Genomic DNA, 115,343 nt, shown 5'->3' on the forward strand with positions numbered 1-115,343 from the left:
CGAACCTTGCCGAAACAGCGGAAATGGCAACGATTTCCGACGGTCAGGCCGATGTGGTCAAGGAAGCCGTGGCGCGCGGTATGGCACTGGTGGCGATGGACCCGGATAAGGCGGGGCGGCACATCGTCTCGGCCATCAAGCGGAACCAGGCGATCAAGCCGATTAGGGCCGAGGCCTGGTTGTCCTACGGGCTGTCCCGGCTCTCACCCACCGCGCATCGTGCGCTCATGCGGGTCGCCACCGGCCCCGAAATCGAGAAACTCGGACGCGGTCTGGCCGATTCCGACGGGGCCGGGAAGCTGCTGCGCGCGGTTCCCGGGCGACGCGGATTGAGCAATGCGCCCCGCCGGACTACCGCGACGACCGTCGCCGATTAGGAGAACCCATCGTGAACGCCTCCATCCCAGCCGATTCCGCCACGGCGTCCACCAGCGCGATGGCGCTGGACTCCCGGCGCGGACTCAATCGCACCATCGCCGCCTTCTTCTCGGTCGCCTCGCGCGCCTATGATCAGCGCACCCTGCAACGGGTCGTCTATCAACCGCCGCAGGATGAGATCGTCGACCTGCTGCGTCGCCAGGGGTCGCGTCATATCGTCGATATCGGTTGTGGCACCGGCATTCTCACCGCACGTGTTGCCGAGGAACTACGGCCGGACGCGGTGTACGGCATCGATATGTCCCCCGGCATGCTGGCCAAGGCCCGCGAGCGCAGTCAGCTGGTGCAGTGGCGCAATGAGCCCGCCGAACAGCTCGGGCTGCCCGATGAATCGGTCGACGCCGTCATCACCACCACCGCATTCCACTTCTTCAATCAGCCACTCGCGCTGGCGGAGTTCCATCGGGTGCTCAAACCCGGCGGGCTGCTTGCCATCAACGCGATCAACCTGCGCGCCCGGTGGGCCGCGCCCGCGCAGCGGCTCACCGGCACCCGGTTCAGTCCGGCCGCCGCGCCGTCGCCGCAGCAGATGGTCGACCTGATCACCATCGCCGGATTCGAACTGGCCGAACAGCATCCGGTACGGCGGCCGTGGTACAGCCGCCCGTGGCCGGACATGCTCACCGTGGCCGTGCGTCGCTGACACCCCTGACATCAGAAGGATATTCGAGATGCCCACATCCAAAGCCAGAGGCCGCCAAGCGAAACCGGCCCCCAAGACCGAACCGGATTTCCAGGTCGCCGTTATCGGCGCGGGCCCGGGCGGGCTCGCCGCGGCGGTGAAACTCAAGCAGGCCGGACTGCGCGATTTCGTCGTCATCGAACGCGCCGATGATGTCGGCGGCAGCTGGCACGAGAACACCTATCCCGGTCTGGGCGTGGATATTCCGGCGGTCGCCTATCAGTTCTCGTTCGCCCGCAATGCGGACTGGAGCCGGGTGTTCCCGTACGGGGCCGAGGTCGAGAAGTATCACCAGCAGGTGGCGCGGCGGTTCGGGCTGTACGAGCATCTGCGCTTCAACACCAATATCGCCCGTGAGGAATGGGATGACGCCAACAACTACTGGAAGTTGATCACCGACTCCGGTGAGGTCATTTCGGCGCGGTTCCTGATCAGCGCGGTCGGTGCGTTCGTGCGCCCGAAGGAAGAGGCGGGTATCCCCGGCCGGTTGAACTTCCAGGGCAAGTATCAGCGGCCGTCGAGCTGGGACCACAGCTGGGATCATCGCGGTAAGAAGGTCGGCATCATCGGCACCGGAGCCAGTGCGGTGCAGATCATTCCGGCTATCGCGCCGGAGGTGGCGGAGCTGACGGTATTCCAGCGGACTCCGGTGTGGTCGTTGCCCAAACCCGATTTCACGGTGCCTCGGCTCGGCCAGCGGCTGCTGGCGGTGCCCGGATTGCAGGCGGCGTTGCACGGGGTCGTGCTCGTGGTGGTCGATCTCGTGCTGCGCGGGGCGATCGCGGTGCCGACCGAGACCGCCAAGACGGCGATGACGTGGTTCGACCGGTCCACCATCGCGGCCTATCAGCGGTTCCTGCGGCTGGTGGTCAAGGATCCGGCGACCCGTGCGCAGCTGACGCCGAATTTCGGCCCACTTGCCAAGCGCCCCACCATGTCCAACGGATATCTGCGGGCGTACAACCGCGACAATGTCGAGCTGGTGACCGAGCCGATCGAGGAGATCACCGCCACCGGCATCAACACCCGCGACGGGGTCGAGCACGACTTCGATATGATCGTGCTGGCCACCGGGTACGAGGTGTTCTCCGATCCCGAGACCTATCGACCCGGAACCATTGTGGGCCGCAATGGATTCGACCTCGGCAAATTCTGGACCGAGAACGGCATGCAGGCGTACGAGAGCGTTTCGGTGCCCGGGCTGCCCAATCGCTGGACCCTGGTCGGGCCGTACTCGTGGACCGGATCGGGTTGGCACTCCTTCGTCGAGATGACCGCCGATCACGCGGTGCGGGCCATCAAGGAGGGACTGCGGCGCGGCGCGAAGGTGGTCGAGGTGCGCAAGGAAGCGCTCGACGCCTACCACGCCGAGATCTTCCGGCGCGCGGAGCCGATCCGGTTCTACTTCAACGAACTCAACGCGCACACCCCGACCTACTACCGAAACTCGCAGGGGGACAGCACCTATGTGCGTCCCTCCGGATTCTTCGAGGCCAGCCGTGGGCATCGCAGGTTCCCGCTCGACGACTACAGCTATGAGACCCCGCAGGCGGATGTTCCCGCCAAGCCGACCCGCGTTGTCGCGGGCGCATAGGGTTCGGGGGAATACCGACATGTCAGTGCGCGGCCGGACGAGCGGCAACACCGTGCATCCGGTCGCGCCGCGCCCGAAAGGCGCAGTCTCACAGGGTGTTCGGGCGGATCGGTCGCGTCCGACGATCGTGGACGAGATCACCGATCAACTCGCCTATCGCATCGCCGCGGGGATTTATCGACCGGGCGAACTACTCCCCTCGGTTCGCCAACTGGCCGTGGAGTTCTCCGCCAGCGCACCGACCGCCAACAGCGCTCTGGGCCGACTCGCCGCGCTCGGTTTCGCCGAACCTCGGCGCGGGCTCGGCTATATCGTGCGCGATATCCAGCTCTACGGCGGCATCGACACCTGGCGCTATCTGTTCCGATTCGCACACCGCATTCCGGAGCAGGCCTCGCGCCTGTTCTCGGACATCATCGACGTCGATCACATCCTGGTGATGCAGGCGGTGCGCGCCTTCGTGGAAAACCCGCGCCACTACGACGTCTCGGCCGCCACCCGTGCGCTGGATCGCATGGAGATGCTCGTGCACGATCCGCAGGCCACGCTCATCGACATCATGGCGGCCGAACTGCATATGCTGCGCTGCACCTTCGCCGCGTTGGGCAGCATCGGCAGTCTGAGTCTGTTCAACACGGTCGGCGAACTCCTGATCACCATGCCCGAAGCGGCGCAGGCGTTCTACGAACCCCTCGAACCCGAGGGTCACGTGGTGATCGGCCGGACATTGCAGTCATTGCAGACCGCCGGAGATCCCCTCGATATCCCGGACCTGTCCCTGGTCGAAACCGTCATGCGCACCTATCACGATCAGGTGGTCGAGGCCTTCCATCGCCTGATCACCGCCCCGGCAACCTGATCTCACCCGAAAGGGCTCCACCCCATGGTCTTTCACCCCGAAATCGTCGAGCCGTCCTCGGACTTCTACGAACGCGCACCGATAATCGTGCGCGGCAGAGCCGAATTCGAGGTTCCCGCCGCCCGCCTGTGGCAGGAGGTGGAAACCTTCGACTGGCTGCCCGCCGTGACCGCGCGCTGGGAAACCCCCGCCCCGCACGGCCCCGGTTCCCGCCGCCGCCTGACCCTGGGCCCGCTGCTGCTCAGCAACGAATTCGTCACCCGCACCGACCTCAACCGCGAAATGGCGTTCTTCATAGGCGAACTCCCCGTCCCCGGCATGCGGGCCATCGCCGAACGCCTCACCATCGAAGACCTGTCCCCCACCCGCAGCTCCGTCACCTACACCATCGCGGTCGCTCCTGCCGGCTTCCCGGCCATCCGGCTGGCACCGTTGGCCCTGCTGACCAATCCCCTTTTCTCCCTCGCCCTGAAGGTTCTCATCGGCCGCTCCCTGCGCGCGGCCGCCTGACCCGTCAACAGTGGCGGTAGAAATAGCCGGGCGTGCCCGGTGTGACGAGTTGTCGATCGCGGATGATGGTGGAACGGAGGCGGCCGGGCTGGCGGCACACGTCGTCGAGTGAGGTCGGGAGGTCATCGGTGTATTCGATGTCGATGACGCGTTCGCCGTAGATCGCGGAGTATCGGGCGCACTCCTGGAAGCGCAGGCATTCTTCCGCGACGGCGAAGTCGAAAGCGGCTTGGCGCTGGGCACGCTCGCCGAGGTCGGCGGCGTTCTTCTGACCGGCCAGCAGACCGGCGTCGTGGGCGGTACGCGCCAGGTCGGCCGCGAGCGCCAGATTGTTGTCGGCGGTGAGTGCGCCGTTCGAGCGGCTATAGGAATCGAGGTTGTCGAATTCGACTGCCTGGAAACCCTTTTCGGCGCATTCGCCGATGCTGCGCGCGAGCAGGGCGGCGATTCGACCGCGCCGCTCCGGTGTCGAGGTATCGAGGATCATTTCGTCCGGCCAGTTCTTGTCGACGACCGGACGACCACCCGGTCCACTGAGCAGGAGATCGCGGCGGTCGCGCAACCATAGGTCGCGGTCCTCGGGCTGAGTCTGGAATCCGTTGACGTAACAGATGTTGAAGAGACCCGCTGCGGGAGTGGCCGTGCGGTCCCGGGCCACGATCGATGTACCCGCGGGCGGCGGATAAGCCCCGCCGAGTTGATAGTCGGCCGGCGCACCGGCGGGAAAGCGCGACGCTGCCGCCGAGGGCGCGGCCGGGGTAGCCGTCCCGGGCGGATCGGATGCGTCGGTGTCCGATCCAGCCGGGGTCGCGCATCCGGCGAGGATGACGATCGCGGTGATGAGCAAGAGCGGCAAGCGCATTGGTGAAAGCACCGTCCTGGGCTGAAGTCGGTGGCGGGGGACTGTCTCGGGCCTAGTCTGCGGCAAGCTTCATGAGGAAACCGTGGGCGCCACGCGGTGAACGCGCCACCGGTGACCTGCGGTTCGATCCGAAAGTTGGGATCGGTAGGTGCGGAGGCCAACGTCTACTTATCCCATGACATATTCACAGCCCCCCGCAAACCAGCCCCAGTCCACCGGCTTGGACAAGAAGACCAGCGCGATTCTGTCCTACGCGCTGGGCTGGGTCACCGGAGTCATCTTCCTCTTCATCGGGAAGAACGACTCCGACGTCAAATTCCATGCCGCACAATCGATCGTGTTCTTCGGAGCGGTCTCGGTGGCCAATATCGCGCTGAGCATCCTCGGCTCACTCCTGGGAGCCATCGGCATCATCTTCACCCTCGTCAGCCTCGTGCTGTCGATCCTCACCCTCGTCGTCTGGATCATGGCCATGATTCAAGCCAACAAGACCGGAGGCGCCCGCGCCGAACTGCCCATCTTCGGAAAAATCGTCGCCCCGTATGCCGATCGACTGGCCGCATCGGTCAACTGAAGGCGCAGAGCTATATAGTCCGAATATCAACGGCCCGAGGCAACTCGGGCCGTTGCCGTCCGTCCGGAGCTGTCGGCCGATATCGGCACGTCGAATCGAGGGGATCTGATGCGCATCGGGGTATCCGGGCCACACGGCACCGGGAAAACAACACTGGTACTCGAATTGTGCTCCCGCTTCAGCGATCTCACCCCGGTCGAAGAACCGTACGTGCTACTCGAGGAAGACGGCTACGACTTCGAATACCCACCCTCGCACTCGGACTACCGAGCCCAACTGGCGTATTCCATACAACTGTTGAACTCTGAACCCGACGGCTCCGTATTCGACCGAACTCCCCTGGACTTCCTGGCCTACCTCGCGGCCACCGGTCTCGACATCGAGTCCGACATAGACCCCACACCCATCCGCAAAGCCCTGGCCACCCTCGATCTCCTGGTGATCGTACCGATCACCCCCGAGACCGAGACAAAACTGCCTCCACCCGAAATGCTTGGCCTCCGCCGCACAGTGAACGATGCCCTACTGGAGGTGGCCTATTCCGATGAACTACACCTACTCGACGACATCCCCATCGTCGAGCTGACCGTTCCACTGGCGAACCGCATAGACACCCTCGGCGCCCTGATCCGCTGATCGTCGTCACAACGAGGCAGCTCGTGCACGTTGCGCCTTGTCAAGGCAACACATGCGCTGCGCGCGCGGCTCGGAGCCAATCGGGGAACTCGCTCAGCAGTTTCGAGTACAGGTCCGCGTCGCTCATGCGGTCGATGTCGTCGATCGCGAAGAATCCCGCGTTGTCGACCTTGCGACCGGTCAGCGTGTCAAGTTTGCGCAGGACTCCGAAGTCGTTGTGCCCCAAGCCGATGAACTGCCAGAAGGCCGGGTGCTCGGCCGCAGAGCGCATCAACGCGGTGATGGGTCCCCGTTTGTGAAAGCCGCCGTCGGTGAAGAACAGGACGAGTGTTGGATCACCACCGGGGCGCAGTACATTCAAAATCTCTGTCATGATGGGTATTTCGTCGTTGGCTCCGCCGATCAACCGGTAGTCGATGCCGCCGTGCACTCCGCCGAGATGGATGAACTCCGCGCACCAGGACTCCGCCGTGTCGACGCGAACATTGGGCAGCTTCGCGAATCGGGATCCATACAGGTAGGGCTCCAGCTCGCCATCATCATCGAGTTGGATCGCGATGGGGATCATCCGCTCCACGACTCGGTGGACGACCTGCTTCTTATACATTTCGGACATACTCCCGGTCTTATCGATGACCAGGATCACCCGGGCGCGTACCCCGCCGGCGCCTTTGGCGAGCAAGACCTTCGCCACCTCGCGTTTGCGAAGGTCCAGCTTCTGGCGCTTTTCGAGGGAGAGCTTCTGCTCCCCCGCAACGGTGCGCACGCCCCCGCGATCAACCGCTGCGGCATCCGAGGCCGGGCTCGGGGAGGAGGCGGGATCGTCATCGACCGTCACCCCGTGATCGGTGACCAGTGCGGCGAATCCGCCGGAATACCCCTGCCCGACCGCGCGGACCTTCCATCCGGGGCCACGTCGATACAGTTCGAGTGCGATCACTACCGATTCGGGGCCGAGTCCATCGATTCGGTACTCACACAACAGCTTCCCCGCACCGTCACTGAGCGTCGCGATGGGTGGCTGATATCTCCCGAAGGTCGCCTGCGGATCCGCAAGAGTGAGAACCGCCCGGATCTGATCGATATCGTGGGGGATTTGTCCCAGCGCGACATGCAATGCGCCGGGAGTTCCCGGCACCAGCCGTACACCGGGCCCCGCAGGCTGATTGAAGAATACGAAATCAGCGTCGGAACGAACCTTGCCGTTCGCGGTGACCAGCAACGCCGACAAATCCGCAGCGGCGGTGGTCTGTAGCGCGATCGTCACCTCGGCGACGGCTATCGGCACGTTCTGGCCCTTCGACAACTGCGACTCGACAATGGTCATCGGTGCCCTAATCAGATCGAAAAGACGGTGTCCGACCAACCCTACGAGCCCACTACCGAAGCGAGCCCGCAATCGCGGCAACAAAGCAGCACGCGCCGACAGGACACGCCGGTCCTCTCAGCCGAGAGAGCAGCACGGCGGGGAGTGCACTTTTGGTGTCGCGGCGGGCGAGGCCCTCGGGGAAGCTGTGGGATAACTTGTGGTACCGATCGATTGGAGATGATGGATGGCCTCGGTGGAGTTGACTCGATTCCGGGTTGCGCCGGAAAACGTTCGCGCGATGTTGGAGGCGCGGCCTGCGATGGTGGCCGACTTCCAGGCCGACAGGGTGGGGTTTCTCGGGGCGCGGCTGGTTCGGCTGGACGATGATCAGTGGCTGGACATTGTTGAATGGCGTACGGAGGAGGACTTTCGCGCGTCCCGGGCCAAGGGTCCGAATCTGCCTGGGATCGGGGCGTTCTTCGCCACATTGGGTGAGCTCGTCTCCGACGAACTCGGCACCATCGCCGTCCTCGACCAGGCGTAGCGGGGGCGGGAAGAGATTCCCGGGGTGCGGGGTTGACCCCAGCCATGACCGTCACCGCTATATCCACGTTGCAGGCTCGCCCGGGAAAGGAAGAGCAGGTGCATGCCCAGGCGCTGTCACTGATCGAGCCGTCGCTGGCCGAGCCGGGATGCCTGGGTTACCAGCCCTATCAGCACCCGACGCAACCCGGGAGCTGGGTTGTCATCGAAACATGGGACAGCCGTGCGGCATTCGAGGCGCATCTGCGCAGTCCGCACCTGCAGCAGGCGTTCGCGGCGGGGGCCGAGCTGTTGGCCGGGCCGCCTCGGGAACAGCTCTTCGAGACGCCCGACTCGCTCTGACACCACTGCCGACGCCGAGCGGATCGGCCTCGAGCCGCATCCGCTTGGCGTCGCACGTCCCCATCGTGGCGTGATTCGCCACCGCCGAATTGTGTTGTGCGACACTACCGTTGGGTTCGATAAATAATTCGAACCCTAGGAGGCATCGTGCGTGCTCATCTGCGCCGATTCCGTAGCACCTATTCATTTGCCGCCCTCGCACTGGCCACCGCGGGAATGGTGGCGGCGGGAACCACCACGGCAAACGCGGCCGGTTATCTGTACGACGTCAGCGGCAATACCGCTCCGGGTGGCTCCTTCAGTGGCTCCAGCCCGCATCCGATGTTCCGGAACGGCACATCCGCCAACCTATTGTCTTGCGCTACCGGAACATTCAGCGGATCGATGCCCAATGTCAGCAATTCGACGGGCGTGATCGGAACCTTCTCCGGGTACACATTCTCGCAATGCACCATGCCGTCCGGCGCGACCGCGACGGTGACCGCCACCGTCCGCCCGGCCCCCCTCACCGTGACCGGTGGCGCGGAGATTTCCGGAAAACTGCCTGCGGGCACACTGAGCGTGCGGATCGAATCGCCGACCTGCTCGTACACCCTCGCCCAGACGACTGTCCTGAACTGGAGCATCAATCACGGCAACGGGTTTCAGCTGATGGGCACGCTGACACCGCAGGACGTCAAGGGCTCGTGCAACCTGGTACCGCCCATCCTGTTCGCACACGGCGGCAGCTTCCAGCCGACCGTGACCAGCCACCCGGCCTGACCCGAATTCTCCGCATCCGCTAGTGAATTCGAGAGCCCTTGGGATAGCCGCGGCAACGATGCCGCGATCACAGACTCGGGTGTGACGGTTCCCTCGAACCCCACCGTCACACCCGGGACCCGGCCGACGCCTTGACCATGGGGATCCGGGACCGCACGATTGCGCGAGATGCCGGTGCGAGGAGAGGGTCGCGATGAGTAATTGGTTGCTGCTGCGGGGGCTGACGCGGGATCAGCGGCACTGGGGTGGGTTCGACGCGGAGTTGGCGGCGCGGTTGGGAGTTCGCGTCGAGACCATCGATCCGCCTGGCTTCGGGACACAGAATGGACGGGTTTCACCCCGGTCCATGTCGGCTATTACCGACGATATTCGGGGACGATTCGAGCGCGGGGATGAGGAGTGGTCCCTGCTGGGAATTTCACTCGGCGGCATGATGGCCCTGAATTGGGTACAGCGGTATCCGAATGATTTCCAGCGCTGCGTGGTGGTGAATACCGGTGCGCCGGCGGTATTTCGGCCGCATCAGATGAAGACCGGATTGGTCTCACTGGTGGCGGGCAAACAGTTTCGGTCGCTGGAGGCTCACGAAGCCGCAGCCCTCGAAATATCCAGTAATCGGCCGAAGCCGGAATTGGCGGAGTTGGCTCTGACATGGGCGCAGTATCAGCGGGAAGCCGCGCCACTCAACGCGAGCGCGCTGGCACAGGTGGCCGCCGCCGCCACGTTCCGCTTGCCCGCACGAATCTCCTTGCCGCTGTTGGTACTTGCGTCCAAGGGCGATCGCCTGGCGGACTATCACATGTCGGAGCGGATCGCCGCCCGCTACGGAGCGAGCCTGGAACTGCACCCCGATGCGGGACACGACCTGCCACTCGATGACGCACCATGGGTGTGCGAGCAGGTCGCGCACTGGCTCGCGCAGGTGAAATAGCCGGGCCTAGCTCGGCGCTCCGACCGGATCGCCGTCGGGATCGGGAACGCGACCGGCGGCGAACACCGCTGCCAGATCCTTGATGAGATCGGTTTCGCCCGATCGCCGCCAGACCAGCGCCCACCGGGCGGGCGGGACGTCGGGCATGGGGATGTAGGCGACGTCGGGTCTGCGGTAGTACAGGGCGGCGTGCGCGTGCACCGGGGTTATCGCCTTACCCGCCGCCGCCAGCAGGACCAGGTCCTGGAAGTTCGACGCGTACGCGGTGCGGGCGATGGGGCGACCGCTCGGGCTGAAGAACGGGACGGCCGCCGCGGCCCAGTAATCCGGGGGCATATTCTCCGGATCGGACGGCGGTACGCCGAAGACGCCGTAGTCCGCCAGATCCTCGTAGGACGCCGATTCACGGTGTGCCAGTGGGTGATCCGCGCCGACGAGCAGCACGAACGGCTCCTCGTAGAGCGTGGGACCCACCACGAAATCGGGCTCATGAATGGGCAACCAGGTCATCAGCGCGTCGATGTCATCCCCGCGCAGCGCGCCGAAAGGATTGCCGAAGTGAATATGCTCGATATGCAGCAGACAGTCGGGGTGCGTCGCCTGGAACGCATCCAGCGGCGGTCGCACATGCGTCAGATCGCTGCTGGTGAGTCCCAGTCGCAGGATGCCCCCATCGCCGTAGCGAGTCGCCCGCGATGCCCGGCCCAGACTCGCGCGCAGATCCCGATAGTTGGTTGCCAAATCGTCCCGCAACCGAACCCCGACCGGCGTCAACGCCACTGTGCGACTGGTTCGTTCGAAGAGCTTGCCGCCGATCCGGCGCTCCAGTTTTCCGATCACCTGACTGACCCGGGCCTGCGAAACATGCAATCGCTCCGCGGTCCGGCCGAAATGCAGCTCCGCCGACAGCATCAGAAAGATCTCGATATCGCGCAGATCCAAATCGCGCAGGTCCATGCAGTTTTCCCATCAATCACGGCGGCTTATCAGATCATACGCATTTCGACGTTGATCAATTCCCGGCGCGGATCGAGGCTGAAACCATCGACGACCGCCGAGGGGCGTTCGCCGCCCGCCCGATCGAAAGAACAGTGAATGCCAACGCTTCCGTGGACGACAATCGGCACACCCACCACCCCCGAGGTGCAGTGCATGGCCTCCCGTCTGGAGGTCAAGTCGCTGCGCAACGCACCCGGTTTTCTGATGTCCTCACTCGCGCTGTGGTGGCAGGCCCGCCGCTCACCCGGAGTGCTCGGGGTGGCCCTGAAGGCCGAAATGTTCAAAGGGGTCTTCTGGACCTACTCGGCTTGGGAGAACAAGGCGGCGATCTATACATACGCGCGCACCGAACCGCACCGATCGACCGTCGCACGCAAGCGAAAAGTCATGCGGGACGCCACTTTTGTGTTCTTCAACGCACCGGCGGCCGAAATGCGCCTGTCGTGGGATGAGATCGGCCGTCGCATCGACGCGCAGCGCGATGCGGCCGCACCGACCTCCTCCCCCGCATGAGCCCGAACCCGATGCGGGTCGCCCGTGACTTCGGCCGTCACCCCGCGACCTGGCTCCCGCCGCTGTTCGTCATGTTGATCCTGGCGCTGGCGCTGCCCGCGATCTATCTCGGCGGGACTCTCGACCCGTCCGCGAATCTGCGCGGACTACCGGTCGCCTTGGTCGTGGAACCGCAAACCACCGCCGGTTTCGATGCCGCCGAGCAGGTCCGCGAGGCCATCGCCCAGCACGTCGACCGCGAGGCCATCGACCTCGTCGAGATGACGCCCGAAGAGGAACGCGAGCAGATGGCGGGCGGCAAGATCGTCGGAGCCGTCCGCATACCCGCCGATTTCAATGCCGAGACCGCGCGGCTCGTCAGCGGCACACCGGGTCCCGCCACTCACGCGGTGGTTCACCTCGACACCAATCCGGCGGCCGCGACAATGAGCACCGGGTTGTTCACCGGGCATCTCGCGCCGTTGGTCGCGGAGGTCAACACATATCTGGGCATGGTGGAACCGACGTACAAAGCGCCGATCACCGCCGCTACCGCGACCGCGCTGGCGACCCCGTTCACGATCGTGACCGCGCCGCTGATACCGCTGCCCACGCGCACCGGATTCGGGACCAGCGTCTTCTACTACGCGGTGGTGCTGGTCCTACTCGGTTTCGTCGGAGCCTCGGTGATCCACCCAATTGTGGACTCCGCCAGCGGTTTCCAACCGAGCGAGCTCGGTCCGAAGGTCCAGCGCCGCCGGTACACCCACCTGTCCCGACTCCACATGCTGGTCGTCAAATGGTGTGTGGCGCTGATCGCGGCACCCCTGAGCGCCGGACTGATTCAGTGGATGGCAACCAAGGTGCTGCACATGCCCGTCGCCTCCCCCTGGCAGCTATACCTGTTCTCCACCAGCACAATTGCTGCCGTCGCGCTCAGCGCCCTGACGGTCTTCGCGATCTTCGGATCGCTCGCCCCGCTGGTCAACATGTTCTTCTTCGTCGCCTTGGCGATGACATCCTCGGCGGGCACGATCCCCGTCGAAGCGACCCCCGCGTTCTTCCGCGTCATCGCGAATTTCGAACCCATGCAACCGATTGTGTCCGGTCTGCGCTCGATCCTGTATCTCAACTCGGTCCCCCTGTCGGGACTGCGCACGGCCTGGATTCACGTCGGCATCGGCGCACTGCTCGGTATCGTCATCGGCCTGATCGTCACCAGCTGCTACGACCGAATCTCAATCTTCACCAGGCGGCCGAGTCAAAGCTGAAGACTGCCAACGCATCCCGGGAATACGCACCGTGTGCAGCCGCTCGCCGACGACCTCAGGCGGGCTGGGCGGCGAACACCGGGTTGGCGACTCGCTGGGTCTCGCGAAGGATCAGCCCGCCCGTGACCGCGATGAACGCCGCGGTCAGGCCGTGGACGCCGAATGCGATGGCGGTGGACCCATGGTGGGCCAAGACATTGACCATGTCACCCAGCGGCGCGGCGGCCGTCATCAACAGGACCCAACCCAGGGCACGCCGCTGGCCGGTTACCAGCAATATGCCCGAGCCGAGGCCCATCGCGAGTTCGCGGCAGCCCTTCACGATGAGGAAACCGTCGCCGTCGCCGGAGGGCCAGCTGGGCAGACCGAAGCCCGGGGTCGACGTGGCGGGGGTCAGGATGAAGGTCACGGCCAGGTAGAAGGTGAACCCTACGACGGCGGTGGCCAGGACAGTGTTGAAGTTCTTGCGCGACATGGTGATTCTCCTCGGCGAGAGTGAAAGCGTTGTGCAGCAAGGCATGTGGCCTTGCCGGAGGTAGATGCCCGACCGAGCGCGCTCCTATGCGAGTCGGCCGGGCGCTGAAACTCGAACTATCGATCGGTGGCTGCCGGGGACAACACGTCCCCGGGCGCGACATCGATGGCGAGACGGAAAATCATCGGCCGTGCGGTGAGCTCGAGGTCGTTCAGGATTCGCTGATTCAGTTGGTGCCATTGCGGAGTGGCGAGGGCGCTACGCAGGGCGGTGCCACTGTCCCAATCCCCGACGTTGACGAAGAGTGCCTCCGCGAACTCACCGGCCGCTTGGAACATCTGCGATCGACGGAAGCCGGGCGCGGCCGCCATGTACTGGGCGTTGTCCCGCCAGTGCCGCAGGAACAAGTCTCGCTGCGCAGTGGGCACGGACATCGTGTTGATCACCGTGACCGGGCCATCGGTATCAGGAACGGTCGGGGTGCTGGAAGCTGTCATATTGTCACGTTAAGTGACAATCCACTTAACTGTCAATCCTGTTATCTGGCAATCATGTTGAGTTGCTAATGTGGGGCCATGGTGAACCGGCCGCTGGACTCGCGTGGGGTGTTTCTGTTGTCGCAGATCGGTCACCACGTTGCATACCGGTTCACCGAGCAGCTGGCCCGACTGGATCTGGATCCGGCCCACTTCGCGGTGCTGGGCCACCTCGCCACGGTGGATGGCCGCAGCCAGCAGGAACTCGCGGATCTACTGCGCGTGCACCGCAACGCGATGGTCGGACTGGTCGACGAACTCCAGGAGCGCGCACTTGTGACCCGGCGCCCGCACCCGGACGACCGTCGCGCCCACGCGGTACACCTCACCGACCACGCACGCGAAATGCTCGGGGCCATCCAATCCGAGGCCGACGCACTGGAATCGGAAATGCTCGCCCCCCTCGACGAGACCGAGCGAACCCTGCTTCTCCCACTCCTGCAACGCATCGCCGCGCACGCGGACCTCCCGCCCGGAATCCACCCCGGCCTGCAACGCCGCCGCCGCGCACGCCGCGAACCACGCTGAGCTGGATCCGCCGAACAGTGGCTCCGCGATGGACTCGACGTACGGGTCGCGCAGAGCGAAGGTCAATGTGGTCCGGGCTGGGTCTTGTCCGCGGGCGGGGCTTGAATGTCGAGTGACTGGCCCCAGTCGCGGTAGTTCGTGGTGGTGACGGATTCGCGGGTCGTGTTCGGGTTGGTGCGGATGACGGTTCGTACGGGGAGGTTCCCCGCGCCGATCCAAACCTGCACGGTTTCGGTGGTGTCCTTGTCGGCGTCCGCCGGAAGTGCCCGGGGCGCTTGGGTATTGATGTCCAGGTCGTATCGTGTGACGTCTTTGCCGTCGATCCGGTCCGGATGGGTCGACGCGATCGTGGCGACACCGGGTAGGAAGTAGAACTCGGTATCCAGGTCTGCCCATGAGTATTTGAAGGAATTCGCCAGCTCGGGGATGTCCGGGCCGTAGCGATACCACATGCCGTCGCCGCCGCCCAGTTCACGCGTGATCTCCACATACTGCGCGTCGGGGAAGGTGATCGTGCGTGGATTCCCACCGGCCGTGGTCGGGAACCGGCACTCCGACGCTTTGACCGGAACACCGCCGGACCCGCACCCCGCCACCATGGCGAAGGTCCCCACTCCCGCGAGCGCGTTGACAACCCGGCGCATCCCCACTCCTCACATCCGTATCCAGACAACCTACCGAAACCGCCTGGATTGCAGCTCCTTTCAGTGCCGCCTGCACGCCGGCGTCCAGAACCCTTTGCAGCGCACCGAAACCCATGCCCGGATCGCGCTGAATGTCGGGCAATGCCACAATCACGATTGTGATGTCGATCAACAGCATCAGGGCGCCGATGCCGACGGCCAGCAGCCCTCCGGTAGTCGTCGCTCCGGCAGAAAATCGACTAAAACCTCCAACAATCGAGTAGATTTCGGATATGCCCTCCAGTCAGACCATCGAAAGACTCCAAATCATCCACATGCTCGGCTGTGATGTCAGGATGTCGTACGCCGCGATGGCCACGGTTGCCGGAATCTCCGAGCAGACCGCAGCACGCCGATACCAAACCCTCGTTCGCAACGGCATCCTGCGCTGCACCGCGACTTTGGATCACCGCACCCTAGGGCAGCACGAATGGATTTTGCGAATCACCCCGAGCTCCGAAGGCACGAAGCTCGCCGAAATGCTTGCGCAGCATGATGATATGAGCTGGGTCAGCATGACCGCCGCCGATGTGGTTTGTCGCTATCAGCCGCAATCGGCCGCCGATACCGACCTCATGCTCACCGACCGCATCCGCTCCAATTCGCTGGTCGAATCGATGGATGCCCGCCAGGTCCTGCGCCGCTTCCCGCTGCACACCACCTGGCCCGATCTGGGCTGGACCCTCGACGCCACCCAGCGCGAACGACTCACCGAGGCGGCCGACCCCTTATTCGCGATCGACCGGCACGGCGATACCCCGAACCACGACGCCGCGGACCTCAGCGACGACGACCGGCGGCTGATCGCCCTGCTCGCCGAGGACCCGCGCGCCTCGTACAGTCACCTCGCCCGCGTCACCAACCTCACCCCCGCGCGCGTCGCGACCCGGATCATCGACCTCACCGAAGCCGGAGTCCTGCGTTTCGACCTCGAGGTGGATCAGAACCGTCTCGGCCTGCGCATCTCGGCCGCGCTCTGGGCCGGTGTCGCCCTGGACAAACTCGACGCCGCCGGACACGCACTGGCGCGCATGAGCGAAATCCATTACGTCTGCGCCACAACCGGACCCACGGCGCTCTTCGCCACCATCGCCGCCCGCGATACCGAGCACCTCTACAACCTGCTGACCAACGAACTCGCCCGCATCGACGGACTGCACTCGATCGATGTCCGCACCGACCTGCGCACACTCAAACGAAGCCGAATTCACACCAGCTGAGGCTGATTCACGAGCGATAGTTGGGGATCACGATGGCGCGAACCGCATCAACCAGCCGCGGGGCGAGCGCCGCGAGTGTGGCGGCTTCGTGGTCGGCCAGGTACTGGGTGATGAGTTCGATGCAGGCCGCTATCAACACGCGGCACTGTTCGATCGTCAGCTGCGGCAGCTCCGGCTCATAGCGGGCGCGGAATTCCCGCAGCCCGGGGACCGCGGCTGCGACGAACTCCTCGATTGCCTCATTGCGCCGCAAACGGACTCGCGGCCCCGCCCCCAGCGCTTCGAGGAAGAACATCTTGGTCGCCGCGGGCGCAACCGCCATCACCAGCAGCAGGCGCTGCGCGTACTCGTCCAACGTCTCCGGGGTCAGCTCGGGCCCTCGGCTCTCGGCATCCATGACGCCCGCTTCGCTGACCAGTACACCGACGGCCTGATAGGCCTCGAGGAAAACCTCCTCCTTGGTGGCATACAGCTCATAGAAGGTCTTGCGCGAAACCCCGGCACGTTTGGTGATGTCCTGGACCGCGGTCTGGGAGTAGCCGCCATCGGCGAACAATTCGATGGCCGCGGCAACGATGCGGGCGCGCTGTGTCTCGCGCACGTCCTCGCGGGACAGATCATGCCGATGACGCGGAAGTGTTTGCGGAGCGCCACCGGAGAGCAGTTGCAGCACGATGGCGGCGGTCGCCGGGGGCACCGTGATATCTGGACTGCGCATACCGCAACAGTAATCGGTCGGCTCACTGAACCATGGCCGCACGACTACGGACGGCATACCTGCGAGTGCGAGTCGCCGCCGATGCGACTGAAGGTCCCGCGGGGCAGCAGCACACCGTAGAGGGACAGGTCGAGGCTGCACAGATAGCCGTTCGCGTAGGCGCCGTATTGAAAAGCCTTGCCCCAGTCCGTCATGATCGCGGTCGTATCCGGCAGGGATTGGTCGAGTTGCGCGCCATGAGCCAGCAGCAAGGTCAGCGCATCGCGGGTGCTGTGTTGCGCCAGTACGAGTTTCGGCTGAATCCCGTCGAACATCGCGGTCAGTCCGGTCGTCGCGTCGGCGATTCGAGCGGTGGACGCTTGCAGGGCTTGCCCCTGATCAACTAGCCCGCCGATCAGGGCACGGGTCTGGGTGACCAGAGTTTCGAGTTCCGAACCGCGCCTTGCCAACCCGGACATCACCGCCGACAGGTTGCCGATCACACTCGTCAGCACGGCATCGCGGCGCTGGAAATCGCCCGCGAGGGTTGCCGCCTGAGTGATGAAGGCGCTCAACGACACACCGTCGCCCTGTAGCGCTTGAACGAGTGTGCCGGAGAGCGTGTTGACCTGGTCGGGAGACAGCACCGCGAACAGTGGCTGAAATCCATTGAGCAGCCCGGAGATATCGAACGACGGTTCGGTGCGCTCGATCGGGATGGCAGCGCCCGCACGCAGGACACTCCGTGCGTCAGGGGATCCGGCCCCGGGCGCGAGCGCCACATATCGCTGGCCGATCAGGTTCTGGTACCGCACCAGCGCTTTGGTGTCACCGTAGAGCGTCTGCGCGCGTTGTACGACGAACGTCACCACCGCTCGGTTGCGCTCGTCGAGCCCGATGCGCTCGACCTTGCCCACGCGCACGCCCGCCATCCGCACATCGTCGCCTTCGCGCAGTCCAAGCACATCGGAGAACGTTGCCGCGTAGGTGTTGGTATCTCCTTTCACGGTGCGGGCCAGGGTGTTCCACACCATCACGGTCACGAGTATCGCGATGGTCGCGAAAACCGTGAAGACGATGAGCGGTCTGCGAATGCTCATTTGGGCCACTGCCGGAGTTTAGAAACATGTTGTACTCTCACAACCAGAATCATTGCGTTTCTCATTAGGTTTGTCGAGAGGAGTGGCAAAGTGGCCACATACCGAACCCAGCACGCGACCCCCGTGGACGAGCAGCGGATCGCCGAGCAGCAGTTTCGTCTCGAGGCACCGACCGGTCGGGTCGACCAGGGACTCTTCGGCCCGGATTCGGTGTCCTGGAAGGTGTGGTCGCATCCGGCCGTTATCCCGGGCGTCATGCGATCGTTCGTGCTGGATATGGTCGCCAGCCCGCATGGGGCCGCTGCGCTCGAAGATCACAGCCGCTACCGGCAGGACCCGCTCGGGCGACTCGACCGGACCATGCACTACTTCCTGACCGTCGTATTCGCCGACACCGTGACCGTCGCCAAGGCGAACACCCGACTCGATCGGCTGCACGCGCGCATCGTGGGCACCGAACCGATGACGGGCAGCCGGTACAGCGCCCTGGACCCCTACCTACGGCTGGGCAATCACATGCTCAGCTGGCATTCGGTCTACTACGCGTACCAGAGACTCGTCGGCGGCCTCACCCCCGAAGTCACCGATCGCTACTTCGCGGAAGCGGCAAGAGCTTTCGAGAGTCTGGGCGTCGACCTGGAGAGCATTCGCACTGCGGCGATCCGCCACGGCATCGACGCCGGGGCCATACTCGACGAACTGCCCGCCACCCACGCGGAATACCGCCGCCTCTTCGCCGGCTCGCGTCATCTGATCTGCGTCAACGCCCAAACCCGCAGTGCCCTCGACGCGATACTGCACCCGCGCGATATGGACGGAAACCTCACCAGGGCACTGCTTTTCCGCGCCTACCCGGCACTCGCACGGGTCGGCATCGCCCTCATCCCACGGGACATCCGAGCCACCTGCGGCCTGTCCACATCGGCCCGCGCCGACGCTCTCGCATTGAACGCGGGCCGGGTCACCACCGCGCTATTGCACCACTCCGGCGCCTATTCCGAAGTGCTGCAACGACTCTGCCCGCACGGTCACCAGATTCAGACGACCGCACTAGCGGGCTAGGTCGTGCGCAGTGACATCTCGATGGTCGAGAGGGTCTGCCGCAGTGTCGCGACTTCACGCCTGGCGGCGTTCTCGGCCTCGTTGAACACGCTGACCTGCCGTGTCGTCAAACTGGCTCCGGCACGGACGGCAGCGTTGAGGGCGGCGTCGGTGAGTGATAGGTCGTGGCGGGCCTGGCGGCATTGGGCGAGCGCTTCAGCGCGGACCGCCGGGTAGCGGCTCCACTGGGCCGTTTCAGCCGTAATCACCGCCAGCGCAGCGGATTCCAGGCTCTTTCCGATGTCGGCGTAATATCGGCACTGGGCCAGGAAAGCGTGATGGGCGTGCGCGAATCTCATGCCGTTCGCCCTGCGGGGCAGGCGAATTGAGGCAGGCGCAAATCTCGTGAACAGCGTCGAGGATGATCGGCGATCGAGGCCGCTAACCGCGGAAGCGAGATCCGTGCCGAGTCCGAGTCCATCACGCGGAATATGGCCCGAGCCTGCTGGGTCACCGAAGACACCCCTCTTTTGTGGAACTAGATAGTTTCAAACTCTCGAAGGAACAGTAACTTAGGGTGACATCCCCGCAGGCGGGAATGGCCCCGACCTGCCGAAACCGTGATGGAGAACACGATTGATCGAATCGCGCGCGCGACGCGCGATGGGCTCTGGCAGGCATTCACCCGATCGGGGTGAAGTGCGGGCGGCCAATCGGTGGCACCGTCAAGGGTGCATCACCCATTGATGGGTTGCGGCGCAACCGAGATCGCGCCGGACCGTCCCCGAGGCTGGAGGCGCTATGAGTGATCTTCTCGACTCCGTGATCGAAGCCAGCGGCGGTCTCGACCGCTGGAACGAATACACCAGCGTGACAGCGCATCTGAGTTTCGGCGGCGCACTGTTCGCGGTGAAGGGCCAGAGCGGCTATCTCGACGACATCAATATCAGAGCCGAACTGCATCGCCAGTCCGCCGATCTCTTCCCTTTCCGCGCAGCGGAATTGAGCAGCACCTTCACCGGCGATCACATCGCCATCGTGACCGATACCGGCGACATAGTCACCGAACTCGCCGACCCCCGCGCCTCTTTCACCGGCCACACCCTGGCCACCCCGTGGGATCCCCTACAGACGGCCTACTTCCTCAGCTACGCCATGTGGAACTATCTGAACGAACCATTCCTGTTCACCACCAACGGTTTCCACACAGAAGAACTCACCCCGTGGATAGAAAATGGCCAGACGTGGCGGCGATTGAAAGTAATGTTCCCCAACGGCATCGCCACCCACAGCCCCCACCAAACGCTCTACTACGACGAACGCGGCCTACTTCGCCGCCACGACTACACGGTCGAAATCGCGGCCGCCGGACCAACCGCCCATTACACGTCCAACCACAAAAACTTCGACGGCATCACCGTTCCCACCACTCGACGGGTCTACCCCGTCTCCGAAAACGGCCGGGCCGCCCCCGAACCACTGATGGTCTCGGTCGACATCGACAACGTCGTCTTCGCCTGATTCTTGTCCGGTTGTGGCAGAGGATTTTTCAGCTGAGCGATGGGCCATTGCCGAATGCCAAGCACAATTCCATTACGTGCGTTAAGTATTCGGTTCTGTTCAGTCCCATGTCGCAAGTTGTGTTCCGTCCTTCGTATTTGGTGCAGGCCTCCCCTCGGCTCAAGGCCGAACATCCACCGAAAACCGATGTATTGCCGGTCAATTCCGATGATCGCAGTCCCCCGGCACCATTCGGACTGCGCTGGGTCGGGCTGCTGATGTTTACCTCGCGATGGCTGCAAGCGCCCCTGTATGTCGGTCTGATCATCGCTCAAGCCCTGTACGTGGCGCAGTTCCTGCAGGAGTTGCGCCATATTCAATGGGGTGTGAGTGAGCGGGAGTGGATCCTGGTCATCCTGAGCCTGATCGATGTCGTCATGGTGTCGAATCTGCTGGTCATGGTGATCATCGGTGGGTACGAGCTGTTCGTATCGCGGATCAAGGGCATCGACGAGCATCCCGATCGCCCCAATTGGCTCCGACATATCAATAGCAATCTGCTCAAACTCAAGGTCGCGATGGCCATCATCGGCATTTCCTCGATCGATCTGCTGCGCACCTTCGTCAGCCTGCACGATGTGATGCGCCAACCCGGAGCGAACAATTTCGTGATGTGGCAGTTGATAATTCACCTCGCCCTGGTCGGCTCCGCGTGCGCCATCGCGGTGATCTCACGCATCACCGACGCCCACGACCAACCCCCGGCACCACACAGCGTCAGCATTACCGCGAGACGATCGGACAGGGCGACCGCGGCCACGGTGAACTGAGTTCAGCCACCCCACGTCCCAATCGACAATGTCTGTTCTCACCCGGCGCGGGTGAATTGGTTGTGGGGTGTTCGGCTCTAGCGTCGGAGGTGTTGCTGTACCACCCCAGCCGGAAGGTCTACCTATGATTCTCAAACCATCCCGCCTGTTCAATCGCCATGCCCCTGAGAATTGCGAGAAGGACGCTGGGGAAGGTTCGGGCGTATCGCGCAGGCGGATGTTCCAAGGGGCGGGGGTCGCGGCCGTGGCCGTGGGGGCCGGGATGGCGCTGGCGGCGTGCGGGTCCGACGATAAGTCCTCGGGAGATGCCACCACAGGTGCGGCGCCGACGGGGACCGGTGATGGCAAGCGGGACAAGGCGATCGGTGATCCGGCGCAGGTGACCCAGCCCGCGGCCGGGGTGGATATGTTCGCCGATTACGCCAAGACGATCGGGCAGTTCGCGTACGTGTGGGGCTGGCCGCTGGTGAATATGCGCAATCGGCATGACACGATCAGTAAGGTTCCCCAGGCCGGACGGCTCAACAACGCGGTGCCCGTCGCGCCGCAGGGGCATTTGTCGATGCTGTCGAATTATGTTGTGCCCGAGGAGAATGTCGTCGCGTGCCCTAATCAGGATGTGGTCTACGGTGCGGCGTTCTTGAACCTCGACGCGCAGCCGGTCATCGTCCAGGTTCCCGACTTCGGGGACCGATTCTGGGTGTACGCCCTCTACAACGCTCGCCTCGACCAATTCGGTGAACTGGGTAAGCAATACGGCACCAAGCCTGGCTTCTACCTGCTCGCAGGACCGAATTGGCAGGGCGATGCGCCCAAGGGCGTCGAAGCGGTCATCCGATCCACCACCACCTATGCCAACGCCCTGCCGCGAATATTCATGGATGCCACACCCGAGGACCACACCGCCATCCAGGCGGTGATCAACCAGGTCAATATCTATCCGCTCACCGAATTCGACGGCAAGACCAAGATCACCGACTGGTCCCAGACCCCGGCCCTGCCCGGACCTCCCACCGATGGCGGAGAGACGAAATACGTTATCCCCGAACAGTATTTCGACCAGCTCGGCACCATCCTGGACAGCGTGCCGCCCCTGCCCGGCGAGGAAGCGCTCTACGCGCAATTCCGCAGTCTGCTCGACGCGGCCCGCCGTGATCCCGCTCTTCGCCAAGCCCTCATCGACACCGCGGTTGCCGCCGAAAAGAACGTCATAGCACCGTTTTTCGAGTGGAAGCACAACGGCGTTCCCGCCGGCAACGGCTGGAACCGCTCAGCCAACAATGCCCAATTCGGCGTCGACTACTTCAGCCGCACCGGCACCTCCAAATCGAATATCTTCGAAAACCGCCCCACCGAAACCCAGTACTTCTACACCGACAACGACACCGCCGGCGCCCCCTTGGACGGCACCCGCACCTATAGCGTCACTTTCCCCGCGGGCCAAGAACCCCCGGTCAAGGGCTTCTGGTCGCTGACCGTCTACAACAACCAACACCTTTTCTCCCCCAACCCCCTCAACCGCTACTCCCTGGGCACCAAGAACAAGAATCTCGCCCGCAACCCCGATGGCTCCCTGACCCTGCACATCGGCCCGCAGTCCCCCACCCGGGAAACCGAATCCAACTGGATCCCAACCCCTTCCGGCCCCTTCTCGCTCTACATCCGCGCCTACTGGGGCGACCAGGCCATCCTCGACGGCAGCTGGAAGCCCCCGGCCATCACCCCCGCCTGACCCGAACCTCCGGGCAGGCGCGGGCGGGGCTGTGGATTGGCTGGGAATCGGGCGGTCGGGTGCCAGGAATGGCGGCTGGGCTGGGCTTATTGTGGGATTCGTGGCCGATCGGATGGTGTCTGCGAGCATGCGGGTTCTTGTTGTCGACGATGAACCGAATATTCGAGATCTACTCGGGGCCGCGTTGCGGGCAAGTGGGTTTTCGGTGACCGTGGCGGCGAATGGGGTGGAGGCACTGTCCAGCGCGGCGACGACGCCGCCGGACATCGTGGTTCTGGATGTGATGCTGCCGGATATGGACGGGTATTCCGTGGCCCGGCGATTGCGGGCTGCGGGCAATGAGGTGCCGGTGCTATTCCTGACCGCGCGAGATGCGGTCAAGGATCGGATCGAGGGGCTGACCGCGGGCGGCGATGATTACGTCACCAAACCGTTCAGCCTCGAAGAGGTGGTACTGCGATTGCACGCGATCATGCGGCGCACGGCGACGCCGCATGACGCGGAGGCGACACTGCGATTCGCCGATCTGGAATTGAATGCGGACGCGCACAGCGTGACTCGCGGCGGTGAGGGGTTGTGGCTGTCGGCAACCGAGTTCAATCTGCTGCGCTATTTGATGACCAATGCCGGCAAAGTGGTCAGCAAGAGGCAGATCGTGGATCAGGTGTGGGATTCCGCGGAGGGGCGCGGAGATCGGGTGGTCGAGACGTTCATCAGTCAATTGCGGCGCAAGGTCGACGCGCACGGTCCGGCATTGATTCATACCGTTCGCGGTGTGGGGTATTCGCTGCGCTTACCCGGTGAGCATTCGTGATCCGATTGCGCCGGAGTTGGACGCTGCGCGCCCGGGTGCTGGCGGCGGCGCTGATCACCACCGCGGTCGGGATGGCGGCCTTCGGAATTCTCGCGGTCGCACTGCTGGATCGCGCCGAACTCGCGCGCATCGACGCACAGCTGAACACCGTGGTCGCCGATATGACACGCACCAATCGGCCACCACCCCCGCCTCGACCTGCCGGGAGCACCGCCGAAGACCAGATCCCCTCGCCGTTTCGAGTGTTGTTCTTCGATACCGACGGCGCGCCCACGATTCGAATCGGCAGTGGGGTATCGCTGCCGGAACTGCCCCCGATGGACGCCGCGTCCGTACGGGCGCGCGGCGCGCACGCCATCACGGTTCCCGCCCACGACGGCAGTGTCCAATGGCGAGTGCATACCGCCTATCAGCCACCGAATAGCTTCGAGCCCAACGGTGGCACCGTCGCGGTCACCATGTCGCTGGACACCTACGACGCCACCCTGAGTCAACTCCGCACCATCGAGGTCGCCGCGGGAATCGGTTTGCTCGCGATACTCGGAGCGGTCGCGACCTGGCTGGTCCGCGTCGGCCTGCGCCCGCTCACCCGCATCGAGCACACCGCGCAGGCCATCGCGGCGGGAGAGCTGGATCGGCGTGTGGCGCAAACCAATTCGTACACCGAGGTGGGTCGCCTGGGCTCCGCGTTCAACACCATGGTCGAGCGCCTGTCCTCGGCCCTGCGGCGCCTGGAGGAATCCGAGGCACGCATGCGGCTGTTCATCGCGGACGCATCGCATGAACTACGCACCCCGCTCACCTCGATTCGCGGGTACGCCGAGCTGTACCGATTCAGCGGCCCGCAACCTCCCGACGAGGTCGATCGCATGATGCGCCGCATCGAGGACGAGGCCACGCGTATGGGCCTGCTCGTCGATGATCTGCTGCTGCTCGCACGACTCGACGAGGAGCGGCCCATGGATATGGCCCGGGTAGACCTGACCGCCATCGCCGATGACGTCGTCCATGACGCGGCCGCCCGAGCCCCCGAACGCGTTGTCCGCCTGCATATTCCGCCGCAACCCGTATACACCTACGGCGATGAGCACCGACTGCGCCAGGTGCTCACCAACCTGATCGGCAATTCCCTCACCCACACCGATTCCGCGATCGACCTGACGATAACCCGAGGACCCGCACCATCGACCGGCGATGTCATCGCGCATGCCGGTGCCGCGATACCGCTATCCGGAGATGTCGCGATCATCGAAATCCACGACGACGGCCCCGGAATCCCGCCCGCCAAAGCCCCGCACATCTTCGACCGCTTCTACCGCGCCGACGAATCCCGCTCCCGCACAGTAGGTTCCGGGCTCGGACTGGCCATTGTCAGCGCCATCCTCACCGCCCACGGAGCGCAGATTCAACTCATCAACACACCGGGTTCGGGAACTCGCTTTCGAATTCTGACCGAACTCGCACGGTGACAATCGTTCACCGGCACCTGCACGACCACCGCGTCGGGAACGGTGACAACGACGTGCACCGGGACCAGCACCACGACCGAGAGTTTCACCACGACAACCACATCCACCACCTAGAACTTCCTGTGATCGACGTCCGCGGGCAGGCCGTGCGGTCCTGACGATCGCGTTCCCAGCGCTGAAGGGCAGCTGTTTCCGCCGCTAGGGTTCTTCCGCAGGTGGTCGGACACAGGAGTCGTCATGGCGGAAGTGACCGGCGTTGCCGGTGGGGTACGGACGTTGATACCGGCGCGGATCGATCGGTTGCCGTGGTCGCGGTTTCACACCCGGATGGTGATCGCGCTGGGAGTGGCGTGGATTCTCGATGGGCTGGAGATCACCGTCGCCAGCGCGGTCGCGGATACTCTCACCAAACCCGAAGCGCTGCAACTATCTTCGACGGCGGTCGGGTTCCTGGCGACGGTCTATCTCGCCGGGGAGGTGGTCGGCGCGCTGGTATTCGGGAACCTGTCCGATCGACTCGGGCGGCGCAAGCTGTTCGTCATCACCCTCGGTGTGTATTTGATCGGCAGCGGGCTCACCGCGTTCACGCTCGGCAGCGGTCCGGGATGGCTGGTGTTCCTGTACCTGACCCGGTTCATCGCGGGCATGGGAATCGGCGGCGAGTACGCCGCGATCAATTCCGCGATCGATGAGCTGATTCCCGCGCGATACCGCGGTCGCGTCGATATCGCCGTGAACGGAACCTACTGGGCCGGTGCGATTCTCGGCACTCTGGGCGCGTACATCCTGCTCAACCATGTCAGCCTGGACCTGGGCTGGCGGCTCGGCTTCCTGATCGGCCCGGTACTGGGCCTGGTGATCGTGCTGGTGCGACGCAACCTTCCCGAGAGCCCGCGCTGGCAGATCATGCAGGGCCGAGCCGACGATGCCGAGGCATCGATCACCGCGATCGAGCATGAGGTGCGGGCAAGCGAGGTCGACCTGCCGCCTGTGGACGAATCGAAGGCCATGCGGGTCAAGCCCGCGGAGCACATCGGCTACCGGGCACTGACTCGAATCCTGTTCCGCGAGTATCCTTCCCGTGCCATTCTCGGTGCGAGCCTGATGATCAGCCAGTCGTTCCTCTATAACGCGATCTTCTTCACCTACACGCTGGTGCTCGGCAAGTTCTACGATGTGCCCTCCACCGCCACCCCGCTCTACCTGATCGCCTTCGCCGTCGGAAACCTACTGGGCCCCTTGACGATCGGCCGCTTCTTCGACACCGTCGGGCGACGCGTCATGCTCTCGGGCACATACATCCTGTCCGGCGTCCTGCTCGCACTCTCGGCCTGCCTGTTCTACAGCGGCGCCCTGAACGCGATCACCCAAACCATCTGCTGGTGCGTCATCTTCTTCTTCGCCTCCGCCGGAGCCAGCGCCGCCTACCTCACCGTCAGCGAAATCTTCCCCCTCGAGGTCCGTGCCAAGGCAATCGCCGTATTCTTCGCCATCGCACAGTGTTTCGGCGCCCTCGGTCCGGTCATCTACGGCGCATTGATCGGCGACGGCACCTACCCCCTCGGCCTCTTCCTCGGCTACCTCGTCGGCGCGACCGTCATGATCGCCGGCGGCCTGATCGCCTACCGCCTCGCCATCGACGCCGAGGGCCGCTCCCTCGAGGACATCGCCCCACCGCTGTCGGCAACGGTTGCCGAACCCGCCCGTGCCACAGGCGAGTAGTTCACCGTTGGGCCAGCAGTGCGGTCGGGTTGAGCACGGCCCATTCCTTGTTCCGCCAGGTGGCCGATCCGTCGATGGCGTCCCAGCCCCGCAACGCACCGTACTGGCCGATATCGGCCATGACCAGCTCCTGATCCAATAGCGCTGTGTAGCGGGCCGATTCGGCTGCCGTCGGGTTCCTGATATTGCGGATCGCTGTCAGCTCCCGACTGATCTGCACGAGGGTCCGGCCGCGGTCGGACTCCAGCGCGTTGAGGGTGATCGTTCTGGCGTCGGGGCGCAGGGCCATTCGCAGCACCTTGGCCTGCCGGGTGGCGAGATCCTGGGTACGGCCGGGATCGGTGTAGTGCAGTGCAATCCGCTCCAGAGGCGAGGCATAGGTCCCGGATCCGGTGGTCCCGCCGCCGGGCCGCACCGGACCCGAAACAAACGCATCGAGAAAGCGTCCTTCCTCGAATCCCCGGAACAGCTCGGCGCCACCCCTCGCGACCGCCGAGTCGATCTCATCGGAGGTAGCCCTGGTAACGCGGCCGTCGAAGCCCTGCAAACGCTGAATCCGCTCGAAAGTCGGGGAGGTCCCCAGCGAATCGATTCCCCCGGACCGGCGCAGCGCGCTGTAATCCGCCTCATCGATCAGATCCCTGCCACGCACGTATCTCGGAGACACCGCGTCGGCGGCGACCTCACCACGCAGGGCTGAGGACGCATCGGCCACAGCAATTGTCGACGCGGCATCGGCCTCGACCCTGCCCCGGACACCCCCCGCGATGACGTCGGCAGTTCGCGTGGGCATCGTGGAAGCCGCGTCGGTGAGGTCCCTGGCCATTGTGCCGAGCACATCACGCACCGCCCGCCAAGCGGCATCCAATTCTCCGCCCATGGGTTTCACTGTGCTGCACAATGTCTCCGCGACGCGGCAGGAAACCTTCCCATCACCGGTGATTCGAGTCCGAGGGGTTGCCGAGGATCGCGGTCAGGACCCGGACGGCGCGGTCGGGGTCGGCGGGCTCGCCGATGATGGTGGGCATGTAGTGGAAGGACTCGGCCACTCGCAGGACCGTGTAGGACAGGTCGTCCAGGGTGAGCGGGGTGTGAATGCGGCCGGTGTCGAGGTCGGCGGCCAGTTTGGCGCGGACATAGGCGAGCATGCGGGGTTGAAAGCCGTGCGAGGCCACTGTCAGCAGGGTCATGTACATGGCGTTGTCGCGCTCGATGGAGCGGCGCGAGCCGGGTTGATCCCAGATGGCGTGCAGTAGGTGGCCGAGGAGGGCGGGAACCCTTGGGCCGGGGGCGGATTCGACGGTGCGCCAGCCGTGGTCGAGGGTGCGTTCGGTGAGCCACCAGACCACTTCGATGATCAGTTGTTCGCGGGTGCCGACCCAGCGGTAGAGGGTGACGCGGTTGACGCCCAGGCGCTGTGCGATCGAGCCGATGTCGATGCGCTCCCCGGCCAGGAAATCCGCCCGCGCCAGGGCGAACGCGTCCAGGGCGGTCGGGCGGCGGGGGGTCGAGTCCGAGGCCAGTTGTCGTTCCAGCGGTGTCGATGCCACCGATGCAGCATATCTTGCCCGACATTTCCTTTGTGCAACATCTTGCCGTGATGTTGCATCCGGTCTAGGCTCATGCAACATCTCAACAAAATGTTTCACACTCGACAGTTGGCGCGATCATGTTGCGACACTGGCGTATTCGAGTGACCTTGCAGGCGAGGAGGCCGCAATGGGCAGCACGGTGACCGATACGGTGATCGTCCGAGAAGGAACGGTGCGCGGGCAACAGCGGGGTGACCTGCTGGAATTTCTGGGCATCCCGTACGCCGCCGCACCGTTCGGTGCGAACCGCCTGCGCCCCCCGATTCCAGCGCCGCCGTGGCAGGGTGTGCGCGATGCCCGGCAGTACGGGGCGACGGTTCCCAAAGCGGACTACATCGCCATGTACATGCCCTACTACCCCGAGGTGACCATCGCGGGCACCGAATGCCTGAACCTGAACGTGCACACCCGCGTCGATGCCGATCACCTGCCCGTGCTGGTGTGGATTCACGGTGGCGCGTTCACCAATGGCTCGAATTCGCTTGCGGAATACGATGGTTCGGCATTCGCCCGCGACGGCGTGGTCACCGTGGTGATCAATTATCGACTCGGCGCGGAGGGTTTCCTGTACACCGGGGACGAGGTGGCCAACCTCGGCATCCTCGATCAGATCGCGGCACTGCGGTGGGTGCGCGACAATATCGCCGCATTCGGCGGCGATCCCGATCGGGTGACGGTGGCCGGGCAATCCGCGGGCGCGTGGAGCGTGAACACCCTGCTGGCGGTACCGGATGCGGAAGGGCTTTTCCACCAGGCGATTTCGCAGAGCGGCGGGGCGCATCACCATCTGCCGCCCGAACAATCACTGACGGTCGCGCGAGAGTTGGCGCGCCTGCTCGGTATCGAGCCCGAGCGCGAGGCCTTCGCCGCGGTGGATCCGCAGGTGCTCGCCCAGGCCTGCCGGACGGTCATCACCGAGATTCAGACCGCGCCGGATCCCGCCAAATGGGGAGCCCTCGCACTGACCCAGCAGCCCTTCGCGCCGACCGTCGATGGCACCGTGCTGCCCCGGCCCACGTTGGAAGCGCTCGCCGAGGGCACCGGGGTGCGATTGCTCGTCGGGACCACCGCCGATGAAGCGCGCGCGATTCTGGTCGCATCGGGAGTGTTGACACTGCTCGACGAGACCGCGCTGACCGCGACAATCGAAGGGTACGGGCTGCCGGTAGCCGAGACGCTGACCGCGTACCGGCGCGATCGACAAGACGCGACCGCCGGTGAGTTGGTCTCCGCGATTGTGTCCGACTGGTACTTCCGCATCCCCTCCATTCGCGTCGCCGAAACCAGGGAGCCCGGCAGCACCTGGCTGTACCGATTCGAATGGGCTTCTCCCACACTGGGTTCCGGCCACGCCGTCGATATCCCGTTCGCGTTCGACACCCTCGGCGACCAGGGGCTGAGCGCCCGCATCGGCGACGCCCCACCGCAGGTGGTCGCCGACACCAACCATCGAATCTGGATCGACTTCATCACCCGCGGCGATCCCGGCTGGGCGGCCTACGACACCACCGCCCGCACCACCGGACTCATCTCCGAAACCATCACCACCGCCGACGATCCGGCGGGCCACGAACGAATCCTATGGGAGGGCAAGCGATGACGAGCATCAGCACCGAGCCGGTAACCTACGAGGTACCGATCCCGAAAGTCGCCCGCATCGTCCTGAACCGCCCCGACCGGCGCAATGCCCAGGACACCGAACTGCTGTACGCCCTCAACACCGCGTTCGACCGCGCCGCGCACGATGACGACATCGTGGTGATCGTCCTGGCCGCCAACGGCCCGCACTTCTCCGCGGGTCACGATATGCGCGAACCCGATCCGCTGGCCGCACACGAGCGCTTCGAAACCGTCGGCAGCGGTGCGGGATTCACCGAGCCGGGCGCGGCCGGGGTAATGGCGCGTGAAGAGGAGATCTACCTCGGCTTCAGCGAACGCTGGCGCAATATCCCCAAGCCGACCATCGCCGAGGTGCACGGCAAGGTCATCTCCGGCGGGCTCATGCTGGCCTGGCCGTGCGATCTGATCGTGGCGGCCGAGGATGCCGAATTCATCGACAATGTGGTGTCGATGGGCGTGAACGCGGTCGAATTCTTCAATCACCCTTATGAATTCGGCGTGCGCAAGGCCAAGGAACTGCTGTTCACCTCGCGCGCCATGACCGCCGCCGAGGCCGAACGCGTCGGCATGGTCAACAAAGTGGTGCCGCGCGCCGAACTCACCAGCGCGACAATGGAACTGGCCGCCCACATCGCCGAGCAGCCGCCGTTCGCACTGAAGTTGGCCAAGCAATCGGTGAACGCCGCGCAGGACGCCGCCGGACGGCCCGAAGCCATTCGCAACGCGTTCGCACTGCATCAACTGGCGCACAGCCACAATATGCAGGTGCACGGGCTCGTCGTCGAACCCGCGTTCATCGACAGGTTCCTCCGTGGCTGAGGCGATTCCGCTCGGACAGCTGCTCACGGACCTGGCGACCCGTGCGCCCGAGCGACCCGCCCTCACCGATGCGGACCGCACCTACACCCGCGCCGAACTCGATGCCGCGGCCAATCGCCTGGCCCGCGTTTACCGCGACTTCGGGGTGCGCGCCGGAGATCTGGTGACCGTGGCGCTTCCCAACGGAGCCGAGTTCTATATCGCGGTGTTCGCGCTGTGGAAGATCGGCGCGGTGCCGCAGCCTATCTCCAGCGCGCTGCCCGGACCGGAGCGCGAGGCGATTCTCTCACTGGCACAACCGGTTCTGGTGATCGGAACACAGCCCGCGGATCCGTCGATCCGGTGGCTGCCCGCCGGATTCACGCCCCCGTCCACGGTGCCCGATACCCCGATCACGCCGACTGCGGTCGCACCCTCCTGGAAGGCCCCGACGTCCGGTGGCAGCACCGGGAGACCCAAACTGATCGTGTCTGCGCAGCCCGGTGAACTCGATGTGGAACTGACCGCGGCCATCCTGGATCAGCGCGACGGTGACACCCAATTGGTTTGCGGCCCTCTGTATCACAACGCACCGTTCAACTTCTCGATCTACGGGCTGCTGGCCGGGCAGCACCTGGTGGTGCTGCCGCGATTCGAGACGGTCGCGGTGCTGCGGTCGATCGCCCTGGTGCGGGCCACCTGGATCAGCCTGGTACCCACCATGATGAGCCGCTTGGTACAAGAATTGCGCAGCAGCCCAAACGAATACGACATCACCTCGCTGCGTTCGGTCTGGCACGGCGCGGCAGCGTGTCCGCAGTGGCTCAAACGCGCGTGGATCGATCTGGTCGGTGCGCCCGCGCTGCACGAAATGTATGCCACCACCGAGGGCACGATGATGACCCACATCGACGGCGCCGACTGGTTGCGGCACCCGGGTTCGGTGGGTCTGCCGCTGTGGGGCCGGGTACGCATCGCTGCATCGGATGGCGCGGAACTGCCGCCGGGCCACACCGGTGAAATCCTCGTCCGCCCCGAGAATGACACTCCCACTTATCATTACATCGGAGCCACGTCCCGAGTCATCGATGGCTGGGAAGCAGTCGGCGATCTCGGACGCCTGGACGAAGAGGGCTACCTCTACATCGACGATCGCCGAGCGGATCTCATCATCACCGGTGGCGCGAACGTCTACCCCGCGGAGGTGGAAGCCGCGCTGACCGAACATCCGCGGGTCAGCGGCGCGGTCGTACTCGGCGTACCGGACGATGACCTCGGCCAGCGCGTACACGCGGTGATCGAGTCATCCGACCCGCTCATCGACGACGAGTTGCGCGCCTTCATCGCAACTCGATTGGCCCGCTACAAGATCCCCCGCACCTTCGACTACACAACCGCCGCCCTGCGAGACGACGCGGGCAAGGTGCGCCGAGCCTCGCTACGCGGGCAGCTCGGGCTCGAAGATGCTGTCGCGCATGCTCGTTGGGAGCCCGGGCAATAACTGTGAGACGTGTCTGCGTACCTGGCCCGCACGTATTTCGGGGTCGGCGCTGCCCGGCGGCGAGGACGCCGGAACGCAAGCGCCACCGTAGGTGGAAATCATTGCCGGCGTTCACGACCGACCCGCCGCCGTTCCGCACTGGCGGCGGGCAGGGCAGTAGCCTGAACCGCATCAACGACACTCTTACCGGACGGCTCAGCATGCGCTCCGACCTGCGCGGCGTCGGCGCATTTCTCCTACTGACGGCATCGTTCGCAATGCTGACCGTGTTCGCGCGCTTTCTGGACACCGGATTCACCATCGCGCAGCAGGTCTATCTGCGGACCGCGGTGGCATTCGTGATCGCGGTGGTGGCATTCGGGCCCTGGATCAAATGGTCCAAGATCCCGAAGATCAGACCGCGCGAATGGGCGGTGATCACCGTCCGCGCGATTCTGCTGTATGTGCTCGGCACGACGCTGTTCTCCCAGGCCGCGACCATGTCTCCCATCAGCGATGTGTCCTTCATCGCCGCGCTACCGCTGGTGCCGGTAATTGGGCTACTGCTCCGGAAGGTGCGGGTGACCGCCACCAGGGTCATCTGCGTCACCGGCTCCGCGGCCGGGGTCGCGATCCTGACGACCTCGGGGCTCGGTTCCGGCCCGCTCCCGATCTCCTGGAACAGCGGCAAGCTGATCGCTCTGATCGCGATGATCGCGCTCGCGGTGAGCTATATCGGCCGCGATTGGCATGACAACACGCTCAACAATCTCGAGATCACCACCTTGACGGTGGGCCTGGGCGCGCTCGGCGTCGCACTCGTGTCGCTGCTCAAAGGCGATGGGATTCCCCATGTTCCAGCGGCCTCGTCGCCGCTGATTCTCTGGGGCGCGATCGCGGTCGCCGGGGTGCTCAATGTGACGAACGTTTTCCTGATCAACTATGCGTTCGAACATGTCGACCCGATTCGCGGCGGCAATCTGCTGACCCTGGAAGGGGTATGGGGGCTGCTGTTCGGCTGGTGGTTCTACCGGCAGATGCCGACGCTGGGCGGAATCATCGGTGGAATTCTGATCATCGCCTGCGCGCTGGGCCTCAATCTCGTCAACCGGCAAACACCCGGGACCGCCGAGCCGTCACCCGTGCTTGTCACCGTCGCTCCGGGCGTCGTGCCGCTGCGCGCCGACCAATGACCCGGCGGCCGTGCTTGGATTCCTGTTACGATTCCTACTATGAAGGCTAATACGTCGCTCAGCCTGGACGGCACGGTGTTGGAGCAATCCAAGGAAGTCGCCGCGCAGATGGGCATCAAGCTCTCCGCCTTCGTGGAATCGGCGCTGCGGGACAAACTGCTCGCCAACTCCGCGCGCATCGCCGCGGATTACGAGCGTGCGCAGGGCCGCGACACCGCCGAGCACTTCGCCGAGGTCGAAGCCGAACGCGCCGCCATGGCCGAGGCTATTCGCGCCGACGGCGCCGCGTGGTAACCGCCGCCACACCCGCGCACGGCGAACTCTGGCACTACCTGCCCACCATCGCGGGCCGCCAGAAACCGTCATCGCTCGGCGGTGATCGCGTCCTGATCGTCTCGCGCACCGCGGCCAACGCGATCCTGCCGACCGTCCTGGCCATCCCGGTCGAACTCGCACCGAAGATGCCCGGCCTGGCCGTCCCCTTCGACGACGCCGACCCCCTCCCCGGCCTGTCCGCGGTCGTCTACCGCATCACCCCGGTCTACCGGCCGTGGCTCCAGGACCGCATCGGTGTCGTCACCGAATCCACCCTGCGCCAGGTCGTCGGCGCACTTGTCGGACTGGTCGCCCCGGACACCGTCTTCTCCCCCGACCGCTGACTCCGCACGTGCGGTATGTGCCGATTACCGGCATATCGGAGAGTCGGTGTTGCGGCGAACCGCAAGGATCTTCGCAGCTGTATCAGCGGGAGAGCAGCCAACTGACGCGGTCATAGGCGAGGGCCTGGTAGATCACCAGGATGACGGCGGATACCAGGGCTGCGACGGGGAGTCCGGCAGCCCAGAGGGCTATTGCTCCGCCGCCGAATATCGCGAGCTCCAGCGCCAGGCGTACCGCGCCCGGCACAGCGACCGTCGCTTGTCCATTGCGGCTCGGATCTCCCGGGACCGCGAAGGTTCCCCATAAGGCAGCGACAATAATCGGTAGCACCGCGACCAGCAGATATCGCCAGGGCGAGTCGAATTCGCGCCAGCCCAGGACTCCGAAGGAAACGATCGCGGCGAGCTCTAGCAGGAGACGAACACCGAGCATGAACGGATTCAACGACACTCGGGGATCCTAACTGCACAGGTCCCGGCGCGCTGCCACCAAAAGTAGGGTTTGAAACGGGCTGTCAGCGGAATTCGGACTTCTTCGATCGATTCCGGTCTCGCGTGGATGCGCGACTTCGAAAGTCGTTGCACGAAAGCTGAATTGCGCATTCGCCGACCGGCACCGTATCGTGGCGCTCGCCGGAATACGGTAAGCGCGAACTCGATTGAGCCATTCGAAGACGACATACGGCACCGCCGAATTCACACCGAAGGGAAAATCATGAGGACACGAACCCGCATCGGAACCGCCCTCGCCGGAACAGCTTTGGCATTGGCGGCAGCCGCCCTGTCCGGAACGGGAACCGCGGCAGCGGATTCCATTGCACAGGACCCCGCCAATTTCCTGGTCGGCGACACCGTCTACTTCACCTACGGCAACCTGGCGAATTGCGCCATGCGCCCCAACGGCGACGTCGGCTGCGATATCACCAACGGCACCATGAACTGGTACGGCCTGCAAATCTCCAACGTCTCCATCGATCTCCCGTTCCTCCCCGCGCACCCGCCCCTGGGCCCGCTCGCCCAGCACGGCCGCGCCGACAGCACCCCCCTCACCCCCGGCCAGCCCACCCCCGGCTCCGGCTACGGCCCCGACGCCACCATCACCTACGGCGGCGCGACCTGCATCGGCAGCGGCTTCCGCGGCCAGGTCACCTGCAACTCCAAGGGCCACCACTTCAGCTTCGGCTTCACCACCGGCTACAACTGACCCGGCCACTCGGCCAGTGGCCCACTGGCCGACACCGTCCCTGCCTGACACCTAGTCAGAACTGCTGCTATCCCCGCCCCCACATCCGCTATGCCCACCACCGCACCCACTGTGCCCGGAATCCCCACCGCCACAACCACTATCACCGCCGCCGTCGATGCCACCGGACTGCCACCGATCCCGCCGCCTACTCGGATCGTCGTCCCGACTCACCCCCGCGACGACCAACCCGACCAGCGCCATCACCACGATCACAATCACAAGTCCGGTCACCATGGCGAAAGGCTACTACCGCCCGATGGTGTCGAAGCCGAGGTCGACGATCACTCCACGCCGATGGGCTCGGCCTCATTCACAATCAGTCCGTATCGTCCTAGAGCTGCGCGGCCGCAATCGCTTTTGCCGATGGTGGTTCACGGGATTGGTTCGGCCAGGGCCTGTTGGATCGATATTCCGGTGCGCTCGGCTAAGAGCAGTCGCTCGCGAACCTGGCGTGGGGTGCGGGGGCGGTAGCCGGGGCCCTCGTTGCAGCAGCCGCCGTAGAAGGTGAGGCCGGAATCGAGGACGGCCTGTAAGGCCCGCCACCCGGTCGTGTCGGTTCTTCTGGGCACGGCCAGGTGCGGTCCGGCGTCGATGAATGGTGCTCGGCATCTTGGGCAGCGCGCGGGACCGCGGCCGACCGGGTGTTTATGCGAGATACGGCAACTCACGCACACCAGATGTGTTCGGCTCGGGTAGAAGCACATTCGCGCAGCGTACGGTTGCCGCTCGATGGAGTCGAGTCATTTCACGCGCTGGCGAATTCGGGCTAGGTCATGATCAATCGTGCGCGGGATTCGGGGCGGCCGTAGGACAGGATGCGAGGCAGCACTTCTCGCAGGCGTGCCAGGTCTGCGGCGGGGCGCGCAATCACGTCGACTCGCGACGTGGGCGTAAACACAGCCGCGACTACAGCGTTCACTGTCTGGTTGACGAGTCATACGTGTGGGTTGATCGGCGGATATGCTTTCGCGGTGAACGAGAACACCATGCCGGTTCGGAGTGCCTCGCTGGTTTGGGCGACGGCGGTGCAGGTGGGTGTGACGCCGGTTCAGTTGGCCAGTGTCTCAGGGTTGGATCCGGCTACTTTCGGGGACCATTTGTTGCGGGTCCCGACCGAATCGGTGTGGCGGATATGGGAATTGATCCAGGCCGGGGCGGGGGCGGGCTCCGGGGCGGGGTTGCTCGCGGCCGCGCAGGCCGATCGGGTGGGACTGCACGTCTGGGACTATCTGTTCTCGAGCCGGGCTGATTTGGCCGAGAGTTTGCGCACCGCAATGGAGTTGCGCGGGGTGGTGACCGATCCGGCTGTCGGATGGGAAGTGGTGGAGGACGGCGGATTGCTGTCCATTCGATGCTCGGTCGCCGTTGAACCCGAACCGGTGCTCGCGCTCGTCGAGGTATTCGTGCTGTCGGTCATGTTGCGGCGAGTACGCGCGGCCACCCGCGAAAATCTGGTGCCCGTTCGAGTTCGATTCACGCAGCGACCGGGTGCGTCCTATGCGCATCTGGTGGACGAATTCGAGACGCGGAATATCGATTTCAACGCACCGCACGCCGAGATCACCTTTCTCGACGCCGGCGCGCTGCCCACCGGCAGCGATCCCCGCCTCGGGGAGGTGCTGAGCCATTACGCCGAGCTCAATCTCGCTGCCGCGCGCCCGGCGCCGAGCTGGCATGACAAGCTGCGCGCGGCCATGCACCAGTCCATGGCGGCCGGTGAGCTCGACCTGAACAATGTCGCGCGCCGATTGGCCATCAGCACAAGGACTTTGCAGCGCCGCCTCAGCGAGGAAGGCACCACCTGGCGCGAGGAGGTCGCCGCGACCCGGCATCAGCACGCGGTGGATCTGTTGCGCGACACCGCGCTTCCGGTGCAATCGGTCGCGGCCAAGGTCGGTTACAACGATGCGCGGGCGCTGCGCCGGGCATTTCAGCGCTGGACCGGTGACACCCCCGACGGGTTCCGGCGAGGAATGGCCAGCGGTATGTGACCGCGGAGTTGTTCCACCTGGTTGGTTTGGCACATTCGGGCCGCGTTGCGGCATATCCGGACTCCCTGTCCGCGCGGAATCGGGCCATAAATTGATGGATGTAGGCCGAGAGGCATGCACCTTCAGTTGAATCCGTAAGCCGGACAGGAACATTCGCCATGCCCAACCACAAAATCCTCGCCATCTCCGGCAGCCTGCGCGCGGACTCGCACAACACCGCGCTGCTGCGCGCGGCGCAGAAGTTCTCCACCGGCCTCGAGGTGGTGATCTATGACGGACTGCGTGAGATCCCGCCCTACGATATGGATCTCGACACCCCGGCCAACCGTCCCGCGCAGGTCACCGAGCTGCGCCGCCTCATCACCGAGGCCGACGGCCTGCTGATCGCCACCCCGGAATTCAACTACTCGATTCCCGGCGTGCTCAAGAACGCCATCGACTGGGTGAGCACCGACTGGACCAAGACCGAGGGTCTTCCGCTGCTGCGCAAGCCCATCGCGATCATGGGTGCCGCACCGACCCAATTCGGTTCGGTCCGTGCGCAACTCGCGTTGCGTCAGGTATTCGTGTGGACCGAGAGCGACATCGTGGTCAAGCCCGAGGTGATCGCGTTCCGCTCGCACGAGCGGTTCGACGCCGACGGCAATCTGGTCGACGAGAACACGATCGAACTGCTCCAGGGTCTGCTCACCGCGCTCACCGCCAAGATCGATCGGGCGAAGTAGCGAGAACCGCTGTACTGGAAGGGATTCCGCCATGTCCGAGAGCCGTCCCCCGGTCCCGCCGTTCACCGCCGAGACCGCCGCCGCCAAAGTCCTGGCCGCCGAGAACGCCTGGAACACTCGCGATCCGCTGCGCGTGGCACAGGCGTACACCCCCGATTCGTGGTGGCGCAACCGCGATCAGTTCCTCGTTGGCCGCGAGCAGATCGTCGACTTCCTCACCGCGAAATGGGCGAAGGAGCACGAGTACGCGCTCCGAAAGAACCTGTGGGCCTTCACCGAAGACAAGATCGCCGTGCGCTTCACCTACGAATGGCACGACACCGAAGGCCAATGGTGGCGCAGCCACGGCAACGAACTCTGGAAGTTCGACGCCGCCGGTCTGATGAGTCGCCGTGAGGCCAGCATCAACGATCTGCGCATCAGCGCCGCCGAGCGCGCCATCTTCGGGCCTCGCGAGAGCCAGGTAGCAGGTCCGGCATGAAAAGCCCCGCTCACATCGCATGGGCTGGCCTTGCCGCGATGACGATTTCGTTCGGCTTGAACTTCTCCATGGGAGTGTTCTTCGCGCCGACGACCGCCTCATACGGAGTCAGTGCGACCGCGCTGGCGGTAGCCGCGGCACTGGGCACCACGGTGACCGGGTTCGCGCAGCCGTTCGTCGGCAGGCTGCTCGACAGCGCCGGTGCGAAAACGGTGCTGATCGGCGGGCTGGCACTGATCTCCGGCAGTTATCTCGCACTCGCGGCGGTGCGGGAGACCTGGCAATTCATCACCGCGTACATGCTGCTCGGCGGACTCGGTTTCGCCGCCTCGTCCACGCTGACCGTGACCACCCTGATCGGGCGCACACTCGGCAACCAAGTCGGACCGGCGCTGACCCGGGCTGCCGTGGGCATCAATCTCGGACAGCTGATCGGCCCGTGGGCCGCCACCGCGCTGTTCGAGCCCGCTGGGGTACGGGCGACCTACGCGCTGCTCGGCGCGGCCGGGCTGGCCGTCACGGCGGTGCTGTGGCTGATCCTTCCCGCTGACTCCCGAACGAATCGGGTTGCAGGACAAGCTGAATCGCTCGCGGGACGAGGCCGGGTGCTGGTCTCCTTCGGCTTGCATTCGGCGACCCTGTACGTGGTGATCCTGATGCTGCCCAAACACGCGGTCGAAGCGGGCTGGTCCGTGGTGAACGCGGGCCGTCTGGTCGCCCTGGCCGCGCTCGCGGCGGGGCTCACCTCGATCGCCATGGTTCGGCTACAGCGGCGATATCGGGTCGAAAACCTTTTGCGGGCACTGTATGTCGTACGAATCATCGCGCTCGCATTGGCGGTGTCCAGTACCGCACCGGCCACCTTGATCGCCGTTGCGGTGCTGTTCGGCGCGGCATCCTTCCCGATCGTCCCGTTGACCATGGCCGTCGTATCGCGCGGCCTCGACCCCGCACGGATGGGCCGAACCCTCGCTCCCGCCTGGGTGATTCATCAACTCGCCGCGGCGGCGGGACTGGCGATCGCCAGCGCCCTACATGCCCTGACCGACAGCTACCGCGGCTATTTCGCACTCGGCCTGCTGTTCAGCGCGGCCGCGGCGCTACTCCTGCACAGCAACGAACCGGTCCACCATGCCACTCTGCACCGCCTGCCGGAACAACCTCTCGACAACGGAGACCAACACCATGACCGTCGTAACCCACCACACCGTGGAAATTCAGGGCCTGCCGGTCTTCTACCGGCAAGCCGGTGACCCGTCGAAACCGACAATCGTACTGCTGCACGGATTTCCGACCAGCTCGGCCATGTTCCGCGAGCTGCTGCCGGAGTTGGGCGCGGACTATCACCTGATCGCGCCGGACCATATCGGGTTCGGGCAGTCGGCGATGCCGCCGGTCGACGAGTTCGACTACACCTTCGACAAGCTCACCGAGATCACCCTGGAATTGCTCGACACCCTCGGGATCGAACGGTTCGCGCTGTACATCCAGGACTACGGCGCTCCGATCGGACTGCGGATCGCGTCGCAGAATCCCGAACAGGTCAGCGCGCTGATCACCCAAAGCGGCAACGCCTATATGGAGGGCTTCACGCCGTTCTGGGAGGTGCTGTTCGCGCACGCGACCGATCGCGTCACGCATGAGCCCGCCGTGCGCAAGTTGCTCGAACTCGACGCCACGAAATGGCAGTACACCCACGGTGTTTCGGCCGATCGACTGGCACGGGTCAGCCCGGACACGTGGATCCTGGACCAGGCGTATCTGGATCGACCGGGCAACAAGGAGATTCAGCTGCAACTGTTCTTCGACTACAAGAACAATCTGGACGGCTACCCGGCATTCCAGAAGTATTTCGCCGAGTACCGGCCGCCGGTGCTGATCGCCTGGGGCGAGCACGATGAGATCTTCGGGCCCGACGGCGCTCGCGCGTATCTGCGCGATCTGCCCGACGCCGAACTCCATCTGCTGGACGCGGGCCATTTCGCGCTGGAGACCCACGGGCCCGAAATCGCCGCGCTGATAAGGGATTTCCTGGGCCGCGTACTCGACTGATCGTCGGTGGGCTCGTAACCGCCCGGATTCATCCGCGACCGAAACCGAAGGAACATCAATGAAGACGCTGATCGTCTACGCCCATCCCGAGCCGAATTCGCTGAACGGTTCGTTGAAGGACCTCGCGATAACCACCCTGGAGAACGCCGGGCACGAGGTTCAGGTAAGCGATCTCTATGCGATGAACTGGAAAGCGGTTGTGGAATCCGGGGATTACGGGCCCGCCGCCTCGAATCCCCTTCGGGTTGCCCGTGATTCGGGTCGCGCCTTCGACTCCGGCACGCTCACACCAGATGTGCGCGCCGAACAAGCGAAACTGCTGTGGGCCGACACCATCATCTTCCAGTTCCCGCTCTGGTGGTACACGATGCCCGCGATTCTCAAGGGCTGGGTGGATCGGGTATTCACCTTCCACTTCGCCTACGGCGTAGGCGAACACAGCGCCACCCGATACGGCGAACGCTTCGGTGAGGGCACGCTCTCGGGTAAGCGGGCGCTGTTGTCGGTGACCGCGGGCGGGCCGGAATCGCATTACTCCGCACGCGGAATCAACGGTCCCATAGACGATCTGCTGTTCCCGATTCAGCACGGCATCCTGTTCTACCCCGGTATAGCGGTGCTGCCGCCTTTCGTGCTGTACGGCTCCGACCGCATCGGCGCGGAGGACTATCCGGATCTGGCCAAGGCGTGGGAACAACGCCTGCTCACCCTGGATTCGACCGAGCCGATCGCGTTCCGGCGGCAGAACTTCGGTGATTACGAGATCCCGTCACTGCAATTGCGGCAGGGGCTTGAGCCGTTGGGGCGCAGGGGCTTCGGATTGCACACTCACTAATCGACTCTGATAACCGAGTACCGGGTGCTGGGCTCGGGGACGGTGTCGTAGCGAGCGTTGGGCAGGTATAGGCGACCGGCGAACATGGCGACGGTCGTCGGTACATCGAGGCCCGGGGCGGTGATTCGGCGCTCGACCACACCGGTGGTGCCCGTGGGGTCGAGCGCGATCATCGCGATTGCGTTGCGCCTGTTCTGGACGACGAACAGGGTGGAACCGCGCAGAAGCAGTCCATCGCCATCGCGGACAGTCTCGGCACCGAGATCGATTGCCCGGGTCATGCCCGTTTCGCAGTCGACGCGGAACAGCCGTCCGGTGACCGACTGGACGATTATCAGTCCCGTGCCATCGGGAGTTCGAGTGATTCCATTGGCGTTGAAAGCTCCTGGGACATAGTCGATATCGCCGGACAACGGTAGCCGAACCACCCTTTCGGGGCCCGGTAGCGTGCCGTCGGGGGCGATCGGGAGGTGATACAGCACGGGTGCACGGGAGTCGGTGAACCACGCACCGGCGGGCGTGATCGCCACATCGTTCACGAAAGTGTCCGGCGCAGTGCCGAACTGGTAGCCGGCAACCGTCTCGCCGGTGCGGGTGTCGATGACGCGGGCGTCGCCATTGGCACCTCCGGCGACGAACAGTCGGCCGCGCGCATCGAGCCGGAGCCCGACCGCCGGTGTACCCGGACCACGACTCAGGATGTCACCTCGTCCGGTCACCAGATCGGCGCGATAAATGGAACCGTCCGCCAGCGAGCCCAGGTAGGCGACGGGAAGCGAGCCGATCTCGATGCCCTCCGGTCGGAACCCGGCGGGCAACTCGATCACACCGGGGAAGATCAGCGGATCCGCGGTCGCCCGGTAGGCGGGCAGCACTACCGTCACACCGGAAACGCAGAGCGTGCAGAGGATTCCGAGTTTTCGTCTCACACCTCGATCTGACACCGCCTCGATCGATGAGTCCAAGACATGTTTGTCACCGCATCGATCTGCAATCATGATTGATCGGTGGAGCTCCAGCAGATGCGTTATGTACTGGCCGTCGCCGAAACGAACAGCTTCACTCGGGCCGCCGAACGCTGCCACGTCGTCCAATCCGCGCTGAGTCACCAAATCGCCCGCCTGGAACGGGAACTCGGTGCGAAGCTGTTCGAACGGACCAGCCGCCGGGTCCGGATCACCGCCGCCGGTGCGGCTTTCCTCCCCGCCGCACGCGAATGCCTGGATGCGGCCGACCGCGCGGCCGCCGAGGTGGCTGCCGCTGTCGGCGAGGTGCGCGGCCGTCTCGCCGTCGGCCTGATCCCCACCGTCGCCGCAGTCGACGTCCCCGCCGCACTCGGCGAGTTCCGAGATCGATTCCCGCACGTGCGAATCAGCCTGCGCGTCGGAGCCAGCGATGATCTGACCGATCAGATCCGCACGGGCACACTGGATCTGGCCTTCCTCGGCCTGCCGACCACTGCCGAGCCCCGCGAAGTCGTCGCCGTCGAACTTGCCCGCGACCGCCTCGTCGCCGTCGTCGCCCCAAACCATCCCCTCGCCACCGAAACGTCGGTCCCCCTGCATCGGCTCGCCGCCGAGCCCTTCGTCGACCTCCCCGCCGGCACCGCCGGACGCGTGCAATCCGACCTGGCTTTCGCCGCCGCCGGCCTGGATCGCGACGTCGCATTCGAAGTGACCACCGCCGATTACATCGCCCGCCTGGTCCGCCCCGGCATCGCGGTCGCGATGCTCCCCGCCACCTACGCACCCCAACTCACCGGTATCACCACGGTCGAAATCACCGACGCGCCAGCCCGAGTGGAGTACGTCATCTGGAACCGCTCCGGCCGCACCCCGGCGGCCAGCGCCTTCCTCACCATTCTCGGCATCGCGAAGGCCTGACGGGACGTGCCCCCTAAAGTCGGGGTGCCGCGGATGTCAATGAAACGCTAGCGTTTCAATGCGATTGCAGGCACTGATGCCTGACACACGATCAGGAGATTCAGATGCGAAAAGTCCACACCGCCGTCCGTGTCGGCGTCATCTCCGCACTGCTGACAGCAGGGCTCGGCACAGCAGCGGGAGTAGCCGCCGCACAGAGCGGTACCGCGCCCACACCGAGCGCCGGGACGATCGCGCAGGGATCATGCTTCGACACCGACCCCTCACACCCGAACCCCATCAACCCGCTCGCCTGCCTCGTAGGCCTCGTATCCGGTTCGGCATCGGGGTCGGCAAAGTAGCCACACCGAAGAGCGCGGCAGCTGTCACGGCGCTGCCATCGTGGCGGGATGGCGGCTTGCGCGTGAAGGGTGTCAATCGCGGAGTTGGCGGAAGAAGCCACGAATGTCGTCGGCGAACAGATCCGGGACTTCGAAGGCGGGGAAGTGTCCGCCTTCGGTGTGCTCGCGGAAGAACGCGACGCTGTCTCCGGCACCGAGAATCCTGCGGACGAAAGGGTCACTGTAGAACAGTGATTGGCCTTGGGGCACCGCAGAGGTATCACCCCAACCGGAGTTCTGGGCGTGGGCCAGTTCCCAGTAGAAATCGGCCGCGGCGGGGCCGGTGCGGGTGAACCAGTACAGGCTCGCGGTGATCAGGACGTTGTCGCGGCTGATCGGGGTCGCGGGGTTGGCCCACTCGACGAACTTCTCCGCGATCCACGCCAATTGCAGGATCGGGGAGTCGGCCAGACCCGCCGACAGGGCATTGGGTTCGGTCGAGTGCAGGACCTTGTAACCCTTCTTCTGCGACCAGTCGTATTGCGCTTGTTCAAGCTGTTTCCGCTCATCGGGGTTCAGGTCGGCGGGTACCGGCAGGTCCTCCCCCGCCATGCCGACCTGCAACCTGTCGCCGTGCGTGTGTGCGCCGATCACCCGCTCGGGCAGCAGCGTCGCCACCCGTCCGGTCACCCCGGCACCGAGGTCACCGCCTTCGACACCGAAACGGTCATACCCGAGCCGGGTCATCAGTTCCCCGAACGCGAGCGCGGTCCGTTCCATATTCCATCCGCGCGATGAAAGCGGACTGGAGAAGGCGAATCCGGGCAGGGACGGGATGACCAGGTGAAACGCGTCGGCCGGATCGCCACCGTGTGCCCTCGGATCGATCAAAGACCCGCTCGCGGCGAGGAACTCGACGAACGAGGTCGGGTAGCTGTGGTTGAGCAGCAGCGGGGTCGCGGTCGGTTCGGGCGAACGCAGATGCAGGAAATGGATCCTCTGCCCGTCGATCTCGGTAACGAACTGCGGGTAGCGGTTCAGTTCAGCTTCGTGGGCACGCCAATCGAACCCATCGGCCCAGTAGTCGGCCAGCTCGCGCAGGTAATCGGGAGCGATGCCGTGATCCCAGTCCGAGCCGGTGCCGGGTACCGGGTGCGGAAATCGGGTGCGGGCCAGACGTTCACGCAGATCATCGAGCTCAACCTGCGGGATATCGATCCGGAAGGGAATGATGTCAGCGTTCATGCAGACCAAGGTATGACCCGACCAGGCCAAACCCTGTCCTAGTTCGCTCACGCGCGATTGTGTCGCCCGCCATATTTCAACGCGCCCGATACGCCGGGGAGAGTGCCCTCAACTCGGCAGTATGCCGCAGCACCTCCCGCGACCGACGGCCTGAACTGGCTTCGACTCTGTGTGCACGGTGCACCGGACGTGCGCACAGATTGGGGCGTGCGGGTGTAGTCCGCGATGCGGGCGCGCGGGCAGTGTGTGGTCACTGCCGACCCGATCGGCGGCACGCCGGAGGCGGATCGCGCCGGCGTCGTGGAGTCATCGCGCGTTCGCGGCACGGTGGACGTGGTGAAAGGTATTGCGGTGCAGGCAGATAGCGTTGACTACTCCTCGTTCAGTGGCTGGATCGATTCGCCCGCGGAATACGCGCCGACCCTGACGGGTGAGGCTCGCGCCGATGTCGTGGTGGTCGGTGGCGGATACCTGGGGATGTCCACCGCGCTGCGGCTGGCTCAGCGTGGAGCTGATGTCGTACTGCTGGAATCGGAGTTCTGCGGCTGGGGTTCGGCCTCGCGCAATGCCGGATATCTGACCAACACCTTGGCGGGGGACGCCCAGATGCTGGCCGCGTTGCATCCGCGCCGGTTGAGCCGGGTCATCCGTTTCGCCGACTCGTCGGTCGAATTCTCGAACAAGCTGATCGACCAGCTCGGAATCGATTGCGACTACGAGCGAACCGGGAATGTGATCGCCGCGGTCACCCGAGGACAACTGCGACGCTCGCGGCACAATGCCGAGATCCTCGTCAAGGCCGGAGCCGACGCCGAATTCATCGACGGCCGCGAGTTCGGACTGCCCGACGCATTCCTGGGCGGCATCTACGAACGCGCCGGAGGACTGCTCAACCCCGGAAAGTACGCGCGAGGACTGCGAGCCGCACTGCTCGACTCATCGGTCAAGGTTTTCGAGCACAGTCCGGTCGGCTCGATCCGGCCCACCGACCGGGGCGTCACGGTCACCACGACCGCCGGACGCGTCCACGCGGACCGAGTTGTGCTGGCCAACAACGCATACAGTCGAGACCTCGCCATCACCCCGCGGAATCTGAGCGCGCCCCTGTGGGTCACATTGGTCGAAACCCAACCGATCGACCCCGAGCGGTTGCGTGCCACCGGCTGGAGTAGCCGTGTCGGAATCTCCACCCATCACCTGGTCTTGGAAAGCTTCCGCCTCACCCCGCACAACACGATCATCTTCGGAGTCCGCCAACCCGAAACCACCCGCGGTGCGCTGGGTGCCCGCACCGCCGATCCGGACGTGGTCGACGACCTGGTGCGCGGCTTCCATCAACGCTTCCCATCACTGGAAAGCGTTGCGCCCCAAAGGGCATGGGGTGGCTGGATCGCAATGACACCGTCATGGCTACCTGTCGTCGGTGAGGCCACCAAGAACATCTATTACGCGATCGCGTGCAACGGCCACGGTCTGGCGCAAGGGCCGTACCTGGGCAGCCTGCTGGCCGACCGACTCGCCGGCGACCGACCGGTCGACGACCTCGAAGCGGTGTGGCGACCCCGCCCCTGGTTCACCCCTTCTCCGGCCTCCAGTCCCAAAGCCCTTCGCACGGTGTGGAAGATCGATCGGCTCGCGGACAGACTCGACGGCAATACCCGCTAGCAACGGAGCGCGCGCACCTTGCCGAACGATCCGACCCGTGGCCAGGGTTCAGTGCCGGGGGTGGGTTTCGAATCGGTCGTGGAGGGTGTTGAAGAAGGATTTCTCAGGGTCGCCGAACCATGGGAAGGGCTCGTTCCCGTCATCATCGACGATTGCCGTGGCAGGCCATGCGCCGGTGGTGACTTCGGCGAGCAGGAACTCGAGTAGATCGGTGAAGTTGTGCGCGCAGAGGAAGTGCCGTTCCTCGTTGCGGCCGAAGTTGATGATCTGGCCCGGGGTGCCTGCGGGGCCGGGGTCGAGATCCAAACCGATGTAATCGGGCCGTGTCGGGTCGGACCACAGCGGGATCCAGCCCGGAGATGTCCAGAGCGGCTTGATCATTCCCTCGGCTCCGGGGTAGACCGCACCCGACTCCTGGAGTGATTCGGTGTCGGGGTATTGCTCGATGCTGCGCCAGAGCGTCCACGTCCGGCGAATCTTCCTGGTGGACATGAAGACCAGGGTCGGGATGCAGGGCACGCCAGTGGTCGTAGTCGCCGACTTCGGAGGCCACCTGGCCGTTGTGCACGCTCAGAACAGCTTTCACGTCATCGGGAAGTGGCCGGCCGATAGTTCGTTCCAGCGCAAGCTTCAGCCAACGGCGTGGCGAGTGATTGTGGGGGTCGGGAACGGCCACCTCGACAGCGGTGTCCATCAGGACTGGCTCGATGAAGACATGCCGCGCGAAATCCGTAGACCGAACGCGTTCTTCTACATCACGACTGACTACTCGGAGTAGTCACTGTCGGGGTGGGTGCGGTTCATCACCATTGGACGACCTCTGCCGGGACATCCCGGCAGTTGACTTCGGATTTCGCCCATGCGCCGTTGGCGTCCTCTCAGTCTTGGCGCAGCTGGCGTCTCCCGAATACACACATAGCTGCTCGGGTTCGGTTGTCAGCCAGCCGACTCCGAGCTTGTGCAGCCTGCTCCTACTGTAGCTACCGGCCTCGAAAAGGACTGTTCCCGTGGCAGTTTCGGCAATCGAGATCGCGGCCATGAAATTCGGTTGGCGTCCGATCACAGCACGGAAGTTGCCGCTGGGAGATACGGGGTTGGTGGACAGCCAGCCTGCACAAGCTTGTCACGGGACGCGGCTCAGTAGCGCAATGGAGCTGGTCAGTGCTCCACCACCGCACCAAAGGCGAATTCGCTACTCGATGATCCTCTTCGCGCCAACGTGCCCTGCTACGCCCCTGACCTGCCAGCGCGCGAGCTCCGATCGCGCTGTCGCACGATGCCGACTCCTCCGAGCAGGCACCTCCGATGAGCCTCCCGACTCCAGACTTCCCAGCGAGCGCACGAAACCGCCTGGTGGCAAACCGGATTCGCGGCCTCTGTGTCGCCTCTGCCGCTTCTGTCTACCTTCCCTCGATTCACAGAGACGTACTACACCCATGCCCGAAACACTGGAAACACGTGAGCCGAAGACTGCGATCCGGCGGCCTGGACATGTCGTTTAGTCCAGGTAGAGGCGGTTTCTGCGTCCAGTGCGCGCCGCTCTGTCCCAGGCGTATCGCCCAGTATTGGCACGTTCTTGGCACGCTGAAAAGGCGGCGAGACCAGCGAATACGTACCATCGCTGTCTCGGTTCCCGCGCATGACCTTACCGCGCAGAACTGCCCACTAAGCCGGCGGCTGTATCGATCCGTATTCGCGGTGCCAGCGGTAATGACCGCAGAGTCCCTGCCCGTAATCACAGCATCTGTGACCGCCGGCTTGAACCGTCACGGGTTTGGGGCCGCTTCTTCCTAATGGAAGATGGTTCCCATCATGACGAAGCGTTACCCGCCCGAGGTTCGCGAGAAGGCCGTCTGTCTGGTCCTCGAGCGCCTCGATGAGTTCGAGTCCCCGTATGCCGCCGCCCGCGCGATCGGCCCGCTGGTGGACGTGCATTACGAGACGTTGCGAGCGTGGGTGAAGAAGGCGCTCGCCCACGGCGCGCCGACAGTCGGCAAGACCGGTGCGGGGTTGTCGGGGCCGAGCGGGAGGAGCTGGCGCGGCTGCGTAAAGAGGTCCGAGATCTCAAGCAGGCCAATGAGATCCTAAAAGCGGCCTCGGTTTCTTCGCGCGGGAACTCGACCCGCGACACAGCTGATCGTCGGGTTCATCGACCAATACCGTCAGGTCTTCGGCGTCGAGTCGATATGCCGTGCGCCGACCGCGCAGGGACTCCAGATCGCACCCAGGACCTATCGCAAGGCGCGACGTCGACCACCGTCGGCGCGCGATATCGCAGATGCTCACGTGGAGAACGCATTACGTGATCTGACGGGTCAGCCGGAGCAGATGTATGGCCGCAGGAAAATGGCCCGTTTCCTGCGCCGCCGGGGCCATGATGTCGCGTTCTGCACCGTGGACCGGATCATGCGCGAGCTGGGCATGAATGGGATCGTGCGTGGCCGCAAGCTGCGCACCACGGTCCCCACCAAAGACGGGATCCGCCCTGGTGACAAGCTCAGTCGCGACTTCACCGCCGCGGCACCGAATCTGGTGTGGGTCGCCGATTTCACCTACGTCTCGACCTGGACCGGATGGGCGTATGTGGCGTTCGTGTTCGACGCCTACTCCCGGGCGATCGTCGGCTGGACCACGGAAACGACCTCGCTGGTGTCCAAGGCGCTTAACATGGCCGTGTGGCGGCGTGAGCATTACGGGCACCGATCGAGCCCGGACTGATCCACCACAGCGACGCCGGGTCACAGTACACGTCGGTGAAGTTTGCTGATTCACTTGCACTGCAAGGACTCTCAGCGTCCATAGGTTCGGTTGGTGATGCCTACGACAACGCTCTGGCCGAATCGATCATCGGGTTGTTCAAGACCGAGGTCGTCGACCGGCACGGCCCGTTCAAGACGCTCACCGAGGTCGAGTTCGCGCTCATGGAATGGGCCGACTGGTACAACAACGCTGGTCTGCACTCGCGGCTGGGCTACGTGATCCGGCCGAATACGAAGCCGCGTACTACTCTCAACAATCGCCACGCCGACCGGCGCTGGTCTGAATCCGAAGCCGGTCCCTTACTCATGACGGTTCAGCTTCGCCTTGGCGCAGGCTCACGCCGTGACGGCGGCTGGGCCGGAACGGATGTCCACACAGTTCATAACTGGAGCTTGCAAATGAAACCTGCGGCACTGGACAGATCCCTCATTTGGATACCTTTCGCCCACCGGCGGAGACGGCAACTATGCTGAGCCAATTGTGCGGTCCGGTGAACTACCGTGTCGCAGAAGGGGTTAACGGTGGATGCGGTGGGGGAAGGCGCTCGTGTGTCAATTCACGAACAGTCGATGCCGAGTGAGATCGTAGGGCGCGGCGAGGGGGTGAACCTAGATCCAGCCTTGCCTGTGTTCACAGAGCCGCAAGTCGATGCGGCCTTCGCGCAAGAACCGCTTATTCGCGGTTTGGGCCCTGCAGCCAGTGCTGATCTCGGGTTGACCCGTCGACTCAAGGCGCTAGCATGCACGGCTCCCCTGCACGAGATGGATGTGCATAAGTCCAGGCTGGACTGGGTCGACGCGTCGGTCTATCAGATGGCCGAGATCGCGATCCACACCATCGACCAGGTAACACTGGCAATGGATTTCGATACCGGCGCAAGACACGACGAGGTCGTAGAGCGGGTGCTCCCATTCGTGGCCGCCCAGGCCCGCGAACGAGGCTCCGCTGAGCATCGGCGGGTGGCGCGGTGGGTGCTCGAGAAGCTGATCAATGTTGGGATCGTCGATCGCGGTTTCCAACGGGTGTATGGGGAGATAGGCCCCGACGGCTCTTACCAACGCATGCTGTTCACCTTCCAATTGCTGCGCGAGGTTCCGGGCGCGCGAGGCGGAATCTTCCTGCGCGCCACCGACGAAGCAATCAACGTGCTCGTCGGCGCGCTCGATACGGATGTCGAGTCCGCGCAGATCGCGGCCGAGGTCAAGCTTGCGAACCTCATCGACCGCGGGCTGCTCGCCGACGCACGCCTCGAAGCTGAACAGCACCGCTACCGCACCGTTCAGTATGGGGAAAAGTTGCGGCACCGGCTCGAAGCGACCCGACGGGACGTGCGGCTGGTCGACTGGGATAAGGAGATGCCCGAACTACTCGATAAGGCGTTGGGCCACATCGAGCAACGCTTCCAGGTCGAGCACAGCATCCTTAGCAATATCGCTCAGACACGCGACAAAACCGACGACCCCGTAAAGAAACGGCGCGCCGCCGAATTGGTGGAAATCGTGCGCGAATGCCTAAGCCGTCACACTCAACTGCAAAATCGACTGCAATCCGCGCGCGGAATGTACCGTGCCGAGCAGGACCGCCAGCAGTTCTCCGGCCCACCGCAACGATCGGCAATGAATCTGCACCGTCAGCTGCTGACACCGATCCTGGAATTGCCGGTGGCTCAAGCGATCGCGCCGGTCGCGGCGTTCTTCTCCTCAGCGTCGGGCGTCCGAGTGCCCGATGCGTTATCGTTGCCGCAGCTAGTAGCGACCCTGCTCCGGCCACCGGTCGACTCTCCTGACGGCTCGCGTCCGGTATTTGTGCCCGAACTCGCTGACCGCGTCGTTGATTCACGGTTCACCGAGGAGCATTGGCGGCGCACCGACGAACTTCTGGATCTACCCGGGCGGGTCCGGAATCTGAGCACGGTGCTCAGTGAGGCCGCCGAATTCGACGCCGATCTACCGACGCTGGTGGCTTTGCGGGCCCTGCACGCCTTGGCCCCTGCCGTAATGAACGCGCGCCAGCGTCACGAGTCCTCGGTGATGGTGGCTGTGCCGACTGATACGGGAATGCCCCAGTCGGTGACCGGGATCGAAGGCGACGAATTGCTGCTGACCACAGCGGTATTGACGAAGACCGACGGCATTGCTGTCGCACCAGCACGCGAGGAGAACCGGTGACCGTCAGCGATAGAATCGATGCGGAGCAGGCCGCGCAACTGGTGGCGTGGGGGCTACGAGGCAAACAGGTACCCGATCGCGATATCGCCTACCGCGATCTCGTGCACCGCTATCGCCACGACGAAGACTTCGCCGCGATGGTCATCGCTGTGGCCGCCGGACTGCGGCTGCTGGTGTTGGAAGTCGATCAGCGCAGCGGCATCGTGCTCGCTGCCGAGCCTGGGTCGGTGTTCGAACTCAAGCTCGAGGACTACGCCAGCACGAGATTGCCCAAGCGCCGCGACACCGAACGGGTCCTGCATGGGCTGGCGCATCTTGCGATCGCGGCGCTGGCGTTTCCCCGTGCCGATGATCTGGCCCACGACTTCTATCCTGGGCGCGTCTCGGTCGAGCTGGTCGATACCGTCGTGCGCGAAACCTGCCGAGTACTTGAGCAGCGCACAGAGCGAGAGGGCGAGCGCCACGATCCGAGCGCGGAAGAACTCGAGCTTGAGCGGCTGTGGCGAGTGTATGTGCGCCGCCCGGAGGTCGCGGAGACGAAAGACGGCCGGCACAACCCAGAAACCACCCGCGGCGTGGTGAGGCGCGCATTGGGTTGGCTGGCCGACCGCGGATTGCTGCAGCCGGTCGGTGAGCAATCAGACGAGGTGTTCCGCACCACGGGCCGCTACCAAATCCTGGTACGGCAGTTGGCCTCTCAGAGCGCCCTGCGTGAACTGCTGGCATTGGGTGTCGTGCCCTCGCTCGACGCACGCTCGACATCGCTGCTGCTATCCACAGAGAACTGATCTCCAGCGACGAAAAGAATTGTCATGTATGAACTTTCACGCGTGCGCCTGTATTCGGTGGGTCCGGTCGGTGCGCGCTACGAAGATGTCGTGCTGGATCTGTCTGGGGCCGGTGCGCCTGTCCGCGAACAGCAACTGACGCTCCTCGCACCCGAGGTGCGACGCCCCTCACCCGCCACGATCCTGTTCCTTGAGAACGGTGGCGGCAAATCGGTGCTGATCAAACTGATCTTCTCGGTGATGCTGCCGGGCCGTCGTCAAGTGGTCGGCTCCACCAACAGCAAGCTCCTCGAGAATTTTGTCGGCCGAAACGACGTCTCGCATGTGGTTCTGGAATGGATGCACAGCCAGACCGGCCGACTGTTGTTGACTGGCAAGGTCTCCGACTGGCGATCAGGTGCGGACGCCGACGCGATGGCAGAACTCTGGTACAGCCTGCGTCCGCACGGCGACCTAGACCTCACCACACTGCCCTTCGCCGAAGGAGGCCACAACCTCGACGCCGTGGCCTACCGCCACCGGCTCGAGAACCTCGCCGCCCAAGACCCACACTTGGAACTGGACCCGCACAAGATCCACAAGGAATGGTCCGACAGACTGGCGAATCTGGGCCTCGATACCGAACTATTCGGCTACCAGCGTGCCATGAACGCCGGTGAGGGCGGCGCCGCCGACGCTTTCACCTTCCCCACTGATGACGCGTTCGTCGAATTCCTGCTCAGGTCGGTGTTACCTGTGCAGGAAAGCCGTGACATCGCCGAATCCATCGCCGAGCATGCTGACAAACTCGGACAAAGAGAAACCCTCGAACTCGAACGCGTCTTCCTGGAAGAGACACTCGAACGACTGGATCCGCTGGCCCAGCAGCACACTCACGCCGCAACCGCGTCCACTGACGCCGCCTTCGCCACTACACATGTGAACGCTCTTCTGGCACAGATGGCCGCCCGCTCCGATCGGGAACAACAGCGGGGAACCCTGTATGCCTCCACGATCGAGCACCTCCGCACACAGCTTGCCATTAGCGAACGTGAGCGCGACCGCGCTGCGACCAGACATGGCGCGTTCGTGCACGCGGAGGCCGCGCTACGGTTACAACTGGCCATCGCACAGCAGAACATCCTGCGCGATCGAGTAGTGCGGGCTCAACTTCAGGTGCGCGCTTGGGAGGCGATACCGACGCTGATCCGGCGCGGCTCGACCGCTGAGCACGCTATCTCGATAAGGAAGGTGGTGGCAGGACGACAGGATCGCGCCGATAGTGCCATGACCGCTCGCGATCAAGCTGGTGCGGAACTGACTCGCGCACTGCTGGTAATCGTGCAAACCGCCACCGCCGACGCCGAGCGTGAACAGGCACGCGCCGACCGCCATCGACTCCGAGTCCTCGATCTGCGCAGGGCGTGGGAGACCGCGATAGGACAGGCGGCGACCGAAGAAGCCCATGCAGCTTCACTATCTGACCAGATCGGTGAGGTCGATGCGGAGTTGGAAACGGCACAGGCGACAGCTCTCATCGAGTCCAGGGACGGTCTCGAAGCGACGACACAGGCGATGAACCGACGCGTTGCCGAACTCGTCACCATGGTCGCGAGTGGTCAGGCTCGGTTGAACGATCTCGAGCAAGCGATCCAAGAGACCGGTGCTCACCTGCTGACCGCGAGAGCGGAGCTCACCGCTGCGGAGGCTCGATTGGGCACAGCCGAGCGGACCGCTGAACGAGCTCATAACAACACACGTCAGCTAGAGGAAATCCCGCGCCTAGCCGAACTGCTCGACAGCGACAAAGTAGTTCTGGACCTGGACGCCGAAACATTGAGCGAACAGTTACTGCGTGCCCTCGACCACAGCGACCGGGCACGCACCGAGATCAAGATCGCCGATGCCGTCGATGAGCCCGCACGGATCGTCTGGGGCGAAGACCCCGAGGCGCTCCTGGTGGCTCCACATGAACTCCGAGTGCTGCACCAGCAGCTAGTTCAAGCCCAGATTCTGTGCTGGACAGGCTGGGATCGACTGGCTGCACGCCCCAATCTGGCTGTTCGCCGCGAAATCGTAAACCGCCTCCCGCACCTGGCAGGAGGGCTGATCCTCAATGACTTGGCCGACCTTGACCGTGCCCGCGACATTTTGACCGCATCACCGGTCCGCCCCAGCGGGGTCGTATTCGTTTCCAGCACACAATCATTCGACCGAACCGTGGCCGCGCACCAGGACCTGAGCATCGATACCGAGTCCGGATTCGTGGTGCCGCCAAACCCCGCGCTATACAATCCCACCGCGGCGGCGGCCGAACGACTGCGGCTACTCGCCGAACACAATCTGCGCGTGGCAGAGCTCGCCGACCTGGACGATCGCTATCATGCCGACAGCGGGTTGCGCGCCCGAATCTCTATGTGGCGCAGCGACTACCCTCCAGGACGGATCGTCGAACTCGATGAGGCCGTAGCGTCCGCCACGGCGGCGGTACACGAAGCGAGACTGACCGTCGAGGCAGCTACGGCGGGCCAGCAGCAGTTGCACACGACCGCCGAGCGCGGGCGCGAGGAGCTCGACCGAGACCGCTGCGAACTCGACGAGCGACGTGAACGCGCACGACAGCTCAAGGACTTGACCGAGCGCGCCGAAAAGGCAGCAAAATGGCAACGCGAGCACCAAGGGCACCTTCGTACCGCCGTGATTCACCGCCGCCAAGCCAACGAGCTCAGCGTCGACATCGAAAAGCTAGATAACGTGGCCGCCGCGCACGATACGGCTGCGGTCGAGCACCGAGCCCTGGCCGAACGCACCAAAGCGGACATCGCCGAGATCCCTGCACATACGCAGACAGACCTCAGCGGTCCTGTACCCGATCAGCCGGTGGCGGTGCTCCGTACCCGGCTCCAGTACGCCCAACGTGCACTGGACAAGGCCGCGGTTGGCGACGACCTGCTCAAAGAACTCGACACCGCCGCCAGTCAGGCCGAACAGGCTGAACAGGATTGGGAAGATCTCGACGGCGACGTGCGGGAGGCCGCCACGAGCTTGCTCGAGTCATCTGCTGGTGCCGACGCGGCATCCCGTAGCGCCGCGACCAGTCGGTCTCGTACTAAATTGACCACCGCCACAGACGAGCTCGAGGCCGCCCAGAAACACACCGGACGTTGCGAAGGTGAATTGAAACGGCTGTTGGTACCCGATCCGCCGCTCGAACCCTCGCAGCTTCCGGTCGATACTGCACACGCGGCCCGGCTCATCGAGACCTCTGCAGCGCAACTCGCCCACGCCACCGAGGTGTATGAGACCAGGGCGGCCGAACTCGCAGCCGCCGAGAGCGAGCGCGATCAGGCGAACGCACTCGCCGCCGACTTCGCTTCGATCGTCGAAATGGCTTTCGCCAGCAGGGAACGCCCGGTCGTCGATCTCGATACATCTGAGCCCTTTCTCGGCGAAGTCGGCCAGGCGCGGACTAGGTATCACGAACTATGCGCCAATGAGCAGACAGCGTTGCATAACGCCGCTAGCCAGGCCGCTGCGCTGCAACGACTGGCTGACCGACTCATTCGGCTCGTTGTCCAGCCGCGTTTCGAGGCCCTCGACAGCGCGGTGCGCGTCCAGATCCGCGCCGTAACTCACGCGCAGCTACCCGTCCACGCTGCGGACTGGATCGAACAACTCGCCCCGCGAGTCAAGTCGCTCACCCGGGACCTCGAGGACGCCAATCGCCACCGCGCCATGATCCTGGGCAACTTGCGTGGCATCGTCGAAGTGTCGGTGCGCACATTGCGTGCGGCGCAACGACTCTCGAAGCTACCGGACACCCTGGAGTCGTGGGCTGGACACGAGTTCCTGCGAATCGGGTTCACCCCCGTTGAAGGCGAACTGCTTGAATATCACCTCGGCCAGGTCCTCGACGACGAGGTGCGCCGCTATCTTGGGACCGGCAAACGCGACGGTGTCGGCATCGTGCTGCGCAGCGCCCGCGCCGCGGTCCCCAAAGGATTCAAGGTCTCGATCCTCAAACCCGACGCGGTCTTGCGCACCGAACGCGTCCGCATCGGCCAGGTCCGTGATGTGTTCTCCGGTGGCCAGCATCTGACCTCCGCCATCATTCTGTACTGCACCCTAGCGGCGCTGCGCGCTAACGAACAGGGTCGCGCGCACCACCGCCACTCGGGAGTTCTGTTCCTAGACAACCCAATCGGACGCGCCTCGGCCGGGTACCTGCTAGACCTGCAGCGCGGGGTCGCTGCCGCGCTTGGGGTCCAGCTGATCTATACGACCGGACTGTTCGATGCCGAGGCGCTCGCCGGGTTCCCCTTGATCATCCGTCTCCGCAATGACGCCGACTTGCGAGCCGGACGCAAATATTTGTCTGTCGACGCCCGCGTCCAAGCAATGTTGGACGAGTTACCTGACGCCGATGACAGCGCAGTGCTCACCGCATCCCGCATCTTGCTACCCGAGCGCCCCCGATGAACGATCGCATCGAGGACCTGGCCGCGCGGTTGTACGAGGAACTGCTTGCCACCGCCACCTCCGACGGTTGGTCGCGAACAACCACTCGCAGGGTCGAAATCGGTACCGTACGAACGTGTTTCGCCCGTGCATACACACCGCGTAGCGACGATCCGAACCGATCGCTCATCATCGCCAATTGTCTGCGAGTATTGGTGGCGCAAGGACTCATCACGTCCTCAGCGAAGACCGACCGGGAGAAGGTGCCTCTACCACTGAAAGTCACCCTCGCAGCCGTCGCCGCGAAGTCGACCCGCACGGTGCCGCCCCAACCGCATTGGCACCGCGAACTATTCGATCTGGCGGACGCGTGGCCCACCGCGGGGCCCGCACGCCGCGCCCGCTATAACGCCATCAACCAATGGTTGCTCAGCGACCCAGACACGATGAAGGTCCCGTTTCGGGAGCGGGCTCTGGAAATCTTCGCCACTTACGGGACCGAAGCCGATTTCCCTGTTCCGGAAAAGGCCCTGGACGACTGGAAAACCGGGCTGCTGTTCGGCGAACCACAGCGACTACTGACGGTCATGCGGGCTATTCCCCGGCCGCCTCCGCTGTTGAGCCATCGCCCCCTCGACGAACTCGACGCGGGCCAATTCGCGCGCGTCGGGGACGGTAATCTACTGATCGTCGTAGAGAATAGCGCCACCTGGTGGTCAATTGTGGAGAACCTACCCCCAATCCACAATGTCGGACACGTCGCATGGGGTCTTGGTTCCAGCTTCATCGCGTCGGTCCGAGCCATAGAGGCGAACCAGGAGATCACCGAAATCCGCTACTTCGGCGACCTCGATAGGACCGGGCTGTCCATCCCCACAGAAGCAGACACGAAAACGCATATTCCAGTCGTTCCCGCAGTCGGTCTGTACACCGACCTTTTCACCCTTGGCAAGCCCTGGTGCGGCGCCGAAAAGCCATGTACCAACGCCACCGCGACCGAGCTGACCCGCTGGCTCCCCATCCAGCATCGCAGCGCGGCACAGCATCTGCTCACCTCGGGCCGACGAATCGCGCAGGAGTGGGTCGGCACGCGGCATCTGGCCCGCACCCGGAACTGGCACCACGACCTCCGATAGCCAAGGCACTACAAATGCCTCGGAGCGAGCACCAGACCGACCACGAGATGCTCGCGCCATGGTCGAAAAGCCCGTGATTATCGTCCGCGACCCGCCGAAGCCTCGGGAGAGATCAGCGACCTGCAAAAAGGGGAACCCTTGCCTGCGGAAAGGCTCGAGCCAGCACCGGTTCTGGGCCTTACCGCAATGCCAGTCCTCATGTCATGGCAGTACGCGCAATAGGCGAGGCAAGGGTTTGTGCCGCAATGGGTGACAGATGCCCCACCGCACAGACTCTCGGCTGCCCCTTGGTAAGTGACTGCCCAGGGGATGATCCTTCAGCCCACCTCGCATTTGGGCCGATCCGACACTATCTGTTCGTTCGCCTCACCCGTGCCGCCGGGACCAGGGACGAGGGGGTGATGACGTGGCGTTCGTGGTCAACGCTCTGGCCTTGCCTCGGGTGGATGACGAGATGTGCTTCGAGGGCGACGACCGGTCTGCGCATGTGACGGTGAAGCGGGTCCAGCACCACTTCTGCTGCAGCCGTGACTACGACGCGAGATCCTCTAACCCGGTGAACCTCCAGTTAACACGGATCGGCGATGTCGGCTACAGGTCGACCGAAGAGCCGCGGGCCAGCCGCCGTAACGTGAGAGTTAGCACGCTTCCGTGCCATCTATGGATCACAAACAGAACGAGCCGATACACCGTCTCGACGAACTGAAAAACCACCGTGATCGGGCGCAGCCCAATATGCTTGCGCAGGGCAATGAAAGAGATCTGGGGGGAACCATGGAACTGACGCTCGCAGTCGATGGTCTCGATAGCGGCGACGAGGCCCGCTCGCTATACGGCTGGTTGATCGAGGATGACGCCATCAGCGGCGGAGTTCGTTTTGCCAGCGATCCTCCCCGCCGCAACGAACTGGGCGCGTTCGGGGATACCGTGATCGTCGCGCTCAGCCAAGGAGGACTCGCAACCGCTCTCGCGAGTGTTCTCATTACCTGGATCCGCCATCGTTCCAGCGCAGTGACGGTGAAGATCAAACGACCCGACGGCACGGAATTCGAGATCGACTCGATCCGGGTGCGTTCACTGCCGGCCAGTGAGATTGCCAGCGTCGCAGAGAGGTTGGCACAGTCGCTGACGGAATCGCCCCAGCCGGACAGCCGCGACGCGGAAAACCTCGGTGAGCAGTAGTCGTCCGACCGATCTTGTCGGGCCGGGGACCCGCGTCCTGATAGTCGGCACGGGAACGCACCCAGCCGGTTCGGAGCTGCCGGACATATCCGAGGTGGTGTTGAACACTGTTCGCCAACTCGAGTCGGTTTTTGTCGAAGTTTGCGGCGTGGATCGGTCGAATCTGACAACGCTCGTCGATCCAGATAGCCGTGAGGTCCTGTACCACGCGCTCAAGGCCGCGGCAAACGGTGCCGACGATGTGCTGCTACTCTATTACATCGGCCACGGGTTGGTGAGCCCGACCAATGAGCTACACCTGTCTACTTCTGCCACAACGAGTCTCACCGAGGACCTGCCGGTCACCGCGCTCGGGTTCTCCGCGGTACGCGACGCGGTGGCGCGTAATCGGATTCGCTCGATAGTGGTCGTGCTCGACTGTTGCTTCGCGGGTCGGGCGCGAGGCGCAGTCGGCAGCGCTCTCGACGATGCATTCGCATTCGGGGGTCACTCCGGCAGCTACGTGCTCGGAGCGGCTGCGCCCCAGGTCACGGCGCTTGTCGACGACCAATCGAATCGGACGGCATTCAGCGGTGCAGCGGTGGATTTGCTGCGCGACGGCGATCCGGACGGGCCACCTCGGTTCACGCTAGAACACATGTTTGCACACCTGCACAGCGTTCTGCCGCAACAACATCCGCGGAAACCACCACCGTATCGGCAGGCAATCGGCACGGTCGGCGACATCGTGCTGGCGGACAATCGGGCGTATCGGCCGCCGGTCGAGAACACGGTAGAGGTCATAACAAGAGAGGCAGCTGATCAGATCTGCCCATATCAGGGTTTGGTCGAGTTCGGTGTTGCCGATGCGCCCTACTACTTCGGTAGAGATCGAGCCGTCGCGGAGCTGACAAGGAAACTGGCGCAACGGTATTCGGAACCAGGCTTGGTCGCCGTCGTCGGCGCCTCGGGAACCGGGAAGTCCTCGCTGTTGCGGGCCGGTCTAATACCGGCGTTGCGACGCGACGCCATCGCCGGACTCTCCTCGAGAACCTGGCCGATAATCCCCTGCACTCCAACTGCGAAGCCGCTCGAGGCGCTGGTCCTTGCCGTCAGCGCAACCGCTGATGTCGAGACGATGCGAGCGCGGTTGGTCGAGGACCCAGCGGTCATCACCTCCATGATCCGGGACCGATTCGCGGCATCAATGTCGGTTGATGCTCGGGCCGTGATCATCATCGACCGGTTGGAAGAGCTGTACACGGCCTGCGAAAGTGGCACGGAGCGTGACATATTCATTCGAGCGCTCGGCTTTGCGGCGATGGGTAAGAACCCGGCCGCGCTTGTCATCGTCGGCCTGCGTGCCGACTTCTATAGCCACTGCCTCGCCTATCCGATCCTGGCGGAGGCACTGTCCGACTGTCAGCTCACTGTCCGTCCGATGACCGAACTCGAGCTGCGCGACGCAATCGAAAAGCCCGCCGAGGTTGCGGGATACCGGCTCGAACCCGGCCTGGCCGACCAGATCGTGACCGATATGCGGCTGGGAACTCGCTCGGCACCAGATCCCGGCGGGGCTCTTCCGCTCTTGTCCTACGCGCTGACGATGACCTGGCATCAGCGCCGCGGGCGAATCCTCACCCTGCGCGGCTACCGCGACTCCGGCGGGATCGAGGGCGCCGTGGCAAAAGTTGCCGATCGCATCCACGACGAGTTGCAGCCCGCCGAACTGCGCGCCATGCGATTGCTGTTGCTGCTTATGGTGCGCGTCGGACAGGGAACCGAGCACACTCGTCGCCGTCTCGACGTCGACAATCTGTTTCAGGATCACCCCAACGACGATGCGACTGCGATCCGGCGCGTCTTGGACTCACTCGCGGCTCCCGAAGCGCGCCTGATCACCCTCGACCACAACTACGCCGAGATCACACACGAGGCGTTGATCTGGGCATGGCCGACGCTCCGAGCATGGATCACGCAGGACCGCGACGCGCTGCTCGTGCACAACGACCTCGCGACCACCACGGATCATTGGCGTGTCGGCCACGACCCCGCATACCTCTACTCCGGAAACCGCCTTGCCGCAGCTCAATCGCTGCAGACCAACCCCGCCCTTGCTGGTTTGGTCGCCGGCAAGGAGCGGGAATTCTTGCGGGCGAGCAGTGACGATGAACGGCGACGTGCACGCAGAACGCGGCAGGTGGTCGCTCTGCTCACCGTTTTGCTGTTGGTCGCGGTTTCCGCGGGGGGCTACGCGTTCATCAAGCAAAACGAGGCCGTCAACGAGTACCAAGATGCGACGATTCTTCGGCTCGGATCCGAATCCGAATCCATACTCGGTGGTATCAAAGACGACCTCAATGCGAATGGCGCAATACAGCGGCTGCTCGCGGCACATGCGATCGACCCCGATATGGATGCGGGTCCGTTGATGAACGCCCTTGTCGAAATGCAAGGTGTCATGAAGACGTTGCCGACGCGAGTGACATCGGTGGTGTTCAGCCACGACGGAACACGGATTGCGTCCGCGGGCAAGGACGGGGTCCGACTGTTCGACGCACAGACCAAATTGCCAGTGGCTGAGCTGATGTCGGCCCAAGGCGCGGTGAACAGCGTTGCGTTCAGCCCGGACGGAACCCAGGTGGTGGCCGGAGGTCAGGACGGCACCGTGCGGATCTGGGACCCGCAGCACCCGGAACGACTCGGGAAGGTGATCGCCAAACACGACCAGCAGGTAACGAGTGTCGCGTTCAGCCGAACCGGAACACGGGTTGCCTCCGGAGGTGAGGACGGCACCGTGCGGATCTGGGACCCGCAGCACCCCGACCGAGATGCCGTAACGATCGCACGCGAGACCAAGGTGTCGAGTGTTGCGTTGAGCCCGGACGGTCAGCGAGTTGTGTGGGGCGGCCAGGCCGGTGTGAAGCTGATGGACCTCCAGACCGGCATCTCTACTTCCGCACCGATGTCCCCTGCGGCGCTGCCCCCTGGCGCGGTCAACAGCGTGGCGTTCAGCCCGGACGGTCGCCTCATCGCCTCCGGTGGCAACGACGAGGTCGTGCGCTTGTGGGACGTGACGCACGCCGATCCGGTGGCGACCCGAGTCCTGGACCGACAAGGGGGGCCTGTTCTCGGTGTGGCATTCGACGAGTTCTGGCCCCGTGTCACATCGGCAGGTTGGGATGGCACGGTGCGGGAATGGGACATCGAAACCGGGGTTTCCCTCGGCGGCGGGCCCATCGGTCGGCACCGCGGCGCCGTGACCAGCGTGTCCTCCAGCCCGACGGAACCGCGGATAGTGTCGGGCGGCGATGACGGCACCCTGCGGCTTTGGGATCGACACCTCGGACCCGAAGGCATCGTGATGGACCACGTCGAGCGAAATGTATTAGGTGTCGCGTTCAATCCCAACCCAACGAAAAACACCATCGCAACCGCCAATTGGGACGGCCGCGTCCGACTGTGGGACTTGAGTGGCGATAAGCCGAAGGAGGTGGGGGAGCAATTCGAAGCTCATAACGGCGCGGCGAACACTGTGGCCTTCAGCGGCGACGGAGGCTGGGTCGTTTCCGGCGGAGATGACGGCGCGGTCCGATTGTGGAACGGTGAGACGGGCAAGCCGCAGGAGGTGCTTTTCGAATCGACGAGCCCCGTACGTTCGGTGGCCGCGACTGGCGACCCGGCCGGACTCAGGATCGCTTTCGGGACCGACGACGGGTCGGTGCGAATATGGGATGCCCGGACCAGGACAACCCACATCCTGTCGGGGAGCCATCAGCAGGCGGTCAAAAGCGTCGCCTTCAGCTCAGATGGTCACCGGATGGTGACTGGCAGCCTGGACGGAACAGTGAGGTTCTGGAACGCCGATACCGGCGCGCCGAACGCCGAACAATTCGACGCGCACACCCCGATCTTCAGCGTGGCCTTCAGTCTTGACGGCCACGTCGCCGCTGGCGGTAAGGATGGAAAGGTCCAACTCCTGGACCCGGACGGAACTCCCCATCCTCCACTGGAGGGCCATAAAGGACAGGTCAACAGTGTGGCATTCACCGATAACGGGAAACATGTCGTCTCGGCCGGCTGGGACGGAACTGTGCGGATCTGGGATGTCGCCAGCAGGCATCCGGTCGGTGCTGCGATCGATACGCGAGCAGGTCCGGTGTTTGCGGCGGCACCGAGTGCCGACGGTCGAACGATCGCCACGGGCCGCGACGGCAACGTCCAACTCTGGGACGCCGCTGGACGATCGGCGGGCGTCATCCCCTACGGCGGTCAAGTTTGGGCGTTGGCGTTTGCCCCGAAGAATATACGGCGACTCGCGTCGATCGGCGACGATGGGGTCCTGCGGTTATGGGACACAGCCACAGGCAAATTGAAGAAAATGGTTCCCGCACACCACGGAACCGGGTTTGGCGTCGCGTACAGCGACGACGGCAAGTACATCGTCACGAGCGGCCGCGATGGGGCGGTGCGGATCTGGGACGCAGACAAGATATGGGACGCAAAGGCTGATCAGCACATAGATCCGCTACAGAATATCGAAGTGAAACCACCGACCTCCGATCCCGGCAAGCGGCCGATATCTGCGGCCGTCTTCGATCGAGACGGAACTCGAATCGTCTCGGTTGGCAACGACGGGAAAATTCGAATATGGGATGCGAAGACGGGAAAACTGCTGCGCGAGTGGGCCGCCAAAGAAGCCAGGGTGTTCGCAGTAGCGTTCAGCCCTGATGGGAAACGAATCATTACCGGCGGTGAAGACGGAGCAGTGTATTTTTGGGACGCCGGGACCGGCGAAAGCCAGGGACAGATGACCGAAGGTCAGAAGGGGTTCGTCTTCAGCGTTGCGTTCTCACCGACCGGGGACCTGATCGCCTCTGGAGCCGCTGATAGATACGTTCGTATTTGGGATACAGCAGCTAAGTCACCGGTAGGCAAGCAACCAGGAGGTCAGGGAGATTCGGTGACCCAGGTGGCGTTCACGCCAGACAGCAAGTACATCATCTCGGCATCCCATGACGGGATTGTGCGAGTTTGGGACGCAATCGATCACACGCCGATCGGACGCCAACTCGTTGCTGGACCACGGTTCATACAGAGCCTGGCAATCTCTCCGGATGGCTTGCAGTTCGCCTCCGGATACGATGAAGGCACAATTCGGCTCTGGCCATCGCCGACCTCATTCGAGGACGTCGCTTGTAATCTCGTCGCGAACACCATGAGTAGAGATGAATGGAACGAATTGATCTCGGATAAGATCCGATATCGGCGGGTATGCACGAATCCCCCGAAGCGCTGACTGATGCCTGACTCGTCAAAGGCCATTGCCCCTGCTAGCCGAGGATGCCGCTGCACTCCTGGCGCGCAAGCACCTGGCACAAGCGGGGCGTCACCGAGACGGCCGCGGGGTCATTCGTGGCCTGGTGCCATCACCGAACGCCCGATAGAAGTCCAGATCCGCCGCGTCGCAGGCATTGGGATGAGATCTGGTGAGGGACTCACGCCCGTCCGCTAGCCACCCTCGTCAAGAGGACCAGCCGATTCACCGCGCTGATCGCGCTCCCCGACGGAATCCCACCAGGTCACCCCGCACCTGACGAGATACCTGCTCAGCCTCCCGCCAACGGTGCGCCGAACTCTGTCCTGGGACCGCGGCCGAGAAATCTCCGGCCGCACATCCATCACCGCCCCGCCACCGGCACATCTATCTACCTCTGCAAACCTCGACGCCCTTGGCAACGGGGCACCAACGAAACACCGATCGCCCACTGGGCCAATACCTACCTAACGGGACCCCATGATTCGGTCCACTGTGTGTGAGAGCCGGTTATCGGTGGATGCAGATTGCAGCGTATCCGGCTGGGCGTTGTAGCCCAGCGCCGAATGTCTTCGGCGATAGTTGTATTCGTCCTTCCAGTCACTGATCACGACCCTGGCCTGGGGCAGCTATGGAATCGCCGTTGCGCCACCCTGCGCCTGCGCGCGCTAGCGAAAGTGTCGGTGTGCGCTTGCGTTGTCACGCGAGCCAGACTTCGAGCTTCCAGTAACCCCGGTGCACGATCCAGCATGTGGTGCTGGCCGGTCATTCGTCTCGCCTACCTCGGTGGGGAGCGGTGATCGGATGGAGGAGGAACAAATTTGATCTGGCGACGTCCGAACCAGCAATACATGGCGGCAATGACACCGATAACGTCAACTCCGATCGCAGCTCTCAGCGCAGTTGCAGACCTGAGCTTCAGTTCTGCTCCCGGGTCGCAGGAACACGAACTGTTCGGATCGCGTCGATCGTAGACGATCTGAATCGTGCTTCCGGAGGTGAGTTCCTTTGCGGGTGGATTGGTCCCTCGCGAAGAATCTCTGGACAGATACCACTTGCCGTTCACTGAGAACATATAGACGACGGTGTTGTGGTTTCTTGGTTGAGACTCGATGAGTGTGGCAGCCGTTCGAACGCCTTGCTCATCAAGGTTCCGGAATATTCCGAGTTCAGGCTCCGACATTTGCCATGCCACCACCGGACCGAGGCCGATCCATGCCGCAAAGAAGGCGACTGCCAGCACGGTAGGGATCCGGCGCGCAGAACTGGGACTGATCGGCTGACTCATACGCCGATATCCTCCTTGGTCACGACTTCGGCCAGAGTGGGCGGGCAGGCCGGTCGTCGGTGGCGCCGTCGTTCACATCGCAAGGACCTTCGCGTCCGGCGTTGTGTCCTGAAGGTTGTCGGGTCCGAACCGGCGGAGCGGTGCCCGCAGTGGATCTGGCCGACTGTGCCGTGCAATCCGAATGAGACGAGCATGTCCATGAACTGGGGAGTTTCCACCTCATCCCACGGTATGCCCGGTTCACTGGTGGGAAGTCGTGTTTGTGGGTGATTTCCTGTGTCCTGTGCCAATGAATCTGAGCCAGTCGCCGGGCTGTGACCTGCTTGGCTCAGATTCGGTGGCATGGGTTTGCGAGGGCGGATTGTCACTGAAGGTGAGCCGAGTTGGCTCTTCTGCGTCGTTGCGGGCTGGGACCTCGAAGGTCGGTGAGGTAGTGCCGAAGTGCGCTGTATGAGACCTCGGCGTGGTGTTGGTCGAGCAATTGGTTCCAGATGTCCTGGACCGTCGCGTCGGGCATGGCTTCGAGGATGGCGGCGATATCCGGGACGAGATGTTGGAGGCTGGTTCGTTCGCGGGCACGGTATTTCTTGCGCGGTGGCGGGGTGTCCAGGGTGAGCGCGGCGCGGACGGTTCGATATCCGACGTTGTGCTTGCGCTGAATCTCCCTGCCGGACAGTCCTTTATCAGCGTCGCGGCGAATGATCACGTATAGGGCATGCTTGATGGAGTCGTTGCGCTGCTTGGCCTCTCGTCTGGCCTGGGTGGTGCCCTGCCGTTTCGGACACCGTCGTTCGGCCAGCTCGGGAAACATGCGCAAGAGAACTTGGGGTGTTCGGCCCGAGACCGCAGCGAGCTTGGCGGGTTCGATGCAGCCGGTTCCTTGTCGCCCCGGAGTGAGATGTCGGCGAAGGTAACTAGGCCGCAGGTGATTTGCGATGGCTAGCCGGACGACGAAGGACTCGGCGGTCTCACCGGGTTCAGGTCGCAGCCGGATCGGCAGTGGCGCCGTGTCGGCGCTGAGAGTCACGAGCGTTTGCCATCGCGTTGGGCTGAATCGCTGGCGGCATGGTCAAGTTCGATGGCGTCGAGCATCGGTTTGGTGATCTTCTCTGCGCCGGTAAGGATGGCTTCCAATGCTGCTTCGCGGATCAGTGCCGAGAGGCTGCCCATCATCCCGCTGGTGCGTCGGTGCAGGTAGTGATCCAAGTCTGTGAGCGTTCCAGGTATGTGCTTATGCAGGCGAAGGGTGATTTCGAGGGTGGCGACGACGGCGCGCCAGTCGGCGGTGTAGGGGAAGCCGACGCTGTGGATCATGGTGAATCGGCCGGCGATCTGTTCGCCGCGGGTGCCGCCAGCCGGTCAAGGTGGTCAGCTGCAGGACTGGCTCGGTCACCGGATCGGCCTCGATGCTCACCAGCGTTTCCTCGCTTCCTCGCTTCCTCGAACGGATCGAACACCCCCAGCGGAATCACCTTCGCCATCGGCTGTTCGGTGATCGCGGCAGGCTCGGAGTCGTCGTCCTGTGGTTCGGGTGGCCGCGTTCACGCGCGCGTGGTGGCCTTGGTGCGACCGACGACCTTCCGATCACGGACTGTGAGTGCGGGTTCGCCGACGGACGGGCCTTGCTCGGCCCGGTCGAGCAGATCGGCTGCGGCCTGGGCGATTTCGGCTTCGGTGGCGTGGTCGTTGCCGCGGCGGGCGAGGATCTCGCGGGCGTGTTGCCAGTCCAGACCGCCAGCGCGTTGGTGCGGTGGCCTTCGCTGGTCCATTAGTGGGCGTAGAGGAATTCCTCGGCCAGGATCCGGTTGTAGCGTTCGACGTTCCCGTTGTGGCGGGGCGTATAAGGGCTGATGCGTTGATGTTTGGCGCCGAGCAGGACCCTCGCGAAGTCGTCTGCGCGATAGCAGGACCCGTTATCGGTGACGATGCGTTCGATGTGCGTGATGCCGTGCGCGGCGAAGAACGCTCGTGCCCGGAACACGAATCCGATTGCGGTGACAGCTTTTTCGTCGGGCAGGGCTTCGGTGTAAGCCAGCCGGGAGTAGCCGTCGACCGCGGAGTGCAAGAACACATAGCCGACGCGTTCACCACGTTGTTTCGCGGCGTGATTGGCCTTGTGCTGCCTCGAGCCTCGGCCGTGGACGCGCCATCCGCCGCCGTCTCGGATGCGCGCCCGGCCTTCTTCACATCAACATGCACCATGTGCCCGGGACGGCGGGCAACGATGAGCCGAGGAGCCCGCGTGGTCTCCCCGGCCGGGTCGAGGAATCGGCGGCGGTTGAGTCCAAGTCTGATCAGGTGACGGCCGATGGTACGGGTCGAGATCACAACGCCTTCGGAGGCGAGCTGGATGTGGATGCGCCGGGCCGACCATTTCCGGTCACGGCGCATCCTCTCGATCCGATCCAGCACGGGGGTCGGTGTTGTAGTCGGGCTGCGATGCGGGGTGGCCGAACGATCGACCAACCCCAACTCGCCGTAACGACGGAATCGGTTGACCCACTTGGAAGCACATTGGCGCGAGATTCCCATCTCGGCGGCCACATGAGCGATCGGACGGGTCTGGCAACGCAGCACGAGGCGTCGTCGCCCTTCGACGGATAACGGGGCATTACGGTGGGACACGGCGGGTCTTTCCTGCTGGCGGATAAGGGATTGGCGTTTCTCATCCTGCCGCTGAAAGACCCGCCCCTCACCTCACGCCCGGCCCAGCGTCACCAACGTCACGACCCACAACACCTAGCCGACTCTGATAACCGAGTACCGCGTGCTGGGCTCGGGGACGGTGTCGTAGCGAGCATTGGGCAGGTACAGGCGACCGGCGAACATGGCGACGGTCGTCGGTACATCGAGGCCCGGGGCGGTAATTCGGCGCTCGACCACACCGGTAGTGCCCGTGGGATCGAGCGCGACGATCGCGAATGCGTTGCGCATGTTTTGGACGACGAACGGGTGGGAAGTCCCTTGGACGTAGTCGATATCGCCGATCAACGGCCAGTCGAGCCACCTTTGCGTCCGTCAGCGTCTATGCAGTCTCGGACAGTCAGTTCCGCAGGCAGGATTGGGAGATGCCCACGGTCGCGGACGGATGGAATTCGGGGAAGGTCGTCGGGATCTCATTGCTCCATGACTTCGCAAAGTCTGATAGCCACTCACGCATACATTTCATTACCAGAGCGAGGCACGCGGGATTGGCTGAGACTCGCCAAATGAGCGTTATGTCCATTCCACATTCAGGCCAGCTGGTCCGAACAATGTGGAGTGTAAAAGGTGTCCTTAGGGGCGGCCGGCATGAGCTGCTGGGGCACGCACGGTAAGGACACGGCCCGTCCGGTTCTCGGGCGACATGTATTCCGGGCCTTTCCATTCTGCGGCCACGACATACAGGGTGTCCCCCGTGGGGCCGCCGAGCGTACAGGCGAACGCGCTACGGTCGAGGACAACTTCAGCCAGTTCTGCGCCACCCTCGGCGATTCGGAGGCAGCGATCCATCGCTGCGGCCCAGACCGCCCCCTCGGCATCGACACAGATTCCGTCGGGGTAGCCGTCAACCTCGGCCCACACACGGCGATTGGTCACGGTGGCATCATTCTCTATATCGAACGCGGACAACCGTTTCGCGTGCGACTCAGCGACTATGAGCGTCGACCCGTCGGCCGTGATGGCCATCCCGTTGGGGAAGTGCAGGTCATCGGAGAGACTGCGGACACTGCCATCCGGGGCAACCACGGCAAGGCTGCCTGGACGGGGATCCTCACCTCCCATCATGTCATACCCGATGCTATTGATATAGGCATTGCCGTGCGCGTCCACGACAATCTCGTTCCATGGGTATTCGGATAGGTTCGTGAGATCGGCGTGGCTGACCACAGTGCCGTCAAGTTCGCGACGGAGGAGTTTACGCTCGTCGCCGTTCGAGAGCACTAGCAGGCGACCGTCAGGGAGCCAATCGAAGCAGAATGGGAGACCGGCCATTCGGAGTTCAACTCTAGGAGTACCCTTCTCGTCGATGCTTAGAATGTGCCCGGCCAACCAATCCGAGAGCCACAGACGACCCTCATGCCAGCGGGGGGATTCACCCAATGCGAGTCCTTCGAGCAATACCGTGGGGTTGATAGCATCTTTTTTGGTCATACTTGAAACTCCGATGTTCGGTGTCTGGGAATACGACGAATCATGGTACAAATGACAACCCCGCGGATGCAGCGCTCCCATTGGTCTGGAGAAAATCGAGGGCAGTGAATATTTGATCTGACGAGTCGGGGGACAAGCACGGCGAGTTTACAGCTCCAGATTCAATTTTCCACCGCTGGGAATCGAACCGCCGACGGCTACAGCGAATCAAGCGGCTGGGCAGGGGGCCCAACGCCTGGCCAGCCCTGTTCTCAGGTCGGTGTATATGAGTTCGAGCTCAGCCAGGCTCGTCCAGGTCTTATGGGTGCGCAGATCAGCCCCGCCTAGCATTTCGAGCAGGTAGAGGGCACGATCCGCAGTCGCGGCCATAAGGTCGATGAGTTCCGCGAACGATCGAGCACTGGCTGTTGTCCGGGGGTTGCCTCGCGATAGCCGCTGGTTCAATTGATTCACCATATCGCGGAGCAGCAGCGAATGCTGGTTCGCCAGTAGATGGAAGGCCGCAGGCTCTTCTCGTAGACGTCGATGCACCTCGCGCAAGGCGTGCGCCCCTATACACAATGGCTCGGCGGTTGAACGAACACACAACGCAATATGTAACTCACGGGCGGTCGGCAACAGCGACGCCGAACAGACTACCGGAGCGAAGGGGAATTTAACAGGGGAGGGGATCCGTGACATCATTTGTTCGGTGTCTCTATTTCGGATTGCCATTCGATACCATCCTCACAACGAGGTCCAGGCATCCAGTTGCCGCAATCAGCAAAAATCGGTCTTGAACTGGACATCCCGGGATACCCATGTCGTCGCGGCAGGGCGTCCAGCATAGTCCAGAATATCGATACCCTTCCGACGTCTCCATCCAGCATTCCCAACGGTGGAAACTTCGGAAGTGGATTTCCAGTCCTGGAGGGAACTGGGGCAGGCGGCACAGGCTACCAGACGATATGTACAGCGCCGGTTGCCCTGTCCACGCGGGACCCGCTGATATCGCGATTGGCCTGGGCCAGCGGTAACGCGTCCAGCGCGGTGGCCGACTTCTGCGGCACAACCCGCCTGAGTGTTACGTCAAAGTAATGAAACCCGCGTGGCACGCGGCTGTTAGTACTAGCCGCAAGCCCTGAAGGCATCGAGATTTCGATCCTCGGACGCTGGACATACGTTGACCTATCCGAGATTCCCCAGTCTTCGGTTCACGGGCGCTGAGCGTGGGTCTGCACGCGGCGTGGTCTAATCAGTACCGACTCCCGACGATGTCCAGGCACAATTCGTCAATAACCGCTTCGGCGACATGCGGAACCGTAACAATATGTGCCCGATCGCCTTCGGTAGCCAGATGATACTTTCGGCAGATCCACGCTTCCGGCCGATCGAAGACGACAATGATCGATGCCGGAAAAAGTGCAGGGCGAAGCCCCGCTTCAGCAAGCCGCCTGGCAGCATACTCGGCGGTGTCCAGCGCACGGTGTGCCTCTCGCGCAAGACCGGTCGCGCCCTTGCTCGCGAGCGCGTACCAGCTCAACGCACTAGCCAGACCGCTGCGTGAGCAACCAAGTGTGGCATCGGTGACCCCGACATACTCGCCTTCTACCTGTGGGTTGACGAACCCCCGCCGGCACAGTGCCACCGCACAGGGGACTGGCACACCAAGCATCTTGTGCATACTGACAGCGACACTGCCGACATGCCGATACCCGAAGCCCCACTTCTCGCGCCATGGCGTGAACGGCAGAATAAGTCCGCTCAAAGCAGCATCGGCATGGACGTAAACGTCCCCGGCACCAGCCGCGGCCGCCTCGATCGCAGGAATATCATCGACCGCCCCCGTCATGGTTGTGCCGATTGTAGCCACGACCACCGCGCCTCTCCCTGCTTCCCGGCGGCAGATGCTGGCAAGCATTTCAGTATCCATCCTGCCTTCACGATCACAAGGGATGACGACCAATGGTTTGCGCATCAGCCGCGCACTTTTCCGGATCGAGTAGTGTGCAGCAGCGCTGCAGTAGATCTTCGCCTCCGGCAGCAATGTACAGCCGCGGTCCAGCCCGAACTGGTTGGCCTCGCTACCACCGGAGGCAAGGTAACCGTACGTGTCGTAGGGATCGCCGTTCGCCAACCGAGTCATGAACTCGACGACCGCGCGTTCCATCGCCTTGGACCCCGCCGCAGGTATCTCATAGCTGCCAGGGTCGCCAACATTGTTGAGGAAGATATCCAGCAGGCCACTCAGTCGGTTGAAACTGAAATTAAGATTTCCTGGATAGCCAAGGACATAGGGTTCTTCCGCTTGTATCACCGCTACGAAGGAATCCAGATGATCAAGTAATTCATCATCGGTCCGAGCGAATCGATCTATCGTCAGATAATTCGCAGGTAAAACAGTCACTTCCGTTATCCTGATCCACTACTTGCATTTACATACCCAGTCGACATTGCAGGATCAAGACCCTAGCAATGACTTACAGTCAAGGCCGTCGAATTATTTCCACCACCGGGAAGAAAGAGCGATAGTATTCCCCGCAGGTTGGCCAGCCGGGCGAGGGGTATCCCAAGCCACATGCCACACTTCCGGACTCCGGGCGGGCAAGTCCGAGCCCGGAAGCGACTCGACCCCGACTACCGCCATCGTGCGTAGCTCAAGGCTCCAGTCCGACAGCGTCTTGGGTGAGCCGAACCGTACCCGCGCTTACACCCGCCGTCTCGCTGCTATTCCCAGTCGCGAGAATCCGCGCGTTGTAATCCGATCCCTAACGGTCTGAAGGATTAGCAGACTATTCCCAGCAGCCGGATAGTCATCCAGGCGCCTTCAGGATCGAGCGACCAACTAGCGCCGTGGCGCAAATGGTCCCTTACGGTATCCAAATCCGACATAACACTTCGATACCCTGATCCCCTATGGCCATCGCTAGATACCGCTGGCGTTCAGCAGCGGCAAGCCGCAGGCGTCCGCGGCGCATCAGCGACGTCACCCAAACGTCCACCTAGCTCATGCGGGCCGGAATTCAGTGGGTATTTGCTCCCTCCGTCATGATCATGCCGCAGTGGCTCCGCGCCAGCGCCCCGCCGGCTGGATCGTCCTTTCCAAGACAGAGCGCTGCACACACCAGGGCCTAGTTCGAGAGCCGACACACGGACAACGTTGGCACAGAGATGATTACAGCACCGAGAGGACCATTCCCTTTGCAGTGCAATCGATTCCAAATCCATCCTCTTCGTCGTGGTAGATACAAGGACGAGACGGGTCTTCGAATTCCGAGACCTGCGAATGGAATCCCTTGGCAGACATGGACACAATCGCGATTCTCATGTTCGATGGCACTTCGCGATTCCCCACGCCATACACGTCGGGACCGGTCGTGGCGGATCGCTCCGGAACCACGTGACGGCATACTGCCTGCGGAATGCGCAAATGCCTCGAAGTGTACGAATTCCTCAGTGGCACTGGCATGTTCGGTCCTCGCCCGGCAAGATCGAAATGCCCCTCCGACCTCGGGAATCGGCGTCTGATCGCGTGTACCCATCCAATCGAGGGAGCAGAACGCGCCAGCGGGCCCGAAATCGAGTCGAAACGGCCGTTATGCTCCGGTGGTGATCGAAGGCACCGTACCGACCCGCCTCGCCGGACTGATCCGAACCACCGCGCTCAATGTTGGTGTCCTGCCCGCAGCGCTGGACGAGATTGATCCAAGCGTGAATCCAGCGGCACTGGCCGACGACTGTTTTCGGGTGCCGACCGAATGGGCTTGGCGTGCATGGGAACTCATAGATGCAACCGCTGGTCCAGGGTCAGGTCTGCTCGCTACCGCAGCAGCCGGTCCTGCTGAACTGCGAGTGTGGGACCACCTTCTCACCAGCGGTCCCGCACTCGGTCAGACGACGCACACCGACGGCGAATTGCGTGGTGTGGTGGCGGATCCGAGCATCGGCTGGATCGTGATGAAAAACGGACGTTTGCTGACCATTCGCGATACGGTCATCATCGAGAATGATCCAGTCCTCGCGCCAGTCGAGGAGTTCATGCTTTCGATCATGCTGCGCCGTGTCCGTGCCGCCACCCACAAGCATCTAGTCCCGATTCGGGTTACACTGAGCCACCGATCCAGCAATCGCTATAGCTATCTCGTGGATGAATTCGGTACCAGCCACATTGATTTCGGTGCCCCATGCGCCGAACTGACCTTCCTCGACGCGGGCGCACTGCCGGTTGGCACCTGCCCACACCTCGGTGCCATGCTGCGTCATTACGCCGAACTGGTATTGGCAACATCGCATCCCGCACCGAGTTGGCCACAAACCCTGCACGCCATCATCGCCATCGCCCTGTGCGAAGGCGATGTCAATATCGATGAAGCGGCCGGTCGACTGACCATGAGCGCGCGCACGCTGCAGCGCCGCCTGCACGAGATGGGTACCACGTGGCGGCATGAGGTCGAATTGGTCAGGTATGAGCACGCCGTCCGCCTCATACGCGATACGAGATTGCCACTCCAGTCGATCGCAGCCCGGCTCGGCTACGCAGACGCCCGAACCCTGCGCCGTGCCATCCGACGGTGGACCGGCCAGGGCACTGACGATTTCCGCCGCAATCTGCGCCGCCCCGCCACAAACGCAACATGAATTAAACTGGGGGTTAGGTCCTGATGGCTTCAGTCATTCAACGGCTAGCGCCACCACACCAATACTTGAATTTGGTGAATGCCTGTTCTATGAAATTGCGGCGCAGGCAAGAGAAATGCTCGAAGATCGGAAGACGGAGGATTTCATCGCTCCAGCTTCTCGGCCAGGAAGTTGAGAGCAAGTTCAGCGACCCTGTCCGGCGCGTCGGCGTGCGGGCAGTGCCCCGAACCCTCGGACAGTGCGACCGTACCGAGTCCTTCGGGCATGAGTGCGGCGATCGCAAGTCCTTCGGCCTCGGGATCCGGGAAGTCCGGATCCTTCGTGCCCATAATAATCAATGCTGGGCGAATCAGATTCGGTAGCTGCGCTTCGGCATCAGCGGGAGTAGTCTCGATAGTCTTGAGAAGTTCGTCGAATCTGCCTGGTGCACACAAATTCTCGGATAGCTCAGCGATGTACTCCCGATAGTCGGGCGGTTTGATCGGATATGCTACGTTCAAGTACTTCACCCACTGTTTCGGACTCTCGCGCATACGCGCCATCGACCGCCAAATCATGCCCAGCCGATACCGGTGATTTGTGAGAAATGCTGCGGGAGAGAAAGTTTGGGTTCTGGTGAACGGGTTGAGCTCGATCACTCCACGTACGAGTCCCGGTGCGCGCGCAGCGGCAATGGTGGCGGCGCCACCAGAAATGGAATGCCCGACAATGACCGCGGGTCCGCCAAGAGCCCGGATTACTGCCAGCAGGTCACCGGCGATATCAGTGTGCGAGATGACATCGCCGCCATCGTGCGAGGCCCAGTACATACTCGATTCTCCGTGCCCTCGTAGGTCCACAGTGATCACGCGATAGCCGGCCTCGGCCAGCTTCGGCGCGAGGAAGCGATACACCTGCCGGAGATCACCCGCACCCGGAGCCATCACCACCAGTGGCCCCTCCCCCATCGCGTCGTACGCGATACGACCCTGTCCAATCGTCAGAAACCGAGTCGCGGCAACACCTTTCCGATCATGAATGCTGACTGGGTTGTCCACAATGACTTCCTAGTGTTGAAGGATGACACACGATGGCGCTAATGGCGCGTGTCCCCGAACTTCCACATCGGGAGAAGCGAATTCCAAAACTGTAGGCGCTACGATATCCATGCGAGGTGGCAGAACCCGCCGACATAGGGGTCTGACGCGCCATACCCGCGACATGCGTACTCAGCCAGTCGGGCAGCTAGCCGCAGCCGCTCACTCAGCAGTGATGCACTGCTGAGCCCGACGGCAAGCATGGCCGGCGTTCTCGTCCCGGGCGAGGAACCGATTGTCGGTGCGATGCATTCGTTCCCCTTCTCCTCCAGATATCCGCCAAATATGCAATAGGCCGCAGCTGCATCTGGAAGGTCATCGTCGGCATCTTGAATCGCCGCAAGCAGCGCCAGCACGATGTCTTTGCCCGACGAAAAACCCAGGACTGCAATGAGATGGCGCGGGAACCGCTTCCCGTGCATGCAATCTGCGCCAACTGGCCGGCAGGCCCGTAGCGACGGCAACCAGGTACAGCCTTGGGACTCAGTCCACCAGTAGGACTCCTGTCTGATGTGGGAACAATCGGCCCTAACCATGTCGATCTTTGAATCGCATCGCACTCCACCAACCAGCATATGAAGCCTCTCGAATGGCGTGAACGTGGCACTTTCTCCACCAGGTAGTCCCAATCTGCCCCTGCGTGTCACGATTTCCCAGCAATGAGAAGACATGGCCTCGATGTAGACGGTCTGCGGCTACGAAGTTGTCGAACGTCACCCATCGGAACACTCTTGTGTTTCCCATACGACAGTTCTCGATCGGCAGTGGTAGCCAAAGACACATCGGCGCGAACCGGACCCAGGATCTGCACATCGAGCTGCTATGTCGCCGGGATCAGCTCGTGACTGCGGTCCGCTAGGTTGTCGGTCAGCAGCGAAACCGAGGGTCGCCGATGGCAATTCTCGTATCGGTGGAGTATCACTTCACTCCATTTCCGGGGTAGTGAATACCTCGGAAATGCATTGTGCCAGAACAGGATCACTGAGCGGTAGGAAGCTATCGCAGGCCAAGCTTCAGTCATCAACCAACTCGGACGCCGGAGGGTGGCCGAAACTCGATTGTGTTAGTTCCCAACCGAGGGACACGTACACTCTCCTCCCGGACGGCGACCTCGGCGGAGAATTATTCAGTTCGTGCCGAACGACACGTGTCAGACCTGCACATGGAGCCGTCTCGGATGTTAACTATCCCTGTGCCGTGCCGAGGCTAGCGATGATGTCAGCAGCGTTGGCGGTAAAGCCGAGGCCATGTTCGACGTTATACACCGTTGCCCGCATACAGAAATCGGGAGAAGTAGTGCTGACCGCGTCCAAGAGCAGGATCGGATCGTAACCGAGACATGCGGCGTCAGTCAGGGTAGCGAGCACGCACTGGTCAGCATTCACGCCGGCGAACATCAGCGTGTCTGCACGAAGGTTCCGCAATATTGAGTCCAGTGGTGTGTCGAAGAACCCGCTCAGTCGATGTTTCGCAACATGAAGGTCACTATCGGCGATGATCAATCGCGAAACGACCTCAGCGGACCAACTGCCTGTTTGCATCGCATGTTCGCCTGAACCTGGCAGCGGCGAGCCGATGCCTCGACCTCCTCCGGCGAAGTCGTAAGTATGCAGCACGCTCGGAGGAATGTTCGCGCGGTCCGCCCGCGCAGCCCAAGTAACCCAAACTATCGGCACCTTTGTAGATCTGAGGACCGGCAGTAGCTCTGCGACAGTGTCGATCGCGGACGTCGCTGCCGAGACGTCACGCCCGGTCGACGCGAGCCAGCCCTTCTCGTGACAGAAGTCGTTTTGCAGGTCGATTACGACCAATGCCGTGTGAGCAAGATCGAGTGTCAGCCTCTTGGGTCTTGCCGGGATCGAAAGCGGATTCGCGGCAGCTTTGATACGACACACGTCGACTTCATCGGAGCCGACCTGCCAACTGTTTTGTGGTGTCGGACCGACCAGCCGCCTCAACCTGGCAACCGATTCTTCAAATCCCGCAGCTGCTTGGCAACTTCGACACATTCAAACGGTCCATCGAAAGCCATAAATCTCCTGGACGTCCACGAAATAGTCCAGCGAACATGCATTTCACTGGGTGCGTGCAATTATATATCCGACATTCTAGGCTCAATTCCCACCACAGAGAAGAGTTGAAGAAATTCAATACCGGACGGTCTCTCAATCTTCTTCCACAAATCCGCACCTCGATCGCGCGGCACCCTGCTTGACAAAAACTCACCTCGCCGGTATAAATTCCGAAAGATTCCAAACAGTACGCCGGAAACTAATAGACACACTTTTGAATCAAAAATCTCACAATCAAAAATCTCACATTGTTGAAATACTATTAACCAGATTATATTCAGCGGCATCACAAGGCTACCCCTCGGAGGTATTCCGTCATGTCAGAGCCATTTACAGAACTTCATTCTGTGCACAACTTGCCATCTAGGGAAAGGACACAACTGTCACTCCAGGATGCACATGCGAAGATCGAAGCAATCGCATCTAGTTGTTACGAACACCCCGCCCTCAACAACACATTCTATTCATGCTGGCGAGATTGCGCCTGGCCGGTCGCGGACGTGGAATTGTTTGCACGCAATTTCTATGCTCATGTTTCACCTACTGCAGACAGGCTAGCTACGCTATTTCTCCGATTGACCGACGCGGGCGCCCGAACGGAAACTGTCGAAAACCTCGATGACGAGCTGGGTCACGGAGATCCTTCAAAAACGCATGCGGTGTTGCTCCGAAATATGCTGGAACAATTGCTGTCGCGTTTACATGGCAAGCCAGTTGTATTTTCTGATATCGACGGACCGTTATTGCCTGCCACTAAGCGTCTCGTTCGCGACGGAATGACATTGTTTGGTGAGCCGCGCCCAGAAATCGGCTGCGGGGCACTTCTCGCTCAAGAGTGGCATGCATACCCGCAACTGGTACTACTATACGAAGGGATGCGAAACTATATGGATTATTTCTCCCTCGAAGAATTTCATGTGAATTCTGAATATTTCTATCTCCATATTGGGGCAACGGAAAAGGAGCATAAGATGCACTCGATTTCCACCGCCGCTCGAATATGTCGCGACACGACTCAGATCGACCTACTGAAACATGGCTACGACAGTTACCTGGGCCTGCTCGCCGATTACTGGGAGGAGCTCCATTCGCATACTTCGCACACTTGGCACAAGCCACTTCACCGATCAACCTCGCAGGTAGTTAGACCACTGTGACCCCGCGGCCCAAGCGTGTGGTCGTAATCGTCGATCCTGTTCGAGCAGGAGCTCGACTACCACGACTGTTCAGCGGCCTCGGTCACCACTGTGTCGCCGTCATGAGCCGCGATGGCAGAGAGTCGACAGCGCCAGAAGCTTTGCAGCGCCATGACTTCGTGACCATCCTGGACGAGTACGCCCACGCGAGCGTAGAATCTATCGTTTCAGAGTTGAGTCGCTTCGAGATCATATGCATTGTGGCAGGCATGGAGTCGGGAGTACTTCTCGCCGACAAGTTGTCGCAGCATTTTCCACACCTGCCAGGAAATAATCCCCGCCTCAGTTCAGCACGCAGAGACAAGGTAGCGATGGCCGAATGCGTGTCCCGCCACGGTCTGTCGACAATCGATGGGGCTCGGGTCACCCGAGCGGATCAAGCCGCCGCATTCTATCGAGGGCTCCCCTCTCCGCGGGCCGTGGTCAAACCAGTCTCCAGCACCGGCGCGAACGGCGTCCACTTCGTCGACTCCGAAAAATCTCTACTTGCCGCAGTGAAAGCGCTGATAGGCGAAAAGGACATATTCGGGCATGTTAATGACGCTGTCTTGGTGCAGGAAGACGTTTCCGAAGACAGCGTCGAGTACACCGTCAACTCGATCAGTTCCGCAGGACATCACTTCGTCACCGACGTGTGGCGTATGCAGCGGAGAATGGTAGACCGTACGGCAGTGTGCGTGTATTCGGATCTCGTGCACCCCAATGAGGAGCCCTATAGAACTTTGACAGATTTCTGCACGAGAATTCTCGACGCTGTGGGGACCATGAACGGTGCAGCCCACACCGAGATCATGATGCGCCCTAACGGCCCCGTCTTGATCGAAACCAGCTCTCGCCCCGAAGGAGCGTGTGATCCAGCCGCCGTATACGCGACACTCGGCCACAGTCAGAATTCACTGCTCGTCGCCGCCTATCTCGATCCTGAGGGATTCGCACACAGCACTACCCGGCCTATTCCACATGATCGGCACGCCCGGCATGTATATTTCCTCAGCACCAGCGAGGGCCCGATACACGGCCGAGCAGAATGGAACCAAATTCTCGCGCTGTCGACCCTATACAGCCTCGATAGCGCGCTCGATACGACAGCGTGGTTGTCACGAACCACAAACCTGACAGTATGCCCTGGTCATTTGTATCTGATTTCATCGGATCTGGTCGCCATCGAGCGTGACTATGAGGACTTCCGACGCATGGAGGCGATACTCTATCAATCCTTACTCGGCTGATAGACAGAACCGCACACTCGCCCTCATCGCGATCATTCTTGGTCGCCACGTATTCCTGATTGCGCAGGCACGGAGCAGATGATGGGGAGTGTTGATGCATGGCCAACCGATCGATGCGACATAGAGGTTGATCAAATTGGTGCGCCTGGTGAGGAGTCTCAGAGCCTCTGCAACTACATCGGTGGCAATTGGCGGGAGCTGATCGAACTCAAGAACTGGCAAGAGCAGCAGTAGACGGCCGAAGATATCCTGTCGCGCATACCAGCTCTCACTCAAGCAGTCCGAAAGAATGTCATCCCGCGGACGAAGCGCGCGTGGGCAGCCACCGCCGGACGCGATCACCGCCGACGGCGCCGACCAGAGAAGATCATAGGGCAGAGAATCAATCGAGAGGAAATCATTGTGTGAATTAGAATAGATAACGTTGGACGGTGAATGTTATTTCTCGGCCCGGTCAAGTGCCCCAGGCATGCTCCCGGGTGAGGTAGGCACCCGGGAGCATGCCCTGGTATCAGAGATGCGGCAGACCAGCCCAAGATCCGGTCGGTGTGGCTGCCACGGCGTTCGCCACGAGACTGATGAGGTTGCCGAGTACGTTCATGTTTCTCCTTATGTCGCACTTATGAAGGACGACGACAAAGATATTTGAAGTCCAAGCCTCGACACTTCCCAATGTCGGGAACATTCCGGTGGCAGCTCCATAACGCAGATCGTCTACCTCACCAGAACCGAGGATATCGACGACCTGCAAGATTTGGAACTTGCTTTCATGGGTGTCTATGCGATCGGCCGCAAGACGATGAATATCCAGGGAAGGGGACCACCCTTCCCAGGTGCGGTAAACAGCCGTAAGACCAACGGGTGCTGGATGTTGTTAAGGTCGAGCGGGCGAGCACCACGCACCATGCGCAGACCATTTTGAGGCGGAACTGACAGTTGCGCCCACATGAACAGTGGACTTAACCACCGACATCGCAGCCAGAGAGTTCTCCCTGGCTGGAAACTACTGTGGCCGCATGGTGAGCGTGCGAAGCACTCACGAGCCTGCGAAACCGATGACCTGCCAGGTGCGGACCAAACATTGGAGAACGTCAGTGACCGAAAAAGCTCCTCGCCAAATCACGCCCGAGTCCTTGACGAACTGGCCGATCGAGGAGTGTGTCGACCAACTCGACGGGCCGCTGACTTTCGCGGAATTCCTCGGGATCATCGGATGGGCCGCACTATGAGCGATCAGGCGATGGGGCCAACGCGGTTCCAGGCCACTCTCACAGGGGGAAATACTACTTCGAACCCGTGGCGATGCTGGCGGAGCAGGGTGATATTGGGAATATGCGGCCGCCGGCCTCACGATCGCGCTACGGGAGTTCGTCGCCGGATCCAGTTCGCCGACGTGTTCAATGCCCGATGTGAGGGTGATCAGCGCGCTGCAGACCCAGTTGCCCCCGCGATGAGCACCATAGACATGCTCGCCTCTCCAGCCCGTGCGGTCGATCGGCCGAACCGCAGTCCAGGGCATTGCTCGCTTTGTCGGCGGCGACTGGAGACTTTGCGCTTGGGATGGCGTCGGCAGTCCATTGGCGGCGCTTGGATCCCGAAGGTGGTGGGCGGCGGCGATTCTCGGTGGCTCCCCGGTGGCCGCTCGCTAAGGATGTACCAGTGCACGACTTAGACGAGTTCGCGGGGGTTGCCGACCAACAAGACCGTTCGGCAACGTTCGAGCTGATTCGGAACCTGACTTCTCCCAACACAGGGGCGCTGGAGCGGGACCGGATCGCCGATGCGCTTGGAGAGCTCGGCGACCCACGCGCAGTGTTGCCGCTGACGCGGATCGGGTACGACCGCGATCAACCGGACGAAATACGACAGACAGCGCTATCGGTGCTGGAACGTTCGTCGATGCACCGGGATTCCGCTGTTCTGCGCGCCTGGTGGAATTCCGGTGACGATCTGGTTCGAGCGTACGTGCTGCGGCAGGCTACCCGCGACGAATCCGATCTGGTCGAATCGGTCGCATGCGATCCCCACCACCTGCTACACCGGCACGCACTCGAGGGAATCGTTGCGGGCTTCGAGGAGCCACATTGGCAGCAATACAAGATCGTCGGCCTGAACCACCCCGACCCGGCGATACGGTCGACCGCCGCCGATGTTCTGTACTGGGACGAACCGGTTGCTGCCGAACCGGCCTTGCAGCGTGCCAGTGCCGACGTCGACACCGACGTAGCGTGCTCCGCTATTGAGACGCTGCGCTACTACCCCAGCCGGTCCACGCTGCGACTGCTGCACGAAATCTCCCAGGGCGACGACGCTTCGGCGGCGTCAGCACGGGATGTCGTGGCCGACATGCTCGGCGAGTTCGAGAATGAACAAGCACGGATCAGACATTGGCTCGCACCGGTCGCCGCCCTTCTCGGTACACCCGACTCTGATGCTGTCTCTTCACTCGTACCACCTGGATCACCGGGATCACCGCTCCCCAAACAGTCTGTGCCGAAAGCAGCGGAAGTACTCGCCGCATACTCGGATCTCGACGGGCAATGGGCGCCGAAGCTGGCCGCGCTGGGTAGCTACGACTGGAGCGGTGTGCCTGCCGCCGACCGCCCCGGCCTGGCCACGTTCCTGTCCAGCCATCCAGACCCGAAGGTCCGACAGCTGTGCTGTCAGGTGTTGTCAAGTTGGCATCAGACGGATTCGCTGCTCGCACTCGCCCGCGATCTGGACCCGGGTGTCCGTGGGTCCGCGGTTTACAGTCTGCGTTTCGTGCCACCGTCTGTCGAAATCGCCACATTCACATGGGATCTGGTCGTCTCCGGTCGGGTAGCCGGCACCAGGGGCGCCGAAGCACTTGCCGCCTGCGCCGCCCATACCCGACCTGGAGAGCTGGAAGACCGTTTGATCATGTTGGCGCGCACCGATCTCCGGGAGAAAATCCGCCTCGAGGCGGTATCGCTATTGGGCGATCGCATTAAACCGTTGCTACCGCTGCTGTCCGAACCACCGCTGCTGACTTGGGCGGTGCACATCCAGCTACTGTCTGCCTGCCGCAGCACCGATGTCCTGCCGCGCACTGCCGCCGCTCTGCGGAATGTCGACAACTTACATTTAGCGGCAACTCTTGCCGATCTGGCCGACTAGCGGAGTCGCTCGGGGGATCCCCAAGTCCCCTCCATCGATGACAGACTCGCGTGCGCCTATTGGTATGTACGCGCGGACGGTGAGTACATTGATCAGAACAATGGCAGGCGCGAGGGCCAGGGCCTATGAAAAATCGACTCCGACAATGACATCCGGCGGCTCTGTCACGATTACCGGCTCCAGATCGGCGAGACCGGCAATAACGATTGCGCGCCTGCCCTGAATTGTGGGGTCATCGAGTGCTGTTGCTGTCGCGGGCAGGAGGCTGCCGACGCGACTCGCGTGTTCGACCATCGGAGAAGCCGACAGCTCCGCTGGCCTCCGCCCAGCCTGGATTGTCAGCGCTAGCAGGTTGCGGTGATTCGAAAGATCGAGGGCGCGATTCGCGTTCCTTACCTGCACTGGGAAATCGAACGGCGTGGTGGAAACTCCGCAGTGTGGTGTTTATTCAGTACTACTTCGCACTCGGTGAGCCGCAGGACAGAGCTCTACAGCGAGTCCAGGACACGACACGATTCTTCCTGAGCTGCAGGAAGATTCTTGATGGCTGTGATTTGCTACCGGCTATCGGGATCGTTGCCGGCGGCACCGTCGACGAGTACGAATATATGAACTTGATGGCTGAAGCGGTCGCAAACATGAGCAGCGCCACCGAGATTCCCCACAACATGATCACACCGATGTTGGGATTCGATTGGGCAAGCGCTTGGGCTCGCTCGCGAGCACCTTTGTGTCCGCGGTGCGCGGCCCCGCACGAGGAATTCGACGCCACCACGTGGCTGTGCAGCGAGTTGGAGGTATTCGAAACGTGCGCCGAATGTGACACCACCGCCCTTATCGGGGATTGGGATCTAGAGAGGTCCAGTTTTGCCCGAACCAATTGCTGTGTGGCACTGCGGGATTGGCCATCACTGCCACAGGTCGCAGCAGAGGTTCACGCCCATGCGCTACAGCTGATCGGATGCCGAGCACGCTATCTGCACGGCGGACTCTGAATCTCTAGCGAGTTCGCTGATATCCAACATGCGAGGACGCTCGACACCTGCGGCCGCCGATACCTATTCGACCACAGTGCATTGCCCTACTTTGTCCGGCTGACGAGTCATTCGAACCTCCGACCATGCGCACGGGTCCGAGGAAGCCTGGCACCCGAAAGATGTTGGTGCCGTGAGTAATACGACGTGAACAGATCTGGCTGTGCGTCGCCCCTCACCTGTACAGCCGCGTGCCGGTGGTTGTCGTCCGGGTGGGCACTGTGGTTGCGAACAGCGTCGACAACGCGGTGCGAGCGGAAATCTCGAACCCGGATGGCCAAGTCAGCGCTGGGGTGACAGTACCGGACATATCCGGCGGGTCGTCGGTCTACCTGTGCGCACATCCAAGTATGTATGCGGTGATGTTGATCTGCGCGGGTCCGGACTTTTCAGCAGTCCTTTCGCCGAGCCAGGCCGCAACTGGTCGCACCGGACGTACCCAACCGGGCTGATATACAAGCGGGCGACAGTCCCGGTTCAAGCCTGCTGCTACTGCCTGGCGGACACATCCGCAGGCTTCTGGTCCATCTAGCAAGATGGACCACGTTTGCGACACATCTCTACGGCCACTTCCGCGGTCCCCTGTTGAACAGGCTGGGTGAGCTCCGCTTTTCCTCCCTGGGAATAGCATCGATGAGTATTCGGGGCGGAAGTGGCACCTTGACAAGGTGAAAGCCAACGTTCAAGGCGTAGCTCGCAATCCAAGTACGCCCACGGGGTTGTTGTTGCGAATACTGACCTCTGGATGGTCGGGCGCGGTAGCGGTGATGAGTCGACCGGAGCTTCCGAGCATGGTGTACGACGCGGTAACCACTCATCCCGCCATCGATATCCGAGCCTTGCTGGCGCGAAGCCCGATCGCGCCCGCAGCGCAGCGGGCACGTCTGGCCGCAGACCCGAGCGCGTCGATTCGACTCTTCGTCGCGCTCGGGTCTATCACACACCAAACATCGATCGAGCCGTTACCGGACGAGGCGTACGCGGTACTGGTCGCCGATTCGTCTCCTGTTGTCCGGTCGGCGGCCTGTATGGGCTGGCCCGATCCCCCGGTGACGGTTCTGAATCGACTGTTGAGCGATCCGGACCCGCGGACGCGCACAGTTGCCGCGGCCCGTAGTTGGCGGAGGCTGCCACAGCTGTTACCACTGATGGCCACTGCGAGGGAGGATGTGATTCACCTATGGTCGGAAGCAATCGCGAATGCCCTACTCGACCCAGGCACTATTGCCGCACTGCTGTCCCGCGATGCATGGATCCGGTGTGTGCTCGCGGAAAATCCATACCTGTCAACCGATATCGTCGCCAGACTCGCTGCCGACCAGGATCCCGGAGTCCGGATGGCGGTGTCGATGCGCCGAGAGTTCAGCGATCGGGTTCAGACTGCAGGTGGCTTCAAGATCGGTCCCGCATATGAGATCACTCCGGTCTTCTGGGCAAGCGCAACGACCGATCCGTCGCTCATGCACCGTGCTGTCAAATCCACGCATGTGGGATTGCGCCGCAGCGCCGCGTACAACCCATGCCTGCCACCGAATCTTGTCAAGCAACTTGCGTTGGATGACGACATGATAGTCCGACGCATTCTCTGCGAGACGAACCCTTGCGCCCCTGCCGATCTGCTGTGGAATGTACTGCGCGAGAACAAGAGTGTCGCGTGTGAGCATTTGATCACACGCCCCAACTTCCCAACTCATCGGCTGCGAAGTCTGGCCCTGAGCACCCATGCCTACGAGCGGTGCTTGGTGACCCGGGACCACTCGGCCCCAGCCGAACTAATCGAGCGACTCAGCTATGACACCGATCCGCTGGTCCGCCGCACGGCCGCTGGAGACACGCGACTGAGCATGCCTCGTCTACTCGAGCTAGTCGACGATTCGACCACTTCCTGCGGTGCGGCGCTCAACCCCAACCTGCCGGTTCGAATCATGGAGTCGATGCTGGCTGATGCGGGCGTTCGCTGATCCATTTCGGCATGTGTCTTGTCGGGATATCGAGGTGGAGGCGTTGGCTTCTCGGATCGAGCCTCGACGTGTCAAATTCAGAGGCTGACGTGGGTCGCGACCATTGCCGACACAAGTACCCTGGCTTCCATACAGAACAAGTACCGAACAGGCGGATTGATGCACGCTTCTGCCGACGAACTAAAAGCCTTGTTATCGCGATTGGGAACCGGCTTGGACCAACTGCTCAGGCATCGACTTGCGGCAGAGCTGGAAGGCGCATACAGGGCCCACGCGAATGAAGTTCGTAGAGCGCTATCAACTTACGACGGCACGGACCGACTCGGTCGTAGGTTGATTTCTCATACAGAGCAAATGCCGACAGACTCGATATTGGCGGCGTCACCCCAACAAATCGAGGCCCAAGTACACAGTCGACTTCATGAATTGACTCCGTCACTACTACCCAGCCAGCAGATGTCAGCACTTGGGATAGTGCAAAAAGGCGACCCGCGTCTGCGCCGCCGTGCTACCCCTTTCCACCTGCCGGCAAACGCGGCCATGGCTCGCGAGGCCGAGGAAATACTCATCGGCGTCGGCGAGCAAGTGCGAGCGCTGCATCCCTTCACGGAGGGTCCAGGACTGAACGCGGTGCAATTGGCACTTCCCCAATGTTCGCTAAGGTACGCAACCGCGGTGGCCTACATGCCGGAGACCGGATGGATAACGCTCTATAACCCCAAGATTATCAGAAGTAGGATCGGGCCCCTCGGCTCGAACATGCCGATCAAGAAATGGGAAGGCTGTCTGTCATTCTTTGATGAGCGCGGCATGGTGCCTCGCCTGGAGCGAATTACCGTGTCACATATCCTACTCGACGGCACACGGGCAAAGAGCACCTATGAAGGCGCTCTCGCTCGACTGATTGCCCACGAAATAGATCACCTGAACGGGAAAATCTACACCGACTACAGAAACGTTGTAACGACCCCAGTCGAGGAGTACCGCAGGATCCGAGCGGCCGAGCAAGCTGCCCTCGGACTGGGCAAGTGACAGCCCACGAGAGGCCGCTATCGAGGTGTGATTCGAATGCCAGATTTGACGATTGCCGGCAACCCTTCGGAACCACACAGTTCAAAGAATTTCCGAACTAGTTGCTACCCGGCAGCACACGGAACCTTCATTCAAGCCCAAGCTTTCCAGCCTTTGGTGGGCCACTGCGGCTTCAAAGGAACCGGATTCAATCCTAACCACTATCAAGGACTGACCCCTTCCCGCAGCTGGAGATCATGCGAAGTAGGTCTGCGGCAGAGTCTCGCATGGGAATAGTTCAGCCAACGATCGTCAAGAAAGTACTTTGAGTTCGACACCACAACTCTCAGTCGTAGATCCTCTGTTGCCCGGCGCCGCGGCGGGGAGAATCCGTCAGGCGAGGACTGGAGACCGACGGGTACGTCTGCGACAAAGAGATTGACTATTCCCATCATCGGGAATGGTGCATCGCTTGCAGTGGGATCGAATCCCAGTATGGTCACGGTGCTTCCGCTGTCGTGAGCAGAAAAGAATAATACTCTATGTGTGGTATCACCGGATTTATCGACTGGACGGGCTCCATCGCCACTGGCGCTGAAATACGCGCAATGACAGGAACTCTCAGACACCGAGGCCCCGATGCAGATGGTGTCTGGGTCGACAAACATGCTGCAATCGGACATGCACGGCTATCGATCATCGACGACGTCGGCGGGTCACAACCTATGACTATTCATCGCGATGACCTGCCTATCGTGCTTACCTTTAGTGGCGAGATCTACAATTTCGCCGATCTACGCCGACAACTCACCGGACTCGGGCACCGCTTCGTAACCCGCTCCGACACCGAGGTCGTTCTACAGTCCTATCTTCGATGGGGCCCTGGCTGCGTGGAGCGATTCAACGGCATGTTCGCTTTCGCGATTTGGGATGGCACCGAGTCCAGGCTCTTGCTCGCACGAGATCGCCTTGGCATCAAACCTCTGTACTACGCGCATACTCCGAAGGGCCTGGTGTTCGGGTCTGAACTCAAGGCGCTTCTGGCTCATCACGAGATCACCGCAGAGGTGGACGCCGATGGGCTGGCCGAACTCATTGCCATGGTTCCGATGACGTCGCCGGGCCATGCCATCTTTCGCGGAATTCATGAACTCGAACCTGCCACGGTATTGACCGCGACAGCCGAGGGCTTCCGGACGCATAGATACTGGGAACTACAGGATCACCCACACGAGCATGACTTCAACTCGACCGTATCTCGCATCCGGGAACTGCTGACCGACAGCGTCATTGCGCAGACCGGTGCCGATGTCCCGGTGTGCACGCTGAACTCTGGCGGACTCGATTCCGCCGCAGCCACGGCCCTCGCCGCGGCGCACCTGCGAACCACCGGAAAGACGTTGATGTCGTTTGACATCGACCACGCGTACGAATCCATTGGCTCAGTAGCACACGCAGCATCCGCTCTCCATGTCGACCGGGACAACTCCTATGCGTTGTTGACCGCCAAACATGTTGGCACGCAACATCACACATTCGTGGTAACCACTCAAGACCTGCTCGACGCCCGAGAACTGATGCTGACGGCATTCGACCTTCCTTCATTGAGCACGATCAACACGTCGTTGGCGTTGCTGTTCCGACGGATCTCCCAGGACGCGCCCGTCGCGATCAGCGGCGAGGGAGCCGACGAACTATTCCACGGCTACCGGTGGCACCACGACACCGAAGACCAGGCCGTCGATGACTTTCCGTGGCACCGCACCTATCGTCCTATCAGCACACTGCTCAACGGTGACGCACGTCGGCACATCGATCCGTTGCGCTATCGGCGCGAGCGTTACCAAGTCGCGCTCGAAAATGCCACTGCTGCAGTCGGTTTCGGAAAGGACCGGAGGGTCCGGCAGATCGCCGCCCTGACCAACAGCTTCTACCTGCCCTTCTTGCTGCGACGCGCGGACCGGGCCTCGATGGCGTCAGGCGTCGAGTTACGGGTTCCCTATCTGGACCACCGTTTGGTCGAATATACGTGGAACATCCCGGACGCCTGGCGCCGCGATCGCGGCATGGAGAAAGGCCTCCTGCGTCGTTCCGTCAGTGACCTGCTTCCGGATGAGATCGTGTGGCGGCGTAAGAGCGGATATCCGGCCAGCATCACCCTCGGATACCATCGGGCATTGTGGGCTCGCGCCAACGACACGTTGGCCGATCCCAGCTCTCCCCTCCACCAACTCATCGACGCCACTTCTGTCTCGCAGTACTTGGCCCGGCATAGTGACGATCTCGCCGATTGGACCCCGACCCAGCACATCAGCTACTTACTCGAGATCGACGCATGGTTTAGAACCTACAACGTGCGTTTGCGGTAGGGTTGAACAGTTCACAACTCCATCGAGGTTCCGCTGCAGTCACCAATAGATTTGCAGCGGGATCACGGTCAATCGCCTAGAATATTATCGAAGAATCACTATTCATACAACCAGCGCCAACAGTCGCTTCCGAATTCGATCTTCTCTGACCATACTTGAAACACACGTAGCCGAATGTCCGAGAAACTTTCCGAGCTGATGGTACGCATCTGCCGGACGATCCAGGCCGATATCCCACTGGGCTACGACAGGGGTGTGATATCAAGAATTCGAAGAATGGCGGAAGAGTTCAGAATCGAGGCGCGACGATTAAGCGAGACCGACTGGACCAGCTCTCAATCTATCGGTCGAGAAAAAACACAATCGTACGATAAGCCCTCATGTAACGTGGTCATCAATGTCCGCAATCCGACGTTCACTACCGACTATGCCACAAACAGGGAGGTAGCATTCCGCCAATGTCGACACCCCGCTTTCGATGGTTCACCCGTGCGTGAACAGGTTAGGCAGGGGAGCATAAATGATTGCGGAATTGTCGCCACGATCGGCGCTGTTGCCGGTCACCGCCCCGATGCTATTCGGAAGGCGATCTTCGATCGCGGTGACGGCACCTACGACGTAACCCTTCACGAATTGGAGGCGGTGACACAGCCCCACATGGTCGGAAAGCCAACCGGGAATACCACCACCTTTCGAGTAAGTAGTGATCTGCCCTACTTTCTCGACACACCACATGAGCGACCGGCCGGCGTATGGTCGAGCACCTGTACATGGCCCGCACTGATCGAGAAGGCCATCGCTAGCGAAGACCAAGCATGGGACAAGGCCGCCCATATGCGGTGGAATCAACGATGGATTGAGAAATACAGTGGCATTGACGACCTGCACACGCTCTACGAGATTCAGCCCTCACCACCACTCGGTTATAACCGACTAGGCGTAGGTTCGATGCCTTCCGACCGCGCCAGCGTGCTCGCGAGGATCACCGGCGAAGAAGCGGAGGTCCGATATCCGCCAAATGAGCACGCTCCCCTTCTCAGTGAATTCAAGAGGCAGCTCGACAGCGACAAGCCGGTTCTCGTTGGCACGTACGAGCAAACTCGACGCGACATCCGCCCTTTCGGAATTTACCCCGGCCATAACTACGAGGTTGTTCGTGTCCTCGGCGATAAACTCGAGTTGCGGAACCCGTGGGGCTTCGATCACCCTGAGCCGATGAGCGTCTCAACATTTCTAACACACTACAAGCGTCTGTACGTTACACTCAAATAGAAATTGAGCGGGACGCTTGATAAGGCTCAGCGATGGACTACCGAACTTGACAACCACTGCGCCAGTGAGACGATATCACAGTCTCCACTGGTCAACTGTATAGTCTCATACATATGAGCGACGACTTCCGTGCGCTCTTCCAGAACATGAAAGTTCAGTTCCGGATACTTCATTGGCAGCGCGAGAGTCAACCCTGCCCACGCCCGAGGGTCCATAGGATCAATTCTTAAGGATTCCGTGTATTTAGCAATGCAATAGGTCAAGGAATTCTCGGGAATGCGCTCCGGAATTCTGGCCCGAGCATAGTTATCTGGTATGCCATTCTGATCAATCAATTCAGAATCAGGGAGAGCGGCTGTGCGATGATTCTTCGTGATCCAATCATCGCACAGACTGGCAATCGCTTCCGAGGCCGGTCTCAGATTGCGCACCCGCCAGAATGCTCTGTGGGCGTTAGATACAATCTGTGCGTCTTGCTTGGCCTCAATAGAGACTTCTTCACTGTCCCATTTACGGATACTACCAGTCAACGTACAGAGGAAGCGTGTTCCTTCAGGCGTCAGCAAACCGGATTCCAGTGCTACGGCGATGGCGGCCTCTACCTGTATCCGCCACCGTTCAAATTCGCTGTCCGCACGCAACGATCGGTGACATGGAGATTTGCGATGGACACGCCAGAAATCAGCAATTCCAAAGAACGCATATATTCCATGCATGAGTCCTGCGATCGGCCGCGGATCCTGTCTCCACGGCGCATACAAGTGGCATTCCTGGTTGGAGTCATGCAGTATTACCTGATCGGTAAGCAAGGTAAATTTCGTATGTTGTATTTCATGAATCAGCGTAACTGCCAATTCGCAGCAATCAGGTGGCGCTGTGGTATATACAGCGCCATAGCCGTTGTGCGACGTGTAGCTCACAGAGCACGGATCATACTCGGCAGTAAGTGGCACAATCATTGCCAGACTGCGCTGCATGGGAATGGTGTACGAGGCGAAATCTTTTTCGAGTAGACCCCATGCGGCCTCAAATCTCTGCTGCCATGGCGCAGCTTCGACGAGGGTCAACCGAGGGGGATTTCGCTGATATTCGACTATGTCTGCTTCAGCAAAGTCTCGGAAGGGATCGATATCATCGAGGTAGACCGACTTCGATTCACTCGATCCACCACTCAACCTCCGAAGCGGTAACCAGGCAGGATTATCCTCTGATTTTGGACAATTCACCTGGAGCACGCCCCACTCACTAGTGAATCTCATTCCGCCGTCTTCGGTCCAATAAAGGTTGCACTGCCCGTGTTGACCTGAATTTCCCAAACGCGCGAGGCCAATACGCGGCAACATAATCACGCCATGCCGAATGGTCAGCTCGATAGATCCTTCGGCGGTTGTTGCAATCAAGCCTGAGGCAACAAGCCATCCGAGGTAGCCGATGTCTGCCGAGAGGGGCACACTCGAGATTCCGTCTTGTCGATCGTCGAATATGCGGCGACATGCGTATGAAAGCCATGATCCGGTGTGCGGATAGGAGATTAGTGCCCGGAACTCTTCAGCCTCCATTGAACGCAACTTTTCGAGCGCTTCCAGTACGGCCGGGAGACCCGCGATAACGGCATCCTGTTTATGGTTTGATAGCAACGCATCAACAAGTTTCGCCAGGAGGATCAAACGCACCGTAATATTTCCATCTTCGAGGAATTCGATGCTTGATTCTGAGCCTATTCCGGAAGCAAGGTCATCACTTGCCTCGATCAGCTCATATTCAATCGCCGTCATAGTGTTCCCATTTTCGAAAATTCTCTCCGATCGACTTGGGATCAAATTCGTCGAGATACTACCCGTGAAACTATCATCCCATATATCGAACGTAATATTTACTCGGCGGCGGAGATTTCAGAGACCGGATCTCCATCGATGAACGACTGAAATCCACAATTGGCTCCCGCGCCTTCGAGATGCCTTCGAACTGCCGCACGAAGGGCAGGGCGTAAATCGGCAGCTTCGATGTCGATCTTTGCGAGCTTCTCGATATTGCCCACCGGAAATTCCGCAGAGTTTGGAGTCATATCAATATAGTGCCACGGGAGAAGCATCACCTGAAACACTAAATATCTGTGACTGCAACCAAGATTCCCTGTAGCGGTGAATGACTCGCTTTGAGAGTAGCTTTACCGTGTGATCAGTCAGGATATTCGTCAGCTCCGCTCGTTTCTGGTGGTCGCCGACGAGCTGAACATTACCCACGCGTCCGGTCGTCTTCATATCAGTCAGCAGACACTGTCTGCCCAGATGCAACAACTTGAACGAGCGATGCAGGTACCCTTGCTGGTCCGGACATCGCGCGGGGTTCGGCTCACACCAGCGGGCCGGGAGCTCGCACGTGGTGGTAGCGCATTGATCGCGGACCTCGATCGGCTGATCGAACGAGTGCATGAAGCGGATCGTGGGACGCTCGACAGGCTACGGATTGTCAGCGGACCACGCACGACCGAATTGTTCACAATCGAGGTCGCCGACGCGCTGGAAGCCACGGTTCCTGGTTTGGAGGTCGAGTTGGTCATCGCTCACACTCGGAAACAGGAACGCTCGCTATTGATCTCAGGTGAGGTCGACGCTGCACTCATGTGGATGCCACACGGCGACGAAAGCTTGTGTAGCACTGTCGTCTCCAGAAATCGCCGCGCGGTAGCGCTACCACCGAAACATCCGCTGGCAGCCCAAGAATCGGTGGTTCTCGCGGATCTCGGCGCCGAACCGATCATCCGACCAAATATATTTCTCTCAGAACACGATCTACGCCAGTGGATCATCGACCCACGGCCGGACGGTACACCGGTCCTGCTCGGGCCGATGGTGGACAAGCTCGATGATTGCATGACGATGGTTGCTCGCGGCAAAGGGATTTGGCTCGCCCCTGAGCCGCTGGGATTTAACAGCTCACCTGCGACGGTTGAATGGCGGCCGATCATCGACGCCGCTTCCTCGGAACTCGCGATCGTTCGCACCGCGAACGAATCAACGCGCCTTATTGGGAGACTGACGACCGAAATCCTGAAAGTTGCGGCTCGCACCCGTACTTCGATCGGTATTTCGCAGCAACTATACAGCGTAGATCCGGCATCTTGCCGAATCGATGTCGAATGATCAAGCGGTCGACGGGGTGTTTACTTTCCACTGGTTGCGGGGCGCAGGGTGCCGGCCACGCTGCACGTCGAAGTAGTCAGTGGCAAGGTGTTGAGGCGGCATCGCTACGACATTTCCCCATCCAGATCATGCCCCGACAGATCAGCTCGGCTGTTGATACCTGGTCAGCCACATGGACTGCGAATTCCACATCACCGCTGTGTTCGCCACTGTGCGACTTCCGCCGGAAGCTGTACCGGGCCTGCACTTTTCACCCAGCCTCCATCCGTAGTTGGTGAGACCCGAGCCGACCCCACGTCGCTGGAGTAGATCCACAGTTGCTCAGGCTCGGTCGAGAGCCATCCAACCAACAGTTGATGGTCGGCGCCAATATTGAAGCGGCCGGCGTCGAATACCCTCGTACTGCTCTCGGTTTCGATCACCAATACCTCCACGACCCCTTGTGTCACCGGCTCGAGCACAACTCGATAGCGGCCGCTGGGGCAGTGCCCGTCGGTAACGAGCGAGCGGGCTGATGAGGGGGGGACAGACCCGACCTCTGGTGAGTCGACTGCGCTGCAGCCGACCGAGCCCAAGATCGTCGCCATCAGCACGACAACCAATCGCACGCTGGAGTTTCGAACGAGAACCATTATCGACAACTCGTCACATCCTTCAAACCGACAACACCAGCAGTCTGGCCTGCCGATGCAGCGGGACCCTTCCCGGCACAGGGAAGCCTGCTCAGCGAGGTCGTGCCCTATTCGGGCGAATGCAGATCACCTGAAACACACGGTCCAGGCTGTGATGGATTACGTAGACGAATTTCGACCGCGCACAGGGGGTCGCGGTCCGCTCGACTGGTCTAGCAATGAGTCCGTCGACGATGATCGGCCCGGCCAGCCCCACGCGGTGCTGTCGACCGCGAGGAATGGTTCGCGGATCACGGTCGCCGGGGTCAGGCCGGTGAACGCGCGGATCTCGCGGTGCAGGTGCGACTGATCGGTGTACCCGTTATCCGCGGCGACCTCGGCGGGTGGACGCCCCGCGACCAGGCCATGCACGGCGTGATCGAAGCGGATCAGGCTCGCGGCGCGTTTGGGCGTCAGGCCGAGCTGGGCGTGGAATCGGGACCATAGGCGTTTGCGGCTCCAGCCCAGTTCGGTGGCCAGCGGCTCGATCCGGATGCTGCCGCGATCGTCGGCGATGCGGCGCCAGGCCCACATCACCTCGGGGTGCACCCGGGGCGCGACGGCGGTGTAGCGCCGGGTGAGCCAGGCGTCGGTCCAGGCGAACCGCGCGTTCCAGGTCTGGAAGTTGTTGAGCCGCTCGCACATTCGGTTCGCCTCCGGTCCCAAGAGCGCGTCGAGCGGGACGACGGAGGCGTCGAGATCCGCTGCGGCCGGACCCAATACGGTGTGCGCGATCATCGGGGGCAGCCGCACCTGGAGGCAGTCGACGGCCCGCACCTCGAGGGTGCGCAGCACCTCACCGAATCCCGGTCCGATGACGAAACTGCCCCGATGCCGCTGTCCGGCAGTGTCTTCCACGGCGATGGAGCCGCCCAGGACCAGCAGGAGCGTGACCGCCGGGTGCGGAATCAGCCGTAGATCGGGCGGCGTGCTGCCCCGATCGGCGAATCCGGCCATGGCGACTCCGGGCAGGCGACTGGGCCGGGGCGGGCAGGCGATGTCCCACAGCATCGCATCGTCTCGCCCGGGTGCGCTCAACCCCATTCCGTCATGCTACGCATTCGGGTGGACGGGAACATTTGTCCAATCCACGAGCACCCGTCGCCAGCGACAGTGCAGGTATGACTGTTTCCGGCAACAATTTACGAACGGGCGAGGACTCGGATCGACCCTCGGACGGCAGTGAGATCCATGTGGTCCAGGACGGCCCGCTCGATGCCCCGGCGGTGCTGCTGATTCACGGCACGGCCGCGTCGGGGCGATCCTGGGATCCGATGGTTCCCCTGCTCTCCGAATCGCACCGGGTCATTCGAGTGGATCTGCTCGGGTGCGGTGAGTCGGCCGGACTGGGCACGGTGAGCTATTCGGTGCCGGATCAGGCGGCACGGGTTGCGGCGGCGTTGGATCGGCTCGGTATCGAACAGGTTGTCGCCGTTGGCCATTCCAGCGGCAGTGCGGTCGCGACCGCCCTGGCGGAGCATCGACCGGATCTGGTGACCGCGGTGGTGATCATGGATTTCGGACCGCATATGCGCGCGTACCTGAACCCGCCGATCCCCGCCGTCACGGTGCCGTGGTCGGAGTTGTCCGATGATCAGTTCCGGGCGCTGATGGCCTCGGGATTCAGCCGGGACTACCGGATCCCGAAGGAGTACGTGGATCAGTTCCGCGCGATCGATCCGGTCGTATTCGCCGCCGCGTCGCAGGCGAATCTCGCCTATATCGACGAGCGTTCGCTCACCGAACGCCTTGTGCCGCTGGGCAAACCACTGCTGGTCATCTTCGGCGCGAACGACAGCAGATTCGATCCCGCCTGCGCGGCCGAGTACCGCGCGGTGCCGGGCGCGAAGGTCGTACTGCTGCCCGGCGTCGGCCACTCCCCCAACCTCGAGGATCCGGCGCGGACCGCCGCCGCACTGCTGGACTTCACCACCGTAGGGACAGATCAATGACTCGAACCGAATTGTCCGGGGTGCCCGAGACCGCACTGTGGACCCTGCGCAACCGCGCCGAGGAAGCCCTGCGCTCGGACTCCCCCTTCACCGACGACGAGTCGGTCCGCCTCTACCGTGCGCTGGCCGCCGAGGATTTCGACCGATTCGGCCCGCCTAGCCAGGTGCATTCCATGCGGGCGATGGTGATCGACGAGGTGATCGCCGATTTCCTGGCCGCCCATCCCGCCGGGCCGGTGGTGGCGCTCGGGGAGGGTCTGCAAACGACGTACTGGCGGCTGGGCGCACCGGAGGTGGCCTGGTTCTCCATCGATCTGCCCGAGATGATCGCCGCGCAGGAACGCCTACTGCCCACCGCACCCGCGATCACGCGGCTGGCGCGTTCGGCGCTGGACCGATCCTGGTTCGAGGAGGTGCCATCCGGGCCCGCGGTGATCACCGCGGAGGGCCTGTTCATGTATCTGCCGATCGCCGAGGTGCATCGGCTGATAGCCGATCTGGCCGAACATTTCCCGGGCGGTGTGCTGATCTACGACTCGATCCCGCGCGCCTTCAGTGCCATGACGATGCGCGGCCGGGTGCGCCTGAGCGAGCGCTACACCGCCCCGCAGATGCCGACCAGCCAGAGCCCGCGCCAGGCGCGCCAACTCCCCCGCATCATTCCGGGAGTTGTTGCCTCCCAAGACCTTATCCCGCCCCCGGGCCGAGGCCGCTGGGGTTCCCCGCTCATGCGCCGGGTCGCGAACACCCCGCTCGGTCACGCACTGCGCCCCTCGCTCACGCTGCTCCGATTCGCGGGGTGAAGCGCCCTTCCCCCCGGCGTGCCAGGTCCCCCATTTGACGCCTTTCAGCACCCCGATGCCCGCAAATCGAGCCATACAGTTTGCATATCGGACGCGGCCCGCTCATGGGCCGTGCGGGGATGAAGGGAAGTCTCATGTTCTTGGTAGTCGGCGCAACCGCCCATTTCGGTCGTCAGGCCGTGGATGCATTGCTGACCGCCGGGCACCCGGTCCGGGCGCTGACCCGCCGACCGGAATCGGCTCAACTGCCCGAGGGCACGGAAGTGGTGGCGGGTGATCTCACCGACGCGGGCTCACTCGACGCCGCCCTGGCAGGGGTCAGCGCCATCTTCCTGGTGCTGCCCTATCAAATGGACGTCGCGCCAGTGCTTTCCGCTGCTCAGCGGGCCGGTGTGCAGCGCATCGTGTTCCTGTCCTCGGGCGCCGTGGTCGATGGTGCGGAGCAGCAGCCGGATGTGATCGCCCAGTACCACCGCGATGTGGAGCGCGCGATCGAGCAGTCCGGTATCGAGTGGACATTCCTGCGGTTGCTGTTCCCGGCGATCAATTCGCTGTCGTTCGCCATGCAGCTGGCGGGCGGGGATGTGATTCGCGCGGCGTACGGGCAGGCCTCCGCCTCGGTGATCCACGAAAACGATGTGGCGGAAGTGGTTTCGGCGGTGCTGCCCGGCGGGTACGCGGGCCGCAGTCTCGATCTGACCGGTCCGGAATCGCTCACTCAGGTCGAGCAGGTCGCGGTGCTCGGTGAAATCCTCGGCCGCCCTTTGGCTTTCGAGGAGCTCGACGATGCGCCGGTGCGCGCGCAGCTGGCCCAGTTCATGGATCCGGCGTTCATCAATGCCCTGTTCGATCTGATGGCCGCCACCGTGGGCAAACCCGCGCAGGTGAATTCGGTTGTCGAGGACCTCACCGGGCACGCGCCGCGCACCTACGCGCAGTGGGTCGCCGATCATCGCGCCGACTTCGCCTGATCCCCAGCACTTGAACGGAACGGAATGATCTGCTTCAATAGCGGAACAGATCATTCCGTTCAGGTTTGCAGCTCTTCCAAGGAGTCACCCGTGACCGCCGTCGCCGAACAACCGGCTCTCCAGACCCCCACCTACCCGGCCGATGCAGCGGCTCCGCTGCCGCGCAGATGGCTCGGACTGCTCGCGATCCTGGCCGCCACCCTGCTCAACCTGCTGGACGCCAGCATCGTCAATGTCGCCGCACCCGCCATTCGCGGCGATCTCGGCGGTTCGGTCGCCACCCTGCAATGGCTCAGCGCCGGATACACCCTGGCCATGGCGATCGGGTTGCTCACCGGCGGCCGCCTGGGCGATATGTACGGCCGCAAGCGCGTGCTGGTGATCGGCCTGATCGGATTCCTCATCGCCTCGGTGCTGTGCGGATTCGCGGTCTCGATCGAGATGCTGCTGATCGGACGCATCACGCAGGGCCTGTTCGCGGCGGTCATGGTGCCGCAGTGCTTCGGCCTCATTCGTGATCTGTTCGGCCGCGAATTCGGTAAGGCCTACGCGGCTTTCGGGCCGCTGATCGGCGTGGCCACCATCGCGGGACCGATCGTCGCCGGACTGCTCATCGACGCCGACCTGCTCGGCACCGGATGGCGTTCGATCTTCCTGATGAACCTGCCGCTGGGTGCGGTGGCGCTGGCGCTCGGCATCTGGATCCTGCCCGCCGCGGCCCCGATGCCGGGTCTCACCCTGGATCTGCGGGGCGCGCTCATCGTCGGCACCGGTATGGCGCTGCTGCTCTACCCGCTGGTCGAAGGACGCGAATTGGGTTGGCCGTGGTGGACTTCGGCCATGCTGGCGGCCAGTGTTCCGGTGCTCGCGCTGTTCACCGTCGATCAGATGCGCCGCTCCCGCAGCGGGCGGGTCGCGCTCATCGAGACCAGCGTGTTCGCCAAGCGTTCGTACACTTCGGGAATCGGCTTCGTCACCGTGTTCTTCGGCGGTATCGGCGGGTTCTCCCTGGTGGTCGGACTGTACCTGCAGATGGGTCTCGGGTATGGCGCACTGCGCGCCAGTATCACGATGGCGCCCTGGGCAATCGGCGCGTTCCTGGGTTCCGGCGTCGGGGCGGGACTCTCGCCCAAGCTGGGCCGCAAGGTGCTGCACATCGGCCTCACGAGCATGCTGCTCGGCTTGGTCACCCTGTTCGTGCAGTTCGGCGGGGCGAGCGCGCCCGCGCCGCTGTCGCTGGCACCGGCGCTGACGCTGTACGGGCTCGGCATGGGCATGATCTTCGTACCGCTGTTCGGAATTATCGTCGGCGAGCTCGAGGATCACGAAATCGGTTCGGCCTCCGGACTTCTGGAGTCCTTCCAGCAGGGCGCGGCCGCGCTCGGGGTGGCGGCGCTCGGCACGCTGTTCTTCAGCGGATTCGCCGTCGGGGACGGCCCGGAGGTGGCGCTGACCGCGATGCGCTCGGTCACCGGGGTGGCGATACTGCTCACCGTGGTGTCCTTCGGCGCGGCGTTCGGACTCCCCGAACAGGCTGCGGCACAGGAACACTGACCGACCGCACCGCCCGGCACCGGATCCTTGCCCGAGTTACCAGGGCAGGGATCCGGTGCTGTCGTAATAGCCGCCGGTCGGGCCGTCGGGAGCCACCTGCGCCATGCGCGCGATGATCTCCGCACCCTGGGCCACTGTCTGCGTGCCCGCGTGGGCATTGAGGTCGGTGGCGGTGTACCCGGGTTCGACGGCGTTGATCCGCATGTGCGGCAGGGCTTTCGCGTACTGCACCGTGAGGCGATTGACCGCGGTCTTCGATACCGGATACGACAGTCCGGGATAGGCGAATGCGTTGGTCCCCGGTGTGGTGGCGCGGGCCATCGAAGCCAGCGAGCTGCTGACATTCACCACCACCGGAGCGGCGGATCGGTGCAGCAGCGGCAGGAAAGCATGCAGCATGCGCACCACGCCGAAGACATTGGTATCGAACACTTTTCGCATCATGTCGGCGGTGATCTCGCCGATCTCGAGTGCACCGTTGCCCTCCACGTCGATGCCCGCGTTATTGATCAGCACATCGAGCCCGCCGTCGGCTTCGATGCGCTCGGCCGCCGCCTCGACCGACGCGTCATCGGTGACATCGAGGACCACCGTGCGCGCACCCAGACTCGACGCGGCCCGCCGACCGCGTTCGGCGTCGCGACTGCCGATGTACACGGTGTGCCCCGCCGCGACGAGTTGACGGGCGGTTTCGAATCCCAGGCCCTTGTTCGCACCGGTGATGAGTGTGGTTGTCATAGCTCCAGATTCGCGTGCGGCGGAATATGCAACCAGTCGTCCGAGGTTCCTGGGACCGCCGATACCAGGTTGGCGCGCGAAAACGCCCGTCAGAGGGTACAAATGCCCCAGGGATTCTCGGCTTGCGCGAATCCGGTTGATCCGGGTTTCGCGTCTTGTACACTCCCCGCGAAGTGAAACTTTCACACTTCAGTTGTCGATTCGAGGATTCTATGACGTTCCGTGCCCCTGGTGTTTCGATCGCGCGTACCGCAGCGGTACTGGTCGGAGGGGTTTTGCTGATCGCCGGGGTGGCGGCGTGTGGAAATGACGAGACCACCGGCGGGTCCGGCGGCGTGAGCACGACGACCAGCGCGGTGACCGCACCGGTCAGCAGCACCGCGGCTCCGGTGAGCACCCCGGCGCCGGCGAGCAGTACCGAGGCACCCGCTCCGGCGCCCGCGCCCGAGGTGGTCGAACCGCCCGCGGCCCAGCCGGTCGCGCCGAAACCGGCGCCGCAGCCCGCCCCGCAGACCCAGCAGCCCAAACCCGCACCGCCGAGCCTGGACGTACCCGGGTTCGAACCGCGCGCGGGCTACTAGAGGGACCGGGGATTCAACGTGCTGGGTAACAGCGGTCGGTGGCTGTGCGCTGCCGCGATGGCGGTCGCGGCCACCGTGACCGGGACCGGGAGCGTCACCGCGGAAACCGCGCGCGAGGGCAAAGAACTTGTCGTGCTGGGTGATTCGTTCTCCGCGAATGTATGGAATCCACTGTCCGAGGTCGGGTCGTGTGAACGCGGGGCGACCGCGTGGCCCGAACGGCTCAGCACCCTGATGGGTGTCGCCGGGACCGACCGGGTGGAGAATCGATCGTGTCTGGGCGCGTCCATCGACACCTCCGGATACACCCTCGGCGTCGAAACACGCGATGCCGACAAGGCGGGCGCGTTCGGGCCGCGCACCAAACTGGTGACCCTGCAGTTCGGACTGAACGACCGCTGGGGCACCGCGGACCAATCCCTGTGGGCCGCAATGCAACACTGCGTCTTCGACCTCGCCGAAGGGTGCGGAGCCGATGCCGTCGCGGCCGGGCGGCTGCCCGACGCCCGCGATATCACCGGGGCGTCCTACGCCGCGCGCATTCGCAATGCGGTGACCTACATCCGGTACTACGCGCCCAACGCGCGCATCGTGGTGGTCGGGTATCCCGAACTGTTCCATTCCGAACAGGACACCGTATGCCTGGACTTCTTCGGCGTCGTGCCGTTCACGCAGCCGCGCGGGCGCACCGTCGTCGAATACTTCAACCGCATCGATCAGGCACAGCGGGAAGCGGCACAGGAACTGAAGATCGACTTCCTCGACGCCCGCGCCCTCACCACCGGGCACGGACTCTGTTCACCGCAGCCGTGGGTGAACGGGGTGCTGGATCCGACCGTCGATATCGAAGGACTCCCGTTCCATCCCTCACCCGTGGGTGACGAGGTGGTCGGAAAGGCGATCTTCGACAGGTACGCGCGGTGACAGAAACACTGCCCGCGCCGGGCACTGCGGCACAACGGATCTCAGCCGACGCGGAGCCTCAGCTGCCCGTCATTTCCGCGGAGCATCGCCCAGCGCTGCCGTCCCTGACCGGTGCGCGCTGGTGGGCGGCGTTCGCGGTCTTCGTACTGCACGCGCTGGTGTTCCTGCCGGTCTATCCGTTCCAGAAGTCCGAGCTGTTCCGGCATATCCACCAGTGGATTCCGATGCAGCTGGGCGCCGCGGGGGTCACGTTCTTCTTCGTGCTCTCGGGGTTCATCATCTACTGGTCGTTCCGGCCGGGGATGTCGGTGCGCGGGTTCTATCGGCGGCGGGTGCTCAAGATCTATCCGACGCATCTGCTCGCGGCCGCGGCCTTCGTGGTGGTCGCGAGCGTGCCGCTGAGCCGGGCCGTGGTGTGGGTGCCGAATCTGCTGCTGGTGCACACGTGGGTGCCGAAGTGGACGACTGTGGGCGGGCTCAATGTGCCGTCCTGGTCGCTGGCCGCGGAAATGCTTTTCTACCTGAGCTTTCCACTCGTACTGCCGCTCATCCGGCGGATCCCGACCCGGCGACTGCTGCTGGCGATGGTGGTGCTCATGCTCGGTATCGCCGCATTGCACACCGGATACTTCCTCTGGGCGGATGGACCCAAGGGCATCGCGAATGCCTTTGCGCCCCGGCTGGTTCCGGGCAACACCTCGCCCTATTACGAACTGCATGCCTCACCGGCGTGGTTCGCGCAGCCGAATATCCCGGTGTCGCCGTCGTATTGGCTCAGTTATACGTTTCCGCTGTCACGACTGCCGGAGTTCTTCCTCGGCGTCTTGGCCGCGCGCATGGTGATCGAAGGGCGCTGGCGCAATACCCGGCTCACCCTGCCGCTGCTGGCGCTGGGCATCGCGTACGCGGCGACCTGGGTGGTACCGGTGAACTACAAGATGTCGGTGCTGCTGCTCGCGCCCATGACCGCGGTGGTGGCCACCCTCGCGGCGCGGGACCTACAGGGCGTCAGCGGGCTCACCGCGCATCCGCGCATGGTGTGGCTGGGCAATATCTCCTTCGCCTTCTACCTGATCCAGTTCCCGGTGATGGCGCTGATCACGCGGCATCTGATCGGCGGTCGGGAGTTCGGCATCCTCGGCTGGGCACTGTTCTCCCTGCTGAGCCTGACAGTCTCCACCGTGATCGCGGCCGCGCTGTATCACTGGGTCGATCTGCCGATCATGCGGCGCTTCGCCCGGCCACGCGCGAGGTAGGTCCACTGCCCGGTTGCGGTCCCCGATTGCGCGGTGGCGACAATTGATCAATGGCGACGGCGGAATTCGGACTGGCGGTGCGGCGGTGGCGTGATCAGATCCCACCGGATCCGGCACGCCCCACGGCGGGCGGAGTCCGGCGCGCCCCCGGGCTGCGCCGCGAGGAATTGGCCCTGCTCGCCGGTATCTCGGTCGACTACGTCACCCGCCTGGAGCAGGGCCGCGCCTCCAACCCCTCACCGCAGGTGGTGGAGGCGCTGGCGCGGGCATTGCGGCTGTCGCCGGACGAACGCGCGCATCTGCACCAGCTCGCGGGTCTCGCGCTGCCCGAGCCGGGAACCGTTCCGAACGCCATTCCCCCCGCGGTACAGCGCATGCTGGATCGACTCGTGGGCATCCCGGTCGCGGTCTTCGACGCGTCTTGGACACTGCTGCAAGCGAATCCGGCCTGTATCGCGCTACTGGGCGATCCCGAGGCCTGGCGGGGCAATGAACGCAACCGGGTGTGGCGACATTTCATCGCACCCGGCGGGGTGGGCCGCTACGCCCCGAATGACCTCTCCGCCTTGGAGATCGCCCTCGTCTCCGACCTGCGCGCCTCGCAGGCCCGGTACCCCGCCGATACTCGCCTGCGCCAGCTGATCATCGACTTACGCACCGGCAGTACCGAATTCGCGAGGCTCTGGGAGTCCGGGACGGTCGCCGGATTCGAAACGACGGTCAAAACCATCGACCACCCGCTGGTCGGCGAGATCACCCTGGACTGCGCCGTTCTGACGGTCGCGGGCAGCGACCTGCGCATCATGATCGACACCGCCGAGGCGGGCAGCCCGGACGCCGAGCGCCTGTCCCTGCTGCTCACGCCGCGTGAGACGGTGTGAGCAGCGTGATCAGCGCCGGGTGGCGTCGGCCAGGGCGCGGAAGGCCTGGAGCGCTTCGGCCATATGGTCGGTGGAGTTCAGGTCTTCGCTGGTTTTGACGATCACGATGTTGTCCCTCGGGGACACATAGATGAACTGGCCGAGGAAGCCGACAGCGGTGTAATCGCCTCGGTCACCGTCACCGAGCCACCACTGGTAGCCGTAGCCGTAGGCATTCTCCGAAGCGTTCGGCCGAGCCGGGATCAGTTGGCGGGGTTGCAGATACGGCTCGGTGCTATGGGTGGAGTCGTGAATCCATGCTCTGGGGACGATCTGTCGGCCGCCGACATCGCCGTCGTGTAGATACAGCAATCCGAAGCGAGCGAAGTCACGGACGGTGGCGTGATAGCAGCAGAAGCCGATGGTATTGCCCGCGTAGTCGTGACCCATCAGCGCTTCGCTCGCCATCCCGGCCGGTTCCCAAATCCTTTGCCGCACAAACTCGGACAGAGGCGCACCCGTCACTTTGGCGACGATCCAGCCCAGCACGAAACTGTCCATCGACGCGTAGTTCCACAGCGTGCCCGGCGGGCGCTCGGCTGGAATTCCGCGGGCTTGATCGGGCAGCGAAATCCCCGCGACCATTCGGATCATGGTGTTGGTCGAGCCCTTGGTCGGGTCGGTGTTGGTGGATTCGTCGTAGGCGATACCCGACGACATATGCAGGACATCGCGAATGCGCACGCCGTTGTAGCCGCTGGTCGCGAGTTCGGGCAGGTACTCGGTGACGGGATCGTCGACCGAGCCGATCTTGCCGTCGGCGACCGCGATGCCGACCGCGGCGGCGGTGATCGACTTGCCCACCGACCAGGAGTTGAATCGGCTTGCGGCGGAATAGCCGCCGAAGTAGCGCTCATCGAGAATCCGGTTGTCCCGCAGCACCAGAAATCCCCGGGTCGACGATCGATTCAGGAACTCACCGACGGTGCGGCGCTGACCGTTGAAGACGTAGTCGGCGTCGAGGTGCGCACCACCCGATCCTGACCAATTCGATTCTCCCGTCAAAGGTTCGGGGTGACTCGACGGTGGCAGCGTGTCGGTTTCGTAGAAGGGAAGGTGCGGCAACAGTGGTAGCGGCAGCGCGTTCGCCGGGGCGTTCCACTGTGCCGCGAGCGCGAGTGTCATCGTGACGGCGCTGACCGCGATTCGCTTCAGCATGCGTTCGTCCTGTCTCACAGCGCCCACACCGATTCCGCGTGAATCGGTCGACCATGGCCGGCGAGTAGATGTGCCACCGGCAAATCGCGCAGGCGGCGCTCGGTACGCTTCGCGGCCGCGGCGTCGACGATGTCCGGGGCGAAACACGGCCTACCGTGGATCGAGACGACGGCGTCGCCGGAGAGCAGGGTGCGGGTGCGCTCGTTCCAGAACACGATGCTGTCGTCGGTATGTCCGGGACTGTCGATGACGGTCCACTCCGGGGCGTGTGGCAACGACATCCCCTCGGATAGGCCGCCGATCGGATCACCTGCGGCCCAGACCATTCCACGTGGGCCGCCGAAGCCGGCGGTCCACGTGGCCCATAGTGATCCGACCGCGCCGCGCCTGTCGAAGGGCTGCCCGAACAGCAACGGCCAAGCCCGAGCCATCTGCGCCAGGGACGGCGTTCTCGGACGCGCCTCCTCGAGATAGTTCAGGGTGACGGCGGGCAAGTAGATCGCCGCGTCGCTTCGGCGCTCCAGGGCCGCCGCGCCGCCGACATGATCTCCGTGTCCGTGGGTCGCTGCCACGACACGGATGAAACCGCGCAGCTCAGCGGCTATCGGGGCCAAATCCTCTGCGATGCGCGGCATCCCGGGATCCACCACGACCAGTGCGTCCCCTGCACCGGCGAGCAGGTAGCAGTTGAAGAACCACCGCGAAATCCGCGTGACCGACAGTGCGGGCATGCGCTCGATCTCCAGGCTCAACGGAACTCCCTGTAGCGGAATATGATTCGGGCGGTTCGCGCTAGCACGTCCGTGCCTCGCCGCCGGCCACCTTCGCGCCGCCCAACCCGCGCACGGCCTGCACGGTGAACGACCGGTGCAGCGGCCGGGCGATCATTCGGGGCACGGGTATGCGCGGCGTCATCGCGACCCGCACGGTCAGCAACGTGGAACCCTGTGCGACCGGCTGCAATTCGTAGGATTCGACCGCGGAGACCAGCGCCGGGATCGACATGCCGATGAAGGTGTAATCCAGGCGTTCGCCCTCGCGGTAGGCGGTGAACTGTTCGCGAACGGCCATCAGCGGATTGAGCAGCACTCGCGTCGCACCGAGGCCACGGTGCGACGAGTCGTAGCGGAAGCCCGATACCCCCGGAAGCCAGGAGAAGCAGGATTCGTCGAGCAGTGCGTCGAAGACTTCCATCGGCGGCATGGGCAGTTCGGCGTATACGGACGCCGTGACGGGTGCGGTGGCGAGATAGTCATCGGTACGGTCGGCGGTCACCGGCTCCAGACGGAATCGCGATGCCGCCTGCGGCACAATCCCTTTCGGGATGTACAGCGCGGCCGCGGCCACCATCGCGGCGCCGGGCAGCAACCAGGTGCGGATATCAGATCTCATGATTCTCCTGAATGAAACGCGCCATCTCGGCGATGGCAGGACCCGACTCGGGCAGCACGCCGAAGACGGGGAAACCGTGTGGTTGGCGGTCCCACCGCTGCAAGCGGCACGGAACGCCGGCGGCAGCCAGCCGCCGGGCCATGAGTTCGGCGTCGCAGCGGAGCAATTCGGTGGTGCCGACCTGGATCAGCACCGGCGGAAGACCGCGCAGGTCCGCGTCCACCGGCGAATCGGCGTGACACCCTTGGTCGTTCACCAGAAAGCGATCCACCAGCCGTCGCACCGCGGATGGCGAGAACAGGACGTCGGTTCGGCGGTTCGGAGATTCGGCCTTGGCCGTGCAGTCGAAGTCCGTCCACGGCGACACCGCGACAATGGCACCCGGCAATGGCAGCCCCGCCGCGCCGACGGCCAGCGGGACGGCGAACGCCAGACATCCTCCGCTGGAATCACCCGCGCACACAATGCGATCCGGTCGAAATCCGCGCGCCAACAGGTATCGATGAGCCCGCACGCCGTCCGCGACGATCGCCGGGAACGGCGCGGGCAATTTTCGATACCCCACCAGGCACACCGGCAGGCCGGTCGCGCTCGACAGTCTCGCCGCCATCCCGCGGAAGGTGCGCAGGCCGCCCGCGGCGAACGCGCCGCCGTGGAAATACAGCACCGCGCCCGCAGCCGATTCCGGCGCAGCCGCGGTCGAGCACCACACCCATTCGAGGTCGAGATCCGGCAGATACACCGGCCGCCGCGACACCCCCGCCGGCGTTCGGGACAGCAGTCCCACGTAGTCGGTCAGCGCGGCCAGTCGCACATTCCACGGCCGCGCGAGTAGCGACGAGACCTCGACGACCGTGCGCGCCACCGGCCGCAAGACCGTGGTCGCCACCCGGGTTCGCCGGGTCGCGGGGCCGAATTCTTCGATCACCGGATCGTCCGCCACTGAACTATCCACGCTCATGAACGGCGACAATATGACAGTGCCGTAAGCTAAACAATAGCCTGCGCCGCCAATGACGAAGAAGCGCCGATCACCGGGGTGATAAAGTCACATCGCCCACCTTCGGGGCGGCGCCAAGCAGGCAGACTCGGATTCGAGCGGAAGAGGTGGCCGTGACGGCGGGGCGGAACACTCGCGCCAAACGGCGATACGCACCGCGGTTGACCGTCCCCGAGCGCCGGGAGCAGCTCATGGACGCCGCCATGCGCCAGATCGCCGAATCCGGATTCCAGTCCGTGAACGTCATGGCCGTGACCCGCCGCGCCGATGTGACCCGCCCGGTTTTCTATGACGCCTTCCAGGGCGTCGACGACCTGCTGCGAGCATTGCTGCAACGCGAGAGCCTGCGCGTCACCGAGCAGATCGACTCGGTCTTCCCCGCCGAAATCGCCGATCACGTAGCGGATTTCGACCTCGACAGCATTATCGGCGACTTCCTGGCCGTGGTCGTTCGCCATCCCGATACCTGGCGGCTGGTCTTCTCCGGTGCGGCGGGGCTGCCGGAATCGGTGCGGCAGTGGATCTCCGCGCACCGCGAACGCCTGCGCACCCGGCTCGCCGCGGTGCAGACCGAACTCGCCGCGACCGGCCGGGTTTCCGCCGACCTCGATATCGAGATCGCCTCCCACCTGGTGATCGGGTTCGCGGAGATGGCGAGTCGGCTGGTGCTCGAGGACCCCGATCGCTATCCCCCGCAGCGCGTCGTGGACTTCTACTCCACGACCATCGCGGCCGCGGGCAAGTTGCTCGCCGCCGATCCGGACTGAAGGGGTATGCCAGCGATGTCACCCACCGGCCGGACCGAACGCACCCGTCCCACGGCACGACAGCGGCGCGAGCAGATTCTCGATGCCGCGCTCGATCTCGTTGTGGAACAGGGGTTTCCGGGCTGCACGATGCAGTCGATCGCACGTAGCCTCGGCGTGACGCGGCCCGCGCTCTACGAGTATTACCGCGACCACGAGCAGCTGCTCGCCGACCTGGTCGCCCGCGAGCATCAGAAGATGGTCGAGCTGGTGGTGCGCTGCACCACCGTCACCGCCGCCGCGGCGGACCACGAGGACCCCGCGGCCCTGTTCGCGGCGTTCCTGCACGAATATCTCGAGGGCGTGGCCGCGACGCCGCGCACCTGGCATTTCATGCTGACTTCGCCACTGGGCGCGCCGCCGCAGGTCCGCGACGATATCGACGCACTGCGGCGGCTGGTCCTGGAACAGGTCCGATTCACGGTGCGATCGCTGCCCGAACCGTACGGCGGAGCCGATCTCGACTCCGAAATGGCGGCGCTGTCGATTATCGCGGGCGCCGAGTCCGCGGCCCGGCTGATCCTCGAGGACCCCGAACGCTTCCCGCCCGAGCGGGTGGCGGCGGTGATCTCCGCGCTGGCCCGGCATATCGCCCGGGCGTGGCCGCGCTGAGGCGCGCCTTCCGCCATCGCATTCACCTGTTGACCTACCTTACGGCTGCCTCTACTGTGCAATTTGACACCGCCGTAAGTAGGAGCAGTCGTGATCGCAGCAGCCACGCCCGCCGAGTCGGGCCAACCGCATCCAGCACCCGATTACGAGGTGGCCGTTCTCGGCGGAGGGCTGGGCGGACTCGGCGCCGGCGCGATGCTCATCCGCGCCGGAATCGACGACTTCGTGATCATCGAGGGCACCCACGCCTTCGGCGGCACCTGGCGCGACAATGTGTATCCCGATGTCGCGGTCGATGTGCCCGCCCTCGCGTATCAGTTCTCCTTCGACAAGTACTCGCAGTGGACGCGGGTATTCCCGCCGGGCGCGGAGATCCTCAGGTACACAGAACATTTCGCCGAGGAGTACGGACTGCGGGAACGCTGCCGGTTCGGCACGATGGTCGAACGCCTCGAATACGACGAAGACAGCCAGTGGTGGCGGGTGCGGACTTCGGGCGGGGTCATAACCGCGCGGTATGTCATCTCGGCGCTCGGCGGGCTCACCGAGCCGAAGCTGCCCGATGTCCCCGGTCTCGACTCGTTCCAGGGACCGGTGGTCCATTCCGCCAGGTGGCCAAAGGATCTCGACGTACCGGGCAAGCGGATCGCGCTGATCGGCACCGGGGCCAGTGCCGTGCAGATCGTGCCGTGGCTGGCCGAGCATGCCGCCGCGACCTATGTCTACCAGCGGACACCCATCTGGGTCATGCCGAAGGCGGACCTGCCGATTCCGCGATCCGCGCGCACCGCGCTGGATCGCATCCCGGGGCTGTATTCGGGCCTGTACCTTCTGGTTTCGGCTGCCACCGAGACGCTGATGACGCTGGGCGCGGTGTACAACCGGCAGTTGAAGCCGTTGACGCGGGCCGTCGAAGCGCTGGGTCGACTCTATCTTCGGTCGCAGGTTCCCGATCCGGGGCTGCGCCGGAGGCTGACCCCGCACTACGGATTCGGCTGCAAGCGACCGACGATGTCCAACAACTACTTTCGAGCCTTCGGTCGCGGTGCCGCCGATCTGGTGACAGCGCCGATAACGGACGTGACGGCCACCGGAATTCGCACGGCCGACGGGGTGCATCGCGAGGTCGACGCGATCGTGTGCGCGACCGGATTCCTGGTGACCGAGGCGGAGAACATGCCCAAGGTGCCGACCATCGGGCTCGGCGGGCAGGATCTCGGGAAATTCTGGGAAGAGCGGCGACTACAGGCGTACGAGGGCAATACGGTGCCGGGATTCCCGAACCTCTTCCAGACCTTCGCACCGTATTCGGTGATCGGCACATCGTGGCTGTTCATGATCGAATATCAAGTGACGCATGCGATTCGGGTGATCACCGAGACTCGGCAGCGGGGTGCGGTCAGCGCGGAGATCCGGCGCGAGCATCACGATGAATACTTCCGGCGCACGCTGCGCCGCATGCGCAATACCGTGTTCTACGCCGGAGCCTGCGCGGGCTCCAACAGCTACTACTTCGATCGGCACGGTGACGCACCGCTGCTGCGTCCCTCGACCATGCTCGAAGCCTGGTGGCGGGCACGGCATTTCGATCTCGACCACTACCGGTACCGGACCAGGTAGATCCGCAATCAACAGCAAAGGCACATACGACGTGGGCGTTTTCGATGGAATGAACCGCCGGGACTTTCTCGCCAGGGCAATGGCGGCCGGTGGGGCGGCGGCGGTCGCGTCCTGGGCCGGGCCGATTATCGAGCGAGCGCACGCCGCCGATCCGGCGGGCATGGGCGGGCTCGGCGATATCGAGCATTTCGTACTCCTGATGCAGGAGAACCGGTCCTTCGACCACTACTTCGGGACGTACTCCGGCGCAAGAGGTTTCGATGATCCATCGGGGGCGTGGAAACAGTTCGGCTACAGCCCCGGGGTCGGCCCGACCGCCGACGGGTACCTCCTGCCTTTCCGCCTGGACACCACTCGCGGCCCCAGCCTGGACGGCGAGTGCATCAACGATCCCGATCACAGTTGGTCCGGTATGCACCGCGCCTGGAACGGTGGCCGCAACGATCAATGGATGCCGATGTCCATCGCCAAGGTCGGCGTGGGCAATGGCCCCGCCGCCATGGGCTATTACACGCACGAGGACATCCCGGTCCATCACGATCTGGCCGATGCGTTCACGCTCTGCGACGGCTACCACTGTTCGGTGCTCGGTCCCACCGATCCCAATCGGCTGTACTGGATTTCGGCGACCATCGATCCGGACGGACGGCAGGGCGGGCCGCAGGTCATGACCAATCCGCTGATCCGCCAGAACGCGTTCAGCTGGCGCACCATGCCGGACAATCTGTCCGCGGCCGGGGTGAGTTGGAAGATCTACAACAACCGTGATGCCGGGCCGATCTCGCAGGTCTTCCTCGACGGCATGCTGGGCTCGTTCACCCAGGCCGCCGACCCGCTGTCCGAACTGGCCAGGCGGGGTAAGGATCCGGTCTACCCGAACGACTTCGCCGCCGATGTCGCGGCGGGCACGCTGCCATCGGTGTCCTGGGTGATCCCACCGCTGCTCAACTGCGAACATCCGGCGCTGCCACCGGCTTTCGGCGCGGTGGGCATCATGCAGGTGCTCGATATCCTGACCTCGAACCCCGCGGTGTGGGAGAAGACGGCGCTCATCGTCTCCTATGACGAGAACGGCGGGTTCTTCGACCACGTCACGCCGCCGACCGCGCCGCCCGGCACTCCCGGGGAGTATCTGTCGGTGGATCCGAATCGGGTCTGGGACGCGCAGGGCATCGCCGGTCCGATCGGGCTGGGCTATCGCGTGCCCTGTCTGGTGGTATCGCCCTATTCGCGTGGTGGGCTCGTGGCTTCGGAGACCTTCGACCACACGTCCCAATTGCGTTTGCTGGAAACGCGATTCGGCGTCGAAGTGCCCAATTTGACGCCGTGGCGGCGTTCGGTCACCGGCGATATGACCTCTGCCTTCGACTTCGGCTCCGCACCCGACAGTGCGCGGCCGCCGCTCACCGACCCCGCCGCCCGCGCCGACGCGGCCTTGGCGCAGTGCGGTCCCAACATCGCTCTCGGCACCGCCACCATCGGAGTCCCATATCCGGTGCCGCCCAACGAGATGCCCGTCCAGCGGCCGGGCACGCGCCGTCAACCGAGCGGCATCGTCTGAAAGGTTAGACCCGTACGGGCGATGCTCCGCCCAGGTTGCCGCCGCGCGCGGGGCCCAGCCGGGGCACGCTCGTGGCGGCAATGCTGATGCGCGCCAGGCTGACCAGCGCGCCGAGGGTCACCGGTAGGACGACCAGGTCTCGGGGGTTCTCGGCGAGCAGGGTCAGCAGGGTGATGAGCAGTGTGCCGTCGATGAGCATCGTGACCGCGGCGGTGACGAGTAAACCCTTGGCGGCCAGGCGGGTTGGGGTGCGCACCATTGCGCTCGCACGGCCGGTGGAGGCGATGGCGAGCAGCGTGAACGGGAAGCTCGCGGCCACCGCGACGGCCATCACGGCCAGGCCCACTATCGTGAGTGATCGCGGGACCGCGCTGAATGAGCCCAGCAATGCCGCTGTCCCCCACAGGGTGCCGATTACCGCTCCCATGATGGGGAAGGTGAGGCCGTAACGGTGAATTCGTTTGGAGGCCAGGACCGGAACGAATTCCTGGGCAAGGGTCGCCGGGCCGCCGAATTCCTCGATGGCGGCCGCGCTGGCGCGCTCCAGCGAAAGTCCCTGTGCGCGATAGTGGTCCACCGATTCCTGGAGTCCGTCACCGATTTCGGCGAGGATCGCCTGGCGTTCCCACCAGGTGCCGGTCAGGCCGGTGCCGAGGTCGTCCAGATATGCGTCGATTACAGTGCGGGACAAGGCTTTCCCCCCATGTCGATATTCCCCTCCATCAGTGCGCCGACCGCGGAGACGAAATCCCGCCAGGACGCCCGCTCCTGCACCAGCCGCCGATGCCCGGCGGGGCTCAGGGTGTAGGTGCGCCGCTGGCGGCCCCCTTCTGTCGACCATGCCCCGTCGATCAGCCCGGCTTGTTCGAGCCGGTGCAGTGCGGGGTAGATGGTGCCCTTGGGGAGGTCGAATTTGCCGCCGGTGCGGGTGCGAAGCGCGTCGATGACGCCGTAGCCGTGCCGGGGACCGTCGGCGAGCACGGCCAGGATCATGCCGTCCAGGTGTCCTTTCAGCACTTCTGCACTCATGGGTAGCAAGCCTACCCTTCGGGAGGAAAGTGTCCTAGCCTATGGGTAGCGTCCCTACCTATAGGAGGTTGCCGGTGCGCTACCGAATTTGGAGCGCGGTGCTCGCGCTCGCCATGGCCGGTGTGCTGACCGGCTGCGCGGACGGGTCGGGTGGGTTGCCCGATGCCGGGCTGATGATGCGCGATGCCGCGATCTCGGCGGGTGCGATGGGTTCCGCGCATCTGCTCCTGCAATCCGAGGGCACGGTGCCCGGATTCCCTTTGCGCGCACTGGAAGCCGACGTATCAGCCCGCGACGGCGGCAGTGCGGCGGGTACGGCCACGCTGCCCAGCGGATCGATAACCCGGTTCGTCTCCGATAACGGCAAGGTATTCAGCAAGTCCGACAGTGGGACGCTGACTCCGCTGCCGTCCGGATTCCCCAGTCCCAGTGGCATGGTCGGGCGCGATGGCGGGTTGGCACGCTTGCTGCGTTCGCTGCGGGACCCGAAAACCACTGCGCGTGAGGATTTCACCGGAATCGACGCGTTCAAGATCGAGGCGATGGTTCCGGCCGCCGCGCTCGCGGCGATACTGCCGGGCACCACGAAGGACGCGACCCTGACGGTGTGGGTTCGGGTGCGGGGAGCCCACATTCCGCTGCGGACCACCCTCGGCTTTCCCGAGCATCCCGACGCCCATCTGAATGTCACTGTGTCCCAATCACAGTCGCCCGGCAAGGGCAGCCGATCATGAAGGATCCCGAAATGAGCGACACCGCGATCGATGTGCGGGAGTTGAGTGTCACCCGCGGCAAGCAGCAGGTGCTGCACGAGATCACCTTCGCCGTGCCGCCGGGTAGCGTGACCGGGCTGCTCGGTCCCAGCGGGTCGGGCAAGACTACGCTGCTGCGCGCCATTGTCGGGGTGCAGCGCATTCGATCCGGCAGCGTCACCGTGCTCGGCCATCCGGCCGGAACCGCCGAATTGCGCAGGCGGGTGGGCTATGTGACGCAGCAGCCGTCGGTGTACGGGGATTTGACGATTCGCCAGAACGCCCGCTATTTCGCCAAAATCCAAGGCACCGGCGCGGCTTCGGCCGATGCCGCCATCCGCGATGTGGGTTTGGCCGATATCGCCGATCGCATGGTCGACGACCTGTCGGGCGGTCAGCGCGCCCGTGTCTCCCTGGCGTGCGCCCTGCTCGCGCACCCCGACGTGCTGATCCTGGACGAACCGACCGTGGGCCTGGATCCCGTACTGCGCCGCGATATTTGGGCGCAGTTCCACGATCTCGCCGAGGCGGGCACCACCCTGTTGGTCTCGAGTCACGTCATGGACGAGGCCGACCGCTGCGAACGCCTGCTCCTGCTGCGCGACGGCCGTCTGCTGGCCGACGAGACTCCCGCGGATCTGCGCACCGCCACCGGAGCCCAGGATCTCGAGGAAGCCTTCCTGCGGCTGATCCTGCAACAGTCCGACACCGCGACCGCGCGAAAGGTGCTCGCCTGATGTCCATTTCGCTCACCCTGGCCACCACCGCGCGGGTCCTGACCCAGGTTCGGCATGACCGCC

The 115,343-nt window shown here is 63.2% G+C and carries 106 protein-coding genes and 2 pseudogenes (2 of these 108 cut by a window edge); 71 read left to right on the top strand and 37 right to left on the bottom strand.

The annotated features are described in order from the left end of the window. The 5 genes in view from ACFVUS_RS25235 to ACFVUS_RS25255 are tightly spaced (at most 28 nt apart) and all read left to right on the top strand, a layout consistent with a single transcriptional unit that may run on beyond the window. Positions 1–377, top strand: the final stretch of a protein-coding gene (locus tag ACFVUS_RS25235) for an SDR family NAD(P)-dependent oxidoreductase (RefSeq protein WP_387771168.1). It extends 571 nt beyond the left edge of the window; 377 of the gene's 948 nt are visible here — the last part of the coding sequence; its start codon lies beyond the left edge, outside the window; it ends in the stop codon at positions 375–377. 11 nt (positions 378–388) lie between these two features. Then, positions 389–1,081: a methyltransferase domain-containing protein gene (locus ACFVUS_RS25240; RefSeq protein ID WP_387771170.1), complete on the top strand. Its 693-nt coding sequence runs from the start codon at positions 389–391 to the stop codon at positions 1,079–1,081. A 28-nt stretch (positions 1,082–1,109) separates the two neighbouring features. Next, positions 1,110–2,714, top strand: a complete 1,605-nt coding sequence (locus ACFVUS_RS25245; RefSeq protein ID WP_387771172.1) for a flavin-containing monooxygenase — start codon at positions 1,110–1,112, stop codon at positions 2,712–2,714. A 19-nt stretch (positions 2,715–2,733) separates the two neighbouring features. Next, entirely contained in the window at positions 2,734–3,573 is an 840-nt protein-coding gene (locus ACFVUS_RS25250) for a FadR/GntR family transcriptional regulator (protein ID WP_387771175.1), read from the top strand. Between the two features lie 24 nt (positions 3,574–3,597). Continuing rightward, on the top strand, positions 3,598–4,083 hold the full coding sequence (locus ACFVUS_RS25255) for a hypothetical protein (protein WP_387771177.1): 486 nt from the start codon (positions 3,598–3,600) through the stop codon (positions 4,081–4,083). A 4-nt stretch (positions 4,084–4,087) separates the two neighbouring features. On the opposite strand, the gene ACFVUS_RS25260 is transcribed toward ACFVUS_RS25255, so the two are convergent. Further along, positions 4,088–4,945 (bottom strand): endo alpha-1,4 polygalactosaminidase, encoded by an 858-nt coding sequence (locus ACFVUS_RS25260; RefSeq protein ID WP_387771180.1) that lies wholly within the window; start codon positions 4,943–4,945, stop codon positions 4,088–4,090. Between the two features lie 175 nt (positions 4,946–5,120). Between ACFVUS_RS25260 and ACFVUS_RS25265 the strand changes: the two genes are divergently transcribed. Continuing rightward, positions 5,121–5,519: a DUF4870 domain-containing protein gene (locus ACFVUS_RS25265; protein WP_387771183.1), complete on the top strand. Its 399-nt coding sequence runs from the start codon at positions 5,121–5,123 to the stop codon at positions 5,517–5,519. A 108-nt stretch (positions 5,520–5,627) separates the two neighbouring features. After that, positions 5,628–6,155, top strand: a complete 528-nt coding sequence (locus ACFVUS_RS25270) for an AAA family ATPase (RefSeq protein ID WP_387771186.1) — start codon at positions 5,628–5,630, stop codon at positions 6,153–6,155. Positions 6,156–6,195: 40 nt separating this feature from the next. Here ACFVUS_RS25270 and ACFVUS_RS25275 read toward each other — a convergent pair whose 3' ends face one another. After that, positions 6,196–7,482 (bottom strand): VWA domain-containing protein, encoded by a 1,287-nt coding sequence (locus tag ACFVUS_RS25275; protein ID WP_387771189.1) that lies wholly within the window; start codon positions 7,480–7,482, stop codon positions 6,196–6,198. Positions 7,483–7,708: 226 nt separating this feature from the next. On the opposite strand from ACFVUS_RS25275, the gene ACFVUS_RS25280 reads away from it, so the two are divergent. The 4 genes from ACFVUS_RS25280 to ACFVUS_RS25295 all read left to right on the top strand — a co-directional run bounded on the left by ACFVUS_RS25280 (position 7,709) and on the right by ACFVUS_RS25295 (position 10,042). Beyond that, a complete protein-coding gene (locus ACFVUS_RS25280; protein ID WP_387771192.1) occupies positions 7,709–8,008 on the top strand; it encodes an antibiotic biosynthesis monooxygenase family protein in 300 nt (99 codons plus the stop codon). A gap of 44 nt (positions 8,009–8,052) precedes the next feature. Then, the gene (locus ACFVUS_RS25285; protein WP_387771195.1) at positions 8,053–8,349 is read left to right on the top strand and encodes a putative quinol monooxygenase; all 297 of its coding nucleotides are present in this window, start codon (positions 8,053–8,055) and stop codon (positions 8,347–8,349) included. Positions 8,350–8,496: 147 nt separating this feature from the next. After that, entirely contained in the window at positions 8,497–9,111 is a 615-nt protein-coding gene (locus ACFVUS_RS25290; protein WP_387771198.1) for a hypothetical protein, read from the top strand. Positions 9,112–9,304: 193 nt separating this feature from the next. Then, complete coding sequence (locus tag ACFVUS_RS25295; protein ID WP_387771201.1) at positions 9,305–10,042, top strand: alpha/beta fold hydrolase; 738 nt, start codon at positions 9,305–9,307, stop codon at positions 10,040–10,042. Between the two features lie 6 nt (positions 10,043–10,048). Here ACFVUS_RS25295 and ACFVUS_RS25300 read toward each other — a convergent pair whose 3' ends face one another. Continuing rightward, complete coding sequence (locus ACFVUS_RS25300) at positions 10,049–10,999, bottom strand: LysR family transcriptional regulator (RefSeq protein ID WP_387771204.1); 951 nt, start codon at positions 10,997–10,999, stop codon at positions 10,049–10,051. Between the two features lie 29 nt (positions 11,000–11,028). Further along, the gene (locus ACFVUS_RS25305; protein WP_387771207.1) at positions 11,029–11,169 is read right to left on the bottom strand and encodes a hypothetical protein; all 141 of its coding nucleotides are present in this window, start codon (positions 11,167–11,169) and stop codon (positions 11,029–11,031) included. A 25-nt stretch (positions 11,170–11,194) separates the two neighbouring features. On the opposite strand from ACFVUS_RS25305, the gene ACFVUS_RS25310 reads away from it, so the two are divergent. Together ACFVUS_RS25310 and ACFVUS_RS25315 are read left to right on the top strand one after the other, a co-directional pair. Then, positions 11,195–11,554 carry a hypothetical protein gene (locus ACFVUS_RS25310; protein WP_387771210.1) on the top strand — a complete coding sequence of 120 codons (360 nt, stop codon included), beginning with the start codon at positions 11,195–11,197 and terminating at the stop codon, positions 11,552–11,554. Continuing rightward, complete coding sequence (locus ACFVUS_RS25315; RefSeq protein ID WP_387771213.1) at positions 11,551–12,804, top strand: YhgE/Pip domain-containing protein; 1,254 nt, start codon at positions 11,551–11,553, stop codon at positions 12,802–12,804. Before ACFVUS_RS25310 ends, ACFVUS_RS25315 begins: the two co-directional genes overlap by 4 nt. A gap of 55 nt (positions 12,805–12,859) precedes the next feature. Here the strand turns inward: ACFVUS_RS25315 and ACFVUS_RS25320 are convergent, their stop codons facing one another. Together ACFVUS_RS25320 and ACFVUS_RS25325 are read right to left on the bottom strand one after the other, a co-directional pair. Beyond that, on the bottom strand, positions 12,860–13,279 hold the full coding sequence (locus ACFVUS_RS25320; RefSeq protein WP_387771215.1) for a DUF4267 domain-containing protein: 420 nt from the start codon (positions 13,277–13,279) through the stop codon (positions 12,860–12,862). Between the two features lie 116 nt (positions 13,280–13,395). After that, complete coding sequence (locus ACFVUS_RS25325; RefSeq protein WP_387771218.1) at positions 13,396–13,776, bottom strand: antibiotic biosynthesis monooxygenase family protein; 381 nt, start codon at positions 13,774–13,776, stop codon at positions 13,396–13,398. 78 nt (positions 13,777–13,854) lie between these two features. Between ACFVUS_RS25325 and ACFVUS_RS25330 the strand changes: the two genes are divergently transcribed. After that, entirely contained in the window at positions 13,855–14,343 is a 489-nt protein-coding gene (locus ACFVUS_RS25330) for a MarR family winged helix-turn-helix transcriptional regulator (RefSeq protein WP_387771221.1), read from the top strand. A 62-nt stretch (positions 14,344–14,405) separates the two neighbouring features. Here ACFVUS_RS25330 and ACFVUS_RS25335 read toward each other — a convergent pair whose 3' ends face one another. Next, a complete protein-coding gene (locus ACFVUS_RS25335) occupies positions 14,406–14,987 on the bottom strand; it encodes a hypothetical protein (protein WP_387771224.1) in 582 nt (193 codons plus the stop codon). Positions 14,988–15,259: 272 nt separating this feature from the next. On the opposite strand from ACFVUS_RS25335, the gene ACFVUS_RS25340 reads away from it, so the two are divergent. Continuing rightward, positions 15,260–16,246 (top strand): Lrp/AsnC family transcriptional regulator, encoded by a 987-nt coding sequence (locus tag ACFVUS_RS25340; protein WP_387771227.1) that lies wholly within the window; start codon positions 15,260–15,262, stop codon positions 16,244–16,246. A 7-nt stretch (positions 16,247–16,253) separates the two neighbouring features. Here the strand turns inward: ACFVUS_RS25340 and ACFVUS_RS25345 are convergent, their stop codons facing one another. After that, on the bottom strand, positions 16,254–16,964 hold the full coding sequence (locus ACFVUS_RS25345; protein ID WP_387771230.1) for a TetR/AcrR family transcriptional regulator: 711 nt from the start codon (positions 16,962–16,964) through the stop codon (positions 16,254–16,256). Between the two features lie 44 nt (positions 16,965–17,008). Further along, complete coding sequence (locus tag ACFVUS_RS25350; RefSeq protein WP_387771233.1) at positions 17,009–18,043, bottom strand: MCE family protein; 1,035 nt, start codon at positions 18,041–18,043, stop codon at positions 17,009–17,011. Positions 18,044–18,133: 90 nt separating this feature from the next. Between ACFVUS_RS25350 and ACFVUS_RS25355 the strand changes: the two genes are divergently transcribed. Next, the gene (locus tag ACFVUS_RS25355) at positions 18,134–19,105 is read left to right on the top strand and encodes an oxygenase MpaB family protein (RefSeq protein ID WP_387771236.1); all 972 of its coding nucleotides are present in this window, start codon (positions 18,134–18,136) and stop codon (positions 19,103–19,105) included. Here the strand turns inward: ACFVUS_RS25355 and ACFVUS_RS25360 are convergent. Further along, the gene (locus tag ACFVUS_RS25360; RefSeq protein ID WP_387771239.1) at positions 19,102–19,443 is read right to left on the bottom strand and encodes a hypothetical protein; all 342 of its coding nucleotides are present in this window, start codon (positions 19,441–19,443) and stop codon (positions 19,102–19,104) included. The two genes, ACFVUS_RS25355 and ACFVUS_RS25360, sit on opposite strands and share 4 nt — an antisense overlap. 442 nt (positions 19,444–19,885) lie before the next feature. Between ACFVUS_RS25360 and ACFVUS_RS25365 the strand changes: the two genes are divergently transcribed. From ACFVUS_RS25365 to ACFVUS_RS25390, 6 genes are all read left to right on the top strand, one after another. Next, positions 19,886–20,605: a hypothetical protein gene (locus tag ACFVUS_RS25365; protein ID WP_387771242.1), complete on the top strand. Its 720-nt coding sequence runs from the start codon at positions 19,886–19,888 to the stop codon at positions 20,603–20,605. 107 nt (positions 20,606–20,712) lie between these two features. Continuing rightward, positions 20,713–21,414, top strand: a complete 702-nt coding sequence (locus ACFVUS_RS25370; protein ID WP_387771245.1) for a TIGR00645 family protein — start codon at positions 20,713–20,715, stop codon at positions 21,412–21,414. Positions 21,415–21,538: 124 nt separating this feature from the next. Further along, a complete protein-coding gene (locus tag ACFVUS_RS25375; RefSeq protein WP_387771248.1) occupies positions 21,539–23,146 on the top strand; it encodes a DUF1254 domain-containing protein in 1,608 nt (535 codons plus the stop codon). Between the two features lie 127 nt (positions 23,147–23,273). Then, positions 23,274–23,960 carry a response regulator transcription factor gene (locus ACFVUS_RS25380; RefSeq protein WP_387771251.1) on the top strand — a complete coding sequence of 229 codons (687 nt, stop codon included), beginning with the start codon at positions 23,274–23,276 and terminating at the stop codon, positions 23,958–23,960. Further along, the gene (locus ACFVUS_RS25385; RefSeq protein ID WP_387771254.1) at positions 23,957–25,429 is read left to right on the top strand and encodes a sensor histidine kinase; all 1,473 of its coding nucleotides are present in this window, start codon (positions 23,957–23,959) and stop codon (positions 25,427–25,429) included. The genes ACFVUS_RS25380 and ACFVUS_RS25385 overlap by 4 nt, the downstream gene beginning before the upstream one ends. Positions 25,430–25,666: 237 nt before the next feature. Then, complete coding sequence (locus tag ACFVUS_RS25390) at positions 25,667–27,151, top strand: MFS transporter (protein WP_387771256.1); 1,485 nt, start codon at positions 25,667–25,669, stop codon at positions 27,149–27,151. A 1-nt stretch (position 27,152) separates the two neighbouring features. On the opposite strand, the gene ACFVUS_RS25395 is transcribed toward ACFVUS_RS25390, so the two are convergent. Both ACFVUS_RS25395 and ACFVUS_RS25400 read right to left on the bottom strand, forming a co-directional pair. Then, complete coding sequence (locus ACFVUS_RS25395) at positions 27,153–28,031, bottom strand: hypothetical protein (protein WP_387771259.1); 879 nt, start codon at positions 28,029–28,031, stop codon at positions 27,153–27,155. Positions 28,032–28,083: 52 nt separating this feature from the next. Beyond that, the gene (locus ACFVUS_RS25400; protein WP_387771262.1) at positions 28,084–28,701 is read right to left on the bottom strand and encodes a QsdR family transcriptional regulator; all 618 of its coding nucleotides are present in this window, start codon (positions 28,699–28,701) and stop codon (positions 28,084–28,086) included. Positions 28,702–28,870: 169 nt separating this feature from the next. Here ACFVUS_RS25400 and ACFVUS_RS25405 point away from each other — a divergent pair, with 169 nt between their 5' ends. The 6 genes from ACFVUS_RS25405 to ACFVUS_RS25430 all read left to right on the top strand — a co-directional run bounded on the left by ACFVUS_RS25405 (position 28,871) and on the right by ACFVUS_RS25430 (position 34,493). Next, positions 28,871–30,343 carry a carboxylesterase/lipase family protein gene (locus ACFVUS_RS25405; protein ID WP_387771265.1) on the top strand — a complete coding sequence of 491 codons (1,473 nt, stop codon included), beginning with the start codon at positions 28,871–28,873 and terminating at the stop codon, positions 30,341–30,343. Beyond that, on the top strand, positions 30,340–31,182 hold the full coding sequence (locus ACFVUS_RS25410) for an enoyl-CoA hydratase (RefSeq protein ID WP_387771268.1): 843 nt from the start codon (positions 30,340–30,342) through the stop codon (positions 31,180–31,182). The genes ACFVUS_RS25405 and ACFVUS_RS25410 overlap by 4 nt, the downstream gene beginning before the upstream one ends. Further along, on the top strand, positions 31,175–32,662 hold the full coding sequence (locus ACFVUS_RS25415) for an AMP-binding protein (protein ID WP_387771271.1): 1,488 nt from the start codon (positions 31,175–31,177) through the stop codon (positions 32,660–32,662). The genes ACFVUS_RS25410 and ACFVUS_RS25415 overlap by 8 nt, the downstream gene beginning before the upstream one ends. 101 nt (positions 32,663–32,763) lie before the next feature. Then, positions 32,764–33,834: a DMT family transporter gene (locus ACFVUS_RS25420; RefSeq protein ID WP_387771274.1), complete on the top strand. Its 1,071-nt coding sequence runs from the start codon at positions 32,764–32,766 to the stop codon at positions 33,832–33,834. Between the two features lie 39 nt (positions 33,835–33,873). Then, entirely contained in the window at positions 33,874–34,128 is a 255-nt protein-coding gene (locus ACFVUS_RS25425; protein WP_364648733.1) for a hypothetical protein, read from the top strand. Further along, positions 34,122–34,493, top strand: a complete 372-nt coding sequence (locus tag ACFVUS_RS25430; protein ID WP_387771277.1) for a hypothetical protein — start codon at positions 34,122–34,124, stop codon at positions 34,491–34,493. The genes ACFVUS_RS25425 and ACFVUS_RS25430 overlap by 7 nt, the downstream gene beginning before the upstream one ends. 82 nt (positions 34,494–34,575) lie before the next feature. Here the strand turns inward: ACFVUS_RS25430 and ACFVUS_RS25435 are convergent, their stop codons facing one another. Then, entirely contained in the window at positions 34,576–34,944 is a 369-nt protein-coding gene (locus ACFVUS_RS25435; protein ID WP_387771280.1) for a YrdB family protein, read from the bottom strand. A gap of 264 nt (positions 34,945–35,208) precedes the next feature. Between ACFVUS_RS25435 and ACFVUS_RS25440 the strand changes: the two genes are divergently transcribed. The 7 genes from ACFVUS_RS25440 (at position 35,209) to ACFVUS_RS25470 (ending at position 41,823) form a co-directional block, all read left to right on the top strand. Then, a complete protein-coding gene (locus ACFVUS_RS25440) occupies positions 35,209–35,697 on the top strand; it encodes a hypothetical protein (RefSeq protein ID WP_387771282.1) in 489 nt (162 codons plus the stop codon). A gap of 1,013 nt (positions 35,698–36,710) precedes the next feature. Next, positions 36,711–37,730 carry a helix-turn-helix domain-containing protein gene (locus tag ACFVUS_RS25445; protein WP_387771285.1) on the top strand — a complete coding sequence of 340 codons (1,020 nt, stop codon included), beginning with the start codon at positions 36,711–36,713 and terminating at the stop codon, positions 37,728–37,730. Between the two features lie 158 nt (positions 37,731–37,888). Continuing rightward, complete coding sequence (locus ACFVUS_RS25450) at positions 37,889–38,455, top strand: NADPH-dependent FMN reductase (RefSeq protein WP_387771287.1); 567 nt, start codon at positions 37,889–37,891, stop codon at positions 38,453–38,455. 31 nt (positions 38,456–38,486) lie between these two features. After that, a complete protein-coding gene (locus ACFVUS_RS25455) occupies positions 38,487–38,936 on the top strand; it encodes a DUF1348 family protein (protein WP_387771290.1) in 450 nt (149 codons plus the stop codon). A gap of 38 nt (positions 38,937–38,974) precedes the next feature. After that, the gene (locus ACFVUS_RS25460; RefSeq protein ID WP_387771293.1) at positions 38,975–40,189 is read left to right on the top strand and encodes an MFS transporter; all 1,215 of its coding nucleotides are present in this window, start codon (positions 38,975–38,977) and stop codon (positions 40,187–40,189) included. Continuing rightward, the gene (locus ACFVUS_RS25465; RefSeq protein WP_387771296.1) at positions 40,122–40,988 is read left to right on the top strand and encodes an alpha/beta fold hydrolase; all 867 of its coding nucleotides are present in this window, start codon (positions 40,122–40,124) and stop codon (positions 40,986–40,988) included. Before ACFVUS_RS25460 ends, ACFVUS_RS25465 begins: the two co-directional genes overlap by 68 nt. A 58-nt stretch (positions 40,989–41,046) precedes the next feature. Continuing rightward, positions 41,047–41,823, top strand: a complete 777-nt coding sequence (locus ACFVUS_RS25470; RefSeq protein WP_387771299.1) for an NAD(P)H-dependent oxidoreductase — start codon at positions 41,047–41,049, stop codon at positions 41,821–41,823. On the opposite strand, the gene ACFVUS_RS25475 is transcribed toward ACFVUS_RS25470, so the two are convergent. After that, positions 41,820–42,752, bottom strand: a complete 933-nt coding sequence (locus tag ACFVUS_RS25475) for an SMP-30/gluconolactonase/LRE family protein (RefSeq protein ID WP_387771302.1) — start codon at positions 42,750–42,752, stop codon at positions 41,820–41,822. The two genes, ACFVUS_RS25470 and ACFVUS_RS25475, sit on opposite strands and share 4 nt — an antisense overlap. A 78-nt stretch (positions 42,753–42,830) precedes the next feature. Between ACFVUS_RS25475 and ACFVUS_RS25480 the strand changes: the two genes are divergently transcribed. Then, positions 42,831–43,706, top strand: a complete 876-nt coding sequence (locus ACFVUS_RS25480) for a LysR family transcriptional regulator (protein ID WP_387771305.1) — start codon at positions 42,831–42,833, stop codon at positions 43,704–43,706. A 413-nt stretch (positions 43,707–44,119) separates the two neighbouring features. Here ACFVUS_RS25480 and ACFVUS_RS25485 read toward each other — a convergent pair whose 3' ends face one another. Continuing rightward, a complete protein-coding gene (locus ACFVUS_RS25485; RefSeq protein ID WP_387771308.1) occupies positions 44,120–45,271 on the bottom strand; it encodes an epoxide hydrolase family protein in 1,152 nt (383 codons plus the stop codon). Positions 45,272–45,622: 351 nt separating this feature from the next. Here ACFVUS_RS25485 and ACFVUS_RS25490 point away from each other — a divergent pair, with 351 nt between their 5' ends. Continuing rightward, complete coding sequence (locus ACFVUS_RS25490) at positions 45,623–46,936, top strand: NAD(P)/FAD-dependent oxidoreductase (RefSeq protein WP_387771310.1); 1,314 nt, start codon at positions 45,623–45,625, stop codon at positions 46,934–46,936. Positions 46,937–46,984: 48 nt separating this feature from the next. On the opposite strand, the gene ACFVUS_RS25495 is transcribed toward ACFVUS_RS25490, so the two are convergent. Beyond that, positions 46,985–47,428 (bottom strand): hypothetical protein, encoded by a 444-nt coding sequence (locus ACFVUS_RS25495; protein ID WP_387771313.1) that lies wholly within the window; start codon positions 47,426–47,428, stop codon positions 46,985–46,987. Between ACFVUS_RS25495 and ACFVUS_RS25500 the strand changes: the two genes are divergently transcribed. The 8 genes and pseudogenes from ACFVUS_RS25500 (at position 47,421) to ACFVUS_RS25535 (ending at position 64,685) form a co-directional block, all read left to right on the top strand. Then, positions 47,421–47,714, top strand: coding sequence for a hypothetical protein (locus tag ACFVUS_RS25500; RefSeq protein ID WP_387771316.1), 294 nt, complete (start codon positions 47,421–47,423; stop codon positions 47,712–47,714). The two genes, ACFVUS_RS25495 and ACFVUS_RS25500, sit on opposite strands and share 8 nt — an antisense overlap. A 1,034-nt stretch (positions 47,715–48,748) precedes the next feature. Further along, positions 48,749–49,979 (top strand): annotated as a pseudogene (locus tag ACFVUS_RS25505) (IS3 family transposase). Between the two features lie 478 nt (positions 49,980–50,457). Then, a complete protein-coding gene (locus ACFVUS_RS25510) occupies positions 50,458–51,864 on the top strand; it encodes a hypothetical protein (RefSeq protein WP_387771317.1) in 1,407 nt (468 codons plus the stop codon). Further along, a complete protein-coding gene (locus ACFVUS_RS25515) occupies positions 51,861–52,652 on the top strand; it encodes a hypothetical protein (protein WP_387771320.1) in 792 nt (263 codons plus the stop codon). The genes ACFVUS_RS25510 and ACFVUS_RS25515 overlap by 4 nt, the downstream gene beginning before the upstream one ends. A gap of 24 nt (positions 52,653–52,676) precedes the next feature. Beyond that, positions 52,677–57,110 carry a hypothetical protein gene (locus ACFVUS_RS25520; RefSeq protein WP_387771323.1) on the top strand — a complete coding sequence of 1,478 codons (4,434 nt, stop codon included), beginning with the start codon at positions 52,677–52,679 and terminating at the stop codon, positions 57,108–57,110. Beyond that, entirely contained in the window at positions 57,107–58,225 is a 1,119-nt protein-coding gene (locus ACFVUS_RS25525) for a Wadjet anti-phage system protein JetD domain-containing protein (protein ID WP_387771326.1), read from the top strand. The genes ACFVUS_RS25520 and ACFVUS_RS25525 overlap by 4 nt, the downstream gene beginning before the upstream one ends. Before the next feature lie 660 nt (positions 58,226–58,885). Then, a complete protein-coding gene (locus tag ACFVUS_RS25530) occupies positions 58,886–59,407 on the top strand; it encodes a hypothetical protein (protein WP_387771329.1) in 522 nt (173 codons plus the stop codon). A gap of 100 nt (positions 59,408–59,507) precedes the next feature. Continuing rightward, positions 59,508–64,685 carry an AAA family ATPase gene (locus ACFVUS_RS25535; RefSeq protein ID WP_387771332.1) on the top strand — a complete coding sequence of 1,726 codons (5,178 nt, stop codon included), beginning with the start codon at positions 59,508–59,510 and terminating at the stop codon, positions 64,683–64,685. A gap of 485 nt (positions 64,686–65,170) precedes the next feature. Here ACFVUS_RS25535 and ACFVUS_RS25540 read toward each other — a convergent pair whose 3' ends face one another. The 4 genes from ACFVUS_RS25540 to ACFVUS_RS25555 form a co-directional block, all read right to left on the bottom strand. Continuing rightward, a complete protein-coding gene (locus ACFVUS_RS25540) occupies positions 65,171–65,332 on the bottom strand; it encodes an integrase core domain-containing protein (protein ID WP_387774678.1) in 162 nt (53 codons plus the stop codon). A gap of 149 nt (positions 65,333–65,481) precedes the next feature. After that, on the bottom strand, positions 65,482–65,991 hold the full coding sequence (locus tag ACFVUS_RS25545) for a DUF3592 domain-containing protein (RefSeq protein ID WP_387771335.1): 510 nt from the start codon (positions 65,989–65,991) through the stop codon (positions 65,482–65,484). Between the two features lie 364 nt (positions 65,992–66,355). After that, positions 66,356–67,018, bottom strand: a complete 663-nt coding sequence (locus tag ACFVUS_RS25550; protein ID WP_387771338.1) for a TniQ family protein — start codon at positions 67,016–67,018, stop codon at positions 66,356–66,358. Beyond that, the gene (locus ACFVUS_RS25555; RefSeq protein WP_387771341.1) at positions 67,015–67,305 is read right to left on the bottom strand and encodes a hypothetical protein; all 291 of its coding nucleotides are present in this window, start codon (positions 67,303–67,305) and stop codon (positions 67,015–67,017) included. The genes ACFVUS_RS25550 and ACFVUS_RS25555 overlap by 4 nt, the downstream gene beginning before the upstream one ends. Positions 67,306–67,397: 92 nt before the next feature. On the opposite strand from ACFVUS_RS25555, the gene ACFVUS_RS25560 reads away from it, so the two are divergent. Next, positions 67,398–67,763, top strand: coding sequence for a hypothetical protein (locus ACFVUS_RS25560; protein ID WP_387774765.1), 366 nt, complete (start codon positions 67,398–67,400; stop codon positions 67,761–67,763). Here ACFVUS_RS25560 and ACFVUS_RS25565 read toward each other — a convergent pair. The 4 genes and pseudogenes from ACFVUS_RS25565 to ACFVUS_RS25580 all read right to left on the bottom strand — a co-directional run. Then, positions 67,664–68,616, bottom strand: a pseudogene (locus ACFVUS_RS25565) (IS481 family transposase); the annotation flags it as partial. The gene ACFVUS_RS25560 and the pseudogene ACFVUS_RS25565 sit on opposite strands and share 100 nt — an antisense overlap. Before the next feature lie 114 nt (positions 68,617–68,730). Beyond that, a complete protein-coding gene (locus ACFVUS_RS25570; RefSeq protein WP_387771344.1) occupies positions 68,731–68,982 on the bottom strand; it encodes a hypothetical protein in 252 nt (83 codons plus the stop codon). A gap of 285 nt (positions 68,983–69,267) precedes the next feature. Continuing rightward, positions 69,268–70,125, bottom strand: a complete 858-nt coding sequence (locus ACFVUS_RS25575; RefSeq protein WP_387771347.1) for an SMP-30/gluconolactonase/LRE family protein — start codon at positions 70,123–70,125, stop codon at positions 69,268–69,270. A 1,234-nt stretch (positions 70,126–71,359) separates the two neighbouring features. Then, positions 71,360–72,511 (bottom strand): aminotransferase class I/II-fold pyridoxal phosphate-dependent enzyme, encoded by a 1,152-nt coding sequence (locus tag ACFVUS_RS25580; protein ID WP_387771349.1) that lies wholly within the window; start codon positions 72,509–72,511, stop codon positions 71,360–71,362. 1,202 nt (positions 72,512–73,713) lie between these two features. Here ACFVUS_RS25580 and ACFVUS_RS25585 point away from each other — a divergent pair. Next, complete coding sequence (locus ACFVUS_RS25585; protein WP_387771352.1) at positions 73,714–74,742, top strand: helix-turn-helix domain-containing protein; 1,029 nt, start codon at positions 73,714–73,716, stop codon at positions 74,740–74,742. A gap of 143 nt (positions 74,743–74,885) precedes the next feature. On the opposite strand, the gene ACFVUS_RS25590 is transcribed toward ACFVUS_RS25585, so the two are convergent. The 3 genes from ACFVUS_RS25590 to ACFVUS_RS25600 form a co-directional block, all read right to left on the bottom strand. After that, positions 74,886–75,779, bottom strand: coding sequence for an alpha/beta fold hydrolase (locus ACFVUS_RS25590; protein ID WP_387771355.1), 894 nt, complete (start codon positions 75,777–75,779; stop codon positions 74,886–74,888). 98 nt (positions 75,780–75,877) lie between these two features. Next, entirely contained in the window at positions 75,878–76,240 is a 363-nt protein-coding gene (locus ACFVUS_RS25595) for a hypothetical protein (protein WP_387771358.1), read from the bottom strand. A gap of 762 nt (positions 76,241–77,002) precedes the next feature. Beyond that, positions 77,003–77,776, bottom strand: a complete 774-nt coding sequence (locus ACFVUS_RS25600) for a cysteine hydrolase family protein (protein ID WP_387771361.1) — start codon at positions 77,774–77,776, stop codon at positions 77,003–77,005. Between the two features lie 431 nt (positions 77,777–78,207). Between ACFVUS_RS25600 and ACFVUS_RS25605 the strand changes: the two genes are divergently transcribed. The 8 genes from ACFVUS_RS25605 to ACFVUS_RS25640 all read left to right on the top strand — a co-directional run bounded on the left by ACFVUS_RS25605 (position 78,208) and on the right by ACFVUS_RS25640 (position 91,100). Beyond that, complete coding sequence (locus tag ACFVUS_RS25605) at positions 78,208–79,047, top strand: iron-containing redox enzyme family protein (protein ID WP_387771364.1); 840 nt, start codon at positions 78,208–78,210, stop codon at positions 79,045–79,047. A 101-nt stretch (positions 79,048–79,148) separates the two neighbouring features. Continuing rightward, positions 79,149–80,315, top strand: coding sequence for an ATP-grasp domain-containing protein (locus ACFVUS_RS25610; protein ID WP_387771367.1), 1,167 nt, complete (start codon positions 79,149–79,151; stop codon positions 80,313–80,315). Positions 80,316–81,974: 1,659 nt separating this feature from the next. Continuing rightward, positions 81,975–83,453, top strand: coding sequence for a hypothetical protein (locus ACFVUS_RS25615; protein ID WP_387771370.1), 1,479 nt, complete (start codon positions 81,975–81,977; stop codon positions 83,451–83,453). A gap of 437 nt (positions 83,454–83,890) precedes the next feature. Beyond that, positions 83,891–84,448 (top strand): hypothetical protein, encoded by a 558-nt coding sequence (locus tag ACFVUS_RS25620; protein ID WP_387771373.1) that lies wholly within the window; start codon positions 83,891–83,893, stop codon positions 84,446–84,448. Between the two features lie 830 nt (positions 84,449–85,278). Further along, positions 85,279–86,448, top strand: a complete 1,170-nt coding sequence (locus ACFVUS_RS25625) for a hypothetical protein (RefSeq protein ID WP_387771376.1) — start codon at positions 85,279–85,281, stop codon at positions 86,446–86,448. A 456-nt stretch (positions 86,449–86,904) separates the two neighbouring features. Further along, positions 86,905–87,480, top strand: coding sequence for a peptide deformylase (locus ACFVUS_RS25630; protein ID WP_387771379.1), 576 nt, complete (start codon positions 86,905–86,907; stop codon positions 87,478–87,480). 521 nt (positions 87,481–88,001) lie between these two features. Further along, complete coding sequence (gene asnB / locus ACFVUS_RS25635; protein WP_387771382.1) at positions 88,002–89,828, top strand: asparagine synthase (glutamine-hydrolyzing); 1,827 nt, start codon at positions 88,002–88,004, stop codon at positions 89,826–89,828. Positions 89,829–90,002: 174 nt separating this feature from the next. Beyond that, positions 90,003–91,100 carry a hypothetical protein gene (locus tag ACFVUS_RS25640; RefSeq protein ID WP_387771385.1) on the top strand — a complete coding sequence of 366 codons (1,098 nt, stop codon included), beginning with the start codon at positions 90,003–90,005 and terminating at the stop codon, positions 91,098–91,100. Between the two features lie 26 nt (positions 91,101–91,126). Here the strand turns inward: ACFVUS_RS25640 and ACFVUS_RS25645 are convergent, their stop codons facing one another. Both ACFVUS_RS25645 and ACFVUS_RS25650 read right to left on the bottom strand, forming a co-directional pair. Then, positions 91,127–92,875, bottom strand: coding sequence for an HEXXH motif domain-containing protein (locus ACFVUS_RS25645; protein WP_387771388.1), 1,749 nt, complete (start codon positions 92,873–92,875; stop codon positions 91,127–91,129). Between the two features lie 98 nt (positions 92,876–92,973). Beyond that, positions 92,974–93,138, bottom strand: coding sequence for a hypothetical protein (locus tag ACFVUS_RS25650; protein WP_387771391.1), 165 nt, complete (start codon positions 93,136–93,138; stop codon positions 92,974–92,976). Between the two features lie 136 nt (positions 93,139–93,274). Between ACFVUS_RS25650 and ACFVUS_RS25655 the strand changes: the two genes are divergently transcribed. Beyond that, positions 93,275–94,243: a LysR family transcriptional regulator gene (locus tag ACFVUS_RS25655; RefSeq protein ID WP_387771394.1), complete on the top strand. Its 969-nt coding sequence runs from the start codon at positions 93,275–93,277 to the stop codon at positions 94,241–94,243. 791 nt (positions 94,244–95,034) lie between these two features. On the opposite strand, the gene ACFVUS_RS25660 is transcribed toward ACFVUS_RS25655, so the two are convergent. Further along, the gene (locus ACFVUS_RS25660; protein WP_387771397.1) at positions 95,035–95,958 is read right to left on the bottom strand and encodes a helix-turn-helix domain-containing protein; all 924 of its coding nucleotides are present in this window, start codon (positions 95,956–95,958) and stop codon (positions 95,035–95,037) included. Between the two features lie 77 nt (positions 95,959–96,035). On the opposite strand from ACFVUS_RS25660, the gene ACFVUS_RS25665 reads away from it, so the two are divergent. From ACFVUS_RS25665 to ACFVUS_RS25680, 4 genes are all read left to right on the top strand, one after another. Next, positions 96,036–96,866 carry an alpha/beta fold hydrolase gene (locus ACFVUS_RS25665; RefSeq protein WP_387771400.1) on the top strand — a complete coding sequence of 277 codons (831 nt, stop codon included), beginning with the start codon at positions 96,036–96,038 and terminating at the stop codon, positions 96,864–96,866. Continuing rightward, positions 96,863–97,669 carry a class I SAM-dependent methyltransferase gene (locus tag ACFVUS_RS25670; protein ID WP_387771403.1) on the top strand — a complete coding sequence of 269 codons (807 nt, stop codon included), beginning with the start codon at positions 96,863–96,865 and terminating at the stop codon, positions 97,667–97,669. The genes ACFVUS_RS25665 and ACFVUS_RS25670 overlap by 4 nt, the downstream gene beginning before the upstream one ends. Before the next feature lie 134 nt (positions 97,670–97,803). Beyond that, positions 97,804–98,640, top strand: coding sequence for an NAD(P)H-binding protein (locus ACFVUS_RS25675; RefSeq protein WP_387771406.1), 837 nt, complete (start codon positions 97,804–97,806; stop codon positions 98,638–98,640). A 90-nt stretch (positions 98,641–98,730) separates the two neighbouring features. Further along, positions 98,731–100,194, top strand: a complete 1,464-nt coding sequence (locus ACFVUS_RS25680; protein ID WP_387771409.1) for an MFS transporter — start codon at positions 98,731–98,733, stop codon at positions 100,192–100,194. Positions 100,195–100,230: 36 nt separating this feature from the next. On the opposite strand, the gene ACFVUS_RS25685 is transcribed toward ACFVUS_RS25680, so the two are convergent. Next, entirely contained in the window at positions 100,231–100,932 is a 702-nt protein-coding gene (locus ACFVUS_RS25685) for an SDR family NAD(P)-dependent oxidoreductase (RefSeq protein WP_387771412.1), read from the bottom strand. A gap of 212 nt (positions 100,933–101,144) precedes the next feature. Between ACFVUS_RS25685 and ACFVUS_RS25690 the strand changes: the two genes are divergently transcribed. From ACFVUS_RS25690 to ACFVUS_RS25705, 4 genes are read left to right on the top strand one after another with little or no spacing between them, the layout of a single operon-like run. Then, positions 101,145–101,513 (top strand): hypothetical protein, encoded by a 369-nt coding sequence (locus tag ACFVUS_RS25690; protein WP_387771415.1) that lies wholly within the window; start codon positions 101,145–101,147, stop codon positions 101,511–101,513. An 18-nt stretch (positions 101,514–101,531) separates the two neighbouring features. Beyond that, complete coding sequence (locus tag ACFVUS_RS25695; protein ID WP_387771418.1) at positions 101,532–102,437, top strand: SGNH/GDSL hydrolase family protein; 906 nt, start codon at positions 101,532–101,534, stop codon at positions 102,435–102,437. After that, the gene (locus ACFVUS_RS25700) at positions 102,434–103,693 is read left to right on the top strand and encodes an acyltransferase family protein (RefSeq protein WP_387771421.1); all 1,260 of its coding nucleotides are present in this window, start codon (positions 102,434–102,436) and stop codon (positions 103,691–103,693) included. Before ACFVUS_RS25695 ends, ACFVUS_RS25700 begins: the two co-directional genes overlap by 4 nt. A 50-nt stretch (positions 103,694–103,743) precedes the next feature. Beyond that, complete coding sequence (locus tag ACFVUS_RS25705; RefSeq protein WP_387771424.1) at positions 103,744–104,574, top strand: helix-turn-helix transcriptional regulator; 831 nt, start codon at positions 103,744–103,746, stop codon at positions 104,572–104,574. Between the two features lie 9 nt (positions 104,575–104,583). Here the strand turns inward: ACFVUS_RS25705 and ACFVUS_RS25710 are convergent, their stop codons facing one another. The 4 genes from ACFVUS_RS25710 to ACFVUS_RS25725 are packed head-to-tail and all read right to left on the bottom strand — an operon-like array spanning position 104,584 to position 108,124. Then, a complete protein-coding gene (locus ACFVUS_RS25710; RefSeq protein ID WP_387771427.1) occupies positions 104,584–105,771 on the bottom strand; it encodes a serine hydrolase domain-containing protein in 1,188 nt (395 codons plus the stop codon). 14 nt (positions 105,772–105,785) lie between these two features. Beyond that, on the bottom strand, positions 105,786–106,523 hold the full coding sequence (locus ACFVUS_RS25715; protein ID WP_387771430.1) for an MBL fold metallo-hydrolase: 738 nt from the start codon (positions 106,521–106,523) through the stop codon (positions 105,786–105,788). Between the two features lie 40 nt (positions 106,524–106,563). After that, positions 106,564–107,163, bottom strand: a complete 600-nt coding sequence (locus ACFVUS_RS25720) for an SRPBCC family protein (protein ID WP_387771433.1) — start codon at positions 107,161–107,163, stop codon at positions 106,564–106,566. After that, the gene (locus ACFVUS_RS25725; protein WP_387771436.1) at positions 107,153–108,124 is read right to left on the bottom strand and encodes an alpha/beta hydrolase; all 972 of its coding nucleotides are present in this window, start codon (positions 108,122–108,124) and stop codon (positions 107,153–107,155) included. Before ACFVUS_RS25725 ends, ACFVUS_RS25720 begins: the two co-directional genes overlap by 11 nt. Before the next feature lie 152 nt (positions 108,125–108,276). On the opposite strand from ACFVUS_RS25725, the gene ACFVUS_RS25730 reads away from it, so the two are divergent. From ACFVUS_RS25730 to ACFVUS_RS25745, 4 genes are all read left to right on the top strand, one after another. Beyond that, complete coding sequence (locus tag ACFVUS_RS25730; protein WP_387771439.1) at positions 108,277–108,930, top strand: TetR/AcrR family transcriptional regulator; 654 nt, start codon at positions 108,277–108,279, stop codon at positions 108,928–108,930. A gap of 15 nt (positions 108,931–108,945) precedes the next feature. Continuing rightward, positions 108,946–109,581 (top strand): TetR/AcrR family transcriptional regulator, encoded by a 636-nt coding sequence (locus tag ACFVUS_RS25735; RefSeq protein ID WP_387771442.1) that lies wholly within the window; start codon positions 108,946–108,948, stop codon positions 109,579–109,581. Between the two features lie 90 nt (positions 109,582–109,671). Further along, positions 109,672–111,201, top strand: a complete 1,530-nt coding sequence (locus ACFVUS_RS25740; RefSeq protein ID WP_387771445.1) for a flavin-containing monooxygenase — start codon at positions 109,672–109,674, stop codon at positions 111,199–111,201. 49 nt (positions 111,202–111,250) lie between these two features. Beyond that, positions 111,251–112,762, top strand: coding sequence for a phospholipase C (locus tag ACFVUS_RS25745; RefSeq protein WP_387774681.1), 1,512 nt, complete (start codon positions 111,251–111,253; stop codon positions 112,760–112,762). 4 nt (positions 112,763–112,766) lie between these two features. Here the strand turns inward: ACFVUS_RS25745 and ACFVUS_RS25750 are convergent, their stop codons facing one another. Both ACFVUS_RS25750 and ACFVUS_RS25755 read right to left on the bottom strand, forming a co-directional pair. Beyond that, positions 112,767–113,453 carry a permease prefix domain 1-containing protein gene (locus tag ACFVUS_RS25750; protein ID WP_387771448.1) on the bottom strand — a complete coding sequence of 229 codons (687 nt, stop codon included), beginning with the start codon at positions 113,451–113,453 and terminating at the stop codon, positions 112,767–112,769. Next, positions 113,438–113,791 carry a PadR family transcriptional regulator gene (locus ACFVUS_RS25755; protein ID WP_387771451.1) on the bottom strand — a complete coding sequence of 118 codons (354 nt, stop codon included), beginning with the start codon at positions 113,789–113,791 and terminating at the stop codon, positions 113,438–113,440. Before ACFVUS_RS25755 ends, ACFVUS_RS25750 begins: the two co-directional genes overlap by 16 nt. Before the next feature lie 74 nt (positions 113,792–113,865). Between ACFVUS_RS25755 and ACFVUS_RS25760 the strand changes: the two genes are divergently transcribed. The 3 genes in view from ACFVUS_RS25760 to ACFVUS_RS25770 are tightly spaced (at most 11 nt apart) and all read left to right on the top strand, a layout consistent with a single transcriptional unit that may run on beyond the window. Further along, positions 113,866–114,525, top strand: a complete 660-nt coding sequence (locus tag ACFVUS_RS25760; protein ID WP_387771454.1) for an LppX_LprAFG lipoprotein — start codon at positions 113,866–113,868, stop codon at positions 114,523–114,525. An 11-nt stretch (positions 114,526–114,536) separates the two neighbouring features. Then, positions 114,537–115,280, top strand: a complete 744-nt coding sequence (locus ACFVUS_RS25765) for an ABC transporter ATP-binding protein (RefSeq protein WP_387771457.1) — start codon at positions 114,537–114,539, stop codon at positions 115,278–115,280. Then, positions 115,280–115,343 carry the beginning of an ABC transporter permease gene (locus tag ACFVUS_RS25770; RefSeq protein ID WP_387771460.1) on the top strand. It continues 674 nt past the right edge of the window, so only the first 64 of its 738 coding nucleotides appear in the window; it begins with the start codon at positions 115,280–115,282; its stop codon lies off the right edge, out of view. The genes ACFVUS_RS25765 and ACFVUS_RS25770 overlap by 1 nt, the downstream gene beginning before the upstream one ends.

It is taken from the genome of Nocardia sp. NPDC058058 (assembly GCF_042885355.1).
GTDB lineage: Bacteria > Actinomycetota > Actinomycetes > Mycobacteriales > Mycobacteriaceae > Nocardia.

Bases quoted from the DNA above. Each gene is read 5' to 3' on its own strand.
- ACFVUS_RS25245 (WP_387771172.1), top strand. From the start codon at position 1,110: ATGCCCACATCCAAAGCCAGAGGCCGCCAAGCGAAACCGGCCCCCAAG.
- ACFVUS_RS25250 (WP_387771175.1), top strand. From the start codon at position 2,734: ATGTCAGTGCGCGGCCGGACGAGCGGCAACACCGTGCATCCGGTCGCG.
- ACFVUS_RS25255 (WP_387771177.1), top strand. From the start codon at position 3,598: ATGGTCTTTCACCCCGAAATCGTCGAGCCGTCCTCGGACTTCTACGAA.
- ACFVUS_RS25260 (WP_387771180.1), bottom strand. From the start codon at position 4,945: ATGCGCTTGCCGCTCTTGCTCATCACCGCGATCGTCATCCTCGCCGGA.
- ACFVUS_RS25265 (WP_387771183.1), top strand. From the start codon at position 5,121: ATGACATATTCACAGCCCCCCGCAAACCAGCCCCAGTCCACCGGCTTG.
- ACFVUS_RS25270 (WP_387771186.1), top strand. From the start codon at position 5,628: ATGCGCATCGGGGTATCCGGGCCACACGGCACCGGGAAAACAACACTG.
- ACFVUS_RS25275 (WP_387771189.1), bottom strand. From the start codon at position 7,482: ATGACCATTGTCGAGTCGCAGTTGTCGAAGGGCCAGAACGTGCCGATA.
- ACFVUS_RS25280 (WP_387771192.1), top strand. From the start codon at position 7,709: ATGGCCTCGGTGGAGTTGACTCGATTCCGGGTTGCGCCGGAAAACGTT.
- ACFVUS_RS25285 (WP_387771195.1), top strand. From the start codon at position 8,053: ATGACCGTCACCGCTATATCCACGTTGCAGGCTCGCCCGGGAAAGGAA.
- ACFVUS_RS25295 (WP_387771201.1), top strand. From the start codon at position 9,305: ATGAGTAATTGGTTGCTGCTGCGGGGGCTGACGCGGGATCAGCGGCAC.
- ACFVUS_RS25300 (WP_387771204.1), bottom strand. From the start codon at position 10,999: ATGGACCTGCGCGATTTGGATCTGCGCGATATCGAGATCTTTCTGATG.
- ACFVUS_RS25310 (WP_387771210.1), top strand. From the start codon at position 11,195: ATGGCCTCCCGTCTGGAGGTCAAGTCGCTGCGCAACGCACCCGGTTTT.
- ACFVUS_RS25315 (WP_387771213.1), top strand. From the start codon at position 11,551: ATGAGCCCGAACCCGATGCGGGTCGCCCGTGACTTCGGCCGTCACCCC.
- ACFVUS_RS25320 (WP_387771215.1), bottom strand. From the start codon at position 13,279: ATGTCGCGCAAGAACTTCAACACTGTCCTGGCCACCGCCGTCGTAGGG.
- ACFVUS_RS25325 (WP_387771218.1), bottom strand. From the start codon at position 13,776: ATGACAGCTTCCAGCACCCCGACCGTTCCTGATACCGATGGCCCGGTC.
- ACFVUS_RS25330 (WP_387771221.1), top strand. From the start codon at position 13,855: ATGGTGAACCGGCCGCTGGACTCGCGTGGGGTGTTTCTGTTGTCGCAG.
- ACFVUS_RS25335 (WP_387771224.1), bottom strand. From the start codon at position 14,987: ATGCGCCGGGTTGTCAACGCGCTCGCGGGAGTGGGGACCTTCGCCATG.
- ACFVUS_RS25340 (WP_387771227.1), top strand. From the start codon at position 15,260: ATGCCCTCCAGTCAGACCATCGAAAGACTCCAAATCATCCACATGCTC.
- ACFVUS_RS25345 (WP_387771230.1), bottom strand. From the start codon at position 16,964: ATGCGCAGTCCAGATATCACGGTGCCCCCGGCGACCGCCGCCATCGTG.
- ACFVUS_RS25350 (WP_387771233.1), bottom strand. From the start codon at position 18,043: ATGAGCATTCGCAGACCGCTCATCGTCTTCACGGTTTTCGCGACCATC.
- ACFVUS_RS25360 (WP_387771239.1), bottom strand. From the start codon at position 19,443: ATGAGATTCGCGCACGCCCATCACGCTTTCCTGGCCCAGTGCCGATAT.
- ACFVUS_RS25365 (WP_387771242.1), top strand. From the start codon at position 19,886: ATGAGTGATCTTCTCGACTCCGTGATCGAAGCCAGCGGCGGTCTCGAC.
- ACFVUS_RS25370 (WP_387771245.1), top strand. From the start codon at position 20,713: ATGTCGCAAGTTGTGTTCCGTCCTTCGTATTTGGTGCAGGCCTCCCCT.
- ACFVUS_RS25375 (WP_387771248.1), top strand. From the start codon at position 21,539: ATGATTCTCAAACCATCCCGCCTGTTCAATCGCCATGCCCCTGAGAAT.
- ACFVUS_RS25380 (WP_387771251.1), top strand. From the start codon at position 23,274: ATGCGGGTTCTTGTTGTCGACGATGAACCGAATATTCGAGATCTACTC.
- ACFVUS_RS25390 (WP_387771256.1), top strand. From the start codon at position 25,667: ATGGCGGAAGTGACCGGCGTTGCCGGTGGGGTACGGACGTTGATACCG.
- ACFVUS_RS25395 (WP_387771259.1), bottom strand. From the start codon at position 28,031: ATGGGCGGAGAATTGGATGCCGCTTGGCGGGCGGTGCGTGATGTGCTC.
- ACFVUS_RS25405 (WP_387771265.1), top strand. From the start codon at position 28,871: ATGGGCAGCACGGTGACCGATACGGTGATCGTCCGAGAAGGAACGGTG.
- ACFVUS_RS25410 (WP_387771268.1), top strand. From the start codon at position 30,340: ATGACGAGCATCAGCACCGAGCCGGTAACCTACGAGGTACCGATCCCG.
- ACFVUS_RS25425 (WP_364648733.1), top strand. From the start codon at position 33,874: ATGAAGGCTAATACGTCGCTCAGCCTGGACGGCACGGTGTTGGAGCAA.
- ACFVUS_RS25440 (WP_387771282.1), top strand. From the start codon at position 35,209: ATGAGGACACGAACCCGCATCGGAACCGCCCTCGCCGGAACAGCTTTG.
- ACFVUS_RS25450 (WP_387771287.1), top strand. From the start codon at position 37,889: ATGCCCAACCACAAAATCCTCGCCATCTCCGGCAGCCTGCGCGCGGAC.
- ACFVUS_RS25455 (WP_387771290.1), top strand. From the start codon at position 38,487: ATGTCCGAGAGCCGTCCCCCGGTCCCGCCGTTCACCGCCGAGACCGCC.
- ACFVUS_RS25460 (WP_387771293.1), top strand. From the start codon at position 38,975: ATGACGATTTCGTTCGGCTTGAACTTCTCCATGGGAGTGTTCTTCGCG.
- ACFVUS_RS25465 (WP_387771296.1), top strand. From the start codon at position 40,122: ATGACCGTCGTAACCCACCACACCGTGGAAATTCAGGGCCTGCCGGTC.
- ACFVUS_RS25470 (WP_387771299.1), top strand. From the start codon at position 41,047: ATGAAGACGCTGATCGTCTACGCCCATCCCGAGCCGAATTCGCTGAAC.
- ACFVUS_RS25485 (WP_387771308.1), bottom strand. From the start codon at position 45,271: ATGAACGCTGACATCATTCCCTTCCGGATCGATATCCCGCAGGTTGAG.
- ACFVUS_RS25495 (WP_387771313.1), bottom strand. From the start codon at position 47,428: ATGTCCACCAGGAAGATTCGCCGGACGTGGACGCTCTGGCGCAGCATC.
- ACFVUS_RS25510 (WP_387771317.1), top strand. From the start codon at position 50,458: ATGGATGTGCATAAGTCCAGGCTGGACTGGGTCGACGCGTCGGTCTAT.
- ACFVUS_RS25520 (WP_387771323.1), top strand. From the start codon at position 52,677: ATGTATGAACTTTCACGCGTGCGCCTGTATTCGGTGGGTCCGGTCGGT.
- ACFVUS_RS25525 (WP_387771326.1), top strand. From the start codon at position 57,107: ATGAACGATCGCATCGAGGACCTGGCCGCGCGGTTGTACGAGGAACTG.
- ACFVUS_RS25530 (WP_387771329.1), top strand. From the start codon at position 58,886: ATGGATCACAAACAGAACGAGCCGATACACCGTCTCGACGAACTGAAA.
- ACFVUS_RS25545 (WP_387771335.1), bottom strand. From the start codon at position 65,991: ATGAGTCAGCCGATCAGTCCCAGTTCTGCGCGCCGGATCCCTACCGTG.
- ACFVUS_RS25555 (WP_387771341.1), bottom strand. From the start codon at position 67,305: ATGATCCACAGCGTCGGCTTCCCCTACACCGCCGACTGGCGCGCCGTC.
- ACFVUS_RS25560 (WP_387774765.1), top strand. From the start codon at position 67,398: ATGCTCACCAGCGTTTCCTCGCTTCCTCGCTTCCTCGAACGGATCGAA.
- ACFVUS_RS25575 (WP_387771347.1), bottom strand. From the start codon at position 70,125: ATGACCAAAAAAGATGCTATCAACCCCACGGTATTGCTCGAAGGACTC.
- ACFVUS_RS25595 (WP_387771358.1), bottom strand. From the start codon at position 76,240: ATGCACGGGAAGCGGTTCCCGCGCCATCTCATTGCAGTCCTGGGTTTT.
- ACFVUS_RS25605 (WP_387771364.1), top strand. From the start codon at position 78,208: ATGTCAGAGCCATTTACAGAACTTCATTCTGTGCACAACTTGCCATCT.
- ACFVUS_RS25610 (WP_387771367.1), top strand. From the start codon at position 79,149: ATGAGCCGCGATGGCAGAGAGTCGACAGCGCCAGAAGCTTTGCAGCGC.
- ACFVUS_RS25625 (WP_387771376.1), top strand. From the start codon at position 85,279: ATGGTGTACGACGCGGTAACCACTCATCCCGCCATCGATATCCGAGCC.
- ACFVUS_RS25630 (WP_387771379.1), top strand. From the start codon at position 86,905: ATGTCAGCACTTGGGATAGTGCAAAAAGGCGACCCGCGTCTGCGCCGC.
- asnB (WP_387771382.1), top strand. From the start codon at position 88,002: ATGTGTGGTATCACCGGATTTATCGACTGGACGGGCTCCATCGCCACT.
- ACFVUS_RS25640 (WP_387771385.1), top strand. From the start codon at position 90,003: ATGTCCGAGAAACTTTCCGAGCTGATGGTACGCATCTGCCGGACGATC.
- ACFVUS_RS25645 (WP_387771388.1), bottom strand. From the start codon at position 92,875: ATGACGGCGATTGAATATGAGCTGATCGAGGCAAGTGATGACCTTGCT.
- ACFVUS_RS25660 (WP_387771397.1), bottom strand. From the start codon at position 95,958: ATGGGGTTGAGCGCACCCGGGCGAGACGATGCGATGCTGTGGGACATC.
- ACFVUS_RS25665 (WP_387771400.1), top strand. From the start codon at position 96,036: ATGACTGTTTCCGGCAACAATTTACGAACGGGCGAGGACTCGGATCGA.
- ACFVUS_RS25670 (WP_387771403.1), top strand. From the start codon at position 96,863: ATGACTCGAACCGAATTGTCCGGGGTGCCCGAGACCGCACTGTGGACC.
- ACFVUS_RS25675 (WP_387771406.1), top strand. From the start codon at position 97,804: ATGTTCTTGGTAGTCGGCGCAACCGCCCATTTCGGTCGTCAGGCCGTG.
- ACFVUS_RS25685 (WP_387771412.1), bottom strand. From the start codon at position 100,932: ATGACAACCACACTCATCACCGGTGCGAACAAGGGCCTGGGATTCGAA.
- ACFVUS_RS25690 (WP_387771415.1), top strand. From the start codon at position 101,145: ATGACGTTCCGTGCCCCTGGTGTTTCGATCGCGCGTACCGCAGCGGTA.
- ACFVUS_RS25705 (WP_387771424.1), top strand. From the start codon at position 103,744: ATGGCGACGGCGGAATTCGGACTGGCGGTGCGGCGGTGGCGTGATCAG.
- ACFVUS_RS25710 (WP_387771427.1), bottom strand. From the start codon at position 105,771: ATGCTGAAGCGAATCGCGGTCAGCGCCGTCACGATGACACTCGCGCTC.
- ACFVUS_RS25720 (WP_387771433.1), bottom strand. From the start codon at position 107,163: ATGAGATCTGATATCCGCACCTGGTTGCTGCCCGGCGCCGCGATGGTG.
- ACFVUS_RS25725 (WP_387771436.1), bottom strand. From the start codon at position 108,124: ATGAGCGTGGATAGTTCAGTGGCGGACGATCCGGTGATCGAAGAATTC.
- ACFVUS_RS25735 (WP_387771442.1), top strand. From the start codon at position 108,946: ATGTCACCCACCGGCCGGACCGAACGCACCCGTCCCACGGCACGACAG.
- ACFVUS_RS25745 (WP_387774681.1), top strand. From the start codon at position 111,251: ATGAACCGCCGGGACTTTCTCGCCAGGGCAATGGCGGCCGGTGGGGCG.
- ACFVUS_RS25755 (WP_387771451.1), bottom strand. From the start codon at position 113,791: ATGAGTGCAGAAGTGCTGAAAGGACACCTGGACGGCATGATCCTGGCC.
- ACFVUS_RS25765 (WP_387771457.1), top strand. From the start codon at position 114,537: ATGAGCGACACCGCGATCGATGTGCGGGAGTTGAGTGTCACCCGCGGC.